The sequence below is a fragment of the Blastococcus sp. TML/M2B genome, assembly GCF_016612865.1.
Classification (GTDB): Bacteria; Actinomycetota; Actinomycetes; order Mycobacteriales; family Geodermatophilaceae; genus Blastococcus.
In genome coordinates this window covers 112,897-228,239 of sequence record NZ_JAENZZ010000001.1, presented here as the reverse complement: position 1 = coordinate 228,239, position 115,343 = coordinate 112,897, and the positions used below count along the sequence as shown (strand labels likewise).

The window sequence follows — 115,343 nt, the reverse complement described above, 5'->3', positions numbered from 1 at the left end:
GGGGTGCGGTCCCGGGGGGAACGGCCGGAGCCGGGGGGATCCGCGCGTCCTCGGAGAGGCTCACGCGGGCGTCGTCCCCCGTTCCTCTCCGGCCGAAACCGCGCGCCGGGCGGGTCGGGACTCAGCCGCGCCCGGGTCGCGGCTTCGTCATGGACACCAGCGCGCCGCCGGCGACCGCGAGCGCAGCGGCCGCGGCGAGAAGCGGGACCAGCGGCGGCCCCGCCTCCGCCGGCTCGGTCACCGCGGTGGCGGTCACGTCGAGCGGGACGCCGGCGACGGCGGAGGACGTGGTGCCGACGGCGTCCAGCGAGACCGGGCCCGCCGCCGTCCACGCCGGGATGAGCACCTGGGTGACGACCGCGCCGTCGTCGTCGGCGGTGGCCGAGCCGAGCACCTCGTCGCTGCCGTGCAGCGTGAAGGTCACGAGCTCGCCCGGCTGGTAGCCGTCCACGCGCACCCGGAGCGTGCTGCCGCGCTCGACCGGCGCGGCACCCTCGCGGGCCTCAGCCGGAGGCGCCGGCGGGCGGGGCGCCGTCGTCGGCGCCGGGGTGGACGGGGCCGAGGGGGCAGGCGCGCTCGACGAGGGGGCCGACGGCGACGGGGTCGGTTCCGGGGACGACGAGGGAGGCGGCCTGGGGCCGGTCGTCGTCGGCGGCGCGGGAGCCGGCTCGGCCGGCGTGGTGGGCTCGGCCGGCGTCGGCGGCTCGTCGCCGGGCTCCGGGTCGGGGCTCTCGGTCGCCTGCTCGCAGGCCTCGGCGGTGGGGCGGGTGAAGGTGGCGCCGGCGAGCTCGTCGACGACGTCCGGCCCGGAGCCGTCCTGCGCCGTGTACTCGAGCCGGCCGTCGATGGTCTCGCCCGGGGCGACGTCGCCGGTCCGCAGCACGACGGTCTCGCCGGGCTGCACCACGCCCTCGTCCTCGCCGGCGGGCGCGCGGGTGGTCGCCAGACGGACGGCGTAGGGGGCGGTCCCGCCGACCACCTCGACGACGAGACCGCCGGGCCGGCAGCTGGGTGCGCCGGTCACGCGTGCGTCCGGGACGGCGGGGTCGTCGATCGCTGCGGCGGGGGGCGCGGCCAGGACGCCGATCGCGGTGAGGCCCAGCACGAGCCCGGCGAGCACGGTGGCGAGCGCAGAGGGCGCCGGTCGTGCGGCACCGTGCCGGATGGTCTCGATCGCCCTGCCCCCGCTTCGTGCGTCGTCCCCCCGATGATGAACGAGGTCACGGATCGTCGCCAGGGAGTCACCGGATTCGATGGGCGCGGGCGGCGTGTCCTCCGGTGTGTCCTGCCCGCGCTCCGGCGAGTTGCGTCACGGACGGCAACCCCGCGGTAGATCTCTGCGCCCCGGGGGCCGTGACCAGCAGGGACACGCCCGGGGCCGGGCGATCTCCCCGGCGGGGTTGACGCCGCGCTGTGGCCTGGCTCACAGTTGGTGCGGGCGGGGGAGCCGGCAATGAGTGGCCACCCATCGCTGGGTGGACCGACCAACGCGGCCAGACCGTCAGGACCGGCCCCCCGCCCCTCAGCTCTCCCCGCGGCCGGCGCACGCCCCGCGGGGAGTTCTCCTGCGCGGGATCCCGGCGTCGGCGCGCCCGCGAAGGCGCCCTCGATGTGACGGCTGTGACCCATGGGGCGGGAAGAGTCGACATGTCGACTTTTTCGTGACTCATCAGTACCGCGTGGCTACCGTCTGCCGCGAACCACAGAGGGCAGGAGGGGTCCGGCGCGGACCTCACCGCCGCATCGCCGCGGACGACGCGGCGTCCCCGAACCGTCCGGACCACATCCACGGCATCCGGTTCCGCCTGCAGCAGCGCGGCGACGGCTCGGAGGACGGCGTCTCCGCATGGAGAGGACCCACGGCTCGTGACGACAGCAGCCCCCGCCCGCCCCACCCGCCCGTCCACGACCCCCGCGACGGGCGACCCGGCCTGGCGCGCGGACGCGCGCCGGACCCGCGCCCGCCGGCACCGGACCCGGCTGAACTGCCTGCTGGTGGCGGCCCTCGCGCTGATCGGCGCGGCGGCGTTCCAGATCTCGTCGTCGCCGAGCGCGGAGGACACCGGAACGGCCGTGACGGACGCCGCACGGCACCGCACCTGGAACGGCACCCGCGGCGCGCATCCGCACGCGCCCCGTGCCGGCAGCGTGGCCGCCACCCAGACCACCGCCGCGACCCCGCCTCCCACCGAGGCGAGCGCACCGCCGGCCGTCCCGTCGAGCAGCGCCCCGGCCCCCCGGCCCGGCGGCTGCGCCGGCACCGGCGCCCGCCGGCGTGAGCGTCGCCTCCTACGGCGCGCGGGCGGACGGGCGCACCGACGCCGCGCCGGCCATCCGCGCCGCGCTCGCCGCCAACCAGCACGTCCACATCCCGGCCGGGGAGTACCTGCTGGAGACCTTCGAGAGCCCGCGGCAGACCCGGTTGCACGCCGACTTCATGTTCTCGCTGCGCAGCGGGCAGACCGTCACGGCCGACCCCGGCGCCGTCCTCACCTTCGCCGACGGCATCATCCCGGGCTCCCCGACCCTCTGGGGCGGCAACCTGTTCATGATCGACGGCGCGTCGGACGTCACCATCTCCGGCGGCACCTGGGACTTCAACGGCGCGAACAACCTCGTGCCCGCGGGCCGCACGATCACCGGCTACGGCGTCTACACCTACGGCGCCGACCGCGTCACCGTGCGCGACGTGACGATGCAGAACACGCCCGGCCAGAACTACATCGTCATGCAGGGCCGCGGCGACGGCTTCCGCGTGGAGGGCTCGACCTTCGTCAACGGGGGCACGTCACTGGCGGCCAACCGGGAGCAGGTCGACTACTCGGCGATGTACTTCACCGGCTCGAACGTGGTGGTCGACCGGGTCCGCATCACCCACGACCGGCTGCCCTGGTTCTACAGCGGGGGCATCGAGCTGCACGGGACCCGCAACGCGGTGACCAACAGCGTCATCGAGCGCAGCTTCCCCGCCGTCTACATCGGCCCCGACGTCGCCTCCGAGCTCGAGGTCATGGAGGACACGGTCGTCACCGGGAACCAGTTCCTCGAGGTGGGGCGCGCGGTGACCTTCCACGCGCTCGGCACCGGGGCGATCGCCGGCGTCGAGTTCGCCCGCAACACGGTGACGATGACGTCCTTCCCCGGCCTGGGCGCGGGGCGCGGCGTCGACCAGGACGCCCCGCCGGACGGCAACTGGACCTACCACCACATCATCACCGGGCTGGACATCCGCGACAACGACTTCCACGACGCCGACGGGCAGAGCGACTTCGGCATCCGGCTGTCGCAGATCCACAGCGGCACCATCCAGCAGAACCGGTTCCACCAGATGTCTGGCACCGTGTTCCAGCTGGGCGGATCGCCGTGGGACACCCGGAACGTGACCTTCTCGGACAACAGCGCGACCTGGCTGGGCAGCACCGGCGCCCCGGCCATCGCGCTCGGCCTCGACGGCTACCGGGCCGACGGCATCGTGGTGACCCGCAACCGGATCACCCGGACCCAGGCCGAGGGATCGGCGTGCGGCGTCTACTCCGACGGCGTGATCACGTCGTCCAGCGTGACGGGCAACGGCTTCGCAGGCATCGGTCTGCCGATGTGCGGCCCGACGATGGGGAGCCTCGCCTTCGCCCCGTGACGGGCGGGCCCGCGGGGCTCGACCCCGCGGGCTGGACCCCTCGGGCCCTGCACACGAAACGGCGCGCCACCCCCGTCGGGGTGGCGCGCCGTTCGGTGTCTCAACCAGACGTGCACCCGAAGGGATTCGAACCCCTAACCTTCTGATCCGTAGTCAGATGCTCTATCCGTTGAGCTACGGGTGCCGGTGTTCAGTTGTCGTGCGCGGAGGCTCCGGGATTTGAACCCGGGATGGGGATTAACCCAAACCGCATTAGCAGTGCGGCGCCATAGACCGGACTAGGCGAAGCCTCCCGGGGTCCGAGTTCCCTCGTAACCGCCGACGGGAAGACTACCAGCGCCCCGGAGGGGAGTCGTAGCCCGGGGTGGTCGGCCACCCCTCCCGCCCGCGCGACGAGTGCGACGAACTCGTGGCGATCAGCGGCCGATGGCCACGAGTTCGTCGAACTCGGCGCACGGGAGGTGCCGGATCAGGCGGCGACGGGGGTGCGGACGGCGTCGGCCGCGTTGACGGCGGGCCGGCGGCCGGGCACCAGCGTGATGGCGACGGCGGTCGCCGCGCCCAGGGTGGCGAGCGCCAGGCTGCCGCTGACCCCGAACCGGCCCTCGATCAGCGCCCCGCCGACCGCGGCACCGACCGCGGAGGCGCCGACGGTGATGGTCGAGAGCCAGGTGAACGCCTCGGTGGTGGCGTGCGCCGGGGCCATCGAGCCGACCAGGGTGTTCTGCACGGTGAGCGTGGGGGCGATCGCCGTCCCGCCCAGGAAGAGCAGCACCCCCAGCGCCCAGGGGCTGGAGATCCACGCCAGCGGCGCCAGCCCGATCGTGACGCCGAGCAGCAGCAGCCGGTACTGGCGGGGCAGCGACATGCTGAGCACGCGGGCGCCGAACCACAGACCGCCGATCGTCGAGCCGAGCGCCCACAGCGCCAGCAGCAGGCCGGACATGCCGGGGGCACCGATCCCGTCGGCGAACGCCGGGACGGCCACCTCGAGCGCGCCGAAGCCGAGCATCAGGGCCGCGCCGCTGATCAGCAGGCGGGGCATGCCCGGCGTCCGCACGGTCGAGAACATGCCCGACGCCGTCCCCGGTGAGGGCACGTAGGCGCGGGTGGCCGCGGAGGTCGCGATGCCCAGGGAGCCGGCGACGGCGAGCACGCCCGCGACGCCGACGGCCAGCGCCGGCGAGGTGAGGACGGCGAGCGCGGCGACCAGCGAGGGGCCGACGACGAAGACGAGCTCGGTCGCGGTGGCGTCCAGCGCGTAGGCCGTCGGGCGGACGCGCGGGTCGACCCGGGACCACAGCGCGCGCACCGTGCCCGACACCAGCGGGGTGGCCGCGCCGGCACCGGCGGAGGCCGCGACGACGGCCGCGTCGGGAGCGCCACCGAGGACGACGGCGATGAGCAGCGCGAGGAGCAGCGGGTAGGCGGCGGCCTGGGCGAGCAGCACGGGCCGGGGACCGCGGCGGTCGGCGAGCCGGCCGAGGATCGGGGCCATGACGGCGGAGGCGACGCCGAGGGTCGCGGCCGCGAGCCCGGCCACGGCGTAGGAGCCGGTCTGCTGCTGCACCATGAGCAGCAACGCCAGCGGGACCATGGCCGAGGGCAGCCGGCCGGCGAAACCGGCGATCAGCAGCACGGGGGCCGACGGCAGCCGCCAGACAGGGAGGTACGCGCGCACGGGGAAGCTCGTTTTCACTTGCAGGGGAGAGGAATCCGTAGGGGGTCAATGCTCGTTGACCGCCTACGAGCAGCGACGGTAGCACGGATCGGTAGGGAGCCACATGGATTACGACACCTACGGGTCGACGGCGGTCGAGCTGGCGATCGAGCTGGCCAACACCGACCGCAGCGACCCGGAGTGGGCGCCTGCCTTCCTGGGCTCCCACGACGAGTGGTTCACCCCGGGCACGGCGCTCGAGCTCTCGCCCGGCGAGACGCAGAAGGCCGCCTCGGCCGCCGCTCTCGTGCGCGCCGTCGCGCTGGCCGAGACGCAGGACGACGTCCTCGGACGGCTCAACGAGCTGCTGGCGATGGCGCGACCACGGCCGTACGCCACCGACCACGACGGCGAGCTGCACCTGCACTACGCGCGCCCCGACGCCCCGGCGCTCGAGCAGCTGACGACCACGGTGGCGATGGGCCTGTCGCAGGTGGTCGTGCAGCACGGGTGGCGGCGCCTGGGCGTCTGCGCGGCCGAGAACTGCGACGACGTCTACGTCGACACCTCGCGCAACGCCAGCCGGCGCTACTGCTCCAACACCTGCGCGAGCCGCTCCACGGTCGCCGCCTACCGGGCCCGCCAGAAGACCGACTGACCCGCGGTCGCGGCCGGTCCGATTCCGGAACCTTTCCGGCCGTGCCGCCGTCCGAACTGCGCAGGAAACCGCTGGTCAGCGCCCCGCTGTCACCCGAACGGGTGAACGTCGGTGGAGTCGGTACAGCCAGTGCCGGACGACGCCGAATTCCCGGGGCATGAGCAGGTTCACGACCACGACGGCGATGCCCTACGCGCACCTCGCCGGAGCGACCTCGGTGCTGCGCGCCGAGCTGAACCGCCAGATCGCCGCCGACGGCGAGTACGCCGGCGCCGACTGGTCGACCCTCCGCGTCATCGGGCCGGTCGAGGTCTTCGGCCCGCGCGGCGCGCTGGAGTACGAGTACCGCGGGTCGGTGGAGCCCCGCCGCCTCGCGCCGCTCCCCAACCGGCTGGCGCGCAGCCGCTGAGCTCCCTCCGGAGCTCGTCCTCCCTCCCCGCCGGGCGTCCTCCCTCACCGCACACCACGAGGGAGGACACGCCACGATCAGGTTCCCTGATCCCAGCGGGGTCACGGGGGCCGCACCGCGCAGAGCGGATGACGCGCCCGGGGCACGGCTGAACTAGCGTCCGGGCGTGCCTACCGCGCGCGACCTGGACGCCCGCCTGCACGCGCTGGTCGGCGGGCTGCCCCACTCCCCCGCCGACCGCTGGCTGCGGCGGCTCACGCACGCGGCCGACCACGGCCGGCTCTGGCTGGCCATCGGCGGGCTGCTCGCGCTCCGCCGCGGCTCGCTGCGCCGGGGTGCCCTGCGCGGACTCGGCTCGCTGGCGATCTCCAGCACGGTGGTCAACGCCGTCCTCAAGACGCTGTTCCGGCGCCGCCGGCCCGACCTGATCGTCCTGCGCGCCGAGCGGCTGCTGCGCCGCTCGCCGACCTCGTCGTCCTTCCCGAGCGGGCACTCCGCGTCGGCGGCGGCCTTCGTCACCGGCATGGCGATGGAGTCGCTGCCGGTGGGCGCCGCGCTCGCGCCGCTGGGGCTGGCCGTCGGCTACTCCCGCGTGCACGTGGGGGTGCACTACCCGGGGGACGTCGTCGCCGGGTTCGCCGTCGGCGCGGGAGTCGCCGCGGCGACGCAGCACTGGTGGCGGGTGCGGCCGACCGAGCCGGCCCGGGTGCGACCGGCGTCGCACGCACCGGCCCTCCCCGGGGGCGAGGGGCTCGCCGTCGCGGTCAACCCGCGCTCGGGCCCGGACGACTACGACCCCGCCGCGGACATCGCCCGCCTGCTCCCCCGCGCGCAGGTGTTCGAGACGACCGAGGAGGCCGGCGTCGACGAGCTGCTGCGGACGGCGGCCCGCGAGGGCGCCCGCGCCCTCGGCGTCGCGGGCGGCGACGGCAGCGTCGCCGCGGCCGCCGCGGTGGCGCTGGAGCACGGCCTCCCGCTGGCGGTCATCCCCGCCGGCACCCTCAACCACTTCGCCCGCGACGTCGGCCTGCTGGCCCCGCAGGACGCCATCGACGCGGTGCTGGCCGGGGAGGGGGTGAGCGTCGACGTCGCCGAGGTGAACGGGACGCCGTTCCTCAACACCTCGAGCATCGGCGCCTACCCGGAGATGGTGCGCCGCCGCGATCGGCTGTCCGGGACGCTCGGCAAGTGGCTGGCGCTCAGCGTGGCCGCCGCCCAGGTGCTGCGCACGGGGACGCCCGTCGAGCTCGACGTCGACGGACGGCGGCTGCGGGTGTGGATCCTCTTCGTCGGCAACGGCGCCTACACCCCGCGCGGGCTGGCACCGGCCTGGCGCCCGCGGCTCGAGGACGGCGTCCTCGACGTCCAGTACCTGCGCGCGGACCTGCGCTTCGGCCGCACCCGCGCGGTGCTGTCCACGCTGCTGGGCGTCAGCGAGCGCAGCCGCAGCTACGGCGGGTTCCAGGCGCGCGAGCTGACGGTGGTCTCGCGCTCCGGCCCGCAGCGGGTGGCCTACGACGGCGAGATGGGCGCCCCGGCCACCGAGTTCCGCTTCCGCAAGCGCGCGACCCTGACCGTCTACTGCTGCCGCGGCTCCTGACCCCCACCCCCGGCGAGATCGGCGATCTCGCACGCCACGAGGGCCCCTTCCGTGCGAGATCGGCGATCTCGACGGGGACGGACGGGGTGCGCCCCGCGTCGAAGGGCGCGCCGCGCCGGTGATCACTACGGTCGGGTGCGGGGATTGCCCGGGCCGCGCACCGGGCAGTGCACGACCCGACGACCCACCGAGGTACAGAGGGAAAGAGGTCACCATGCTGGTCCGCCGGATCGCCCGGCCCCTGCTCGCCGCCCCGTTCGTGTACGGCGGCATCAGCACCCTGCGCAAGCCGCAGGACCGCGTGCCGGGCGCCCGCCCCGTGGTCGAGAAGCTCGCGGACGCCGCCGACAAGCAGCTCCCGGTCGAGGTGCCCAAGGACGTCGAGCAGTGGGTGAAGGTCGACGCCGCCGTCAAGGTGGCCGCCGGCTCGCTGTTCGCGCTCAACAAGATGCCGCGGCTGACCGCGCTGGTGCTGTCGGCCTCGATCGTGCCGACGACGCTGGCCGGGCACCGCTTCTGGGAGCACGACGACCCGACCGAGCGCTTCGGGCAGATCTCGAACTTCCTGAAGAACGCCGGCATCCTCGGCGGGCTGCTGCTGGCCGCCGTCGACACCGAGGGCAGGCCGTCGGTCGGCTACCGCGCCCGCAGGAGCGCCCGGGCCGCCGCCGCTGCCACCGAGCACGGGTTCGAGAAGGCCTCCAAGCGCGCCGCCAAGGCGCAGAAGAAGGCCGAGAAGAAGCTGAAGAAGGCGCGGCGCTGACCAGCCCGCTCCCGCCCGCGGCCGCGCTCCGGAGGATCGCCTTCCTCCTGGAGCGCGCCCGCGAGCCCAGCTACCGGGTGCAGGCGTTCCGCACCGCGGCCGCCGTCGTCGACGGCCTCGGCGAGGAGCAGCTGGACCTGAAGATCCGCACCGGCACGCTCAAGGACCTCAAGGGCGTGGGCCCCAAGACCGCCGCCGTCGTCGTGCAGGCGCACAAGGGGCAGGTGCCCGAGTACCTGGCGAAGCTCGAGCAGGACCTGGCCGAGCTCGTCCCGCTGGCCGACGACGTCGCAGAGTTCCGCGCCGCTCTCAAGGGCGACCTGCACCTGCACTCGGACTGGTCCGACGGCGGCAGCCCGATCCGCGAGATGGCCGAGGCCGCGATCGCGCTGGGCCACGAGTACATGGCGCTGACCGACCACTCCCCCCGGCTGACCGTCGCCAACGGCCTCACCCCGGCGCGGCTGGAGAAGCAGCTCGACGAGGTCGCCGCGCTCAACGACGAGCTCGCGCCCTTCCGCATCCTCACCGGCATCGAGTGCGACATCAACGCCGATGGCAGCCTGGACCAGACCGACGAGTTGCTCGGCCGGCTGGACGTCGTCGTCGCCAGCGTGCACTCCGACCTCCGCGCGGCGAGCGCCCAGATGACCGGGCGGATGCTCACCGCCGTCGCCAACCCCCACACCGACGTCCTCGGGCACTGCACCGGGCGGCTGGTCATCGGCCGCCGGCAGCGCAACGGCGAGCAGAAGCCGCGCCCGGAGAGCACGTTCGACGCCGAGGCCGTCTTCGCCGCCTGCGTCGAGTTCGGCACCGCCGTCGAGATCAACTCCCGTCCGGAGCGGCTGGACCCGCCCCGGCGGCTGCTCACCCTGGCCGCCGAGCTCGGCTGCGAGTTCGCGATCGACACCGACGCGCACGCGCCGGGCCAGCTGGACTGGCAGTCCAACGGCGTCGAGCGCGCGATCGAGTGCGGCGTCGCGCCCGACCGGGTGATCAACACCAAGGACGCCGACGCGTTGCTGGCCTGGACGGCGTGACGGCTCCGGCTTCACCCACGGCCACGTCCTGATCACGCACGGGTGAGGAGATCGGCGTGCCACGCCGAACCGGAACCCTCCGTGCGCACTCCGATTGCCCTGCCGCGCCCCCGTCCGCTGTGCTGCGCCGGATCCGACCCCGGCTCGCTCGCAAGGAGGACAGGTGGCTCTCTCGACGGTGACGTGGAAGCTCTCCCGCGCTGGACAACGACTGGCGGCCGCGCGGCGGAACGGGCTGCGCGGCATCCCCGTCGAGGCCGCCCGGCTCACCAAGGAGTTCGCCCGTGCGCCCCTCGCGCTCGCGGCCGAGTACGTCTTCGACGTGCGCCGCGGGGTGCGGACCCGCGGCTTCGTGCGCAACGAGAGCGCGCTCTCCCGGCTGTCCGTGGGCGGCGACGGCAACTACTACCAGCCGATCGGGCTGTCCCCGCTGCGCCGTCTGGTGGCCACCATCCCCGTGGACCCGGCCGCCGCGACGTTCGTGGACCTGGGAGCGGGACGTGGGCGGGCGGTCCTCCTCGCCGCCGAGCTCGGCTTCGGGCGCGTGCTCGGCATCGAGCTCGACCCGGACCTGGCGGCCGAGGGTGCCGAGAACGTCCGCCGCTGGCGGGCCGGGCGGCGCGGCCGGCACTCCGCCGGCCAGGTCGTCGACGTCGTGCCGGGGGACGCGGCCGGCTTCACACCCCCGGAGGGGCCCCTCGTCATCGCCCTGTTCAACTCGTTCGGCGCGACCACGCTCAAGCTGCTGCTGGCCCGCCTCTGCGAGGAGCAGCGCGAGGACGCCGCCCCGCTCTTCTTCGCCTACATCAACCCCGTGCACGAGGGCACCTTCGAGGAGTTCCCCCGCCTGGTCCCGCACTCGCGCGCACCGGGGTGGACGGTGTTCCGGCTCGCCCCGGAGTCCCCGAGGCCATGAGCAGGGCCGACGGGACGACGCGGTGCGCGGCGTGGCTGGCGGCACGGGGCGCTCACCAACAGTGATGCCCACGCCACCAGCGGAACGACTCCGCGCCGAACGGTTGACGCACCCCCGGCCCGGCCCGTAAGCCAGCACGGTGAGCACCGTGGTCGCGGGGCACAGCGTGAGGGAACCCGACGGGTTCCCCCACGCCGGTGGCGGCCGCGCGGTTCCCCGGCACCGCCTCCTGCTCCTCGGACTCCTCGCCGTGGGGATCTGGGCGCTGCTGGCGCTGGCCGGCCGGCCGGCCCTGGCCGACTCCGCGGATCCCCCCGGCGTCGAGCCCGCAGGTGCGACGGTCGGCGCGGCCCAGTCCGCGGATCCCGGCCACGCCGGAACCGACGAGGACCACTCGCTCCCGCCCCGGCACACGCCCCACACCGCTCCGCCGGCGCCCGCACTGCTCGCGCCGGTCCCCGAGTCCGCAACGCAGCCGCCGGACGAGGCGCTCCCGGCGACGAGCGAGCCGGCCGAGGAGCCGTCGGACCCGGAACCGGCACCGATCCCCACGAGCTCGCCGGGTCCGACGAGCCCGTGGCCGAGCCCGCGGCCGAGCCCGTGGCCGAGCCCGCGCCTGAACCGGCGCCGGTCGCGGCGTCCGAGCCTCCGCCCGCGCAGCCGTCGTCGACCCCCGCGAGCGGTTCGGTGCCGGTGACCAGCGTCCCGGCCACCAGCCCGTCCACGGCGCCGGCGCCGGGGCCGGCCCCGGCCCCGACGACGACCACGACCGCCGCCACAGCCACGACCACCGCGACCGGCACCGGCACCGCCACCACCGGCACCGGAGCGGTGACGGGCAGGTGCCCGGCGGGCGGGCCGACGTCCGCCGCAACCGCGTCGACCACCGGTTCGAGCACCGTCCCCGCCCCGACCACGGCGACCACGACCACGACCACCACCACGGCCACGGCGCCGGTCCTCGGAGCAGCCACCGCCCCCGACCCGGCGGAGCCCGTCGCTGCGCCGCCGGGGTGCGCGCCGCCGACCGAGAGCTCCTCCTCGCAGCCGACCCCCGCCGCCTTGCCGGCCGGAACGGGTTCGGCAGCGCTCCCGGCGGTCACCCCGGCCCCGGTTCCGGCTCCGCTGGTCGGGCTCACGAACGCGCAGGCGCCCGCTCTCCCCACCACCGCGGACGCCTCCGGGCACGTGTCCGGCCCGCCGTGCCTCGGCGCTCAGGCAGACGTCTCCTCGAGCTACCGCGGCCCGGCCGGCGAACGTCGCCAGGCCGTGCCGAGCAGCGGCACGTCCTCACCGGCCGGGGGCGCCGACGCGCGACCGGCCACCGGCGCGGCGCATCCGGCCGTCGCCGCACCCGCCCTCCCGCTCCCCGCTCCACCGGCACCGTCGCCCGCCGCACCTCCTCCGGCGCTGCCCCCTGCCCCCGCCTCGACGTCGTCGGGCGCCGGGTGCGGCCCCGCGGGACCGACGCGCGCGGACCCCGGTGCCGAGCCGGCCGCGCTGATCGCGACCACGACCGAGGTGACGGTCCTGCAGCTCCGGACGGGCCTGCCCGTGGACCTCGGCTCCGTCCTCCCCGCGGACGAGGACCGGGACGTCCGGCCCGACTAACCTGAGGTCCACGGCGCCCCGACGCATGCCCGGCGCCGTTCGACGGGACGGCCCCGAGGTCGCCCGTACCGGGTCCGGCTCTGCCACGCCCTGGCACCCGAAGCCCTGGCACCCGGTACCCCGTCGCCCATGCACCGCCACGCCGCGACGGCAGTGATCCCGCGCCGTCCGCCCTCCACCCAGCACGCTTCGCTCAGCCCGGCGCGATCCGCACAGGAGGCCGCAGCCATGTCACTAGCGCCTGCCAGCCGATACGACCACCCGACGACCCCGCACCACCGCATCAAGGCAGCGGTGGACCGGACGGGCGCCGCCGTCCTGCTCGTCCTCGCCCTGCCGTGGCTGGGGCTCATCGCGCTGGCCATCTGGGCCGAGGACGCCGGCCCCGTGCTGCGCCGCGAGCGCCGGCTGGGCAGGTGGGGGCGGGAGTTCTCGCTGCTCCGGTTCCGGACCACGACCTCCGGCGGGCGGCAGGACGGACAGGTCACGCGCGTCGGCGCGGTCCTCCGGCGCTACGCGGTCGAGGGGCTGCCGCAGCTGATCAACGTGCTCCGGGGGGATCTGTCCTTCATCGGTCCGCGGCCACCGGCACCCGGGGTGCGCTCGGGAGAGTGGCCCAGCTGCGGCCCGAGCATGCGACCCGGTCTCACCGCTCCCTGGGATCACCGCGGGGCGCCCCGGTCGACCGAGGAGGCGTCGCGCGAGCTGGAGCGCTACCTCGGCAGCTGGTCCCTGCGGTCGGACCTGACCATCCTGTGGCGCTGGCTGCGGAACGGCTCCGCGCGGCCGGGAACCGCCTAGCCCGCGCCCGCCGGCTGCGTCGCCCCGGTCAGGCGGGCTGGTCGGGGCCGGGCCGCCGTGGCCCCTCGTCCCGGGGATCCGTGCCCCGGTCCGCGTCGGCGTCCGCGTCGGCGCACCACTGGTCGACACCGCGCCGGAGCTCGTCCTCCCAGCGCCAGAGCTCACCCCAGCGGTCGAGCTCCTCGTCGTCCACGAGCGGGCTCCCCGGTTCGGGTGCGAAGGGGCCGACCTCCCCGAGCCCGCCGGGTGACCGCGTGGCCAGATCCGCCCGGGAGAGCGCCACCAGCCTGGCCCGGGCGCCCCGTTCCTCGGCCAGGTCGCCCGCGCGCAGCGCACGGCCGATGACCAGGCACAGGGCGGCCGTCAGCGCGAGCCACACGAGCCCGACCATCAGCATCTGGACCATGGGTCCTTCTTCGTCCGCGACGTACCCGTAGCCCTACCCGCGGGCCAGCCGGCGACGGCTCCGGACATCGTCTACCCCACGTCGGCGGGCGACAACCCGGACCGGCACGGGCGGCTGCGTCGACTTCGGGCAGCGACGTGGCGCGGACCGAGAGTCAGCGTTCGGCGGGGACGTCGGGAGCGACCGGGTCCTGGGGCGTGCGCGCCTCCGCGCCCGCTCCGGGCGTCCCCTCTCCGGGTGTCTCGTCCCCGGGCGTCTCCTCCCCGCGCGGTTCCTCCGCGCGGTCGGCGCGGCGCAGCACACGGCCGATCACGAGGCCGGCGCCCACGAGGAGGATGGGCCAGGCCAGCGCGACGACGTGCACCGTGCTCATCCGTGCGTCCCCGTTCCCGCCGTGCCTGGCCCCGGCCTGATGCAGCACGGGGTGGCACCCCGACGCTACAGAGCGTGAGCGGACCCCTGCACGTCGGGCGTCACGGCTGGACGGACAGCTCTCCTCCGCGGGGACCGCAGGTGACCCGCTCGGCGTCGTCGAAGTCGTTGCCGCGCAGGGAGATGCCGCTGACCGTGGCGCCGTCGCTCCAGTTGGCGTGCACGGCGCAGGCCCGCGACTGGGGCCAGTGCAGGTCGAGGCGGTTGCCGGAGACCACGATGTCGCGGGCGTCGAACGCATCCTTCGGCGGTGAGGTCGAGCTGCCGTCGAGCGAGAGGGCGATCGCCGGCGCGCCCTCGGCGCTGCGCCCACCCGATGTCGTTGTCCGCGATGAGCACGTTCTTCGTGTCCCACGGCGAGCTGTTCAGCGCGATCACGGTGCCGGCTATGTCGTCGAACCGGTTGCCCTCGATGGTGGCGGAGTGCACCTGGGACAGCCGCACGATCGCGTCGGACCGGCTCCCGTCGGCCTGGAAGCGGTTCTCACCGATCGTCAGGCCGGTGATGATGTGGTGGTAGGTCCACCTGCCGTCCGGGGGCATGTCCTGGTCGATCCCGCGGGTCGGCTCCCCCTCGAACCCGGCGAAGTCGGCCAGCCGGAAGAGGTTGCCGGTGATGCTCACGTCGTCGATCGCGCCGGTCCCGCCGGCGTTGAACACCACCCCGCGCCCGACGTCGAGGAACTGGTTGGCCTCGACGGTGATGCCGTCCTGCAACGCGAGGTCGCTGTACACGTCGGGGCCGATGTAGACGGCCGGCCAGCTGTCGCTGATGCGGCTGTTCGTCAGCGACTGCCGGGGCCCGTGCAGCTCGACGCCCCCGCTGTAGGTGAAGGGCTGCTGGTCGTGCTCGACCGTGATGCCGTCGACCACGACGTCGGTACCGGTGAAGTAGAGCGCGGAGAAGTCGATCTGGTCCTCGTTGCCCGGGATCGAGGTGCCGCCGTTGCGGAAGGTCGAGTCCCGGACCTCGAAGCCCGAGCCGCCGCCCTGGGCCACGACGTAGTTCTGGCCGGGGGTGTCGACCATGGTCACGTCCTGCACGGTGACCTGGTCGGCGCCGAAGGTGTACAGCCCGTAGGCGGTGATCGTCCGCCCCGCCGGGACCAGGTTGCCGGGGCCGTTGAGGTCGAGGGTGAAGCCCGAGAGGGTCACGTCCCGGGTGCCCTCCGCGAGGAACACGTTCCCGCCCCACTCCGCGGACGAGTCGGCGATCACGCCGTCGGCCATGCGGAGGACCGCACCCGGGTCGGCGGTGACCGTCTGGCCGTCGCGCAGCCGGAACACGAAATCGGCATCGATCACCGTCGTCCGCGGGGTCGCGTAGCTCCCGAGCAGGTAGGTGCCGGCGCTCAGGTGCACCGCGTCGGCGCTCTCCAGGGCCTGCCGGATCGCCGGGGCGTCGTCGGTGACGCCGTCCCCGGTCGCGCCGAAGTCCCGGACGTCGACGGCGCCCGGCGGAACGCCCCCGCCCTCGGCCGCCGGCGGGGCCTCCTGCCCCGGGCCGGCCGGTGCCCCGTCGCCGCCCGTGGCGACGACGGCCCAGATGATCCCGAGCCCGGCGACCAGAGCGAGGCCGAGCGCCCAGAGCGTGCGCCACCGCCGGCGCGGCACCGAGCCCGGTGGGGCCGGGGGCTCCGGCCGGTCCTCGGCCACCGGCGCCTCGGCCGGCGGGCTGTCGCTCTCGGCGTTCAGGGCTCGACCTCCCCCGCGGCGCCGGCGCGGTCGGTCGGGCGAGGGGGCTCCGGGGCGGCCGGGAGGTGGAGCGCTCGCAGGAAGTCGTCCTGCCAGGCCGCGAAGCTGTAGTGCTCCGCCACCGCTCTGCGGGCCGCGTCGCCGCGGGCGCGGCGGGCCGCCTCCGGTTCGGAGAGCAGCGCGAGCACCGCATCCACCCAGGAGCCGGTGTCGGTGGCGGGTAGGCCGTGCAGCTGCTCGAGGACCCGGGCGTTCACCCCCACCGGCGAGGCCACCGACGGCAGGCCCGCCGCCCCGTACTGCAGGAGCTTGTAGGCGCATTTGCCCCGCGACCAGGCGGTGTCGGGCAGCGGCATGAGACCGCAGTCCGCGGCGGCGATGAGCCGGTCGGTGCGCGGGCCGTCCCACGTCACCCGGTCGGTCATGGCCTCCAGCTCGCCGAGCGGCCGGCTGCCCGCGCTGATGACGGTCAGCCGGGCGCCGGTCGCGCGGTGGACCTGCAGCAGCGCCGGCGCCACCTCGTCCAGGTAGGGCTCCGTGGACGGCGATCCGAGCCACAGCAGCCGGGGCACCTCCCCGACGGCGTAGTCCTCCTTGACCGGGTAGTCGTCGGGGTCCACGCAGCTGGGGATCACCGTCACGTTCGGGTTCAGCCGGGAAGCGGCCTCGGCCAGGAGGTCGTTGCCCGCGACGACGAGATCCGCCCCGCGGACCGCCGTCGACCAGCCGGCCGCCTCGCCGAACACGCGGTGGACGCCGCCGCGCCGGTCGTCGTGGAGGGCGTCGTCGAAGTCGTACACCCCCCAGCCCGCCCGCTGCATGAGCCCGGCCTCGATGCGCCCCCGGGTGAACGGCCCCATCGAGCGGGAGATGAGCACCCGGTCCGGGGGCGCCGCGGAGCGCAGCGAACGGAGGTGCCGCTCGGCCCGGAGCACGGCGAGCGGGTCGCGCAGCAGCGTCCCGGGCCGGACGTTCGCAGCGCCGAGGTAGTCGTGCACCTCGGCGTCGAGGTCCAGGAACCGCAGCCAGTCGAGCACCCGCACCCGCGTGCTCGCCCCGGCAGGGCCGTAGGAGGTCCCCACCACGAGCCGGCGGCCGGTCATGGAGTCACTGTAGGTGCGGAACGGCGCAGCAGGACGCGGTCCGGCCGCCGTTCACCCGACCGGCGAGGAGGAACGGCAGGTGCGCCCCGCTCACCCGCAGTCCACGTCCGCGGTGAAGTCGATGGTCACCACCCGGTTCAGCGCGGCCGCGGCCGGGTCGAGCCTCCCTGCCGCGTCCCGGTCGGGGACGTAGTCCTCGGAGGAGCTCCCGAAGCCCAGCACCCGCAGGTTGTCGACGTCCACACCGAGCTCGATCAGCACGTTGGCCACCTGCTGCGCCCGCTCATGGCTCAGCGTGACGACGCGCTCGGGATCGCCGACGGCGGGGTGGAAGCCGAACACCTCGCCGATGATCTGCCGCTCCTGCATCTGCCGGGCGAACGGGCCCAGGACCTCGATCACCCGCGCGCGGTCCAGGAACTCGATCTCGCCCGGGCGGAAGCCCACGTCCCCGCCGCGGAGGACCAGCTGCTGCGGCGAGCAGGACACCCCGGGACCGACGTCGACGGACCGGACGGCCGGCAGCGGGCCCTCGAGCGGTGCGGGGTCCCGGACGTCGTCGAGCTCGACCGCGACCGCGCCGGAGCGGAGGGCGATCGTGGTCCAGAGCTGCTCGACCTGGGTCCGGCGGGCCTCGTCCGGGGGCGCCTGGGGCAGGACCGCCTGGCCCAGGCCCTGGAACACCACGGAGAACCCGTCGAGGGCGGGCAGCAGTCCGGCGTCCGCGAGCGAGTCGGCGACCTCCTTGGGCTCCGCGTCGAGCAGGCCGGGCCGGGTGAGGTCCATCGGCCCGGCGGTGGACAGCCCCGGGTCGAGGACCACGAGGGTGCGGAGGCCGGGACCGGGCGGCACGCTGCGGGCCGCGACGCCCAGCGCGGTGAGCAGGTCGGACTCGGGAGCCTGGGCCCGGACGCCGGAGACCGCGTCGTCGACCCGCTGCCGGTTCTCCGCGCGCTGCTCCGCGCTGCCACCGGCCAGCCGCACCGGCTCGCCCACCGGGGTGGGCGCACCGTCGGCGACCACCACCGACAGCATCGACTGCTGGGCGACCGCCAGATCACGGGCGGCAGCGGCCGCGCCGGTCAGGACCGGGGCGGGCGCACCCGCGTGCCCGCCGACCACCACCGCGAGGACCCCGCTCGGCTCGGCCGCGACGGAGCTCCCCCCGCACCCGGCCAGGCCGGCCGTCACCACCGCGGCGACCAGCACGGCTCCCCACCGGCCGGGGGTCCGGACCCTCATCTGCGCTCCCTCCGCGGCTATGGCTGCGCTCCCGGCGGACCTCGTCGACCGGGTCGGCGCCGGAACATACCCGTGCGCATCGCCCATCGGGAGGTATCGGGCTCTCCAGCGTGCCGGAACCGGACCGTGCGGACCCATTTCCGACCCAGCGCCTGGGCGGATGGTGACTCAGCGCGACGGAAGGGGCTGACGGGGCCGGTGGGCAGAGGTAACTTGTGGCCCTCCACGGCCTGGGCCGGGTGCCGCGGGGCTACCTGGTCGACGGCCGGGCAGGAGATCGCCACGTCGAGCGGGGGCATCGTGACCGGACAGGACGCGCTGGGTGCAGCGCGCTCCCGCTGGTGGCTGCCCGCGCTCGGGATCGTCCTGGGCCTGGTCGCCGCGGGCGTCGTCACCTGGCAGACGACGCCGCTCTACCGGTCCTCCACGCAGGTGTTCGTGGGGCAGACCGGCTCGGCCGCGGCCGCCGACGCCTACGCGGCCGGGCTCTTCGCGCAGCAGCGCGCGCTGTCCTACGCGACCCTCGCCGAGAGCGAGGACGTGCTCCGCGCCGCCGCCGACGGCCTGGGCCTGGACCTGCCCATGGCCGAGCTCACCGAGCGGGTGTCCGCCCGCTCGGTGCCCGAGACGGGCATCATCGAGGTGACCGTCACCGACCCCTCCGCGGCCCGGGCTCAGCAGCTCGCCGACGCCGTCGGTGAGGAGTTCACCGCCGAGGCGACGGCGGTGGAGTCCTCCCGCGGGCGGGTGGGCGCGCCGGTGTCCTTCCACGACGATCCGCTCGGCGCCGCGTCCCACCGAGCCGATCTCGCCGGACGCGACCCGCAACCTCTCCTTCGGCGCCCTGGCCGGACTCCTGGCCGGCCTCCTGCTCGTCGCGCTGCCCCCGCGATCGACCCGCACCGTCACGCACAGCGACGACGTGCGCGACTGGTCGGGCACCGAGCTGCTCGCGACGCTGAGCGGCGTCCCCGACACGGCGGCCTTCAGCAGGCTGCGCACCCGTCTCCTCGGCGGTGGCGACGGTCCACCGCCCCGGGTCGTCGTCGTCGCCGCCACCGGGCCCGACGGCCCGCGGCCGGACGTCGCGGCCGGGTTGGCCGAGGCGATCGCCCGCGCCGGCCTGCGGGTCGCCCTCCTCGACGCCCGTCCCCTCCCGGTCGGCACCGCCGTCCCGGAGGGCCCCGGGGACCCGGGCCTCACCGACCTGCTGGCCGGGAAGGCCACGCTGGAGGAGGTGCTGCGCGTCGGCGAGGAGGACCGCCCGGTACGTCATCCCCGCCGGCACCGTCGACACCCTGGACGCCAGTGCGGTGCACGCGTCGCCGGCCCTGGCCGGGACGCTGCGCACCCTCACGAGATCCCACGACGTGGTCGTCGTCGACAGCCCGGCGCTGAACCCGGTGCCCGATGCGGCCGTGCTCGGCGCCGCCGCGGACGGCTGCCTCCTCGTCGCCCCCTACCGGCGCACCGGACAGCGGGAACTCGCCGACGCGGCCGCCACGCTCTCCGAGCACGGCGCGCGGCTGCTCGGCGTCGTGCTCGACGGGGTCCCGGCGCGGAGGGCGCGGGCGCTGGGGCTCCGGTACGACTACCCGGTCGACGAGGACAGGCGATCGATGCTCCCCCCGGTCGGCCGGCGCATCGTCGCCGGTGGCGGTTCCCCGACCGACGAGCCGGCGCCGGCCCCCGGGCCGGTGGGAGCCCCGTCGGCGGCAGAGCCAGGGGTCTCGTGAGCAACGAGCCAGGACCGGCCACGGTGGCCGAGGTGGAGGCAGCGCAGCCCGACGCGCCGGAGGTGGCCCCGCCGTCGTCCCGCGTGGGCCGGCTGCTCCAGGGACCGCTCGCGCTGCTCCGCTCCGGCGGGTTCTTCGACCTCCTCGTCGCCCAGATGGCGCCGCTCGCGGTCAGCTTCGGGCTCACCCTCGTCTCCGCGGCCCTCCTCGGGCCGGAGCTGCGCGGTGTCCTCACCTTCCTGATGACCGGCGCCCTGCTCTTCGGCGCGCTGGCCTACGGCAGCCTGCACGTGCCCGTGGTCGAGGCGCTGCGCGCCAAGGACCGCACCGGCCTGCGGCACGGGCTGCGGCTCATGTGGGTGCTGGCCGGGAGCATGACCGCGGTCGGGCTGGTGCTGGTGCTCGTCGGCGGCGCAGCTCGGGACGACGTCCCCTCCACGGTCGGGACGACGGGCTGGGCCCTGGTCGGCGGCGCGATCGTGGTGACGCAGCTGTTCACCGGCCGGGTGCTGCAGGGCCTGGCCCGCAACCGCGAGTACCAGGTCACCATCGTGGTGCAGAGCCTGCTGTACCTGCTGGGCGCCGGGGCGATGCTGCTGGCGACCCGCTCCCCGCTGCCGGTCTTCGCCGCCTGGTACGCGTCGGTGGTCCTCAGCGTGGGCCTCACGTCGGTGCTCCTCCACCGCCACCTGCAGGCCACCGGCCCCTGGCGCTGGAGCGGCAGCCCGTGGCGCGGGTTCCTCCGGTCGGCCACGGCGAACAACATCGGCAGCATCGGCCAGATGGTCATGCTCCGTGCCGACGTCCTCGTCGTGGGCGTGCTGCTCGGCGCGACCGACGCCGGCATCTACGGGCTCGCGCTCTCCCTGACCGAGCTCGCGCTGATCGTCCCCGAGGTGTTCGCCCTCTCCGTGTTCGCCAGTCGCGCCCGGCTGGACGGCCCCCGCTGGCGCGACGAGCTCGACCGCTCCGTCCGGCTCAACGCCGGGCTCGGACTGCTCGCCGCCGTCGCGATCGCCGGCGCGGCCGTCGTCCTCGCGCTCGGGCCGCTGGCCGACTACGACGGGCTGGTCCCGCTGGTGCTCATCGTGCTGCCCGGCGTCTTCGTCGCGGGCTACTCGCGCATCGCGTTGAGCGCGCTCCAGGCGCTCGGCGCCAGCTCGCGGGTGTGGATGTTCGGTGCGCTCGCCGTCGCGCTGTCGATCGGCTACGTGCCCGCGGCCGCGCTCGGCGGCACCCCGGGCGCCGCGGTCATGTCGACGATCGCCTACACCGTGACGGCGGTCTTCCTCCGCAGCAGCCTGCGGTCGGCCCTCCGGGGAGACGTGCGGTGACGCGGACGGCGATGGTGCTCGTGGCCTACCGGTCGGCGGCCTACCTCGAGCAGGGGCTGCCGCCGGTGGTCGCCGACCCGTGCGTCGGCGACGTCGTGGTGGTCGACAACAGCAGCGACCCCGCCACGGCCGAGGTCGTGGCCCGCTTCGGCGACCGGGTGCGCTACATCGACCCGGGCGCCAACCTGGGCTTCGCGACGGCGTGCAACCTGGGCTACCGGGCGACCACCGACCCGGTCGTCACCTTCCTCAACCCCGACGTGCTCCTCGACCGGGGCGTCGGCGAGCTCGTCGCCCGCTGCGCCGCGGAGCGGACGGCCGTCGTCGGCGGCGGTCTCACCTTCGTCCCCGGGGAAGCGGAGCTGGCCAACGCCCGCCGCGCCGTCACGCCGCTCCGCGAGCTGAAGCGCGCCGTCCTCGGCGCCGAGTCCTCGGTCGTCCCCCTGCGGGCCGGCACCTCCGTCATCCCCGTCGAGCAGGTGGACGGCGCGTTCCTCATGGCTCCCCGGCCCTTCCTCGACGCCCTCGGCGGCTTCGACGAGCGGTTCGAGCTGTACTTCGAGGACGTCGACCTGTGCGACCGGGCCCGTGCCGCAGGCCAGGTCCTGCTCGACACCCGGCCCTACGGCACGCACGCCCACGGGGCCAGCTCGCGCACGGTGGCCGGACCGTCCTTCTGCGTCTTCCGCGTCTCGCGCGCCCGGTACTTCGCCAAGCGCTGGGGGGTGGCCGGCGCCCTCGGCGCGGTCCTCATCGGGCTCGCCGAGGTGCTGGTCCGGACCCTGACGCGGCAGCCGGAGGGCTGGCCCGTGCGGTGGCGCGCGCTCCGGCTCACCGTTCGCGAACTGGCCCGCCCCGGCTCCGTCCGGGTGCTCTCGGAACGGTCGTAGGAGGGTCATGTCCAGCGCGGTGCTCCTGATCGGGTGCGTGCTCCTGCTCGTGCCCTGCTACGCGCGGTTCGGCATGGTGCACCCGCTCACCGTGACGCTGGCGCTGTGGACGGGCACCGCCGTGCTCGTCGTGATCCGGCCGATGAACCTCGTGGACCCGGACCTGCGGGTCTCGGTGGCCATCGTGCTGGGGCTGGCCGTCCTCACGATCACCCCGCTGGTCCTCGACCACCGACGGCGCGGACGCGGACCGGCCCCCGAGGACCGGCCGGTGGTCCCGATGACCCTGCACACCGGGGCGCTCGCCGTCGCCACGGTGGTCGTCCTGGCCGCCGTCACCTGGGCCAGCCTGCAGTACCGCAGCGCCATCTCGGCGGCCCTGGGCCAGCCGTTCAGCGAGGCGGACCCCAAGCTGGTCCGCTGGGCCGAGCTCTACGGGAACGTGAGCGCCGGCGGGACGGTGGGCATGGCGCTGGCGCTGGCGCCGCTGCTCGGGGCGTTCGCCGTCATCGGCGGGCTGTGCTCCAGCCGGTTGTGGTACCTCCTGCTGCCCGTCGCGGTGATCGTGACCATGCAGTCCCCCTCGCGCACCGCCACGCTGACCGTGGTCGTGACGGCCGCCTTCTTCCAGGTCCTGCTCGCGCGGAGCCCGGGCCTGCCCGTCCGCCGGCGGGCGCGCACGCCGGGCCGGTGGCGGGCGCTCGCCATCGCCGTCGGGGCGGTCGTCCTGGCGGTGGTCTACTTCGGCTTCGTCGGCCAGCAGCGGGACGGCACGGAGATGCCCGACACCCTGCGCGTCGCCGGCTGGGTCCCCCAGGCCCTGGTCGAGCCGCTGCTCTACCTGCTCGGCGGGATCAGCGCCTTCAGCGTCGGGCTCACCGAACCGCTGGGGGACCACGGCCCCTACGGCGAGTTCGGCCGCTCCATGTACGCCGTCGTCCGGATCGGCCAGCTCATGGGCTTCGACCTGCCCTCGCCCGAGCCGTTCGCCGGCTACGTCGACATGCCGGTGTCGTTCAACACCTACACGTCCTTCGGGGACGCCTACTTCGACTTCGGCCTGGCCGGGGTCCTCGGGCTCTCGCTGCTCACCGGCCTGCTCGTGCACCTGCTGAGCGTGTGGCCGCGCCGCGGCCACCCGGGCTCGGCCTGGGGCATGAGCGTGATGGCCGCGGTCCTGACCGCGACACCGATCCACATGCGGCTGCTCGACCTCGACATCCTCATCCCCGCCGCCGTCGGCCTCGTGGCGATCGCGGCGATCCTCCGGCCGACTCGCGGGCCCACCCGCCGGGCCGGGGTCCTCACCGCGCCGCCGTGGGCGGCACGGGGGCGGGTGGGCGCATGACCGACGGAGCGGAGGCAGTCGTGGACGGACCGGTCCGGATCGGCCTGGTGACGAGCGTCGGGCGCACCCTGGACGCCTTCTTCCCGGCGATCGCCGCACGGCTGGAGGAGCGGGGCTTCGTCGTGACGTCGGCGAGCGGCACCCACTCCGACATCGCGTCCTGGACGCATCTGGAGGGCTTCTCGCAGCGCCCCTCGCTCGGCGTGGTGACCGCGGTCCGGTCGCTGCGCGCGTGGTCCCGGGCGCAGCAGCACGACGTCGTCATCACCAACACGGCGACGGCGTCGGCGATCGTGCGGCTCGCCGGCCTGCGCGCACCGGTCGTGTACTTCTGCCACGGGCTGCACTGGGGGGACGAGCACGCCCCGGGCGCCCGGCCGTGGCAGCTGATCGAGCGGGCGCTGCTCCGGCGCACCGCGGGCGTCATCACGATCAACCGCGACGACCACGCCTGGTTCGAGGCGGCACCACGCGCCGCACGTCCACCGGCTGCGGTCCGGTGTCGGCGTGCCGCTGGAGGAGTACCCCGCCGCACCCGTGCCGGCGGACGGCCACGACCTGCTGTGGGTCGGGGACTTCACGCCGCGGAAGCGCCCGCACCTGGCCGTGGACGTGGTCGAGCGGCTGGTCGAGCTCGGCTGCCCCGTGCGGCTGCGCATGCTGGGCGACGGGCCGCTGCACGAGGAGGTCCGCTCACGGATCGACGCCGCCGGTCTCGGCTCCGTCATCACCGCCGAAGGGCGCGCCGCGGTGGCACCGGCCCTGGCCTCGGCGACCGCCCTGCTGCACACCGCCGAGTGGGAGGGGCTGCCGCGCGTCGCCCTGGAGGCGGCGGCGGTGGGCCGCTGGTCCTACGGGTTCGACGTGAAGGGCCTGCGCGACGCCCCGCTGGTGCGACTGGCCCCGGACGGCGACGTGGCGGCGCTGGCCGGACTGGTCGCCGCGGACGTCTCCTCCGGCGCCGTCCGATCGGTGCCCGACGTCCGGGAGTCGCTGGGCGTCGACGCGGCCGCCGACGGCATCGCCACCGCGGTCCTGGACGTCCTCGGCCGGCCCGCCCTGGACAGCGACGGTCGCACGTCCCCCGGGCAGCAGTCCGCCTGACCGGTCAGGCGGAGCGGCGCCAGGGCGGGAAGTAGCCGGCCGTCTCGTCCGTGCCGGCGAGCTCCCGGTACCGGTCGCGGTCGTGCACGAGCTTCGCGACGGAGAAGGGCAAGGGTTCGCTCGCGGGGTCGAACCGGTGCTTGAAGGTGAACAGGGACGAGGTCATCGACCCGCCGAGCCCGCCGCCGAGGTGGAAGACCTCCACGCCCTGCTCGCGTCCCCACTCCGCAGCCGCGAGGAAGCAGCGGTTGGACGCGCCGATGGAGCGGGCGGCGTCGGCCGACGCCCCCAGGTGGTAGTGCAGCCGCGGACCTTCGACGAAGCAGAGCAGGGCGGCGATGAGCTCTCCGTCGACCCGGCCCTCCACCAGCACCGGGTGCAGGGTCTGCTGCTCGGCGACCAGCGCCTTCCAGTACGCGGCTGGGAAGTAGAAGAACGGATCCGCGTGCTGGCGCTCCATGGTGGTGACGTAGAGGTCGCGGAAGGCGCTGAGCGAGAAGGGCCGCGGGGTCACGGTCACCTCGAGGCCCGCCCGGTCGGCCTTGCGCGCGGCCCGGCGGTGGTGGGCGTGCATGCCGGCGAACAGGTCGCGCCCCGGGGTCAGGTCCCAGGCGACCGTGCACCCGGCGGTCACGACCTCGGCCGTCGGCGGGACCAGCGCGGTGTTCCCCAGCGGCGGGTGCAGCCGGAGGAAGGTGCACACCACCCCGTTGACGCGCGCCCACTCGTCGAGGGCGGGACCGAAGGCGGCGACCGCCGCCCCGTCGCGGGCCAGGGGGCCGCCGTAGCCGTAGGCGCTCACCGCGTCCCAGCCGCTGCCGTCCGGCAGGGGGCGGAGCAGGAGCGGGAGGACGAGAACGGCGTCGCGGTGCCGGAACCGCAGCAGGACCGGCACCGTGCCGGGCACCTCCAGGAGGGCGGAGGCCCGGTAGTAGGCGGCGCGGGTGTAGGTGTCGAGGCCGCCGGCCTCGGTCACCGCGGCGTCCCAGTCGGCCGCCCGGACCACGCGCACGCCCGGCGTGGACACGACGGGGGCCGCCACGGACGGACGGCCGGCGCTCAGCTCCACTCCGGGCACTTCAGCGTCCGCAGGACGGAGCAGCGAGCGCGCCGGCGGGGCCGAGGAGGGTCACGCGCCGGAGGCTAGCGCCGTCCGGGCGGGGGCAGAAGGGGTCACGCCACGTAGCAGGGCATTTCCTCCGACCGGGTCGCGCGGGTGACGGCCGCGGAAGCCGGGGCCGTCGCTGCTCACGGTCGGTGACCAGATCGTGCGGTCACCTACCGCCGCCCTCCGACCACGCTCCGCGACGACAAGCCAGATGTGCACCGTCCGTTACCGGATCTCACCGCGCGCAGTTTCAGCTGTCTGACCTGCTGTTTCTCCGTTCCGACGGCCGATCCGGCCGCTCCGCTCCGTAACTGCCGTGCACCGAACCGACCACTTGGGGCGACAGCGGCACTAGCGTCCGCCCCATCATCGACACGAGGCCGCCGTGACGCACCGGAGCGGGCGCCTCCACCTCGAACGGGGAACTGCGTGGGCACCATCGACATGACGGGTCTGATCCGCCGCTACGGCCGGCTGGTGCTCGCCGGCGTCCTCGCCGGGCTCGTCGTCGCGGGGCTGCTGAGCTGGACCGCGGAGAAGACCTACACCTCGTCCACCCAGCTGTGGGCGAAGGCGGCCGGGCCCACCGCCAGCTCCGACGCCTACGAGGGCAACCTGTTCACGCAGGAGCGGATCAACTCCTACCCGCAGGTGCTCACCAGCCCCGACCTGACCAGCAAGGTCGTCGACGAGCTGGGCCTCGACGAGACCCCGGAGGAGCTGGCCGGCCGGATCTCGGTCGCCGTGCTCCCCGAGAGCATCGTCCTGGACGTCCGGGTGACCGACAGCACCCCGCAGGGCGCCCAGGCCATCGCGAGGTCGCTCGGCGAGCAGTTCAAGCAGCGGGTGGCCGAGCTGGAGACCCCGGCAGGTGCCACCGCCTCCACGGTGGAGGTGACGACGATCAAGGCCCCCACCTTCGAGCCCGATCCGGCCGGCCCGGACCTGGTCGGCAACCTCTGGCGCGGCGCCGCCCTCGGCCTGCTGCTCGGTCTGGCCCTCGCCGTGGTCCGCAGCCGCACCGACCGCACCGTCCGCACGGACGACGACGTCGAGGCGGCCGCCGGGGCGCACGTCGTGGGCCGGCTGTTCTCGGACCGCTCCCTCGGCAAGCAGGCGGTCCTGGACCAGCTGGACGGGCAGCGCCCGCTCTCCGAGGCGTTCCGCGCCCTGCGGCTCAACCTCCGCCACCTCGCCGTCGAGTCGCCGCCGAAGGTCGTCGTCGTCTCCGGGCCGCTGCTGGGCGAGGGCGCCAGCACGGTCGCGGTCAACCTGTCCCTCTCCCTGGCCACCGCCGGCCACCGGGTGATCCTGGTCGACGGCGACCTGCGGCGCCCCCGGGTCAGCCGCTACCTCGGCCTCCCCGACGGGCCCGGGCTGACCGACGTCCTCAGTGGCGCCGCGCAGCTGCAGGACGTCGTCCAGACCGGCGTGGAGGGTCGGCTGACGGTCCTCGGCGCCGGGCCGATGCCGCCGGACCCGGAGGCCGCGCTCGGCTCACCGCGGATGAAGACCGTGCTGGACGTGCTGCGCAACCACTGGGACTTCGTGATCATCGACGCTCCGCCGCTGCTGCCGGTCGTCGACGGCGCGGTGCTGAGCGCGCTCGCCGACAGCTGCCTGCTCGTCGCGCGCCACGGGCGGACGAAGCGCGAGCACCTCGCCGAGGCGGCCGCGTCCGTGGCACGGGTGCACGTCCCGTCGCTGGGCGTCGTGCTCAACCGCATCCCGCGGAACGGGGGCGACGCGACCCCCGGCTCCCGCCCCTACAAGGCCGACGCGCGGCGACGGGCGAACGCGACCACCGCAGCGCACACCGAACCCGAGGCCGGCTCGGCTGCGGGCAACCCCGACCACACCGCGGAGTGACGACATGACTGCCACGGACCGCAACGTGCGGTGGAAGCTCATCCGCTACGCCATGCTCGGCGGCGACCTGGTGTCGCTGCAGGCCGGCCTCGTGCTGGCCATGACCGCCCGGTACGAGGGCTCGGTGGACCGCATGAACACCCCGGGCCTCGTGGCGGGCATGGCGCTGGCCGTGTTCCTCTTCCCCCTGGCCTCGGCCGGCCTGCGGCTGCACCAGGGGCGGTACGCGGTGGGCACCGCCGAGGAGGTCAAGAGCCTGGGCGCCGCCGTCGGCCTCACCGCGCTGGCGATCCTCGGGGTCGTCGCCCTGAGCGGCACGCCGCGGCTGATGCCCCTCAGCGTGCCGGTGATCGGCGCGGTCCTCTCCTTCGTCATGATGATCGGCTTCCGGCTGGCCATCCGCAGCCAGCGCGAGGGCGCCATCCGGCCCCGCACCGGCCAGCGCACGCTGGTGTTCGGGGCCGGGATCGCCGGCGAGCAGCTGATCCGGTCGATGCTCGCCGACCCCGCCAGCCCCTACCTGCCCGTCGGCCTGCTGGACGACGACCCGCGCAAGCGGCACCTGCGCATCCGGGGCGTCCGGATGATGGGCGGCCGCGAGCGGATCTCCGCCGCCGCGGCCGCCACCGAGGCCGAGACCGTCGTCGTGGCCATCCCCTCGGCCGACTCGGCGCTGGTCCGCGACCTCTCCCAGCGGGCGAACGACGCCGGGCTCTCGGTGAAGGTGCTCCCCCGGGTCACCGACCTGCTCAGCCGCCGGGTGGGCATCCGCGACGTCCGCGACATCAACGTCGCCGACCTGCTCGGCAGGCGGCAGATCGACACGAACCTCACCGAGATCGCCCACTACCTGCGCGGCAAGCGGGTGCTCGTCACGGGCGCGGGCGGCTCCATCGGCGCCGAGCTGTGCCGCCAGATCGACCAGTTCGGGCCGGGCGAGCTGATGATGCTCGACCGGGACGAGTCGGCGCTGCACGCGCTGCAGCTGACGATGTTCGGCGAGGCCAAGCTGCACGAGCCGCAGGCGATCCTCGCCGACATCCGCGACGCCGAGGCCCTCGAGCGGCTGTTCGCCGCCCGGCGGCCCGAGGTCGTCTTCCACGCCGCCGCCCTCAAGCACGTGAACATGCTCGAGCAGTACCCGGACGAGGGCTGGAAGACCAACGTCCTGGGCACCCGGAACGTCCTGGCCGCCGCGACGTCGGTCGGGGTCACGCACTTCATCAACGTCTCCACCGACAAGGCCGCCGACCCGCAGAACGTGCTGGGCCGCACCAAGCGGATGGCGGAGCGGCTCACCGCGACCTACGCCCAGCACAACAGCGGCCGGTTCCTGTCGGTGCGGTTCGGCAACGTGCTCGGCAGCCGCGGCTCGGTGCTGGAGACCTTCGCCGCGCAGATCGCGCGGGGCGGGCCGGTCACCATCACCCACCCCGACGTGACCCGCTACTTCATGACCATCCCCGAGGCGGTCCAGCTGGTCATCCAGGCCGGCGCGATCGGCCGCAACGGCGAGGCCCTCGTCCTGGACATGGGGCAGCCCGTGCGGATCGGCGACGTCGCCGCCCACCTCATCGGCCTGGAGGGCCGGCACATCCCGATCCACGTCACCGGCCTGCGGCCGGGCGAGAAGCTGCACGAGGACCTCTTCGGCACCGGGGAGCAGGACAGCCGCCCGATGCACCCGATGATCAGCCACGTGCCTGTCCCGCCGCTGGAGCACCCCGCGGTGGACCGGCTCGACCGCACCTACCGGTTCGCGGACATCACCCTCGAGGACCCGCAGGACCCGGGCGTCCCCACCGCACCCCAGCCGCGGGTCGCGCGCGCCGCGGCGGAGGACCAGCTGGGCCGCACGGGACGGGTGGCCCTGTGAGCGCAGCTCCCGCCCGGACGCGGATCCTGCTGTCGTCGCCGGACGTCGGCGACCGCGAGCAGGAACTGGTCGCCGAGGCCATCGCCTCGGGGTGGATCGCCCCGCTCGGCCCGATGGTCGACGCCTTCGAGCAGCGGATCGCCGAACGCTGCGGACGGGCGCACGCGGTCGCGCTCTCCTCCGGCACGGCCGCGCTGCACCTGGGGCTGCTCGAGCTCGGCGCACGCCCCGGGACGGCGGTCGTCGTCCCCACGTTGACCTTCGCCGCGACGGCGAACGCGGTGGCCTACTGCGGTGCCGAGCCGGTGTTCGTCGACTGCGATCCCGAGAACGGGCTGATGAGCCCCGCCCTGCTCGACGACGCCCTGCGCGCGCTGCGCGCCGAGGGCACGCCGGTCGCCGCCGTCGTGCCGGTCGACCTGCTGGGCCGCTGCGCGGACTACACCGCGCTCGCGGAGGTCTGCGCCCGGTACGACGTGCCGATCGTCTCCGACGCCGCGGAGGCGCTGGGCGCGTTCCACGGCTCCGCGCCGGCCGGCTCGTTCGGCGCGGTCGCGGCGCTGTCGTTCAACGGCAACAAGATCATGACAACCAGCGGTGGCGGCATGCTGCTCACCGACGACGGCGAGATGGCCGCCCGCGTGCGCTACCTGAGCACCCAGGCACGGCAGCCCGCGGTGCACTACGAGCACACCGAGATCGGCTACAACTACCGGCTGAGCAACGTCCTGGCCGCGCTCGGCCTGGCGCAGCTGGAACGCCTGGACGGGATGATCGGCCGCCGCCGGGCGCTGCGCGAGCGCTACGCGGCGATCTTCACCGACGTGCCCGGCGCGCGGATCTTCCAGCGCGAGGGGGACGCGGCGGACAACTGCTGGCTCACCGCCGTCCTCGTCGACCCGGCGGTCGCGGGGTGGTCGGCGGAGGACCTGCGCGCCGCGCTGGACGCCGCGGACATCGAGTCCCGGCCGCTGTGGAAGCCCATGCACCGGCAGCCGGTCTTCGCCGGGGCGCGCAGCTTCCTCGACGGGTCGGCGGACCGGCTGTTCGCCACCGGGCTGACCCTGCCCAGCGGGTCGGCCCTGACCGGCGACCAGGTGAACGCCGTCACCGGCGCGCTGGGCGCGTTCCTGGGGCTCCGGTGAGCCGCCGGTCGGCCCGGCGGTCGCTGTACCCGCCGGTCAAGCGTGCCGTCGACGTCGTCGTGGCCGGGGCCGCCCTGGTCGTCGCCGCACCCGTGATCGGGGCGGTGGCCGTGGCGGTGCGCCGCGACCTGGGCAGCCCGGTGCTGTTCCGGCAGCTGCGCCCCGGACGCGACGGTGCACCGTTCGAGCTGGTGAAGTTCCGGACGATGCGCATCCTGACCGAGGCCGACGGGGTGGACACCGACGGCGAGCGGCTGACCCCCTTCGGCCGCTGGTTGCGCAGCACCAGCCTCGACGAGCTGCCGACGCTGTGGAACGTCCTGCGCGGCGACATGAGTCTCGTGGGCCCCCGGCCGCTCCTGATGGAGTACCTGGACCGGTACACCCCCGAGCAGGCGCGACGGCACGAGGTGCGGCCCGGTGTCACGGGCCTGGCCCAGGTGCGCGGCCGGAACGCGCTGAGCTGGGAGGAGAAGTTCGCCGCCGACGTCGAGTACGTCGACGGCCTCGGGCCGGCGATGGACCTCCGCATCCTGCTGGCCACCCTCGGCACGGTGCTCCGCCGGCACGGCATCTCCGCCCCGGACGCGGCGACGATGCACCTGTTCACGGGCTCCGACCGGAACGACGCCGCCGCCTGACCACCGGCCCTCCCGACCTCCGCCGCTGGGCGCGCCGGGGTCGGGAGGTCGCGTGGCCGCGCCTAGGACGCGGAGACCGCCTGCGCCGCGGCCAACCGCTCGGGTGGCGGGAAGCCCTCCACCGCGGCCGGGCGCTGCGGCGCCAGCAGCGTGCCGGCGAGCTCCCGGCCCAGCACGGAGCCGAAGCTGCTGATCCGCCCGCAGTGCTCCATGTGCCACACCGGGCCGCCGTTGACCACGTTGCCGGCCAGCAGCGGGCCCATGACGAACATCCCGGGGGCGGCCGCCAGGGTCTCGTCGACGACGATGCCGCTGCCGTGGCGGGTGGGCCGGCACACCCCGCTCTCGATCAGGCCGGCGACGAGCGACGGCGTCGCGTCGGCCACGTGCTTGACCGGGCCGCCGCAGTTGATGACGGCGTCGGCGGGGTCGTCGAGGACGGTCTCCACGCCGTCCCGCCGCACCCCCACCAGCACCCCGTCGCGTCCGGCCCCGCGCACGCCGGTGAAGCTGCCGGCGACGACCTGCAGCCTGCCCGCCGTGGCGAGCTCCTCGACCACCTCGTGGTACTCCCAGCCCGCCCGGCGCTGGTGCCGGCCGAGCTCGACGCCCCAGTGCCCCGCGAACTCCAGCGCCTCCTCGTGCGACAGGCGCGGGAGCACGCGGACCACGCCGTCGGAGATGGGGCGGAGCGTGTCGCAGACCGAGAGGCCGGCCGCCCTCCCGCGGGCGAGGTCCTCCAGAGCCGCCTCGAACACGGCGGCCGCGCGCACCGGCTCCGCGTCACTCAGCGCGTGCAGGCGCTCCGGCCGGAAGTCGACCGGGCCCTGCGCCTCCCGGATCCGCTCCGGCAGCTCGCCGCGCGGGGAGAGCACGGTGATGCGGGCCGCGCGCTCGGCCACGACGGGCGAGTCGCGCAGCTGGTAGAGCATGTCCATGGTGCCGGCGTTGCCGCCGATGAGGACGACGTGCGGCGGGCGGTCCTCGATGCCGGGCCGGGTGATCGCCTGCTCGACCCGGGCCATCGCGACGTCCATCCCGTGCCCGAAGGGGTCGTCCTCGAGGGCGGCGGCGGTCGCGCCGTCGTCGCCGGGCAGGCGGGGCATGACCGGGGAGCAGCCGAGCGCCAGCACGACGTTCCGCGCGCGGATCTCCCCCCCGCCGCAGGTGAGCCGGTACCCGGGACCGTCGGGACGCGCGGCGAGGACGTCGTCCCGGATCACCTCGGTGGCGGCCACCCCGGCCGCCTCCGCGGCGGCGATGGCGGCGTACGCGCGCTCCATGAGGTAGGTGCCGAAGACGTAGCGCGGCAGGTAGAGGTCGTCGAAGTCGTCCCGCGCGACGGCGTCGCGGTGGCGGGCCCACCACCGCGACGACACCTCGCCGTCCACGGCGAGGAACTCGTCGAAGGCCCGGTGCTTGTTCTCCGCCAGCCACCCGGTGAACCGCCGCAGCTCCCCCGGGGGGAGGAAGTCGCGCAGCGGGGTGATCAGCAGGGAGGTGCGCGCGGCCCGGCTGCCGTAGGCGACGCCGGAGAAGGCGTCGGGCGCCCGCTCCACGACGGCGATCCGCACCGGGGCCTCCGGCGGGCTCTCGCCGAGCGCCGCGAGCAGCGCGATGAGCACGTAGGCCGTGGAGGCGCCCGCGCCCACGAAGGCCAGGTCCACCGCGTCGAGATCCTCGGCGTCGTCGGCGACCGGCCGGTCCAGCGTGTCCTGCGTCATCGGGCCCCCAGCCCACTCGCCAGGCGGCCGCCGGACCGGACGAAGTCCGGGTCGGGGGGCCGCTCACCACTCCGGTCGGGCACGATCCGGGCCGGGTTGCCCACGGCCGTCACGTGGTCCGGCAGGTCCTCGATGACCACGGTGCCGGCGCCGATCTTGCACCAGCGGCCGATCCGGACCTTCGGGATCACCACGGCGCCGACCCCGATGTGCGTGCCCTCCCCGACGGTCACGTGCCCGCTCAGCGCCGCCTGCGGGCTGATGTGGGCGTAGTCCTCGACGACGCAGTCGTGGTCGACGCTCGCACCCGTGTTGATCAGCACGTGCCGGCCGAGGGTCGCGTTCGGCTGCACGATCGCCCCGTGCAGGACGACCGTGCCCTCACCGATCCGGGCGGTCGGCGCGATCAGCGCCGACGGGTGCACCGCCGTGCCGTACGTGGCCTGCAGCACCTGCGCCAGCTCGGCGCGCTCACCGTTGATGCCGACGGCAAGGACCAGCGGCACGTCCAGCTCCGGAAAGGCGTCCGGGCCGACGATGCGGATGCCCGGGTGCACGTTCCGGCTCGCCGGGTGCTGGTTGGCCGGGACGTCGTTGAACTGCCGCCGCACGTCGAGGCCCCGCGCACGGAGGACGTCGATCACGACCTGCGCGTGCCCACCGCAGCCGTAGACGTCGAACACCGCCTGTTCGCGGAACGTCACGCGGCCTCCTCCGGCGCTGCCGCCGAGCTCCCCCGCTCCAGGCCGGATCGGGGCGTCGGCGGGCGAAGTCTAGGTCGCATGTGCGGACCGGGGACCCGTTCCGCGCGCGCCAATCCCGCGTTACGGATCCCGCCGGTCCGTTCCGGTCGCCGCGGACGGCCGGATCCCGCGCCGGGCCGGCCGCCAGGCGGCGAGCCGGAAGGCGACGAAGCCGATCGCCCCGCCCAGCGCCCAGCCGGCGAGCACGTCGCTGAGCCAGTGCGCACCGAGGTAGACCATGCTGAGGCCGATCAGCACGGTGCCGGCCGTGAGGACGGCGGCGAGCAGCCGCCCGACGAGGTCGGCGCGGCGCAGCCCCCACAGGATCAGCGGCACGGCCGCACCCGCGGTGAGGGCCCCGATCGACGACGGCATGGCCGTTCCGTCCGTCGGCACGAGCGCCAGACCGGCGGGAGGCCGGGCCCGGCCGATGACCTCCTTGGCCCACTCCGCGACACCGGTGGCGACCACCGACGACACCAGGGCGGCGACGACGGCCCCCCAGGCGCGGAACACCAGCGCGAAGCCCAGGGCCAGCACGAACGCGAGGACATAGGTCCCCTTGGGCTGTCCGATGTCCATGAGCCGTCGCGCGACGTCGTCGAGCCAGTCGACGCGATGGGCGTCGATCGTCTCCAGCACCGCCGTGTCCCACCCCATGCTCCCGAGTATCGACCACCGGGACGCTGCGACGGCCAACAAGGTGGACGCTGGGTGACGCTTCGCACCCGCCGGCGACGCGGGAACCCTCTCGACCGGCCATTTTGGAACGTGTTACGCCCCGCACGATCACCGTGGGTGAGACAGGGCCGAGCGTGTCGCGCCTCGCCGCTGTCCGGTCGCACAGGGGGTTGCCAGGACGTAGCGGGGGGCGGAGGTTCCGGGCAGCCCGGGTGCCGGATGTCCGCGTCGCCGACGTGACCTCCGGCCGGAGCCCGGCCTTCGGGAGGAGCGGGACGTGCACCTCGCAGACGGGGGTCACCGTGGCCGCCGGCCACCGGTGTCCCCCGAGGCGCGTACTCAGCCCGCGAGCCCTCCCCCGCGCCGGCGCTGCTCGGCCGGCCGGCTGGCGGCCGTCCCCGGCCTGGTGCTCTCCGCGTGGGTGCTGACCGGGCTGTGGTCCGGCACGGCGAACGCCGACACCCCGACCGTGCCGCCGGAGAGCTCCGCGGCCGCCTCGTCGCTGCTGCCCGACGTGCCGCTGCTCGATCGGGGGCCCTCGGCGCCGATGACACAGGTGCCGGACGCCGGACCGCCGCCCGACGCCGGGCCCGTTCCCGACCCGGGCGTGCCCCCGAACCTGGGCGTGCCCCTGGACCTGAGCGTGCCTCCCGACCTGGTCGCGGCTCCGGACCTGGGCGTGCCCCCGGGTACCGCGGGCTCACCCGGAGCGGCGCCGGCAGAGCCCGCGAAGCCCCCCGACGCCGGCCCGCCACCGGGCGGCGGATCCGCCCCGGACCCCGGACCGCCGCCGGACGCCGGTCAGCAGCCGCCTCCCCCCGGACCACCGGCCGTCGACCAGCCGCCTGCCGCGAGCGTGCCGGGTCCGCCCCCGGTCATGAGCCCGGACTCCTCCGGGCCACCGCCGCACGCCGGCCCGCCGGACGCACCACCGCCGCTCTCCCCGCTCCCGGACGTGCCGCTCCCGGACGTGCCGCTCCCGGACGTGCCGCTCACGGACGTGCCGCTCCTCGCCCTGCCGCTCCCCGCAGTGCCGCTCTCGGACGTGCCGCTCCCGCCCCTCCTCGCCGTCCCCCCGGTGCCGCCGATCCCGCCGGTGCAGCCGCAGGCCCCCGCCGCGCCGGGGCTCCCCCCGCTCGCGGACGCGCCCCGCACGCCCGATGAGCCGGCTGCGCCCGAGGAGCCGGTCGGGCCGGTCGCGCCGGCCGCTCCGGCCGCTCCCGTCGCGCCGGTCGAGCCGGTCGCGCCCCAGCTCGTGGTGCTGCCCGACCGCGATGAACTCCCCGCCCCCGAGCGCCCCGACCTCCCCGCCGAGCCGGTCCTCACGCAGCTCCGCACCGTCCCGCTCCCGCCGGAGGAGCCGCCGATCCCGGAGGTCGACCCCTCCCCCGCGCCGAGGCGCCCGCTCGCGGTCGAGCCGTCCGCGCTCGCGGAGCCGGCGGACCCGGCTCGTCCCCCGCCCCCGGTTCCGGCCCCCCCCGAGCCGGCCCCCGCCACGCCCGCGCAGGCAGCGCCCGCACCCGCAGAGCTCGCACCCACGCCGCCACCCTGCGCCACCGACGACGCCCCGCCCGTTCCCGCCGACGTCCCCCCGGACGTCCTCACGGCGCTCCCCCCGACAACTGCCACCGACGATCCGCCGCCCTCGGGAACGGGCACGGCCTCCGCGGCCGCGCCGGCGCCCGCGCCCGCGGCCGCGACGCTCGCGACCCCGGCGGACCCGGCGGACCCGGCGGACCCGGTGATCCTGGTGAACCCGGAGCTCGCGACGACGCCGGCGGACCCGACGGCGGGAACCGGTCGCGCGTCGCCGGCGACTCCCGCCGCGGCTGCGGCGGTCGCACCGGAGCAGGCGGCCGCACCTGCCGGCCGGTGGCCGCTCCCGACGGCGCCCGCGCAGACGCCCGGCCCGCCGGCCGGTGCGAACGGACCGACGAGCGCCCCCTCCGGCGGAGGGCCCGGCGCGGGCGGCCCCACGCTCCCCTGCGCCGTCCTCGGCGCGCTCCAGAAGGTGCTGCTGGTGCCGGTGCCGACGGGGCCCCGCGCGGAGGACGACGCCCTCGTCCCTCAGCCGCGCCGAGGAGCCGCAGCCCAGTCCCGACTGAGCCGGGTCGCCCGTCTCCGGAGAAGCGCTCCGTTCCGCCCCGGCCCCGCCGTCGCCTCCGCACAGGCGCGCACACCGCCGGGCGCGACCCCCTCCCCGTCCGATCCGCCGAAGCCCTGCACCCCTCCGCAGGCACACGCACCCCGAGGACACCCCTGATGAGTTCAGCAGCGCACCCGTTGTCCGTGCCTTCCCCTCGCCGAGGTCGACGGCGCGATCGCATCGCCGTCGTCGGCTACGGCTACTGGGGCTCCAAGCACGTCCGCGTGCTCAGCAGCACGCCCGGCGTCGACGTCGTCATCGTGGACGGCGGACCCGCCCGGCTGGCCGAAGCGGCCGCCCACTACCCCACCGCCAAGCGCGCGGCCTCCCTCGACGAGGTGCTGGACACCGTCGACGCCGTCGTCATCGCCACGCCGCCCGCCACGCACGCGGCGCTCGCGCTGCGCGCGCTGGAGGCCGGCAAGCACGTCCTGGTGGAGAAGCCGATGGCCACCTCCGTCGAGGACGCGGAGCTGCTCGTGAAGACCGCGGCCCGGCAGGGCGCCCGCCTCATGGTCGGGCACACCTTCGAGTACAACGCCGCGGTCTGGAAGCTGCGCGACCTGGTCCGGTCCGGCGAGCTGGGCAAGATCCTGTACGTCGACACCGCCCGGCTGAGCCTCGGGCGGTACCAGAGCGACGTCAACGTCATCTGGGACCTCGCCCCGCACGACATCTCGATCGTCTCCTTCATCCTCGACGAGGTGCCGTCCTGCACCACGGTGTGGGCGCACAGCCACATCAGCCGGCAGCACGCCGACGTCGCCTACCTGCGCTTCGACTTCCCGGTCTCGCAGACCCGCGCCTACGTGCACGTCAGCTGGCTGACCCCGAAGAAGGTCCGGCAGATGACCGTGGTGGGCCAGCACAAGATGGCCGTCTACGACGACCTGTCGGACAACGAGCGGATCCGGATCTACGACATCGGGGTGGACGTCGAGGAGATCGACGCCGCCACCCAGGCGCACGCCCTGCCGGTCACCTACCGCACGGGCGACATCGTCTCCCCGTACGTGCCGTTCCAGGAGCCGCTCCTGGTGCAGGACCAGCACTTCCTCGAGTGCGTCCGCGCCGGCGCCGTCCCGGCGACGCCCGGCGAGCGGGGTCTGGAGATCGTCCGCGTGCTCGCGGCGACCGACGAGCTGTCGGGGGTCGCCGGTCTGGACGTCGTCGCCGGCGCGGCCGCGTCCACCGGCCGGACGACCCCGGAGGGGAGCGGTCATGTCGGTCGCCGGTGAGAAGCCCCGGGCGGCACGGGCACTGCACCTGGCCGCGGTCCCCGCGCCCGTCCCGTTCCTCGACCTGCCGGCGGGCGCGGCCCTGGTGCGGGAGGAGCTCGACCGGCACTGGGAGCGGGTGCTCGCCCACGGCCGGTTCGTCGGCGGTCCCGAGGTGACCGTCTTCGAGCAGGAGTTCGCCTACTACTGCGCGCGCACCGGCTGCGTAGGCGTGGCCAACGGCACCGACGCCCTGGAGCTGATCCTGCAGGCCCTGGGCATCGGGCGCGGCGACGAGGTGGTCGTGCCCGCGAACACCTTTGTCGCGACGGCGGAGGCGGTGTGCGCGGTGGGCGCGCGGCCCCGCTTCGTCGACGTGGACCCCGGGACCCTCGAGGTGGATCCCGACGCGGTGGCCGCCGCCGTGGGGCCGCGGACGGCGGCGGTGATGGCGGTGCACCTGTTCGGCCAGATGGCCGACGTCGACCGGCTGGTCCGGATCGCGGAGCGGCACGGGCTGGCGCTGATCGAGGACGCCGCCCAGGCGCACGGGGCCCGGTTCGGCGGCCGGCCGGCCGGCAGCGTCGGGACGGCGGCGGCGTTCAGCTTCTACCCGGGCAAGAACCTCGGCGCCCTGGGTGACGGCGGCGCGGTCGTGTCCAACGACGCGGCGCTGCTGGGGCGGATCCGGCAGCTGGCCAACCACGGCCGGTCCGACGGCGGCCGGCACCTGCACGAGCTGCGCGGGCGCAACAGCCGGCTGGACAGCCTGCAGGGGGCCGCGCTGAGCGTCCGGCTGGCCCGGCTGGACGCGGACAACGAGCGGCGGCGGGCGGCCTGGCGGCGGTACCGCGACCGGCTGCCGGAGGGGTTGCTCCTGGAGCAGCACCCGCGGGCCGAGTCGGTGCACCACCTCGCCGTCGTGCAGGTGGCCGACCGCCCCGCGGTCACGGCCGCGCTGGACGACGCCGGGATCGGGTGGGGGCTGCACTACCCGGTGCCGTGCCACCTGCAGCCGGCTTTCGCCGAGTTCGCGGACGGGCCGCTCCCGGTCGCGGAGCGGGCCGCCGGGCGGATCCTGTCCCTCCCGATGTTCCCGACCATGAGCGTCGCGCAGGTGGACCGGGTGTGCGACGTCCTCTCCGGCGTGGGCGACCTCGCCGCCGTCCCGGGCGGGGTCCGGTGACCAAGCACGGTGCGGACGACCCGATCCCCGCGGGCGGCGGGAGCAACGGCGACGGCCGGCGGACGGCGCTGGTCGGCCGGCTGCCCGCGTTCGGTGGGGGCTCCCCGCTGCTCGCCGCGTCGTCCGCGCTCGGGGGCGGCTCGGCGCAGCGGCGGCCGGCTCCCCCCGAGCCGGCGGCCCGCCGGAAGCTCTCGGCCGGCCAGTGGACCCGGCTGGGGATGCTCGCCCTGGCAGTGGTCGTCCTCGGCGCGGTCACCGGCTTCCTCGTCGCCGCGCGGATGCCCGAGCAGTACGCCGCCCGGGCCGAGGTCCTCTACGCGCTGACCCGGGAGCAGCCGACCGGCTTCCTCCGCGAGGACCGCAACATCAGCACCCAGCTGGTGGCCCTGGAGAGCCGCGCCGTCCTCACCCCGGTGGCCGACGAGTGGGACGTCTCCGTGGAGGACCTCGCGGCCGCCCTCAGCGCGAGCGTGGTGGACGAGAGCGAGGTCATCTCCGTCGAGCTGACCGACCCCGACCCGGACCGGGCGGAGGGCATGCTCGGCTCGGTCCTCGCGAGCTACCTCGACGTCGCCCCCAACGACACCCGCGCCGACGTGCGGGACTACCTGAACCTGCAGCTCACCGACGTGCTCCAGCGGATCGCCGCCGTTCCCCCGGGGGTCGCGGACCGGCAGGGCGTCCTCGCGCCCCTGACCGACCGGGAGCAGTGGCTGCGCACGCGGCTGGACGAGCTGGCGCTGGCCGACCTCGCCGGCCCCGCGGCGTCGGTCCTCACCGGGCCGTACGTGGACAGCGATCCGGTGAGCCCCCGGCCGGCCGTCGCCGCGGCGGCCGGCGCGGTGACCGGCCTCCTCGTGGCCGCCCTCCTGGTCGCCGGGCTGGCGCGCAGGATGACCCGCCCGGACACCGAGCGGGCATGACCACCGCGGAGGAGGCCCGCAGCACGGGCGGCGCACCGGGGGCGTCGCCGCGCTCGGTGGCGCGCAACTCGGCCACCGTCGCCGCCTGGACCCTGATCAGCCGCGCCACCGGGCTGCTCCGGGTCGTGGTGATCGGCGCCGTGCTGGGCCCCACATTCCTCGCCAACACGTTCCTGACCACCAACGGCGTCCCCAACCTGGCCTACTCGGTCGTGGCCGGGCCGGTCCTGGCCCTGGTCGTCGTCCCGGCCGTCGTGCGGGCGCTCGACCGGGGCCCCGAGGCGTGCGCCGCCCACGTCCGCCGGCTCAGCGGGTTGCTCGTCACCGTCGCGGGCGCCATCGCGCTGGCGCTCGTGCCGGTCTCGCTGGTGCTCGGGTACGTGCTGACCCTGGGCGTGCCCGCCCCCGACCGGGGACGGGCGCAGGTGATCGCCACCGTCCTGCTGCTGCTGGTCACGCCGCAGGTGGTGCTGTACACCGTGGCCGCGCTGGGGGCCGCCGCGCAGCAGGCGCGGCAGCGCTTCGCCCTCGCCGCCGCGGCCCCGGCGATCGAGAACGTCGGGCTGATGGCCACGATGGTCGCCGTCGCCCTGCTCCACCAGCGCGGGGCGGAGGTCGGGGACGTCCCCTCCGGGGTCGTGCTGCTGATGGGCACCGGTGCCACGCTCGCCGTGGCCGCCCACGCCGGCCTCCAGGTGATCGGCGCCCACCGGGTCGGCCTCTCCCTGCGGCCGGCCCGGGGCTGGCGCGAGGACCCCGAGATCCGGGCCGTCCTCGTGCGGCTGCGCGGCTCCGTGCTCGTCGCGGCGCTGCCGGCCGGGGCCTTCTTCCTCCTGGTGGTCTGCGCGGCGAGCATGCCGGGCGGCGCGCTGGTGTTCCAGATGGCCTTCGCCGTCTACGCGGTGCCGCTGGCCCTGGGCGCCCGGGCGGTCACGACCGCGGTGATGCCCGGGATGTCCGCCGCCGCCACGGCCGGTGACCGGTCCGGGTACGCCGCGTCCTGGCGGCAGGCGATCCGGTACGGCGTGGTCGCCGGCCTGCCGGCGCTGCTCGTCCTGGTCGCGTTCGCCCGCCCGGTCGCGGGCACGCTGGCCGCCGGCGACCTGTGGGACAACGCGCTCATCGGCGCGCTGGCGGCCTGCATCGCCGTCCTCGCCGTCGCCCAGCTGGCCGCCGGGATGCACGAGATCGGGCGGCAGGCCCTGTACGCCTCCCTCGACGTCCGGGGTCCGCAGCTCGCCGGGTGCGTGGCGTTCGCGCTCACCGCGGTGTGCGCCGGTGCCGCGCTCACCCTCCCCGCCGGGCCGCCCCGGCTGCTCGGTCTGGCCCTGACCGTGCTGATCGCCGACACCGGGGCCGCCGCCACGGTGATCGCGCGCGTGCGGCGCCTCGTGCGTCCGGCGGCGGCGGTCGACGCCCGCGGCCTCGCGGCGGTCGTGCTCGCCGCGGTGCCCATGCTGCCCGTGCTCGCCGGCGGCCGGCTGCTCAGCCAGGACGACGGCGAGGCGCTCCGCGACGTGGCCGTCCTCGGCGCCTCGGGGCTGCTCGCCACGGCGGTCTTCGCCGTGTGCCTGGCCGAGCTGAACCGACGGCGGGCGGCGTCGTGACCGCCGTCGGCACGCCGCCTCCCGGCGCGACCGCGCACCGGCCGCCGTCGGGTCGGTCGCCGGGTCGCTCACCCGGTCGCTCCCCGGTCGCCCTGGTCGCGCCGGCCGCCGGCGCGGTCGTGGCCGTCACCGCGGCCGGCGCGGTCGTCGGCCCGCTCGAGGCCGTCGCGGCCGGTGCGGCGCTGGCCCTGCTCGTCGGCGTGGCCGTGCGGCCGGTGGCCGCCGTCCACGTGTACGTCGCCACCCTGCCGTTCGTCGCCGGCATCGAGCGCGGCAGCCTGATCCCGCTTCTGCGGCCGAACGAGGCGCTCTTCGCGCTCCTGGTCGCCGGCGCCGTGCTGGGCGCCTACCTGCGCTTCGTCCGGGGCGACGAGGTGCGGTTCCGGTTCGGCCCCCTGGACCTCCCCCTCCTGGTCTTCGTGCTCTTCTCGACGCTCTGGCCGGTGGCCTGGCTGCTGCTGCGGGGCACCGTCCCGACGGGGAGCGACCTCGCCGCCCTGCTCCCCGTCGTCAAGCTGGTCGGCCTGCTCGTCCTCGTGCGGGTCACGATCCGGACCGGCGACCAGCTGCTCCGGCTGGCGCGGCTGGTGATCCGGACGGCGGCCGTCATCGGGGTGATCGCGGTCCTCCAGACGCTGCAGTTCCGGCCCGTCCTCGCCGTCCTGGAGACGAACTGGATGGACCCGAACCTCGACCCGGTGGAGCTGACCGAACGCGGGACGACGACGCTCGCCTCCTCGATCGCCACCGGCGACTACGTGGTCATCGCGCTGGCGCTGCTGGTCGGGCTGGCCGCGCGGGGGCTGGTGGGCCGGCGCGAGACGGTCCTCGCCGCGCTGCCCCTGCTGGCCGGTGCGCTGGCCGCCGGGCAGTTCTCCACCTGGGCGTCGGCGGTCGTCGTCGGCGCGGGGCTGCTCGTCCTGCACCCACCGCTGCGGCGGATCGCCGTGCGGCTGCTGCCGGTCGCCGTCGTGGGCGTCCTGCTCGGGCTGCCCGCCTTCGTCACGCGGGTCGCGGAGTTCGGTGACGGCTACGGCGTGCCCCGCAGCTGGCTGGGCCGCTGGGACAACCTGGTCACCTTCTACCTGCCCGGGCTCGGGGACCTGCGCTGGGTGCTGGGGGTCTCGCCCGACTCGGTCCTGCAGGCCCCGGAGACCTGGCGGGACGAGATCTACCTCGAGTACGGCTACCTCCAGTTCCTGTGGGTGGGCGGGGTGCCGCTGCTGATCGCCTTCCTCTGGCTGTCGGTGCGGGTGCTGCGGTCCGCCCGGGAGTGCGCCGCCCGGCCCGACGTCGCCGGCGCCTACGGCTCCACGCTCTGGGTCGTCTGGTGGATGGTCCTGGTGCTGTCGGTGATCGACATCCACCTCGTACTCCGGGGAGCCGGCGAACTGATCTTCATCTGCCTCGCCGTCGTCAGCGGGAGGGCACATGACCGTGGATGACCGCGCGGACCCGGTCGTCGACCGGGTCGTCCGGCGAGCCGTGGACGTCGTCGTGTCGGCGCTGGCCCTCCTGGTGCTGTCACCGGTGATGACCGCGCTGGGCCTCTGGGTGCGGCTGGACAGCCCCGGCCCGGCGCTGCTGCGGCAGCAGCGGGTGGGGCTGGGCCGCCGGCCCTTCACCCTCTACAAGTTCCGCTCGATGCGGGTCGGTGGCGACGACGCCGCACACCGCGAGCTCATCGCGGCCGAGCTCCGCGGCGAGGACACCGCGCGGGAGGGCAGCACCAAGCTCGCCGAGGACACGCGGGTGACGCGGTCGGGCCGCTTCCTGCGGCGCACCAGCCTCGACGAGCTGCCCCAGCTGATCAACGTGCTCCGCGGCGAGATGTCCCTGGTCGGACCGCGGCCCTGCCTGGTCTGGGAGGCCGAGCTGTTCCCCGAGGAGTTCGCCGGGCGCTTCCGGGTGCGGCCCGGGCTGACCGGGCTCTGGCAGGTGACCGGCCGCAGCACGGTGGGGACGCTGGAGATGCTCCGCGCGGACGCCGAGTACCTCCGCGACCGCTCGGTGGCGCTCGACCTGGCCATCCTGCTGCGCACCGTCCCGTCGCTGCTCCGCGGGGACGGCGCCCGATGAGCACGCTGTTCCTCGCCACCACGGGCGGCCACCTCGAGCAGCTGGTGTCGCTGGCCGCCCGCGTGCCCGAGGAGGGGCCGGCCGTGTGGGTCACGCACGAGAACGAGCAGAGCCGCGCCCTGCTGGCCGGCCGCGACACCGTCTTCGTCCCCTACGTCCGCGTGGGCGAGGTCGGCGACGTCGCCCGCTGCGTCCCCACGGCCCGTCGGCTGCTCCGGACCCGGTCGTTCACCCGGGCGGTCTCCACGGGCTCCGGCATCGCACTGGGGTACCTGCCCTTCCTGGCCGCCCGGGGCGTGGCCTGCCACTACATCGAGAGCGCGGCGCGGGTGAGCGCCCCGTCGCGGACGGGCCGGGTGCTGCACCACGTGCCGGGCATCCGGCGCTACACGCAGCACGCCGGGTGGGCCGGCCGCCGCTGGGCCTACCGGGGCAGCGTCCTCGACAGCTACGAGCCGGACAGCCGCACCCGGCCGCCGGGCGACGTCCTGCGCGTCGTCGTCACGGTCGGGACGGCGGCGGAGTTCCCGTTCGGCCGGCTCGTCGACCGGCTGGCCCCCCTCCTGGCGCCGGACGGGGAGCTCGCACGGGCGACCGGCCGGCCGGTGGACGTCCTCTGGCAGACCGGCTGCACCCCCATCGACCACCTCCCCGTCGCCGCGCGGCCCTTCCTGCCGGGGGACGAGCTGGCCGAGCAGGTCGCCCGCGCCGACCTCGTGGTCAGCCACGCCGGTGTCGGTTCGGCGCTCACCGCGCTGGCCGCCGGCCGCCGCCCGCTGCTGGTGGCCCGGTCGGCCGCGCTCGGCGAGGCCGGGGACGACCACCAGACGCAGCTCGCCACCTCGCTGGCCCGCCGCGGGCTCGCGGTCCACCGCTCCCCCGAGGACCTCACGGTCGAGGACCTGCTGGAGGCCCTGACCTCGGGGGTCCGGCGGTCGGACACCCCGCTCCCGTTCGAGCTGCTGCCGTGACCGGCGTCCGGCAGGTGGACCCCCGCACCGACCCGCTGTGGGCCGAGCTCGCACGCAGCGGCGGCAGCCTGTTCACCTCCCCGCCCTGGATCGGGGCGGTCAGCTCCTCCTACGGCTTCGAGCCGACGGCCCGCGTGGCCGTCGACGGGTCCGGGCGTGCGGTGGGCGGCGCGGTCTGGGTGGACGTGCAGGACCTGCGCGGCGGGCGCCGGCTGGCGCTGCCGTTCTCGGACCGGGCCGACCCGATCGTCGCCGACGCGGCCGCGTGGGCGGAGGTGGCCGCCGACGCGTTCGCCGGAGACCTGCCGTTCACGCTGCGCTGCCTCGACGGCTCGCCGGCGGTCACCGATCCGCGGTTCACGGCGACCGGCGAGGCCGCCTGGCACCGGACCTGCCTGGACCGGCCCCTCGAGGACCTGCGGCGGGCCGTCCGCTCGCAGACCCGGCGGAACATCGCCACCGCGGAGCGCGCCGGCGTCGAGGTGGTGCTCAGCCCCGAGCGGGAGGCCGTGGCCGAGTACCACCGCCTGCACGTAGGGCTGCGCAAGCGGAAGTACCGGCTGCTCGCCCAGCCGCTGGAGTTCTTCGACCGGATCTGGCAGGCGTTCGCCCCCGCGGACGGCATCCGCACCGGGCTGGCCCTGGTGGACGGCCGGCCCGTGGCCGGTGCGGTGTACCTGGTCTGGCAGGACACCGTCTACTACAAGTTCGGGGCGTCGGAGGCGGACAGCCTGCACCTGCGGCCCAACGACGCCCTGCACTGGGCGCTGCTGCGGTGGGCGCACGACCGGGGTCTGCGGGCCCTGGACTGGGGGTTGTCCGAGCTCGACCAGCCCGGTCTGTGCGCCTACAAGCGCAACTGGGGCAGCGAGGAGCGCCGGATCCGCACGCTCAACGCGGGCGGGCCGCCTGTCGGCCGGTCGGCCGAGGTCGAGCACACCCTGCGCCTGGTCACCGACCTCCTCACCGACCCGGCCGTCCCCGACCCGCTGGCCGCCCGTGCCGGGGCGTCCCTCTACCGGTTCTTCTGCTGATCGCCGTGACCGAGCCGAGGACTGCGCCGATGACCAGGACCCCGCCGGGCTCAGCCCGGCTCGTCGGTGCTGAACCCGTCCTCGGACTCCTCGTCGAGCTGGTAGGGCACCAGGCCGGCAGGCACCTCGTTGTCGGAGAACTCCGCGCCGGTCGACCCGTCGAGGAAGATCGCGCCGCGGTCGAGCGCCGGGCCGGTCAGGGTGTTGCCCCGCACGACGACGCCCGGGATCCACTGGACGAGCACCGCCTGGGAGCCCTCGACGTCGCACACGTTGCCGGTGAACTCGATGTCCCGCGACCGCCCCACCTCCCCGGCGGTGCCGGCCTCCTCCGCCGTGGCGATGAGGCACTGGTGGTCGACGTTGCGGCAGACGTTGCCGGCGATCAGCGCCCCCACGGTGGGCGGGCGGCTGTTGTCGTAGGTCTGGAAGCAGTCGGTGTGCGGCGGATCGGCGTACCCGTCGTCCTTGATGTCCTGCACGGTGTTGCCCAGGATCCGGATCCCGGTGCCGAAGAAGCGGATGCCGTCGGCGTCCCCGGACTCCCGCCGCACCGACCCGCTCACCGTGTTGCCCTCCACGGTGATCCGCTCGCCCTCGACGAGGATGCCCGACCCGTCGGTGCCCTCCACGGTGTTCCCCTCGACCGTCACGTCGGCGCAGGGGCGCTCGCAGCTGATCCCGTCCAGCTCGGCTCCGCGCACCTCGTTGCCGCGGACCACCAGGGAACGGCCGCTCAGCACGATGCCGTCGCCGTCGACGACGACGAAGCCCTCGACGACGACGTGCTCCTCGTCCTCCACCGTCAGGGACCGCACCGTCGCGCCGTCGCCGAGCAGCCGGATCGGCGCGTCCTCGGTGCCCGAGCGCTCGAGCCGCAGGTCGGCGTCGAGCAGGTCCGCCGTGACGCAGACCGTCGAGCCGCCCTGCGCCTCGTCGAGCGCCAGCTGGGCTCCGGCCGCCGTGCCGGCCGAGACCGTGCACCCGTCCGGGCCGGTCGGGGCGGCCGCCTCGGGCTCGGCCCCGGAGGTGCAGGCGGTCAGCAGCAGCGCCGCGACGCCGGCCAGGACCAGGGGCGGGGCTCCTCGGCGCGGCAGCACGACCACCCCTCTCCCCCGTGGGACGCGGGTTCCACATCGTACGGGCGGGAAGCCCTCCCGCCCTCCACTCCGGCCACCCCGAGGAGCAGTTGATGAGCAGTGCCGGTGGACGACGCCTGGTGGTGATGGGGCAGGGCTACGTCGGGCTGCCCCTGACCATGCGCGCGCTCGAGGTCGGGTTCGAGGTGGTCGGCTTCGACGTGGACGAGGCCCGCGTCGACCGGCTGCGCACGGGCCGCACCTACATCGACGACGTCTCCGACGAGGAGATCGCCGCCGCGCTCGCCACGGGCCGGTTCCGGCCCACCCGGTCCGTGACCGACCTCGCCGGCTTCGACGTCGCCGTCATCACGGTCCCGACGCCGCTGCGCGACGGCGCACCGGACCTGCGGTTCGTGGAGTCGGCGGCCACCATGCTGGCGCCGCACGTCACCACCGGGTGCTGCGTCGTCCTGGAGTCGACCACGTACCCGGGGACGACGGAGAGCGTCCTCATCCCGCTGCTCGAGGCCGGCAGCCCGCTGCGGGCGGGGCAGGACTACCGCGTCGGCTACAGCCCGGAGCGGATCGACCCGTCCAACCCGGTCTGGAACTTCCGGAACACCCCCAAGATCGTCTCGGGCGTCGACGAGCTCTCCACCAAGGCGGTGGCGCAGTTCTACGGCGGGCTGGTCGACCGCGTCGTCCCCGTGGCGGGCATCCGGGAGGCCGAGCTCACCAAGCTGCTGGAAAACACGTTCCGGCACGTCAACATCGCGCTGGTCAACGAGCTGGCCATGGTCTGCCACGGCCTGGGGATCGACGTCTGGTCGGTCATCGATGCGGCCGCCACCAAGCCGTTCGGGTTCATGCCCTTCCGCCCCGGCCCCGGGGTGGGCGGCCACTGCCTGCCGATCGACCCCTCGTACCTGTCGTGGCAGGTCCGCCGCTCGCTGAACCAGAACTTCCGGTTCATCGAGACGGCCAACGACATCAACGACCACATGCCGGACTACGTCGTCGCCCGGGCCGGTGAGCACCTCAACCTGCGGGCCCGGTCGGTGAAGGACAGCTCGGTGCTCCTCGTGGGGCTCGCCTACAAGCGCAACAGCGGTGACGCGCGGCAGTCACCGGCCCTGGAGGTGGCCCGCCGCCTGCTGGGGCTGGGCGCCCGGGTGCGCGGGGTCGACCCGCTGGTCGACCGGGCGCACCTGCCGGCGGGCCTGGAGCTGGTGGCGTGCACCCCGGAGGAGGTCGCGGCCGCGGACCTGGTCATCGTGCTCACCGACCACGACGACCTGCCGTGGGAGCTGCTGGAACGGCACGCCGACCACGTCCTCGACACCCGCAACCGGGTGCGCAGCGAGGCGGTGGACCGGCTGTGAGCGCGCCCGCGACGAGGGGCAGGGGGACGACGGTCACGACCGCCACCCCCGCGGACACCGGCTCGCTCGAGGGCTGGGACGACTTCGTCCGCGCGCATCCGGCCGGCGACGTCGCGCAGCTCTCCGGCTGGGCGCGGGTGCGCGCGGAGGCCGGCATGACCTCGCTGCTCGTATTGGCGCACCGGGACGGGCGGCTGGCCGGCGGTGCGCAGGTGCTGGTGCGGCGGGTGCCCGTCCTCGGCGCCATCGGGTACGTGGCGTACGGCCCGCTGGTCGACGTCGGCGAGGAGTGCGCGGGCCCGGTCGCGACCGCGCTGGCCGACGAGCTGGCGGCGCTCGCGCGCTCCCGGTTCCGGATGCTCTTCGTGCAGCCGCCCTCGGGCGGGGCGGGGGCCGCGCGGGCACTGGCCGACCGCGGCTTCCGCCCGTCGGACGCGGGCATCGCCCCCCGCACGTCGGTCCGCGTGGACCTCGCCCGCGACGAGGACGAGCTGCGCAGGAACCTCAGCCGCCGGCTGCGCCCGTGGGTCAACCGCTGGCCGCGGGCCGGGGTGGAGGTGCGCATCGCCGGCGAGACCGACCTGCCGCAGGTGGCCGCGCTGCTCGCGCACACCGGCGAGCACCACGGCTACACCTCCTTCGGGGTCGAGTACCTGCGCGGCATGTACCGGGAGCTGTTCCCGAGCGGCGACCTGGTGGTGTTCCTCGGGGAGGTCGCCGGCCGGCCCGCGGCGACGGCGGTCTACAGCGCCACCGGAGGCGTGCTCAAGACCCGGCTGCTCGGCTTCGACCGGGACGGCGAGGCGGCCCGGCTGAACGTCCCGGCGGCGGTCGACTGGACGGCGATGACCTGGGCGCGGTCCCAGGGCTTCCGCTGGTTCGACCACGGCGGCCTGTCCGAGTCCGCCGCCGAGGTGCTGCTGTCCGGCGGCGAGCTGGACGTCGACCGGCTCTCCGGTCCGGACCGGCACAAGCTGCGGTTCGGCGGGACCCCGATCCGCTATCCGGACCCGGTCGAGCTGATCGCCTCGCCGCTGGTCCGCGCCGCCTACGACCTCTCCCTCCGCTCCGGGGTCGGGCGGGTGCTGGTCGATCGGGCCAAGCGCCTGGCCCGGACCGGCCCCCGCCGCGGCACCTCCCCCGATCGACCCGTCGCCAGGAAGGGCGCAGCCATGACCGCATCCCTGCTCCGGACCGTGGGCCGCCCCTACGCGTGGGCCAAGCGGTCGGCCAACCGGGCGCTGTTCGACCGCCGTTACGGGCTGGACACCGACGGGGTCATCCAGCCGGGCGAGCTGGGCTTCGACAACCCCGAGTACACCCGGTACGCCCCCGCCGGCCTGGTCACGCTGCGGCGCCTGCTGCCGCCGGGCGACGTCGGCCCCGACGACGTCTTCGTCGACATCGGCTCGGGCAAGGGGCGCGTGGTCCTCCAGGCGGCGCTGCGCCACCCGTTCCGCACCGTGTACGGGGTGGAGCTGTCCGAGCGCCTGCACGAGGTGGCCGTGCGCAACCTCGCGAGCGTGCGCGACCGGCTGCGCTGCCAGGACGTCCGGCTCGTGCACGGCAACGCCCTGGAGTTCGACGTCCCGGACGACACCTCGGTGGTCTTCCTCTACAACCCCTTCGACGGCGCCACGTTCGCGCAGGTGGTCGAGCGGATCCTGGCGTCGGTCGACCGGGCGCCCCGCCGTCTCCGCATCCTCTACGGCAACCCGCGCGAGGAGGCGGCCCTGCTCGCCACCGGGCGGGTCCACCCGGTCCGGACGCTCCGGGGCTGGCGTCCGGGGCGGGAGTGGTCCCGGTCCAACACCTTCCGCGTGTACGAGGTGGTCTGAGGTGAGCGCCGGCCTGCTGACCACCGAGCAGCGCGCCACCCCGTGCGCCGAGGTGCTCGGCGAGTGGGACCGGCTCGTGGCCGGGACCCCGGGCACCGCGACGTCACCCAGCTGTCGGCCTGGGCGCGGGTCCGCGCCGCGGAGGGGTTCGCGCACACCTACGTCCTCGCCCGCCGCGGCGGCCGGCTGGTCGGTGGCGCGCAGGTGCTGCTCCGCCGCGTCCCCGTGCTGCGGCTGATCGGGTACGTGCCGTACGGGCCGGTCGTCGCGCCGTCCGCCTCGGACCGGTCCGCCGTCGTCGACGACCTGGCGCGCGCGCTGGCCGACCTCGACGGCGTGCGGATGCTCTTCGTCCAGCCACCGGAGGGCGCCGACGACGTGCACGCGGCGCTGCTGCGCCGGGGCTTCCGCCCGTCGACGGCGGGCATCGCCCCGCCCGGCTCGGTGCGGCTGGACCTCGACCGGTGCGAGGAAGAGCTCCGGCGCGGGCTCCCGCCGAGGCTGCGCTCGCTCATCCGCCGCGCCGCCGAGCGCGGGGTGCGGATCCGCCGCGGCGACGAGGACGACGTCCCGGTGCTCGCGGCCCTGATGCGGGTGAGCGGTGACGCGTGCGGCTACCGGCCGCCCGACGAGGACCACCTGCGGCGCCTCTACGGCGAGCTGGCCCGGACGGGCAACGCCGCGCTGTTCATCGGCGAGGTCCGCGGTGTCCCGGTCACGGCCGACCTGGTGACGATGTGCGGCTCGATGGTCCGCGGCCGGTTGGGCGGCTTCGACCGCAGCGGCGACGGCGCACGGCTCGGCGTGCCCGGCGTGGCCCGCTGGGAGATCGGCCGGTGGGCGCACCGCGAGGGCTACCGGTGGCTGGACTTCGGCGGGCTGGCGGAGCAGACCCTGCACGACGCCGTCGACGAGGGCATCCGGTCGAGCCCGGCGTGGTCGGGGGTCGACCAGGCCAAGATGCGCTTCGGCGGCGAGGCCTTCCGCTACCCGGGCGCGGTGGAGCTGATCCGCCCCGCAGCGCTCCGGCAGCTCTACGACGCCGTGTCCGCCCGCGACTGCGGTCAGGCCCTGCTGCACCGCGCCAAGGTCCGGATGCGCGCGGGCACGCGCCGGCCGGCGGTCCGGCTCCCCCGCCGGCCGGGAGGGGTGCCGGCGTGAACGTGCTGGTCGTCGGCGGAGGCCCGGGCGGGCTGTTCCTCGCGGTCGCCCTGCGGCGGCTGGACCCGGCCTGTCGCGTCACCGTGCGGGAGCGGCGGCCGGCCGGCACGACGCACGGCTGGGGCATCGCCGTCGCGACCGCGGCCTCCGACCGGGACGACCTGCTCCGGGGTGTGGGCGCGGTCGACCCGGAGACCGCCGAGGCGCTGCGGCGGACGTCGGTGGGCTGGGAGAGCCAGGTGGTGGTGGCACCGGGCGGGCGGCGGGTGCACCTGGGCGGGTCGGGCTGGTGCACGAGCCGCCAGCGGCTGATCGACGTCCTGGCCGGGCGGGCCCGGGCCCTGGGCGCCGAGGTGCGCTTCGACGCGGAGGTCCCGGACGCGGAGGTCACCGACGCCCTGGCCGGCGAGCACGACCTGGTGGTGCTCGCCGACGGCGCCGGGAGCCGGTTCCGCCGGGCCCGCGCGGACCGGTTCGGGACGACGGAGTCCCCCGGCGGCACCCGGCACGTGTGGCTGGGCACCTCGATGCCGCTGCGCGACTTCACCTACGCCTTCGAGCGCACCACCGCGGGCTGGATCTGGTGCTACGGCTACCGGCACGCGGCCGACGCCGGCACCGTGATCGTCGAGTGCTCGGCGCAGACGTGGGCCGGGCTGGGCTTCGACACGGCCGACGCCGCGGCGACGACGGAGACGCTGTCCCGGATCTTCGCCGCGCACCTGGAGGGGCACCCGCTCCGGTGCCGGCCCGGGGAACCCGGCCGCGGCCCGTGGGAGTCGTTCACGACGATCCGCAACGAGCGCTGGTCCGACGGCAACCTGGTGCTGCTGGGCGACGCCGCGCACACCGCGCACTTCTCCATCGGCTCGGGCACCACCATGGCCCTCGCGGACGCCGCGGCGCTGGGCCGGGCGCTCGCGGGACGCGGCCCCGACGGCCTGCCGGCCGCCGTGCGGGCCTACGAGGACGAGCGCCGCCCGGCGGTGCTGGCCCTGCAGGAGGCCGCCGCGCGCAGCGCCGGCTGGTTCGAGGCGGTCGACCGGCACGCGCAGCTGCCCCCGCTGGAGTTCGGCCTCTCGCTGCGGCTGCGCCGCAGCGGGGACGCCGTCGACGCACCGCCGGCGCTGCTGCGCGGCCTGCACCGGGCCACCCAGTGGCGGCTCGGCCGCGGGCTGCGGCGGGCGGTGGCGCGCCGCAGGAGGGGAACCCGGCGGCGGGCGCCGGCCGGCTGACCCTCCCGTCCCACCTGCACCATCTCGTACCGGAAGCCTTCCGCGCAGGTCAGCCGCCCATTAGCGTCCCGCGGCATGTCCCGCTCCTCCCGCGCCCGCCGTCGCACGGCCGCGTCCCTGCTCTCCGCCGCGGTCGCGGCGGTCGTGACCTTCGGCGGCACCGCCGTCGCCACGGCCGACGTGTTCCAGACGCCGACCGGCCCCCAGCACGTCAACGGGGCGATCCTCGCCACCTACCGGGCGCAGGGCGGCACCCTCGGGCCGCTCAGCTACCCGATCACCGGCGAGCGCGGCACCCCCGACGGGCTCGGCCGGTACAACCTGTTTCAGCGCGGCGGCATCTACTGGACGCCGTGGACCGGCGCGCACGCGATCTCGGGCCAGATCTGGAGCTGGTACGCGCTGCTCGGCTGGGAGGCCGGCCCGCTGGGCTACCCGATCACCAGCGAGCTGAGCACCCCCGACGGCCGCGCCCGGTTCACCGCCTTCCAGCACGGCGTCATCTACCAGCTGCCGCAGCGCATGCCGCGGCACGTGCGCGGCGCCATCTACCAGCGGTACGCCTCGCTGGGCTGGGAGACCAGCCCGCTGGGCTACCCGCTCACCGACGAGCTGGGCACCCCCGACGGCCGGGGCCGGTTCAACGACTTCCAGGGCGGGCTCATCTACTGGACGCCGTGGACCGGCGCGCACGCCGTGTGGGGGCTCCATCCGCCAGGCCTACGGCGGCCAGGGCTTCGAGACCGGCCGGCTCGGCTACCCGGTGACCAGCGAGCTGCCGACGGGGGACGGCATCGGGCGCTTCAACCACTTCGAGCGCGGCTCGATCTACTGGACGTCGGAGACCGGCGCGCACCCGGTCGCCGGCGAGATCCGCGACACCTGGGCGGCGCTGGGCTGGGAGAACTCCGAGCTGGGCTACCCGACCACCGACGAGTACGCCGTGCCCGACGGCGGCCGGGTGCAGGAGTTCGAGTTCGGCTGGATCGAGCTCTACCCGGGCGACGGCGCTGCCGTCTACCTCGACTCGTGAGCGCGCACCTGCTCGCCCCGGAGCGAGCCGTCGACAGCCGGGCGGTCCCGGTGCACGCTGGACGCATGCTCTCCCCGAGGCCGTCGCAGCGCGCCGGCCGCAGCCTGCCCGCGCGGCCCCGGCCGCCGTGGCACGTGCACTGGTTCCGCCACGTCGGCGAGGACCCGCTCGGCCCCGCCGGCGTCTACGCCTGCCGCTGCGGCGAGGTCCGCCCCGGCCTCTGATCGGGGTGCCGCGCAGGGCACCGCGCACCGCTCCGGCGTGACACCATCACGCCTCCGACGAGGGCATGCCCGGCTGCCCGCTCCGGCGGCCGGGGGCGGAACGGAGAAGCCGTGTGCGGTGTGGTGGCCTGCCTCCCCGTCTACCCGGACGGCACCGGGGGCGGGGTGCCGGAGGGCTTCCCCGACCTGGCGGCCGACTGGCCGGATCCCCCGACCTCCGCCTCCGCGGGCGCCGCGCTGGCGGAGACGAGCGCCCGGGTGTCGACGGCGACCCGCACCTGGTCCGAGCCCCTCGCCTTCGCCCGGCTGGTCGCCTCGCCCGACGCGCACGCCGCGCTCGAGGAGTCCGCGGCCGCCGCGCGGGCGCTGGTCACGAAGGCCGACGACGCGCTGGACGGGCTGCTCCTCGCGGCCGGCGGGGAGGGGGCCGAGGAGCTGCAGGCCCGGGTCCGTGACGCGCGGGACGCCTGCTGGCGGCTCCGGCACGACCTGCTCGGCTCGGCGGTCAGGGTCCGCGAGCTGGTGCAGGACGCCGCGGAGCCCGCCGTCTGCCACAGCTACCGGGCGATCGACGTCGTCCTCGACAGCCTCGGCCGGCTCGAGGTGCGCGGGCGCGACTCGGCCGGCCTGCACGTCTTCGTCGCCGTTCCGGAGACCGCCGGCCTCGACGTCCCGCCCGGCCGGGACGACCCGCTCTTCCGCGACCGCACCGTCGCCGTCGTCGAGGGCGGGCTGTCCTTCGTCTACAAGACCGCCGTGCTCATCGGGCGGCTGGGCGACAACGTCGCGCGGCTCCGGGCCGCCATCGCCTGCGACGAGCACCTCCGCGCCGCCCTGCACCTGCCGTCGGCCCGGATCACGGTCGTCGCGCACACCCGCTGGGCCAGCGTGGGCCGGATCAGCCAGGCGAACGCCCACCCGGTCAACAACGCGCTCACCCGCGCGCCGGGGCACCCGTACGTCATCGCCGCCTTCAACGGCGACGTCGACAACCACGACGCGATCCTCGCGGTGCCCGACGGCGACCACCCGGCCGCCGACATCACCACCGACGCCCGCGTCATCCCCTTCGTCGTCGGGACGGCGCTGGCCGGCGCGGCCGCGACCTCCGGGCAGGCGCTGGCCGGCTGCCTGCGCTCGTTCGAGGGCTCGATGGCGATCGTCGTCCAGGACCAGCACTCCCCCGACGGGTTCACCGCCGGGGTCAAGGGCAGCGGGCAGGGCCTCTACCTCGGGCTCTCCCCCTCCCTGCCGATGGTGGCCAGCGAGGTCTACGGCCTGGTCGGGGTGAGCGCCGACTACGTGCGCGTCGACGGGCGGCTGGTCGGCGCCGACGCCACGGCGCCGGTGGTCGCGCACGTCGAGCGGCGGGCCGGCGGGTACGACGTCACCCTGTGGGACCCGGCCGATCCCGCCGCGAGCCGGCCGCTGCCGGACGGCGTGCGGCAGCGGGCCGAGATCACCACCGAGGACGTCGACCTGGGCGACGAGGAGCACTACCTCGCCAAGGAGATCGCCGAGGCCGCGGAGTCGATGCGCAAGACGCTGCGCGGCCGCGTCGTCGACGGCGAGCACGGACTCCGGGCGGCTCTGTCGGAGGCGGAGTTCCCGGCGGCGATCCGCGCCGCCCTCGCCGACGGCGCCGTCACCCGCGTGGTCCTGCTCGGCCAGGGGACGGCGGCCGTCGCCTGCGCGGGCATCGCCCGGGTGGCCGCGGACCTGCTCGGGCACCGGATCGCCGTCTCGTCAAGCACCGCGACGGAGATCTCGGCGGCCCCGCTGCCCGCCTCGCTGGCGGACACCCTGGTCATCGCGGTCAGCCAGTCCGGCTCGACCACCGACACCAACCGGACCGTCGACATGCTGCGCGCGCGCGGCGCGGCCACCCTCGCCGTCGTCAACCGGCGGGACAGCGACCTGGCCAAGCGCGCCGACGGCATCGTGCACACCTCGGACGGCCGCGACGTGGAGATGGCGGTCGCCTCGACGAAGGCGTTCTACGCGCAGGTCGCCGCCGGGATCCTCATCGCCTGGGAGGTCGCGCACGCCCTGGGTGACGTCCCGGGCTCGGCCGAGGACGGGATGCTGCGCGGGCTGCGGGCGATCTGCGGCCAGCTGCGCACGCTGTACCAGCGGCGCGATCGGATCGAGGCGGTCGCGCAGCGCACCTTCGCCCGGCGCGCCTGGTCGGTCATCGGCTCCGGGCTCAACCAGGTCGCGGCCGCGGAGGGGCGGATCAAGCTCTCCGAGCTCTGCTACAAGACCGTCTCGGTCGACGCGATCGAGGACAAGAAGCACATCGACCTCTCCGCCGAGGCGCTCGTGCTCGTCTGCGCGGCCGGCACCTCCCCGCTGCAGCGCGCGGACCTCGGCAAGGAGATCGCGATCCTGCAGGCGCACGGCAACCTGCCGGTGCTGATCACCGACGAGTCGGCGGCCGGCGACTGGCCGGTGGACGACGTCATCGCCGTCCCCGACGCGCACCGCTCGCTCGGCTGGATCCTGGCCACCGCGGCCGCGCACCTGTTCTCCTACTACTGCGCCCGCGCCATCGACGACCTCGCGACCGACGCCCGCCGGGCCCTGGCCGAGCTGGAGACCGCCCACGACGCCGGGGTGGAGCTGACCGACGACTGGCCGGGGACCAAGCCGCTGCAGGCGTTCCTGGAGCTGGCGGGCGGCACCGCGGCGGGCAGCGTCTACGTGCCGAGCGGAACGGCGCTGCAGCTCACCGAGGTGTTCGTGCAGCTGGTCGCGCCGAGCGCCTGGCGGCTCGCGCTCACCGACGCCGACGTCTCCCTCGAGCAGCGGCTGCGCGAGCTGCTGACCCGCGCGGTCGACGAGTTGACCCGGTCGATCGACAGCGTCAAGCACCAGGCGAAGACGGTCACCGTCGGCACCTCCCGCGGGGACGCCGACCTGTTCGACAACCCGCTCGTGGCGCACCTCGTGCAGCTCGGGGTCGACCCGCAGGCGCTCAACTACGCCTCGCTGGACGCGCTGCGCGCCTGGGCGCCGGTGCTCGCGCCGCCGCTGGGTGCGACCCGGTACCGGTTCCGCGAGCACGCGGGCGAGCCGTCGCTGCACGTGGTCGCCCAGACCGGCACCAGCGCGGGGCTGCGCAGCCGCTACTCGGAGCGGCGGACGCCTGCGGGGTCGAAGGGGCTGGTGCTCAGCACCCGGGTGCCGCGGATCATCCGGGGCGCCTCCGACGGCCGGCTCGTGCTGCTGGTCCCCGAGGTCGCCGGCTCCGAGCCGACCGGCCTCACGCTGCTGCACGTGGCGACCGTGCCGACCGCGCCGTCCGAGGTCCTGGCGCGAGCGCTGCGGATCGGCGGGCGGGAGCAGGAGCTGGCGGCCGCGCTCGGCGAGCGCGGGCTCACCCTCGACGTCGGCCGGCTCGGTCCGGGTTCGGTCGAGTTGCTGCTCACCGCCTCCGTCGAGCACCTGGTCGAGCGCCTGGCCGGAGCCGCGTCGGCCTGAGCGCACGGGCCACCACCAGCTCAGGCGGACCAGTTCGTCACTTTCTGCCTGCGTGGGATCACGGAGAATCACGACGCCCGCCGTAGAAATCATCTATGACCGTCGCACTGATCGCAGCCCTCGTCTGGGTGGGAGCCGCTCTGCCGGTCGGAGTGCTGTTGGGCCGGGGCATGCGCCTGGCCGACCAGCGCGAGCAGGACCCTTTCCGCGTCGACGGCGTCGAGCGCTACCTGCGCGAGCAGGCCTCCGCGCCCACCGCCTGACCTACTGCGCGGCGAGCAACCGGGCGAGCGCGTCCCGCCAGTCCGGCGGGGCGAACCCCGCCGCCTTGATCTTGCTCAGGTCGAGCACGCTGTTCAACGGGCGCGGAGCGGCGTCCGGCTTGTCGGCGAAGTAGTCGGCCGTGCTGACCCGGGTGACGTCGTCGGCCGAGCGCCCACGTGCCTCGAACACCGCGGCGGCGACGTCCGCCCACGACACCGGCTCGCCGTCGTTGGTCAGGTTGTAGGTGCCGAACGGCGCCTGCGTCTCGACCAGGTGCTTGATGCCGGCGGCGAGGTCGTCGGCGTGCGTGATCCGGCCGATCTGGTCGTCGACGACCGAGGGCGAGACGCCGCGGTCGGCCAGGCCGGCCATGGTGCGCACGAAGTTGCCGCCCTCGCCGGCGACCCACGTCGTCCGCACCAGGTAGTGCTTGGTCACGTGGCCGGCCTGCACGTCGCCGTCGGCCTTGCTCTGCCCGTAGACGCTCAGCGGGTTCGCGGGCCAGTCCTCGGGGTGCGGGCCCTCGTGCCGGCCGTCGAAGACGTACTCGGTGGAGATGTGCACGAGCGTCGCGCCGCAGGTGCGCACGGCTCGGGCCAGGTAGCCGACGGCGTCGGCGTTGGCCGCGCGGACGGCGGCCAGGTTGGCCGGGTCCTCGGCGGCGTCGACGGCGGTCCAGGCGGCCGCGTTGAGGACGAGGTCGATGTCGGCCCAGTTGTGCTCGCGGACGGTGGCGGGGTCGGAGATGTCGAACTCGGGCAGGTCGAGGGCGACGGCGCCGGGGAACTGGCGCTGCAGCGCCCGGCCGAGCTGGCCGCGGGCACCGAGGATGAGGACGCTCACTGGCCGCGCGCCGCGTACTGGGCCTCGACCTGCTCCTTGAGCGGGCGCCACCACGGCTCGTGATCGCGGTACCAGTCGATCGTGGCGGCCAGGCCGTCGCGGAACTCGGTGTAGCGCGGCGCCCAGCCCAGCTCGTCGCGCAGCTTCGAGGCGTCGATGGCGTACCGCAGGTCGTGGCCGGCCCGGTCGGTGACGAAGTCGAAGGCGTCGGACGGCTGCCCGGTGAGCTCGAGGATCAGCTCCAGCACCTCGCGGTTGTTCTTCTCGCCGTCGGCGCCGATGAGGTAGGTCTCCCCCGACCGGCCCTTGTCCAGGATCAGGTGCACCGCCGCGTTGTGGTCGTCGACGTGGATCCAGTCGCGGACGTTCTCGCCGGCGCCGTACAGCTTGGGGCGCAGCCCGGAGAGCACGTTGGTGATCTGGCGCGGGATGAACTTCTCGACGTGCTGGTACGGGCCGTAGTTGTTCGAGCAGTTCGAGATGGTGGCGTGGATGCCGAACGAGCGCACCCAGGCGCGGACCAGCAGGTCGGAGCCGGCCTTGGTCGAGGAGTAGGGGCTGCTCGGGTTGTACGGCGTCTCCGCGGTGAACTTCGCCGGGTCGTCGAGCTCGAGGTCGCCGTAGACCTCGTCGGTGGAGATGTGGTGCAGCCGGACGCCGTGCTTCCGCACGGCCTCCAGGATCGTGAAGGTGCCGATCAGGTTGGTCTGCAGGAACGGCGAGGGGTCGCGCAGCGAGTTGTCGTTGTGCGACTCGGCTGCGAAGTGGACGACGACGTCGTGCCGGGCGACGAGGGAGTCGACGAGCTCGGCGTCGGCGACCGAGCCGTGCACGAATTCGATGTCGTCGCGCACCGGGGCGAGCGAGGCCTCGTTGCCGGCGTAGGTGAGCGCGTCGAGCACGGTGACCGAGTGCTCGGGGTGCTCGCGCAGCGTCTGGTGCACGAAGTTGGCGCCGATGAAGCCGGCTCCGCCGGTGACCAGCATCCGCATCGTCCAAGACCTCCGAGTCGTGCGTAAGTCGTCGGCCTCCTGACCTGCGACCGGCTAAAGCAACGCTAGCCGCAGCCCCGTGGGCATGTCCCGCGTTTGCGCCCCCACACGGGCCGTTACCCGGACCTCCCCTGAACGGGTGACTCAGCCCGACGCGCGCTGCTGACGGGCCTCGGAGACCGGGGCGTCGAGCGTCTGGGCGTCGGCAGCGCGGCGCACCGCCCATTCGGCGGGCAGCACGAGGCGCGGCGCGACACCGATGAGCACGGCGACGAGGAAGGCGACGCCGGCCAGGGCCTCGCCGGACTCCTCGAGGTAGGTGGCGGCCGCGGCGACGTTCGCGCCGAAGCTGCTGGCCGCGACGCCGGAAACGGCGGAGAGGCCGACCGATGCCCCGGCGTACAGGGCGAGCACGCCGAGGACCCGGCGCCGGTCGCGGCGCTCGGTGCGGCTCAGGAACCAGAGCGCGCCGATGACCACGGTGGCGGCCGCGACGCTGACGACGAGCGCGCCGGCGCTGCCGAACGCATCGGTGAGCGCCTCCATGGCGTTCACGTGGACGGTGCTGCCGAACTTGACGGCCGCGATCAGGCCCGAGACGAGCCCGACGCCGAGCCACCAGGCCCGGCGGCCGGGCAGGCGCGAGGCGCCGGCCACGGCAGCGATCGCCGCGACGGCGAAGAGGACGGCGACGAAGGTGCGCGGCGCCGAGTAGGCCGCGTCCATGGAGAGAGCGCGGGCGACCGGCCCGCTGTCGCCCCGGAGGCGGACGACGAAGCCGACGGTCTCGAGCGTCACGGCCACCGCGGCCAGGGCGATCCCGACCGGCGGTAGCGGAACGGCGCGGCGGCGGGCACCGGCACCGGAGGGCTGCGACGCGGGCGCGACCTCCGGCCGGTCAGCGGGCACCAGCCAGGAGGAGGGCTTCAGCTCCCGCTCGTCGGCCATGCGCATGCCGCGGCCCAGGACGACGCCGCCGACGACGGCCAACGCCGTCCACACGGCCACTGCTGCCAGAACCCAGACCCACCACACGCTTGGTCTATCGGCACTCCGGGGGAGGAACCTGAACGCAGCGTCCGGCTCGGCCCGTCGATCAGGCCATCAGGCCCGTCTAACCTGCCCGGCGCCCCAGCGCCCGGTAGCTCCAACCCGCAGCGGTCCACGCATCGCGGTCGAGGGCGTTACGCCCGTCGAGCACCCGACGCTGAGCAACGACCCTTCCGAAATCAACCGGGTCGAGCTGCCGGTACTGCTTCCACTCCGTGAGCACGAGCACAGCGTCCGCGCGGTCGGCCGCCTCCTCCGGGGTGTCGGCGTAGTCCAGTTGCGGGAACAACCGCCGCCCGTTTTCTACGGCCGCTGGGTCGGTTACGCGGACAACGGCACCCTGGAGCTGCAGCTGAGCTGCGACGTTGAGCGCAGGGGAGTCGCGGATGTCGTCGCTGTCGGGCTTGAAGGCGGCCCCAAGGACGGCGATGCGCTTGCCGAGCAGCGAGCCGTCGCACACCTCGCGGGCGAGCTCCACCATCCGGATGCGCCGCCGCATGTTGATGTTGTCGACCTCGCGCAGGAAGGTCAGCGCCTGGTCGGCACCCAGCTCCCCCGCCCGGGCCATGAAGGCGCGGATGTCCTTGGGGAGGCAGCCGCCACCGAAGCCGAGGCCGGCGTTCAAGAACTTGCGGCCGATCCGGTCGTCGTAGCCGATCGCGTCGGCCAGCTGCTTCACGTCGGCCCCGGTCGCCTCGCACAGCTCGGCCATGGCGTTGATGAACGAGATCTTGGTGGCCAGGAAGGAGTTCGCCGCCGTCTTGACCATCTCGGCCGTCGCGTGATCGGTGACCACCTTCGGCGTTCCTCGCGCCACGATGCGGGCGTAAACCTCGTCGAGGATGCCGACCACCCGCTCATCGCCCTCGGAGACCCCGTAGACGAGCCGGTCCGGGTAGAGGGTGTCGCGCACGGCGAACCCTTCCCGGAGGAACTCCGGGTTCCAGGCGACCGAAGACCCGGGGACCTTCTCCCCGAACATGGTCGCCAGCCCCGCTGCGGTGCCCACCGGCACGGTGGATTTGCCGACGACGACATCGCCGGGCTCGAGCACTCGCAGCAGCGACTCGGCCGCGGCCTGGACGAAGCGCAGGTCCGCGGCGTACTCGCCGTGCTTCTGCGGGGTCCCGACGCAGATGAAGTGGACCTCGGAACCTGCTGCGTCGGCCATCGAGGTGCTGAAGCGGAGCCGCCCGGTGGCAAGCGACGAGCGGAGCAACTCATCGAACCCTGGCTCGTAGAAGGTCGCCTTCGCCTGTGAGAGCGACCGGACCTTCCGCTCGTCCACGTCGATCCCGACGACCTCGTGGCCTCAGCTCGACCAGCGAGGCCGCATGGACCGCGCCGAGGTAGCCGCAGCCGATGACGGAGACGCGCATGCCCACCCTCCGGCGCAGATCGGTCCCGAATGACCAACCTCAGGAGTGGATCACGCGCCTGCAGCGTGCGCCTTTCGAAGGAGCCCATCCCCCCTCGGACCGAGCCGCCCCCGACCGTGCGCGAGGGCCCCCCTCCGCAGAGTGAGGTCGCCTTCACCAGGTCTTTTGCGGCCGTACGCTCGATTTCGGTTGTCCGCAGACGGGGGTCGCAATGAGCGCCGACGAGCACGATGCATCCGGCACGGGTGGCGTCGCCGTCCCTGCTGTCGGTCCCGACGTCGCCGCCACACCATCGCCCGGAGAGGCCGCAGAGCCACTCACGGACGGCACTGCCAAGGTCCTTCGCGGCAGTCGACGTCGGCGCGTGGTCCGTCGTGCGCTGATCGGCCTCGGCGCCAGCGCCCTGGTCTTGGGCCTCCTCGTCGGAGGCGGCGCCTGGTACCTGACCGAGCGCTACGCCGGCAACATCGACCGCGTTGCCGACGTCTTCACGCGCATGGACCAGCAGTCGCGGCCTGCCCGGGCGACGCCGGCTCAGGCCGCGTCGCACAGCCCGGTGACCTTCTTGCTGGTCGGCTCCGACACCAGGGTTGCGGCCGAGGAGGGCGAGGACCCGTCAGGGCGCTCCGACGCGATCATGATCGCCCGGTTCAGCGGGGACCGCGAGCACGCCCAGCTCATCTCGATCCCGCGCGACTCGTGGGTCGACATCCCCGGCCGCGGCATGAACAAGATCAACGCCGCCTACGCGTTCGGTGGACCGTCGCTGCTGATCCAGACGGTCGAGCAGCTCACCCAGATCCGCATCGACCATTACCTGGCCATCGATTTCGACGGGCTCATCCAGGTGACCGACGACCTGGGCGGGGTGGAGGTCCTGGTAGCCGAGACGACGAGCAACGGCCCGTACACGTTCCCCGCCGGTGTCAACACGCTGAGCGGCGACGAAGCTCGCTGGTACCTCGGTCAACGCTACGGCCTGCCCGGTGGCGACTTCGACCGGGTGCGCCGCCAGCAGGAGTACCTGCGCTCGCTGTTCACGAAGCTGTTCAGCACGAACACCTTCACCGACCCGGGCCGGCTGGACGACGCCCTGCTGGCCGTCACCAGGGCCGTCGCCGTCGACGACACCCTCGGGAACCGGGACCTGTTCGGCCTGGCCTATTCGATGCGCAACGTCCGCCCAGCGGACGTCGAGTTCTTCACCGCACCGGTGCTGGGCACCGGCATGGAAGGACCGGCGAGCGTCGTCTACCTGGACGCGACCACTGGTGAGCGCATGTGGTCGTACCTCCGTAACGACTCCCTGGCTCCCAACGCCGGCGAGTTCGCCACCCAGGCACTGCCCGATGTCCCCCGCTGACCTGCGGGCCAGGGCACTTCCGCACCACTGATCACGGCCGTCACGATCTTGACCCGTGGCGCGGCGAGCCTGCCCTGAGTGGGACCGATCCCTCTCAGGCTGACCCCGTGATGTTCCTGGCGGAGACGACGTGGCTGGCTCTCAGCATTTGGGTGAGCGATCACGGCCTGCTGCTCGGCGCCGTGGCCCTGACCAGCCTGCAGCGGCTCCCCGCTCGCCGCCCTGGCTCAGTACGCGCCTGATCCGCGGAGCACGGCTCCGGCGGTCTTCCAGAGGATCATGAAGTCGAACGCCAGCGACCAGTTCTCGACGTACCGGACGTCGATGCGCACGGACTCGTCCCAGGAGAGGTCCGAGCGGCCGCTGACCTGCCACAGGCCGGTCAGGCCGGGCTTGACCAGGAAACGGCGGTGCATGTCGTAGCCGTACTTGTCGACCTCGCGCTGCAGCGGCGGACGCGGGCCCACGAGGCTCATGTCGCCCTTGACCACGTTGATCAACTGCGGCAGCTCGTCGATGGAGTAGCGCCGCAGCATACGGCCCACCCGGGTGACGCGGGGATCGACCTTCTTCTTGAACAGAATGCCGTTCCCGTCGCTACTGTCGGCCAGGTCGTCGACCATCCGGTCAGCGTCGACGACCATGCTGCGGAACTTCAGCATTGAGAACGTGCGTCCGTCGCGGCCCACCCGCTCCTGCCGGAAGAACACCGGACCGCGGCTGCCTAGGCCGACAGCGAGGGCCACGGCCACGAGCACCGGGGCGAGGAAGAGCAGCCCCAGCGTGGCGCTGGTGCGGTCGAACACCTCCTTGGTGAGGCGACGGATCCCGCGCAGCTCGGGGCGCTCCATGTGCAGCAGCGGCAGGCCGCAGACCGGGCGGATCCGCACCCGGGAGCCCACGAGCTCGGTGACCGCCGGGGCGAGCAGCAGCTCCGCATCGGTGTCCTCGAGCTCCCAGCCGAGCCGCCGCAGCTCGGACCCGTCGAGCTCGGGGCATGGGAGGACGGCGACGGTGTCGACCTCATACGCTTTGACGACCGCGGCGACCTGCGTCAGATCGCCGAGCACGGGGATGCCGTTGAACGCGTCCTTGCCCGCACCGGACTGACCGGCTGGCAGGCAGCACCCGATGACGCGGTAGCCGTGAAAGGCCTCGCGGTCGAGCTGCTCGTCCAAGGCGGCAACTCCCCCGCGGTGACCGACGAGGATGGTGGTCTGCATCCTCGTGCCGTGCTGCCTCGCCCGGTGCAGGGCTCGACGCTGGGCGTAGCGGGAGATCAACGTGAACACGGTGGCCAGCGGGAGCGCCAGAACGACGAACCCGCGGGCCACGTCGAGCTGGAAGGCCCAGGAGACGGTGCCGACAGCGGCCAGCATCAACACCGCAGCGGCGGTGACCCGGTGGAACTCCTCCGGTCCCACCCACAAGAACCGCTGCTCGTACGCCCGCGCGACAAGCATCGCCACCACCCACACCGCGGGCATGAGGAGGGCGAAGGCGAAGGGCACGTGCGAAGGCGTCACGTCCGCCGAGCCGAAACGCACAAGATAGCCCATGCCGGCCGCAACCGCGGCCACGAGTGCGTCGACGGCGACGAGACGGCGCACATACGCGCTGCGCCAGGCGCGCCGCGCGGATGTCCCCTCGCCACGCAAGCGCGGGGCAACGAAGCCCCACCCCCGACCGCGGACGGCCTCGACCTTGCGAACGGCTTTTTGCCGCGCGACAACCATGTGCGAGCGCACCCCCGTGCGAATGGCAGCCCGTTGCACTCTGACCGAGGCACGAGGCTGATCCTGCGAAGTGAGGCTCGGCGAACGTTGGTGTTCAGCCGGCACGGAGGAGGTTACGGACCGACCCCGTTCACCGCCTATACGAAGGTGGAGTCAGTCGCGTCACACACAATACCGTGCGCGCATGACGACGTTCAGTGACGTCTTTCCGGGCTCTTCCGCCGGCGCTCGACAACTCCAGCTAGTGGTGACCCCAGCTTCTCGGGCAAGGAGGCTGCGGCCGTCGATGACGCCACGGACATCTGGCTCGTCAGCCCGATGCCACCACATTCGCCAAAGCACTCGCAAACGACGTTTGCGAGAACCGCTCGACAGACGAACGGACCACATCGGCTGCCCACGACCTCGCTCGTGCCGCCCTGACCACATCGTTGATGGCGCCCGGGGAGGGATCGTGGAAGAGCAGTCCGTTCACTTCAGGAATCACCGTGTCCAGCGCCCCACCTGCGCCGTAGGCAACAACGGGGGTTCCCGAGGCCATGCTCTCGATGGGCACCATTCCGAAGTCATCCACACTCGGAAAGATCGTTGCGAAGGCATTCGCATACAGCGATCTCAACGCCTCCCCTTCAAGAGCTCCGACGAACGTTACATTCTCGGGACTGGTCGCCTCCAACCGAGCACGGTCGCGCCCCTCACCCGCGACGAGCAGTCGTTCGCCGCTGGATCGGACCGCCTCGATGAGCAATCCCAACCGCTTGTACGGTTCGACGATGCGACCGACGAACAGCAGGTAGTCGCGACTCGGCGACGCTGCGGGGGAGAAGTGCGCGAAGGTCCACTGGGGGCGGAATGACTATATCGGGTCTCCTCCCCCAGTACTCGGCGATCCTGTCGGATACTACCGAACTCGTGGCGACAATGACGTCGGACTCGGTTGACGCCCTCCTATCCAGGGCCCAGATGGAGGACAGCGCCCTGGAGCGGAGGCCGGCCGGCACGAGGCGGAGGGGCGAGTCGTCGATAGCGCTGTAAATCTGACGCAGCGGCGAGTGGCAGTAAATAATCTTCTTGCCCTCAGCTCGCCTCCAGTGCGCGAAAGCGTACGTGGAGGCAAGAAGATGGCCCTCGTATGGGGGGAGCGAGAGGATCCGAGCAGCCCCGACCGGGCTGAGCGCGCGGTGCAATCGACCAGATCGAGCGCCCCCCGGAAGAATGGTTCGGACCCGCTGAGGATCGAGCCCCATCCTGGTAATAGTTGGTTCATCGCCGCCCATAAAGAGCAACTCTGCGTCTGGCAGGACGACATCTGCCATGACGGCCGTGCAGCGCTCCGCCCCCCCGAACTGATAAGCAAAATCATGGGTGATGAGCCACTTGTCATCGCTGGTCATCTGTCCACTCCGAGAACCAGGTTGGCCACATCAGCATTATTCCAACGGGCCCTACCGGCGGCCCACACTTGGTGCCCCTGCTTCTGCGCAAAGGTGCGATCCTCGACTAGCGAAATTACGCTCGCGATGAACTCGTCATCATTGTCGACCGGGTGGATTGGCAAGTACTCCGGGATGTCGCCCCCGCCGGCGAAGGACGTCACGACCGGCACGCCTCTAGCCACCGCATCGAGAATCTTGACACGCACCCCGCCACCGGTGGCGACGGGAGCTACGACGCAACGAGCCTGCCGATAGAGCGCGTCGATGTCATCGACGTAGCCATGGATGACCACGCCCGAGGGAACATCGCGGTAGGGAGTCGATGGCAGCGCACCGACGACGTCCACCGGCACGCGAACGCCTCGAGCCTGCATCCGGCGCACAAGCCCGAAGAGATTCTCGACGGCCTGGCGGTTGGGAAACCATCGCTGATCCCCCACGAACAAGACGTGATCACCCAGGGCTTGGGGTTGCTTCATCGGAGGAAGGACAAGATCGAGAACAGAGACTTCGCTCACGCCGCCGTCCCGCAGGGCCGCTGCCTGCTCACGATCGAACGTGAGGCTGCGATCGGCCCGCCTGTTCACCCGGATCTCATCTTCCTGGAGCCGCATCCGCAGCAGTACCGTCGCCAGACCGCGTCGGGCTAGCGCCACCGACTCGGATACGTGGTTATTGACCGCCACGGTCCATGAGCCCCCCAAGGACAGCGGCTCTTCGGCCATGTAGGCATGCTCGGCGACGATGAGGTCCGGCTTGAGGTCTGCGAGGACCGCACGGAGTCTTCTTGACCGGAACCGAGCGTGGATAAGGCTCTGTCGGTACCGCACGGCTCGGCTCGCGACGGCCAGCACGCTTGCCGACGGCTTCGGCACGAGCGTCTGCGTGATGGAGCCGTCGGTGCCGGCGAGTCACTTCCGTGACGGCACTGTCGAGCGAGACGAGCGACACCCGAGCGCGGCGGCAGAGCTGTTCCACGAGGAGACGGGACAGCGCCGAATCGCCGGCACCCTCCGTGAATATGTTCTTCGCAGTGAGCACGACGACGTGCTGGGGCGCAACTGCGCGTGGGTCCATCATGAGGCTTGGAGCTTGCCGGTAAGCGCTACCGTCGCGCGATCCGGCGATGCTTCGACAGCCATGGGGCTCCTTCATTCAAACCGGGAGATCGACCGCGCTACGAGTGGACCATCGAGCCTTACAGATCCTTACCTACGCGCGCCGCGAAGTTCGACAGAGTCGCCCTTTTGGGGCACTCCGGCCCGGACCTCATGGTGGGCGAGAGTCGGTCTCTCATCTCGCTCGTCAGTGCGCAGGCCAGCGGCGGCCCACGTCACACCAGACCAACTCAGATATTTGCACCCAGCCTGACATGGTGAGCAAGGCCACACAGATGAACGTTCGGACCCACTCCCGGGAGCTCGAACCGCAAGGTCGGCGCAACCTCAAGGGCCGCGCTTGCCCCCGACAGGGGAGATTTGGTCCAACATGACAACACGAGCTTCCATCAACGGGACTCAACAGGGATGCTGCCTTGGGCCGGCTCACAGCGGGCTTGGCTCCATTATTGTGAACGCATGGAAGGAGGGCGGATGCCCGCCTGCATCACTCACGCGCTTCGTCGTTCGAGGGGCGGGCGGCACCGTTGACGCGAGCGCCAACCGCCGTTGCACAGAGGCGGCGTCTGCCACGGGATCACGAAGAATGAGCCGGAATGTGCTCATCGTGACGCCCTCGCTGCACGCAGGAGGAGCGGAGGTCCACGCTGTCTTGGCGGCACTCCATCTCGACCGCCGACGGTGGAACCCGCACGTCCTCTCATTCGGTGACGGGCCCCTTCGCGACCGGTTGATAGGCGCCGGGGTGTCGCACGAGGTACGCCCTCTCCCCGACAGTGGCAGAGGCATCCTCGAAGCAGCAAGGCTTGTGCGCAAGACGCTCACGCGAAATCAGTCGCATGCCATCAGCGGCCACGGAGTGTTTACGGAGTTCGCGGTTCGCCTGGCCCTCCGCGGGGACGCCGTTCCATATCTTGCGTGGAAGCACACGTACGGCCACATCGGCTATCGGGGATTGCGCGAGCGCATCTTCGAGCAACTGACCGGCCAGGCCGTCACCCGCTATGGGGCGGTCTGCCACAGCCAAGTGCGTTATCTGATGGACGACCTGCGGTTGCCAGCGCCCAAGATAAGCGTCGTGCCTAATGCCGTCCCGGCCCCCGCGACACCTCGTTCGCTGCCCCCTGCCGTAGCTCCGACCGTTCTCATGGTGGCGGCGATGCGCGCGGACAAGGGGCATGAACTGGTCCTTCGCGCCATGCGGCAGGTGCTAGCTCAGCATCCTGAAACGCGGCTCCGCCTGGTCGGCGATGGACCGTGCCGAGAGAACCTCCAGCGAACGGTCCGTGAGCTCGGACTGGCCGAGCGCGTCGAGTTCCTCGGCGTCAGGTCCGATATCGACTCCCTCATGCAAGACGCTCATCTGCTCGTGCTGGCTTCGTACAACATCGAGTGCTTTCCGTACGCGGCTCTTGAAGCGATGGCTGCTGGACGAGGCGTCGTGTCCACGAATGTCGGAGGGCTGCCAGAGCTCATCGACGATGGCGTGACTGGGCGCCTCATATCGCCGGGGGATCCTGTGTCTCTCGGCCGAGCGATCATCGAAGGCCTCGATGACGGACTGAGCGAGCGGCCTCGATGGGGGAGAGCTGGCTGGGAGCGGGTTCAGCGGGTCCACTCCATGAACCGCTGGACCCAGCAGTTCGCCGACCTCCTCGACGACATCACCGTCGCGAGCACCAGCCTCCCGGTGGAAATGCCGGCGAAAGGGATGTCCGAATGACCAAGCACCGCGCCGCCCGATCGGGTCGGTTTATCACGGTCCTGATAGTTGCCCTGGTAGCGGCGGGCGTCGTGTCCGGTCTCGTCGTTGGGCAGGCTCGCGGCCCGGAATGGCAGGCGTCGACCAGTGTCCAGGTCCAGATCGGCTCGAGTGAAACGTTGCTGATGACCGGTCAGGTCACACCGGTGACCGCGCAGGACACTGCCGAGGCGGCGCTTATGGCGGGCTCAGAGCCGGTGTTGACCCGCGCCGCGGCCGCCCTCGGTGACGGCCAGCCTTGGAGGTACTACGCCGAGCGCGTGAATGCCGCCCCCGAGTCGACCTCGCACGTCGTCATGATCCAGGCCGCCGCCAGAGGCGGTGCAGAAGCACGACGGATCGCCGAGGCCGTCGGCGTTGCGCTCTCGGACACCGCAAGCGAGCAGATCGCCTCAACGGCGGCCACGCTGCCGAGCCTCGATCCGGAGGGGGTGGACAGCGGACTGTCCATCCGCGCGCAACTACTGCAAGGAACGGTTCAACCCTTTCGGGTGATCGGAACGACGGAGGCGATCAAGACGTCGCCGACTGCTCAGCTCCCAATAGCGCTGGGCATCGCCGGCTTGGCACTGGGCGTATTGCTGGTGATTGGCTTGGCGACCATTCGACCGACCGTGAGCCGGGTCCGCGATGCTCAGCGACTGACCATGCTCCCTGCCGTTGGCTTTGCGCGCCGCACCGGTGGGGCCGACAGCGCCCGCCTCGCCCGTCAGCTGTTCGACAACGAGCTCGACGGTGACGTCGTTGTTTGCCCCGTGGAAAGCGACGCGGAGAAGTCCGCTCTAGATGTCGCGGATTGGTTCCGTGCGCAAAGCCGTGACGAAGATGAGGCCGCTCGTGTCGTCACGGTCAGCGATCCCGTCGCTGCGGTCGTCGGCCGACGCCCAGCAGACGGTGTCGCCGCGCTGGTGCTCGTGGCGCCGGTGGGGACGTATCGCACCACGCTTTCAGACGCTGTCGACTTGCTGGCGGGATGGCGGAGCGCAGACGCCGTCGTCATCCCGACATGATCACAGCGATCGGGCGACTCGACCGGTCCGGGGCGACGGCGCTCGACGTAGGGCTACTTCAGCGGTCGTGGTGCCTGCTGCTGGGGGTGGTGGTCGCGGGGACCGCGGGTTATGTCGCCACCTATCCGGACAGCGCAGCCATCGGCGTGGCTGGCGTGGCCATCGGCCTGCTGATGGTCGTCGGGACAGTTCGCCTGCTGCTTCGCGCTCCGTGGCTGGCTCCTTGGGCCGCTTTGATCATCTTTTCGACATCAAGTGAGCTCCGTCTTCGGGTGCACCCAGGAATAGGGCTCCTGAAAGACGTCCTCGTCCTCGTCCTCGTCCTGGTGGTCGTCTCGAGGTTGCTGAGCCGGGGCCCGCGTGCGCTGGCGGGGACGCGGACTCTCGGCGGCGTGCTCGCGGCGATTGCCGTCGTACCCGCTCTGTACCTGCTCGATCCGGCCGGCCAGCACGGCAGCTCGTGGATCTTCGGCTCCCGACTGCTGATGGAGGCCCTCGCCTTGCTGCTCGTCGGACTACTTACCGATCGGCCGCAGCGCACACTCCAACACCTGGTGAGGGCCATGACCGTGGTGCTCCCTCTCGAGGCAGCGTTTGCATGGGCTCAACGCGCGGCCGGTCTGGAAGCCCTACTACGCGGATGGGGATACCAGTACGGCGCCCAGGTCCGAGTGACCAGCGGCGGCTCACTGAGGACATCAGGCACCTTCGACGATCCGTTCCAACTCGCCGCCCTCGCTGTCCTCGGTTTGGCACTGGGCCTGTTCGTAGCCAAGCGGGGTCAGGCCGTCGTCCTTCTGGTGGCCGGGGCCGCTGCTCTGGGCGCGACCTCGGTGCGGACGTCGCTCGTCCAGGTGGCAATTCTTCTGCTTCTCTACGCGGTCAGGCGTGGATGGTGGCGCCAGGCCTTGGCGCTGACCGCCGTCGCTGTTCTCGCGGGGATCTTCCTGCTGGCGACCATCACCACATCGGTGCGCCCTGGGGCCCCGGAGACACCGCTGTTGTTCGGCTTGAATGGCCGCAACCTGGCATGGGGGCAGGCCGTGCAGGGCTGGGAATCGATGCTCATCGGCAACGGTGTCGGCGCCCTGGGCATCGGGTCCACCCGCGAACTGCCACTCGCGATTACGCCACCCGCATCTCATGACCCCGCCGTTGCCCCGACGGCCAGTTTCGCAGGCGACCCGGCCTTCCTGGACTCTGCCTACGCACAGGTGCAGTCGGACGTCGGCTTGGCTGGCACCATCGCGCTCGTCGGCGGCTTCGTCGGCCTGGCGGTGATCCTGCTTAGACGGTGCCGAAGCGGGCGTTCGGATGCGACCTCCTGGGCGGCCCTGGCCGTGCTCGCAGTATCGATGGTCGATTGGATTGGCCGTTCCTCGTTGGCGAGCTACGCGACAGGCTTCCTGACGCTCTATGTGCTCGGCCTTCTGCTCGCCGCCGATCAGGAACGGCAGATCCAGCGATGACCGGTGTGACGGACTCAGGATTCCGACTTGCCCGCCTGGGGTTGGCCGCTGCGATCATCTCCCGGCTGGCCGGCCGGCTCATCGGCATCCTTCTGATCATCGTGCTGGCGCGCGTGGCTTCCGCTGACACGGTGGCCGTCTACGGGTACCTCTTGGGAACCGCAACCCTCGTCACGATGCTCACCGATCTGGGTGTCTCAGCGATCGCTGGCCGGGAGGTCGCAGCAGGCAAATTGGCCGCCGGTGATGCATTGCGAGCCGCCTTCCTGCCTCAATTGGCGTCCGCCCTAATGGCGGCGTTTGCCACCGTGATCCTGACTGTGACGCTCGGACCCGACGCCGCCTCCCTTCCTGCCATCGCCGTAGCCGTCGCTTTCGTGATTGTGGGCAGCATGGTCAACCTCTGGTCGGAGGTGCTGAGGGCAACTGGACGGGTCGTCCTGGAAGGTGCTCTGCAGGTTGCATCGGCGGCGCTACTTGCCGTGGCCGGTGTCATCGTGGTGCATATGGGCGGCGGAGCGACCGAACTGTTGGTGGTCGTGGCCCTGAAGGAGACCGGGGTCCTCGCCGTAGCGACATTCGTCGTTCGGCCTGCTCGGCGCAACCGAATTCGCAGCCGACAACTGCTCCGGCAGAGCGGCTGGCTCGCCATCGCTGGGACCGCCGTGATCCTGCTATGGCGGCAAGGGACCATCGTCGTCGGTTCCCTAGGGGACGTCGGCGCATTGGCCGTATACATTGTCGCGACGCGGTTCTTCGACGCGGGCGTCACAGTGGCACACACGGCGGGTCTGGGGCTGGTCCCCGGCCTGTCAGCCCTCGTCCAGGATCCTGCGGCGTTCAAACGCGCAGCCCGCAAGTACGTGGGGCTGGCCGCGGCCGTCGGAAGCATCGTCGCGCTGACCGGCGCGACCTTAGCCGAACCGCTCACCACGATCCCCTTCGGCGAGACGTGGCAGTCTGCCGTTCCCTCCGTACGCGTCGTCGCCCTATCCGCGCTGCCGATCATGTTGTGCTACGTGTGCTTCACCGTTCTGCTTGCCGCTGGCCGGCTCCGGTGGATGTTCGCAGCAACCGTGGCCGGAGCCTCGGTCGGCATTCTGGTCAGCGTGGCCCTAACGGCGCACTCCCCGACCGCCTTGTCCGCTGTGGTGGGGACAACCGTGGGCGCCACCGTCCTTGCCGTCATAGAACTCATCGGCATCAGGGATTTTCTCGGGCGGGGCCGACGGGAGCGGCGAGGAGCCGACAAGTTCGCAGCGATCCCATCCGACTCATCGGCTTGGTGAAGACGCGGCCGCAGCTTGGTGGACTCGCCTTCACCGCCCACGCCGGGCCAGCGGCCCCAGCGCTGGAAGCGAGTTGACAGTTGACCGGCCCGAGTCCGCTGAGGACTCGCTGACGTCGACGGCGGTCGAGATGACGACCATGTTCAGCGGCAATTCATCGCAGACTTGTCCCGAAGTCACGCGGTCCACGACCCGGACACCCACATCCGGACTCCGGCCGATATCTATTCATGTCCGGGGAAAGGAGTCCGGCCGTTACTTTGCTCCAAGCCAGGCGTTCGCCTGTTGCAGCGCCGCAAACGAAGGCTTGGCCGAACCGTCCAGACGCAACAGGCCGAAGTGGTTCTCATAGGGAGTCCAATCGTCTCTGTCACGCATGCAGAACCAAAACGCTGCCGTCACGTAGGGGAACCGACGAACCGTCAACTCTACCGCCGATCGCAGATACGCCGCCTGCGTGGCCTCGTCGACCCCGGGCCGCTCTCCTGACGAAGCAGTGGTCCAGCCGAACTCGGTGAACCAGATGGGTTTCCCTTGGTCGCCATACCGCACCATGACGTCGTGGACGGCCTCGACGGACGTGAGGCGGTAGACCATGTTTGCCGAGGGAGCGTCCGGGGGTGCGGTGACCGGTTCCAAGTAGGGATGCACTGCTAGAACGTCGAAGAACCCCTTTGCGCCGGCCGCGTACATCTGCTCGATCCACGGCGCATTGTTGCCGCTCGTGCCTGCGCTGACGACAACAGCCGACGGATCGCCGGCCCGCACTCCGCGGTAGCCGGCTTGGAGTACCGGCACGTAGTCGCTCGCCGAGCCGTTTGGACATCCCCCACGGCAGTCCGGCTCATTCCAGATCTCCCACGCAGCGACTCTGCCCTGGTACCGGGAGGCCAGATAGGTCATCGCGCGGGTGAAGTCCGACGGATCGCTGGGAAAGCCTGTCAAGTCGTCACCTCCGCCCGCCCACTTTGGCGTGCAGCCCACCATGATCAGCAGCTTCAGACCTCGCTGCGCTGCACTGTCCACGACGAAGTCCAGCCGCTCCTGATACCAAGCAGAGACGCGGTCCGGACCCTCCTCCTGCAGGGTGCACCACCCCATGTCAACGCGAATCCAAGACGACCCGGAATCCCGCGCGTGGTCCATCAGTTGTTGGGTCATCGGCCAATCCCGCCACATCGCGAAAATGGTCACTCCCAGAACCAAGCTCTCCGAAGGAGCCACCGGCACCACGCCATCCACGCCGACTCGGCTAGATGGGACTGGAGGTACCGGAACGACCGCGCCAGCTGAGAGCGTGCCGCTCATGGACGACCCGGAGCCGGTTGATGCGGGCGGTGCGCCTGCCGAGGTGGGCTGCCCAGCCGGTCCCGCATACGACTCTTCGACGTGCGGAGAAGCCTCCGGCGAGATTGCCGCCGCGGTGGACCGTCCCCCGTCCATGGCCCTTGAGGCCGTCTCCGGCGCCACACCACACCCCGACATGCCCACCAAGGTAAGTGCTGTAACTGCGACAGCCCCGACCCTCAGCCGCCGGCTGACGGCTAGCCATAGTGGGTGGGTGGACGAGATCATCATGGCCCCTTGACACGTGGGGTCGCGAAGATGTGTGCGACGGACCACTCCGATGGACGACGACAACGCGGTGCCAGCGAGTGACCGATTCCTACCCCGCAGTGGGTGCAGATGCGACGATCCTCGCGGGCAGGCAAGAACTCACCTTTGCACGAATCGTCGCGGACCGAAAGCTCATCCTTGCACCCTGTCACACCAGCCCCACCTAGGACTGGTCAGACGAACCGCCCCGGCAACTAGTTCGGCAAACCCTCGGCCGCAGATCGGATTTGATCGAACAGTCGGTTCGCTGTCAGTCGGACGTCGAGGTAATCTTCGACGCGCCGGCGGGCACTCTCACCGAGGCGTCTCCGGCGTTCCGGGTCGTCCAGCAGGCTCGCGACCGCGTCACGGATAGACTCCAGGCTCCGATCGGGGAGAACCACGCCCGCCCGGCCGTTGTCGACCATCTCTGGCATCCCGCCGACAGCAGCAACGACCGGTGTCACGCCATAAGCCATCGCTTCCATGACGGCATTGGGCCACTGATCGAGCCGACTGGGAAGCACCAGCAGGTCACTGCCCGCTATGAGCCCGCCTATGCGCCCATCACCAGGCCGAATGTCGTCGACGACCCGCACGTTTCGACCGGGAGTTACTCGATCTTGCGTCACCAGGACGAGTTCACACCTATCGGCCAACCAGCGTTGGTGGGCCTCGAGCAGGTCGTAGCCACCCTTGCGCTCCATGGTTCGCCCGATGAACAGGATGCGGGGCAGGGGGCGCCCGCCGCGGCCGACCCGTGACAGTTTAGGGAGCGCTACTCCCATCGGCACGACCTCGATCTTCTCAGCGGCAATCCCGTAGTCCTCCCGCACCGAGCGAGCGCACCAGGCACTGTTGGCGATCACTCGATGCGCCTGGGCGTAGACCCGCCGCTCGAACGGCCTGACTGCCCTGGTCGACCAAGAGGAGAAGCGCGTTGGTTCGCGAGCCGGGTGCATGAGATTGCTCTGCGCATTGGTCGAGTCGATCGTCACCACGTACGGGATCTCGCGCAGCAACCGCCCGGCGAGGAGGCCGACATTGTGAGTGTAGAGGTGGACGACGTCAGGACGCTCCCCCGGCCATGCCTCCGCCAACCACCTCGGTAGCTGCCGCGCCACGCTGGCCGACTGTGCGAGTTGGTAGCGGACCGAGCGCAAATCAGCATCCAACCTGGCCAGTCCCGGGACCGCAACTGCCGCGACCTTCCGCAAGAAGGTGGGCGGAGGAACATCGATGATGCGTACGTCCAGATCGTCGCGCTCGGCTGCCACGGTCCTCAGGTGGTGGTGAACCGTGGCGTGGCCGCCGATGTTCTCGTTCACCAACATCGCCCTGAACGGTCGCTGCCTCATGCGTCCTTCGGTCCTGCAGCCGCGGACACCGAGGCAGAATGCTGCGCCGCTATCTCGCGCGCGCCCGGGGTCTTGTTTCGGGTCAACGGCTCACGCACCACCCGAAACGGTCCGCCCTCGCCCACCCACCATCACGCAGCGGGGACTCGAGATGCTCCGGGTGACGGGTGACCACTCCGTCATGGACGTCCGCTAATGCCTGGTGGAGCTCGGCCCACGACGGAAAATCTTGGGGGTCCAGGACTGTCTCCACAGTCACTTCCCAACCGAATCGCCCGCGCGGCCTAACTGAGATCGGGACGACCAGACTGTTCGTGGCCGACGCAAGCTTCGACGTTCCGTTCGCCAATTCAACCGACTTGCCCAAGAAGTCTGTCGGCGTCGGACCGGGGACATCCATGGCGACCATGACGATCCCTGCGCTGCCGAGCACCTCCCGCAGCGCTCGACCTGACCCTTTGGCCGGAAGAATCCGATAGTCCGAGGCTCGAAGAATCCTCCGGATCCGCTCCGCTCGGTAACCGTCATAGCCAGGAGGATTGTTCTGGAACAGGTACTCCGCCACCGGCAGATGGGCGGTGGGCAGCAGGCGTCCCAGGACTGCCCGACCAACCAGCGGGCCGAGATGGACGAAGCTGACGATCACTCCTCGACCGCTCGCCACAGCCTCCGTCAAATGGCCAGCGCCCCTGATGGGAAGACGGCGTAGCAACCACGGGCGCCAGGCCAATTCCTCGCCTTGCGCCTGCGCCACCGCGTGCCGGCGAGCTAGACGTTGTATGTCAGCCTCGGAACACGTTCCGCCCACCACCGCTTCCATGGCCGCTCGAGACGCATCGAGGCGCTCAGGCCGTCGAGAAGAAGCGAACATCTCGATCGCGGCAATGAGGCTCAGCATGACCGGCGCAGGCACGAACCTTCGCCATACGGTCGAGGCCCTGATGCGCGCTCCCCATCCGCCCCATGGCACCGGCCGCGGCGTCCACCCGAGATCCATTGCCATAGCGAACACCGAGCCCTTCTGAACCTGTAAAATTCCTCAACAACGCGCCCGGAGGGTATCGCCGACCGCAAGAACGCGGGCCAGCAGGATGTCGATCCTTCCACCGAAGGGGGGGTATCGCCTGCGCTCTGACTCCCGTGCGTGAGGATGAGGACAGGCGCATGCCGCTCTCTTCGGGTCGTACCACACGGCGATGGTGGTCGATAGTCGAAATGGTGATCAATTGCGGCCGTTGTGAAGTAGATGTCGAGTCAGCCGATGGTGGGGCCCTTCGCTGAAAGGGACGCGCAAGTCCGACGACGAGGAACGCCGGACCCCGGGCACCCTGCGGCCACCGACACACAGGCCGGCGGCTCTCGTCTTGCCACGCCATGGGCGGCGCTTCCCCGGCGCCCGGCTGGGGTGCGGGTCCCGGAGCGCCTCGGTCAACGCCAGCCTGATGGCTGGGTACTCGTAGCACGGCCAACCCGAGGCCGGCCGCCGTGCTGGCCCGGGCCGCACGCATGAACTGGCCCGGCCGGCCCTAGTGGGACGGCTCGGCCAGGATGCTGGCGCTGTCCTCAACGGTGCGCAGCGCGGCCAGCTCGATGCCCGTTCTGATGATCGCCCTCATGCGCACGGGCTCGGACTCACCCGCCGGCGTGAAGGCCAGGCAGATGCCGCCGCCGGCCGCCATCGCCGAACCGTCGAACACGAACGGCAGCTTGGTGTGGAGTTCGTGCCACGACGGCACCGCGATGTTGGCCAGCAGCACGCCGGTGTACGTGGCCAGCGGCCCGCCGAACACTGCGGCCACCGCCCCACCGAACCGCTCGAGCCGCGGGAACCGCGGGAACCAGGTCAGCAGCTCGACCGCTGCCGACGCCGGCGCGCCGAGCCGTAGTGTGGTCACCTCCGGCCATCGGCGCCGGACGAGTGCTGAAGGGATGCCGTGCGGTTGCGCACTCGCCATACCGCAAGTCTCATCACCGCCGTGACACTTCTCGTCACCCTGGGAGTCGTCATCGCCGTCCGCTCGTCCGGCCCGTCCGACGAGACCACCGCCCGGGATCCGCTCCCGACCGCCGTCGTCGCCGAGTACTGGCGTACCGATGGCTCCCCCCGGCTGACCTCGGCGAGCGACCGGGTGAACGTCTTCTTCCTCGCCTTCGCCACCAGCGCCCAGCCCGGCACGGGCCGGCTCGCCTTCGAACCGGACCAGGGCAGCGGGATCGCCTCGGAGCAGTTGCGCGAGGACATCGCCGCGGTCCAAGCCCGGGGTGCGGTCGTCCTGCTCTCCATCGGCGGTGCGGTCGACGGCGGGATCGAGCTGCGCACCGCGGCGCAGTTCGACGAACTGGTCGCGAGCGTCGAGCGCATCTGCGACGACTACGGCTGCGACGGCATCGACTGGGACCTTGAGCGAGGCGGCGCCGGCACCGACCTGGACGCCCTGGTGACCGCCAGCGCCCGGCTGAAGGCCGGCAGAGGATCCGACTTCGCCGTCACCGCCTCCGCCGAGCCGGGCCTGCGCCTCTACGAGGACTTCGCGCTGGCCGAGGGCGAGGCCACGGTGGACGGCCGCACGTGGCGCGGCCCTGTCTGCGACCTCTACGGCCCGCAGTTCTACGACTTCGCCCAGCCCCCTGCCGAGCGCCGCGCCGACATCGAGGCCACGGCTCGGCGGATGGTCGACCGCGGGCTGCCGCCGTCCCGGTTCGCCATCGGCACGTCCTACGCCGGCTCGGCCATCGGCGCTCCGGGCCAGATGCCGGTCACCGAGTATCTCGCCGCCTACCGCGCCCTGGCCGACGCCGGGCAGCGGGTCCGTGGCGCCTACGTCTGGGACATGACGATCGAGGCGGCCCAGGGCTATCCGTTCGCCGAGGCCTTCGGCGCCGAGCTCGGGACCTGACCGGCGCTCACTCGCCGAACTGCAGGACCCGCCCGCTCGCGTCCGGCCGGACCTCGGTGGTCGCGCACAACCGCCGCTGGTTCATCTCGTCGACGATGGGCTGCAGCGCCTCGATCGAGTTGAGCGTCGCCTGTCCCAGGCCGTCGTGCATGGTGATGATCACGCCGTCCCGGAGCTGACCGATGACGTTGGCCGAGACCTCCCCGGCGGAGATCCCCTCGGTGTCGTGGGAGTCGACCAGGCCGTCGCTCGCCTCGTGGCCGTAGGACATCACCAGTCGCATCCCGAGCGACAGGGCGACGTCGTCGACCTGCCGGTTCACCGCGCCGTAGGGCGGCCGGTAGTACTGCGGCGCCGGTGCGCCGTGGCGCTCCAGCAGGTCGCTGGCCCCCTGCAGCTCCGCACGGATCTGCTCGGCGCCCCAGGGCGCGACCGTGGCACCGGACGGCAGCACACCGCTGGTCAGGTTCGCGTGCGACTGGGTGTGGTTGCCCAGCACGTGCCCATCGGCGGCGGCGCGCCGCACGACGTCTCCCCGGCCCTCCAAGTTGTGCCCGCTCCAGAAGAAGACGGCGCGGATCCGGAGGTCCCGCAGCCGGTCGAGCAGCTCCCCGGTGTGCTGCCGCGGCCCGTCGTCGAAGGTGAAGACGACGGAGCCGCCCGAGCAGTCGTTCGCGACGGGCCGCACGGCCTGCTGGACGCCGGCCTGCACCTGGTCGGCCGACGACGCAGCCTCCGAGACGTCGTCGACCACCCGGGAACCGGCGAAGGCGAGCGCCAGCACGACCGCCAGTGGCACCAGTGCTGCCCGCCACCGGCTCATCGGGACACCTGGCGGTAGACCAGCCACACGTCGGCGTCGGCAACGCCCGACGCCGGGATCGACGCCACCAGCTCGTAGTCGGTGTAGTTGTCGTGCAGTGCCGTGAGGACGACGTCCTCCATCGCGTCCTCGGCCGGCGAACCCGTCTCGGCGGAGTGCAGGACGATCGTCTCGTAGCGCAGGTCCTCCACCGCCACGCGGACGGCGTCCTCGCCCTGGGCGTAGAGGCCGTAGGTGTCCTCCCACTGCACGGCCGGCAGGTCGTTCGTGGAGTACTCCAGCGCCTCGGCGGCAGGACCGCTGGCCAGGTACAGACCCGGCCCCGGGTCCTCGAGGATCGCGGCGGCGACCGGCCGGACGTCGGGCCAGTTGCCGTGGATGACGCCGGACCGGGAGACGCCGAACAGCACCAGGACCGGCAGGATCAGCAGCACCGGCCCCAACCGCCACGGCCCCCGCGACATCCGCGTCAGCGCGATCCCGGCCAGGGGCGCCAGGAACAGGGCCGAGTACGCCAGGTTCCGGTCGAACGTGCCCGCCTCCCCGGTCCACAACTGCGCCGCCGGGAACGAAGCGCTCCCCACGAGCAGGGACGCAGCCACCAGCGCGTCGCGTCCGCCTGCGCCGGCGAGCCGGACGGCTCCGAGCACGGCGAGCGCCGACAGCACCCCGATGTCCAGCACCAACCAGCCGAGCGACCCCGTCCACGACTGCGGGCTCAACGGCTCGTCGCCGAGGAAGTCGGTCCAGGCGCGGGCGCCCGGCCCTGCGCCGACCACGTACGCGAAGGCCGTGAGCAGCACGGTGGTTCCGGCGGCATACCCGGCCCGCCGCAGAGCGCCGACGCCGGACAGCGCCGCCCCGGCGACGAGCACGACCGGCACCAGGACGGCCGTGGAGTACTCGAGGAGGGATGCCAGGGTGAGCAGGCCGCCCGCGACCAGGGCGGTGGCGGCGCTGCCCCGCGCCGCCAGACACCAGAGCGCGGCGGCGAGGCAGGCCAGGGCCACGGCGTCGGCCGTGCCGAGCGCCGCGACGAACACGACCGGAGCGCTCAGCGCGAAGGCGGTGGCGGCGAAGACGCCGGCCCGGTGCGAGTACCGCGGGGCGACGGCGCCCGACACCAGGAGGATCGCGGCCACCGCGCAGGCCAGCCCGAACGCGCGGACGAGGAACAGGCCGCCGACGCTGTCGAGCGTGGCCGCCAGGAAGGGGTACAGGTAGCGCGCGCCGGAGAGCGCCTCGCCGTTTCCGGTCACGGCGGTCTGCGTCACCCACGAGGAGATCAGGTCGCGGCCGCTGTTGATGGCGAGCGCCTCGTCGGCGGATGCGCCGTTGCGCAGCCGCAGCGCCAGCGCCGTGAAGACGACGACCACGGCGACCAGCGGAACCCGTTCGATCCACCGGCGGGTGTGCGGGGAGATCAGCCGGTCGGGCAGGCTCAGCAGCAGCGCGTCGTGCCAGTGCGGTGCGCGGTACTCCCCTGCCGGCGTGACCGTGGGAACGGTCATGGGTTCCCGCCGCGGGGCGGCAGGGTGTCGTCGCGCTCGTGGCCCGGGAGGATCCGGCGCACCGCGAGCGCGAGCATCACGACGGTCACGGTCGCCAGCACGGCGGTGACGCCCATGAACCCGTCGTGGGTCACCTCCTCGAGGAGGCCCGTGAAGCCGGCGGCGTCCATCAGGTGACCCACTCGGTCTCGGCGCCGTGCAGCGCCTTCGACAGCGCCTGCCAGTTCACGACCGACTGAGCCAGGTCGTAGACCATCATCGGCAGGAGCACCGCCGCGTAGCGACGGCCCCGCCGGCCCGATGTCCAGGACGCCAGGAGCTGGTCGAGGACGAACACCGGCAGGATCGCCAGCCAGATCAGCTGCAGCGACAACTCCTCGAAGGCCACCGCGTAGGACCAGGCCGCGAGCATGAGCAGCGGCACCAGGCTCCGGAAGTACGTCCACGCCTGGACCAGCCAGGCCTTGCGGGTGTGGGCGACGAAGCCGTACGTCATCAGGGTCTCGAGCGTGCCCCGCTGCCACCGGAGCCGCTGCGTCCGCCAGTCCGACCAGGTCGGCATGATGTCGGTGACGACCCGGCAGTCCCGCGCGCACCGCGGGTCGTAGCCCAGGCGCTGCAGGGCGACGGTCAGCTCGTAGTCCTCGGTGAGCGACGTCTCGGCGTAGACCTGGCCGGGCACGCCCGGGATAAGCTCCGAGCCGCGCGCGTCGGCCACGGCACGCAGCGCCGCGACGGTGAACATGGCGGCAGCCCCGGAGAGCACGTGGATCCGGCCCGCACGGCGGTGCACCGTCCGCAGGCCCTGGCTGTACTCGATCTTCTGGAGCAGGCCGACGCGGGACGGGTGGTCGTCGGCGACGTAGGAGCCGCTGATCCCGCCGCGCTTGCCGTACGCCTCGAAGTAGCGGAGCCCGCGCTCGATGAAGTCGGGGCTCAGCCGGCTGTCGGCGTCCATCGACAGGACGACGTCGTCGGGCTCCATCGCCGCCAGGACCAGCGCCAGGCCCTGGTTCAGCGCACCGGCCTTCTTGGCGGTGTTGCCACGGGTCTCGAGGACGTCGACGCCGAGGGCGCGGGCGATCTCGACGGTGCCGTCGGTGCAGTTGTCGGCCGCGACGAGGATCCGCTGGGGCGGTCGCGTCTGCCGGCGGAGGCTCGCGATCGTCTGCGCGATGCCGACTTCCTCGTTGTGCGCCGGGATCACGGCCGTGACCCGGGGCTCTCGTCGTCCGCCCGCCGCATGGGGGTCCGACGCGGAGCCGGGAGCGGCCCCGGTGGGAGCGAGCACCGCAGTGTTCCCGGCGAAGCGGTACTGCCGCGCGGTCTCCGGTTCTGCCACACCGACCGCCGTGCCACGGGCCGCGCCGTCCACGACGCGCGTCTCGGCGTCCCCGTTCCCCGTTCCCACCTGTACAGCCCCCCGTGCACCGTGACGCCCGGGGCGCAGGCGCGCCGGGCTCACGGAATGGTCATTCGTCCACCGGCCGCGCATCACCTCGCAGTGATGAGCGGACACAGCGAACGTAGGACCTGTCGGACGGAAGGAGAAGGAAATCCCGGAGGTCCACGCAGGGCTGCCAACCGGTTACTCACAGCAATGAGAGCACTACCAGCCCGCGCCTCTGACCTGCCTGTTTCCGTCCGAGCGGGCGGCGGGGGACATGATTCATCCGCACTGACGTGACGCTGAGTACGCGCATGCGAGTGCGGGTGTCGCAGCCCGAGCGGCATTCCAGCAATGGTCAGGCAACCATTCGTGAAGCCATTCATCGAATCCGTCCCGCACGGTTCGTTTATTCGAGCGGCAGGTGTCCCGCGCGACGAAGACGCTGGTCAGCGCCTCGGCCGAGGGCTGGCACCCGACCGCTGGACGGAGCCGCCCACAGACCGGTGCGCGTCTCGGGATTCCGCCGGGTTCCGCTCGTCGGCGGCGCCGACCGTCAGTAGCGCAATATGGTTGTGTGCCGCCATGTGGACGGCCGGGCATTGTGTCCGTCGTCGTTCCTCGCGCCGACCGACGTGGCGCCCGCACGCCGGGCGCGTGGCCGGGCGAGCGGCCGCTGTCGTGCCCTGGAGCAGCACCGCGGCGCCCGTCGGTGATGGACATCACCGGTCGCAGCGGCCCGATGAGCCGTCGATCAGCGGGCGACGGAGCGGGCCTCGGCCTCCCGGGCCGCCATCCGCTCCCGCTGCGGGACGACGACATACTTCGGATCCTTGGTGCTGGCGATCCCGGCCTCGAAGACGCCGAACCGGGTGAGCAGCGAACCCGCCGCCAACAGCGCACCTGAAGCAACCGCCCCCCACCGTCGGCGCCCGCCGAGCACGGCCAGCCCGAGGCCACCGGCGGTGCACGCCCGGGCCGCGCGCATGAACTGGCCCGGCCGGCCCTCGTGGTACGGCTCGGCCAGGAAGCTGTCGCTGCCCTCGATACCGCGCAGCGCGGCCAGCTCGATGCCGGCGCCGAGGATCGCCATCTTCCGCGCCGGCTCCGACTCGCCCAGCGGTGTCAGGGCCATGCAGATGCCGCCGCCGGCCGCCATCGCCGAGCCGCCGAACACGAACGGCAGCTTGGTGTGGAACTCGTGCCACGACGGCACCGCGGTGTTGGCCAGCAGCACGCCGGTGTACGTGGCCAGCGGCCCGCCGAACACCCCGGCCACCGCCCCACCGAAGCGCTTGAGCCGCGGGAACCAGCCCAGCAGCTCCACCGCCGCCGTCGCCCCGGCCGCCGCGCTGAACGGCGCCAGGATGTAGGTGCCGACCGACAGCGGCGAGGTCACCTTGAGCACCCGCAGCATGTGGAGGAACCGCTCCGGCCGCCCCAGGTCGTGGATGAGGAAGACCACCGACAGGATCGAGCCGCCACCGGCGGTGAGCCGCGCGGTGCGGGTCAGCGCCTGCCGGCCGGTGACGTCGGCGAGCGCGCCGAGGATTGCCGACGAGCCGGCCGCCCCGCCCAGGAACAGGTACAGCGGCACGTCGGGGCTCTTCCACACCGGCGTCTTGACGATCTGCCGGCCGTAGTACGAGGTGAACTCGACGTCGTCGACCATCGGGACCTCGCCGCGCCCGCGCCCCCCGCCGCGCCTGCGCCGCTTCCTGCCGGTCCGCTGCGTCGCCGGGCCCCGGTCCGCCTGCCGCCACCCGGCCCCCGGGCTGGTGATGCCGCCGGTCACCGGGCGCCCCGCCGCGAGCCCAGGATCGCCGTCGCGGCGACCCCCACCATCATCAGCGCGGCCTTGCCCGCCGCCCGCCACATCGCCGGCAGGTCGCGGGTGGTCACGATCGGGTCCGGCGGCAGGCCGTAGACCTCCGGCTCGTCGAGCAGCAGGAAGAACGCGCCGTCACCACCGACGCCGTCGTCCTCGTCCCGCCCGTACAGCCGCGCCGTCTCCACGCCCTGCGCCTTCAGCGTGGCCAGCCGCGCGTCGGCGCGCTCCTGGAGCTCGTCGAGGTCGCCGAACTGGATCGACTGGGTGGGGCACGCCGTGGCGCACGCGGGCATCAGCCCGTCGGTCAGCCGGTCGTAGCACATCGTGCACTTGAAGACCCGGCCGTCGTCCTTGCGCTGGTCGATGACGCCGTAGGGGCAGGCGGCGACGCAGTAGCCGCAGCCGTTGCAGATGTCGCCCTGGACGACGACGGTGCCGAACTCGGTGCGGAACAGCGCTCCGGTCGGGCAGACGTCGAGGCAGCCGGCGTGCGTGCAGTGCTTGCAGACGTCGGAGCTCATCAGCCACCGCACCTGCTTGTCCGCACCGGTCTGCCCGGTCTGCGGGTCGAACTCGGTGAGCGCCTCGGCGTTGAGCACGCTGGCCTGCGCCGTCGCCGTCGAGTTCAGGTCGCCGCTGCCCGCCACCGAGGTGCCGTGGTCGTGCCGGTCGTCGCCCGGCCGCCCGAACGTCGGCATCGGCAGGTCGACCGCGCGGCTCTGCTCGATGAACGCCACGTGCCGCCAGGAGTTGGCGCCCAGCTGCCCGGTGTTGTCGTAGGACATCCCGGACAGGCCCAGCGCGTCCTTCACGCCGTGCGAGTCGTCCATCGGGAGGGTGTTCCACTCCTTGCAGGCCACCTCGCACGCCTTGCACCCGATGCACACCGAGGTGTCGGTGAAGAAGCCGACCCGCTTGGGGTGCTCCTCGGCGTACCCCGACTGCTCGGTCACGTCGGGCACCGGGCCGTAGAGCCGGTTGCCGCGGTCGCGGCCGGTGAAGGCCGCGCTCACGGAGCTGATCGAGGTCATGCCGCGCCCTTCGTCTCGTGGGTCATCAGAGCCGGGACCCCTCGCCCGCGTCGGCGTCCACCGGGTCGCGGCCGTTGACCCCGACCCGGCCGGACTCGACCCCGGCCCGGCGGCGGTAGGACTCGACGAACTCGAGCAGCTCCGGCCCGCGCGGGCGCCGTCCGGGGACGATGTCGGCGGTGCTGACCTTGTCCTCCTGGATGTGGGTGTTCGAGTCCAGCGCGATGCCCAGCAGGTCGTTCGCGGAGTCGCCGGTGGAGATGCCCGCGTAGGACCAGTGGTACGGCATGCCGATCTGGTGCACCACCTGGCCGCCGCGCAGCCGGATCGGCCGCATCCGCTCGGTGACCAGCACCTTCGCCTCGATCGCCGTCCGGGAGCTGACCAGCGTCGCGTACTCGCCGTTGCTCAGCCCGCGCAGCCGCGCCAGCTCCGGGCTGACCTCGACGAAGAACTCCGGCTGGAGCTCGGACAGGTAGGGCAGCGTGCGGCTCATCCCGCCGGCCGTGTGGTGCTCGGTGAGCCGGTAGGTGGTCACCTGGAACGGGAAGACCTCGCTGCGCGAGGGGTTCTCCCGGTTCCACGGCCCCGGGATCCGCTCGACCGTCGGGTTCGCCTGGATCGAGTACAGCGCGTTCTCGACGACGGACTCCACCGGCTCGTAGTGCGTCGGCAGCGGGCCGTCGACCAGCCCGGCGGGCGCGTACAGCCACCCCTTGCCGTCGCCCTGCATGACGAACGGGTCCGTCCCGGCCAGCGCGTCCTGCGCCCTGGCCCCCTCCGGGGGCACGTAGTCCGGGCGCTTGGTCTTCTCGAAGTCCGGGACGTCCTTGCCGGTCCACTCGCCGGCCTCCTCGTCCCACCAGACGTAGGCCTTGCGCTCGCTCCACGGCCTGCCCTCGGGGTCGGCCGAGGCGCGGTTGTAGAGCATCCGGCGGTTCAGCGGCCACGCCCAGCCCCACTCGGAGCCGGCCACGCCCATCTCCTTGGCCGGCTTCCGGCGGGCGGCCTGGTTGACCTCGTCGGCGTAGACGCCGCAGTAGATCCAGCAGCCGCCGCTGGTCGAGCCGTCGTCCTTCATCTCCAGGTAGGACGACAGCGCCCGGCCGTCGGGGCCGACGCCGTTGATCTCGCGCAGCACCGCGGCGGCGTCCGGGTCCTGGGTCTCGCCGTGCACCGGGTAGTCCCAGGTGAGGTCGAGCAGCGGCCGGTCGCGCGGGTCGGTCGAGTCCTTCAGCCGCTCCCGCAGGATCCGGCCCAGGTGGTAGTAGAACCACAGGTCGCTGCGGGCGTCGTTCGGCGGCTCGACCGCCTTGTGCCGCCACTGCAGCACCCGCTGGGTCTGGGTGAAGGTGCCTTCCTTCTCCACGTGCGTGGCCGCCGGCATGAAGAAGACCTCGGTGCCGATCGTCTCCGGCGCCAGCTCGCCGGTCTCGTGCTCGGGGCCCTGCTGCCAGAAGGTGGCCGACTCGATCATCTGCAGGTCCCGGACGACGAGCCAGTCCAGGTTGGCCAGGCCGAACCGGTTCATCCGGCCGTTGGGGTGCCCGACGCTGGGGTTCTCCCCGACCAGGAAGTAGCCCGAGACCTTCCCCTCGATCATGTCGGCGATCGTCCGGTAGGAGCTGTGGTCGCCGTTGATCTTCGGGATGTAGTCGAACGCGAAGTCGTTCTCCGCCGTCGCCGCGTCGCCCCACCAGGCCTTGAGCAGGCTGGTCATGTACGCGCGCTTGTTGCCCCAGAACCCGGCCTTGCCGGCGGCGTCGGCGACGTACTCCTCCAGCGAGCTGTGCTGGGCGGCGTGCGGCATCGGCAGGTAGCCGGGCAGCAGGTTGAACAACGTGGGGACGTCGGTGGAGCCCTGGATGCTGGCGTGCCCGCGCAGCGCCATGATCCCGCCACCGGGGCGGCCGATGTTGCCCAGGAGCAGCTGCAGGATCGAGCAGGTGCGGATGTACTGCGCGCCCACGCTGTGCTGCGTCCAGCCCACGGAGTACACCCAAGCCGTCGTCCGGTCGCGGTTGCTGTTCGCCGTCACCCACTGCGCGACCTGCTCGAACACCTCGGGCTCGATGCCGCACACCTCGGACACCATCTCCGGGGTGTAGCGGGCGAAGTGCCGCTTGAGCACCTGGAACACCGTGCGCGGGTGCTGCAGCGTCTCGTCGCGGTGCGGCTTGCTCGGGATCGTGGGGCCGCCGCTGCCGTGGGTCTGCCCGCGGTCGCTCGCCTGGACCTCCGGGGAGTCCTCCTCGTCCTCCTGCGAGGCCGCCTCGCCCGGGTGCTCGGTGGCGGAGTCCTGCTCACCCGGGTCGTAGGACCACGAGGTCTCGTCGTACTGGCTCTTCTCCGGGTCGAACCCGGAGAACAGGCCGTCGAAGTCCTCGGTGTCGACGAAGTCCTCGCTCACCAGCGCCGCGGCGTTGGTGTAGGCGACCACGTAGTCCTTGAAGTACAGCTCGTTGTCCAGGACGTACTTGATCAGCCCGCCGAGGAACGCGATGTCGGTGCCCATGCGCAGCGGCACGTGCAGGTCGGCGATCGCGCTGGTCCGGGTGAACCGCGGGTCGATGTGCACGATCTTGGCGCCGCGCGCCTTCGCCTCGCTGACCCACTGGAAGCCCACCGGGTGGCACTCGGCCATGTTCGAACCCTCGATGACGATGCAGTCGGAGTTCGCGAGGTCTTCCAGGTAGTTGGTCGCGCCACCACGGCCGAACGAGGCACCCAGACCGGGCACCGTGGAGGAGTGCTATATCCGGGCCTGGTTCTCGATCTGGATCGCGCCCATGGCGCTGTAGAGCTTCTTCATGAGGTAGTTCTCCTCGTTGTCGAGGGTCGCCCCTCCGAGGCTCGCTATCCCCATGGTGCGGTTGACGCGCTTGCCGCCGTCCTCGACCTGCCAGCCCTTCTCGCGGGCGGCCAGCACGCGGTCGGCGATCATCTCCATCGCCGTGTCGAGGTCGAGGTCCTCCCACTCCGTCCCGTAGGGACGGCGGTACCTCACGGTGGTCACGCGGGTCGGGCTCGTCACCAGCTGCTTGGTGGCGCTGCCCTTGGGGCAGAGCCGGCCGCGGTTGATCGGCGAATCCGGGTCGCCCTCGATCTGGACGATCTGCTCGTCCTTGACGTACACGTTCTGCGCGCAGCCGACGGCGCAGAACGGGCAGACGGTCTTCACCACCCGGTCCGCGGTGGCGGTCCGCGACACCGTCGCGTCGGTCGCCTTGCTGCGCGCGGCCGCGCCGCGCCCGAACGGGTCCGCGCCGGTGAGCTGCCGGTACACCGGCCAGCTGTCGAGCCACGTCTTCACCGTCGCCATGCTGCCACCGGGCCGGCGATCCGGCGCGACGACGGCGTGCGGTGGCTCAGTCGCGCGGGCGCTCGAGCGCCAGGACCGCGACGGCGATCATCCCGATCAGCCAGCCGCCGGCGACCAGCACGTCACCGCGGTGGATGCCGTGGTCGTCCCAGAGCGTGACCAGCACCTCGCCCTCGACCCGGTACTGCCCGTTGAGCAGGAGCAACGCGAAAGCGGTGAGCACCGCGGCGGCGATGAAGGCGACCAACCAGCGGAGCACGAGGTCATCTTGCCGGTCGGCTCCAGCGGTCGGGGACCTCCGACGACGTGCCGCCGGCCCAGTCGGCGGATTCGTTGTCGTGGAAGCGGAAAACCCGCTCCTCCTCCTTGCGGACGACCGTCGCCGACGCACCGAGGAAGACGGCCGCAACGATCGCGAGCAGCACCCACCCGAGCGCGATCCCGACCCACGCCCACCACGGCATCGCGCACCTCCTCGTGCCGATGCGCGGACGATCTCCCTGTTCCACGCCCCCGGCAAGAGGCTTTCGCCCGCTCAGACGAGGACGTCGCCGTCCAGGTCCAGGCCCAGCGCGGCGGCGGCACCGGCGGCGAACAGCCAGAAGCCGATGCTGAGGTAGCGGCGCACGCCCTCGGCCTGCGGTAGCTGGTGCTCCATGGCGTCCCCCTTCGTCCGTCGCAGGGGACGAAGCTACGACTCCCGCGGGATCGGCGCCTCGCGGTTGGGACGGGTGTGACGGGCGGTGCACACCGCACCCGAGCCGTCACAGTTCCCATCGGGGCACCCCGTGGTCGCCCCGATGGGAACTGCCAGTACCGGAAGTCTCGGACCCCTCCGGAACCCCGGCTCGCCGGCCGGCGGTCGAGCAGTGCTCAACGCGCCGCGCCGTCGCGCTGCGTGGCCTCGAAGACGACCTCGACGGAACTGCGCTGTCCTGCGCCTCCCACCGTGACGGCCCACCCGCACGCCGGGCTGGAGGATTCCGCAAGGGATCCGCAAGACCCCGGCGGCCGGATCAGGCCGGGGCGGGCCCGGTCAGGTCGGCCTGCACCAGCAGGGTGTCCAGCCAGCGGCCGTGCTTGAACCCCACGGCGCGCAGCCGCCCGGCCTCGACGAAGCCGAACCGGCCGTGCAGCTCCAGCGACGCGGGGTCGCCGCTGTCGGTGATCACCGCGATCACCTGCCGCACGCCCGCCACCCGGCCGCGTGCCAGCAGCTCCCCCAGCAGCACACGCCCGGTGCCCCGCCCCGTGCGGCCCGGCGCCAGGTAGATCGTGTCCTCGACCGTCTGCCGGTAGGCCGGCTTGATCCGCCACGGCGCCAGGTAGGCGAACCCGAGCAGCTCGCCGTCGTCCTCGGCGACCAGGAACGGCCATCCGGCGCTGTCGAGGTCGGCGAGCTTCGCCGCCCACCAGGCGGTGCCCGGCGCCTCGAGGTCGAAGGTGGCGACGCCGTGCTCGACGTGGTGCGCGTACACGGCGGCGACCGCCGCGAGGTCCTCCGCCGTCGCCGGCCGGATGCGGGGTGCTGTCGTCGCGTCCACGGCTGGGCACGGTAGGTCGGTGACGGCGCTCACCACACCGGACGCCGTCCGGGGAAGCGCTCTCCCCCGGCCGGGTGAGGACGGCGGCCGCGCGCTACGGGGCCCGGGCCGGTGGACCGACAACACCCGGGTGACCACCGTCGTCGTCCTCGCCTGCGGCCTGGCCGTCGTGCTGACGGCGCAGGTCCGGCTGGTGCGCTGCCGGCGGCGGCTGGCCGCCGCGCTGGTGCGCAGCCAGGACGCCCTGCACGCGCTGGTGCGCAGCAGCGCCGACCCGGTGGTCATCGTCGACGACGCGCTGCGTGTCACGTTCGCCTCCGAGGCCGCCGGCGCGCTGCTGGGCCTCGGCGACGCCGACCTCACCGGCCTGCGCCTGGCCGAGACCGTGCACCCCGACGACCGCCCCGCGCTGTTCGCCGCCCTCGGCGGCGACGGCGAGTCCGCCGTCCGCACCGCCCGCGTCCGCCAGGCCGACGACGGCTGGAAGCTGGTCCAGGCCACCGTCCGCGACCTGCGCGGCGTCGACGGCATCGGCGCGCTGGTCCTGCACTGCCGCGACGTGAGCCCGAGCGCCCCTGCCCCCGGCGACGGCTCCGAGCTGCTCGAGCTCTCCCTCACCGACCCGGTCACCGGCCTGCCCAACCGCGCCGCGCTCGTCCGCCGCCTCGGCGCCGTGCAGCGCGGGCCGGCCGACGCCGGTTCGGCGATGGCCGTCGTCGGCATCAGCGGCTGGGGCCCCGACGCCCTCTCCCCCGGCGAGGAGGCGACCGTCCTGCGGGCGCTGACCGCCCGCCTGGCCCGCGTCCTGCGCGGCGAGGACTGGCTGGCCCGCACCACCGACGGCGAGTTCGTCGTCGTCGTCCAGGGCAGCGTCGCCGACGCCGAGGTCGTGGCCGCCCGGCTGATCGCCACCGTCGGCCCGCTGGTGACCACCGACGCCACCCTCCCGCTCACCGCGGCCGCCGGCGTCAGCCGGCTGGAGGCCGACGTCGACCCCGGCGAGGCCCTGCGCCGCGCCGACCTGGCCCTGCGCAGCGCCCGCCGCGCCGGCGCCGGCTGCGTGCACCGCTACGACGACGCCCTCCGCAGCGAGCAGGACCGGCGCAGCGCCCTGCGCGCCGACCTCGAGGGCGCGCTGCTGCGCGGCGAGCTGCGGCTGGTCTTCCAGCCCGTCGTCGACGCCGTCCTGCACCGCACCGTCACCGTCGAGGCGCTCCTGCGCTGGCAGCACCCCGAGTTCGGCGACGTCTCGCCCCTGGAGTTCGTGCCGCTGGCCGAGGAGTCGCCGCTGATCGTCGACGTCGGCCGCTGGGTGCTGCTCGAGGCCTGCCGCACCGTCGCCGCCCTGGACGACACCGAGCTCTCCGTCGCGGTCAACGTCTCCGCCCGCCAGGTGCGCAGCGGCGAGCTCGTGCCCGACGTCGTCGCCGCCCTCGAGGCCAGCGGCCTGCACCCCTCCCGGCTGCTCGTCGAGATCACCGAGTCGGTGCTGCTCGACGACGCGCACGTCATCGAGGACCTCGGCGCCCTGCGGACGCTCGGCGTCCGCATCGCCGTCGACGACTTCGGCACCGGCTGGTCCTCGCTGGCCTACCTGGTCGGGATGCCGGTCGACGTGCTCAAGATGGACCAGTACTTCCTGGCCGACGTCGAGCACGACCCCGCCCGCCGCGCCATGTGCCGCGCCGTCCTCCAGCTGGGCACCAGCCTGGGCCTGCCGGTCATCGTCGAGGGCGTCACCACCCCCGCCACCCTCGCGCTGCTGCGCGACATGGGGCACCGCTACCTGCAGGGTTTCCTGCTCTCCCGCCCGCTCGAGCGCGACGCGCTGGTCGACGGCGTGCTCCACGCCGCCGATCCCACCCGCGCCGACGACGCCCCGGCGGTCCGGCCGTGACCGGGCTGCGGGACCTCCCGCACCAGCTGCGCGCGACGCTGGGCCTGGGCCTGGTCGGGCTGCTGCTCGCCGTGCCGTTCAGCGCCCCCGACGGCACCGGCATGCAGTGGGACGAGCTGGTGCTCGGCTCGGTCGCGCTCAGCAGCGCCACGATGCTGTGGTCCCGCCTCCGGCGCATGGACCGCCTCGCCGCCCGCCCCTGGTGGCCGCTGCTGGTCGGCACGCTGTGCTTCGCCGTCGCCCAGTTCCTCGCCGGCTCCTTCCCCGGCCCCGCGTTCGACGCGTTCGGCGTCGACGACGTCGTGCTGCTCGCCGGCGCCACCTCCCCGCTGGTCACCTGCGCCTTCCTCGCGCGCCGGGTCATCCGCACCCGGTGGACGGCGCTGGTCGTCGACGGGCTGCTCACCAGCACCGCGCTGCTGGTCATGACCGAGGTGCTGCGGACGCCGTTCGTCAACCCGGCCGACGCCCCCGAGGACCTGCGCACGCTGGTGCTCGCCTACGGCGGCTACGTCGCCGTCATGCTCGGCGGCGCCGGCGCGCTGTGCACCGTCGCCACCCGCGACCTGCGCCGGGCCGCCACCACGATGATCGCCGCGGTCACCGCCCAGGCCACCGCCGCCGGGTGCGAGGCCATGGCCATCGTCGCGCCCTCCCCGCTGTGGACGGCCGCCTCCGACACCGCCGTCGCCCTCGCGCTCGTGTCCTGCGCCCTGGCCATCCAGCAGGCCCCTCTGGGCAGCGCCGACCGCAGCGCCCGCGCCTCGGCCCCCGTCGTGTCGGCCGCCGGCATGTCGCTGGTCGTCGCCGCCATGGCCGGGCTGCCGCTCGCGCTCGGCCTCGCCGTCGCCAACCGCCAGGCGCTGTCCTCGGCCGCCGAGCTCGGCTGCTGCGTGATCTTCGCGCTCATGGCCCTGCGCCTGGTGCTGCGGATCCGCGAGGACGGCCGCGTCAGCGAGGACCTCGTGCGCAGCGAGGAGGACTTCCGCGGGCTGGTCGAGGCCAGCTCCGACGGCATCGCGATCATGGACGACGGGTACCGGCTGCTGTTCACCTCGCCCGCCGCCCGCACGCTGCTCGGCATCGAGGACGACGACGTCTCGCTGCTCGACGTCGTCCGCCCGGAGGACCGCGCCGCCGTCCGCAGCGCCGCCGAGGGCGTGCCCGCCGGCGGCGCGCTGCTGCACTTCGCCGTCCCCGGCCCCGGCGGGGAGCTCCGCGAGCTCGAGGCCACCACCTCCGAGCGCCCCGGCAGCGGCCGCCGCGTGCTCCAGCTGCGCGACGTCACCACCCGCCGGCGTCGCGAGCGCGAGCTCGAGCGGATGGCCTACACCGACCACCTCACCCGGCTGGCCAACCGCGCCATGCTGTTCCAGGAGATGGCCGCCGACGCCGCCGGTGAGCGCTGCCTGCTGGTGCTCGACATGGACGGCTTCAAGGCGGTCAACGACGTCGCCGGGCACGAGGCCGGCGACCAGCTGCTCGTCGAGGTCGCCCGCCGGCTGCGCACCGTCGTCCGCGACGGCGACCTCGTCGCCCGGCTCGGCGGCGACGAGTTCGCCGTCCTGGCCACCGGCAGCCTGGCCGAGGCCGAGGAGGTCGCCGCCCGCATCGTCGTCGTCATGGCCATGCCGCACCGCGTGGACGCGCACACCTTCGCCGTCGGCGCCAGCGTCGGCGTCGCCGCGCTCGGCCCGGCCGGCGGGCAGGCCGCCTTCCGCGAGGCCGACGCCGCGCTGCGCGCCGCCAAGGCCGCCGGCAAGGGCTGCGTGCGGGTGGGCGCCGGCACCCGCCCGGGCAGCGGCGCCGCCACCTTCGCGGAGTACTACGCCGCCCGCGCCGAGGGCACGATGGGCCTGCGCCTGGACTCGGTCCTGCGGCCCGACGGCGGCATCGACCTGGTGCACGCCGCGCCGCAGTGGGTCCACCCGGAGCTCGGCGTCCTCGGCGGCGCGGAGATCTGGGCCGCCGCCGAGCAGCAGGGCCGGTCGGCCGACCTCCAGTCCTGGCTGCTCACCTCCGCCTGCGCCGCGATCGCCGAGCTGCCCGACCCGCGGATCGGGCTGGTCATCAGCCTGAACGCCGGGCACGTCACCGTCGACGGGCTGGCCGCCGAGGTCGCCGCCGCGCTCGCCGCCTCCGGCCTGACCCCCGGACGGCTCGTCGTCTCCTTCACCGAGGAGACCCTGCTGACCTCGTCGGCGGAGCTGGTCGCCGAGCTCGGCGCCATCCGCGGCACCGGCGTCCGGCTCTGCCTGGACGAGTACGGCATGGGCCACAGCCTCTACGCGCTGCTCGCCCGCACCCCGCTGGACCTCGTCCGGGTCGACCTCGGCGCGCTCGCCGGCGGCGAGGACACCGCCCGCGCGCTCCAGGTGCTCGCCGCCATCGTGCGGACGACCGAGCAGTTCGGCGTCGACGTCGTCGCCGGCGGGATCACCAGCCCCGCGCTGCGCGAGGCCGCCCTCGACGCCGGTGTCCAGCTGCTGCACGGGCGCGCGCTGCCGCACGACCTGAGCCCCGGCGACGTCGCCCGCCTGCTCACCGCCGTCCCCACCGCCTGACCCCTTCAGGGCAGTAAGGGCCATTTCTGCCCTGGGGGGGCGGGTTCACCCTGGTTCTGCCTGGGGGAACTCCCCCGTTCGGGGCCGGGTCGCTGGGTTCCGTCCCCGCCCCGGCGAATACTGGCGCGCGTGGGATCGCCCCGGCTGCACTTCCTCGGCCACTCGACGGTGCGCGTCGAGCTGGCCGGGCGCACCGTGCTGACCGATCCCCTGCTCACCGCCTCGGTCGGCCCGCTGCGCCGCGTGGTGCCGGTGCCCGACCCGGCGCTGCGCGAGGGCGTCGACGTCGTCCTGCTCAGCCACCTGCACGCCGACCACCTGCACCTGCGCTCGCTGCGACTGCTCGACCCCGGCGCCCGGTACGTCGTGCCGCGCGGCGCCGGCCGCTGGCTGCGCCGGCACGGCTTCGCCCGCGTCGACGAGCTCGGCGCCGGCGAGACGCTGGCGGACGGCGACCTGCGGATCACCGGCGTGCACGCGGCGCACAGCGGCCACCGCTGGGGCCCGCGCTACACCGGCGGCCCCGACGCCGGCGCCGTCGGCCACCTGCTCGAGGGCGACGGCTCCACCGTCTACCTCAGCGGCGACACCGCCCTGCACGGCGGGATGGAGCTGCTGGGCGAGCGCGGGGTCGACGTCGCCGTGCTGCCGGTGTGGGGCTGGGGCGCCGACCTCGGGCCGGGGCACCTCGACCCGGCCGACGCCGCGGAGGCCGTCGCCCGGCTGCGCCCGCGGATCGCCGTCCCGGTGCACTGGGGCACGCTCGCGCCGATGGGCGCCACCCGGCTGCCGACCCCGCTGCGCGCCCGCATGCGCCGGCTGCTGGTCGAGCCGCCGCTCACCTTCGCCCGCGAGGTCGCCGCGCGCGGCCTGGCCACCGACGTCGTCGTCGCCCGGCCCGGCGACCCGGTGCCCCTGCTGCCGGGGGTGGCGCCGTGAGCACGCTCGCCGCCGCCACGCAGGCCTCGACGGTCGGCTACCCGCTGCTGTTCTTCGGCGTGCTGCTGGGCTCGATCGTGCCGGTGGTGCCCACGGGCGCCGTGGTCGGCTCGGCCGCGGCCTTCGCCATGAGCAGCAACGACCTCGGCCTGCCCACCGTGCTGGCGCTGGCCACCCTCGCCGCGCTGCTCGGCGACCTGATCACCTTCGCGGTCTGCCGGTCCGGCGGGCCGGCCGCGGTGCGCTGGGTGGTGCGGGGCCAGCACACCGAGCGGCTGGCGGAGGTGCGCGACCAGTTCCGCCGGCACGGCTGGCAGATCCTCGTCGTCGGCCGGCTGCTGCCCGCCGGGCGGATCCCGGTGCTCGTGGCCGCCGGCGCGCTCAGCTACCCGTGGAAGCGGCTGCTGCCCGCCCAGTTCTGCGCCGCCCTGCTGTGGGCGCTGGCCTACGCGCTGCTCGGCGTGCTCAGCGGCGGCGTCTTCGACTCCCCGCTGGTCGCCGTCCTCATCGCGACGCTGCTCGTGCTGCTGGTCGGCCTCCTGCTCAACGCCGTCGGGGCACGCCGCCGGCGGCGGGCGGCTCCCCAGCCGCAGACCGACCCCGAGCTCGATCCGGAGCCCGAGCCGGCGCCGAGCGACGCCCGGTGACCGCGCCTCCTCCCGGCGGCCGGCTGCTGCGGGCCGGCCGCGGCATCGCCCGCGTCCTGCTCACCTGGGCGCTGGCCACCGGCGCCCTCGCCGCTCTGGACACCTGGCTCGACGGGTTCGCGATGCGCTCGTGGTGGCAGCCGCCGGTCGCCGCCCTGCTGCTCGGCGTGCTCACCGCCGGCGTCTGGCCGCTGGTGCTGCGGATCGCCCTGCCCGTCGCCTTCCTCACCCTCGGCCTCGGCGGCTTCCTGCTGCTGGGCGCCGGCGTGCTGGCCCTCTTCAACGCCATCCCCGGCGTCGAGGTGACCAGCTTCGGGACCTCGGTCGTCGTGGTGGTGGCCATGGCCGGGGTCTCGGGGGCGATCAACAGCCTGCTCGCCGTCGACGAGGACGAGGTCTTCTTCCGCCGCGCCCGCCGCCGGGCCGCCGGCTCCCCCGCCGCCGGGCCGCTCCCCCCGGGCGTGCTGTTCCTCCAGATCGACGGGCTCGGCCACGACACCGCCCGCCGCGCCGTCCGCGACGGCTCGATGCCCACGCTGGCCGCCTGGCTGCGCGCCGGCAGCCACGTGCTCACCTCGTGGCACACCGACTGGAGCTCGCAGACCGGCGCCAGCGTCTGCGGGATCCTGCACGGCTCCAACCACGACGTGCCCGCCTTCCGCTGGTACGAGAAGGAGCGCGACCGGCTGGTCCAGGTCTCCAACCCGCGGGACGCCGCCGAGATCGAGCGCCGGCACTCCGACGGGCGCGGCCTGCTCGCCGGCGACGGCGCCGGCCGCGGCAACCTGTTCACCGGCGACGCCCGCCACGTCAGCCTCACGCTCAGCTCGCTGGCGCACGTCGTCCCGGCCGGGGCGCGGCGGCGGCGCCGCGGGCGCGACCGCGTCGGCGCGGGCTACTACGCCTACTTCGCCAATCCGGTGAACGCCGTCCGCACGCTGGGGGTGGCGCTGGCCGACGTCGTCCGCGAGCTGACCGCGGCCTCCCGGCAGCGGCGCGCCGACGTCCGCCCGCGGGTGCCGCGCGGCGGGCTGTACCCGCTGGCCCGCGCGGGGACGACGGTGCTGGCGCGCGACGTCGTCGTCGCAGGCCTGCTGGAGGACATGATGGCCGGGCGCCCGGTGGTCTACGCCGACTTCGTGGGCTACGACGAGGTCGCCCACCACTCCGGCGTCGAGCGGGCCGACACCCTCGAGGTGCTGCGCAGCATCGACCAGCAGATCGGCCGCCTGCACCGCGCCGCCGCGCTCGCCCCCCGCCCGTACGCGCTGGTGCTGCTCTCCGACCACGGGCAGACCCAGGGCTGGTCGTTCGCCGACCGGTTCGGCTACTCCGTCGAGGAGCTCGTCGGCTCGCTGTGCGGCGCCCCCGTGGTCCCCCGGAAGCGGCACCTCTCCGGCCCCCGGGACAGCCGGCGGACGGCGGAGGGCTGGTTGCTGGGCGCGGCGATGGGCGAGGGTGGGCCGATCGCCCGCCGGCTGCAGCAGCGCGTGCAGGACGCCGCCCCCGGCAGCCCGCCGTCCGGACCGGGGACGGCGGAGGTGCCGCAGGTCGCCCCCGGGGTCGTGTGCGCGGTCTCCGGGCACTGCGCGTCGGTGTCGTTCCCCGGCATCCCCGGCCGCGCGACGCTGCAGGAGATCGAGCAGCGCTGGCCCGACCTCCTGCCCGGCCTGGTCGACCACGACGGCGTCGGGTTCGTGCTCGTGCAGTCGGCGGAGTCCGGCCCCGTCGTCCTCGGGCGGGAAGGCGTGCACCGGCTGCGCACCGGCGAGGTGGAGGGCACCGACCCGCTGCTCCCCTACGGCCCGCACGCGGCGGCGCTGGTCGCCCGCACGTCGTCCTTCCCGCACTGCCCCGACCTGCTCATCAACAGCCGCTACGACCCCGACACCGACGAGGCGTGCCGGCCTTCGAGCCGCACGTCGGCTCGCACGGCGGGCTGGGCGGGCCGCAGCAGCGCGCCTTCCTCGCCCACCCCGCCGACTGGGCCGCGCCCGGCGAGGTGGTCGGCGCCGAGCAGCTGCACCGGGTGCTGCGCGGCTGGCTCACCGACCTGGGCCACCCCGAGCCCGACGGCGAGGGGGCGGCCGTCGGCGAGCAGAGCCGGCGCGCGCTGGACGCGGACGGGGCGGCGCTGCGGAGGTGACCGCGGGGCGGCGGGCGGGTGAACAGCCTCACAGGGCAGTGGTGCGAAGCGGGATCGTGGTCGACAGTGAGGCCGTGCGACCCGACGCCCGAGCCTGGTTCCGGAGCCGCACCACGTCCGCCCGCACCCTCGCCGCCATCGACGCCGAGGCCCTGCTGACCGCGAAACGGCGCACCGGCACCCGCGTCAGCGTGGTCCTGCCCGCCCGCGACGAGCAGGCGACGATCGGCCCGCTCGTGGCCGACATCGCCTCGCGGTGGGTGCACCGCACGCCGCTGGTCGACGAGCTGCTCGTCGTCGACTCCGACTCCACCGACGCGACCGCGGCCGTCGCCCGCGCCGCCGGCGCCGACGTCGTCGCCACCGCGGACGTGCTGCCCGCGCACGGCAACCGCCCCGGCAAGGGCGAGGCGCTGTGGAAGTCGCTCGCCGCGACCACCGGCGACGTCGTCGTCTTCCTGGACTCGGACCTGCGCGGCGACGTCGCCCACTTCGTGCCCGGGCTGCTCGGCCCGCTGCTGACCGATCCCACGGTCCAGTTCGTGAAGGGCTGCTACACCCGGCCGCTGGAGATCGACGGCGTGAGCGCGCCGTCGGGCGGCGGGCGGGTGACCGAGCTGACCGCGCGGCCGCTGCTCAACGCGCTGTGGCCGGAGCTGGCCGGGTTCGTGCAGCCGCTGGGGGGCGAGTACGCGGGCCGCCGGTCGGCGCTGGAGCGGGTGCCGTTCGCCGGCGCGTACGGCGTCGAGGTGGGGCTGCTCGTCGACCTGCTGGAGCTCGTCGGGCTGGGGGCGCTTGCCCAGGTCGACCTCGGGGAGCGCCGGCACAGCTCGCAGAGCCAGGAGGCGCTCGGCGCGATGGCCGGGCAGGTGGTCGCGACGGTGCTGGCCCGCGCGGGGACGGCGCCGGCCGCCGGCGGGCTGCTCACCCAGTACCGGCACGACGGCGCGGCGTTCGTGCCCCGGAGCACCGCGGTGGCCCTCGACGAGCGGCCGCCGATGCTCACCGTGCCGGAGTACCGCGCCCGCGCGGCCGGCCTCGCCGGCTGACCCCCCGGGGCAGAAAGGGCCATTTCCGCCCCTCCGGCCTGCCCTCTCGCGTGACCGGGCGACGACGGGGAGGATCGACCCGTGCTCGTCGTTCATCCCGCCCTCCCCCGTTGACCGCCGTCGAGGTCGTCGCCCACCGCGGCGCCACCGCCGAGGCGCCGGAGCACACGCTCGCCGCCTACCGCCAGGCCGCGGCCGTCGGCGCAGACGCCGTCGAGTGCGACGTGCGCCTGACCCGTGACGGGGTGCTGGTGTGCGTGCACGACCGGCAGATCCGGCGGACGTCGAACGGCCGCGGCGTCGTCTCCGCGCTGCACCTCGAGGAGCTGGAGCAGTACCAGTTCGGGGCGCGCAAGCCGCGGGGCCGCAGCCGCTGGGCCGACGACGAGATCCTCTCGGTCACCGACGAGCCCGACCTCGAGAACGGGCTGGTGCTCACCCTCGACCGGCTGCTCGAGTACATCACCGCGACGCCGGGCAGCCTGCGCCTGGCGATCGAGACCAAGCACCCGACCCGGCACACCCGCAAGGTCGAGGAGGCGCTGGTCGAGAGCCTGCGCCGGTACGGGCTGCTGACCGGCGGCCGCCCGGTCGAGTGGGCCGGGCGCCCCGCCGTCCGGATGATGAGCTTCTCGCAGCTCGCGGTGCGGCGGATGGCGGAGCTGGCGCCGGGGATCCCCACCGTGCAGCTCATCGGGAAGCGGCTGCGACCGGTGCGCCGGGAGCTGCTGCAGGGCAACGCCACCGCCCTGGGCCCGGCGGTCGCGGTGATCCGCGCCGACCCCGGCTTCGTCGCCGACGCCCACGCCGCCGGCAAGCAGGTGCACGTCTGGACGGTGAACAAGACCGCCGACATGGACCTGATGCGCGAGCTCGGCGTCGACGCCGTCATCACCGACCACCCCGACGAGATGCTGCGCCGGCTGGGCCGCGGGACCTCCGCCGCCTCCTGACCCGCCAGCCGCCCCACATCGGCGATGTGGGGCGTTCCCGCGCCCCGTGCCGCCCACATCGGCGATGTGGGGCCTTCCCGCGCTCCATGGGCCCCGGATCGCCGATGTGGGCGGAACCGTCAGAGCAGGTCGAGGTCGTCCAGGGCGGCGACAAGGTCGGCGGGGGTGTCGTGGATGCCGACGGCCCCGGCGTCGCGCAGCTCGTCGTCCCCGAAGCCGCCGGAGCGCACGACGATCGCCGGCATCCCCGCGTTCTTCGCCGCCTCGACGTCGTAGACCGAGTCGCCGATGACGACGCTCGGCGCGTCCACCGGCTCGCCCAGCTTCTTCAGCGCGACCTGCAGCAGGTCCGGCGCGGGCTTGGTCGCCTCGACGTCCTCGCTGGTGGTCCAGGCGTCGGCGAGGTCGCGGGCGTCGAGCAGGTCCAGCGCGCGGTCGACGTGGTGCGGCTTGCCCGAGCTGGCCAGCACGACCCGGTGCCCGCGCTCCTTCAGGGCCACGACGAGCTCTCGCGCGCCGGGCAGCAGCGCCGTCTCGCCCATCATCGGGTCGACCTCCTCGACCCAGCGCTCGCGGGCGGCGTCCCCGATCCGCTGCTCCACCTCGTCCCCGCCGAGGGCGGACACCAGCTGGTCACCACCCATGCCGATCAGCCGGTGGATGCGCCAGACCGGGAACGTCTCGCCCAGCGACCGGAGCGCCCGGTACCAGGCGAGCGCGTGCTGGTAGTTGGTGTCGACCAGGGTGCCGTCCACGTCGAGGACGACGATGCGCGGGGAGCTCATGCCGCGAGGCTGCCCACGCCCCGCCGTCCTCAATCGGTGTGGACGAGCAGCCCGCGGACGATCTCGCCGGCCGCCTGGTCGCGGTACCCCTGGTTGAGCTCGTCGAGGGAGTAGCGGCGGGTGATGAGCCGGTCGAGCTCCAGCCGGCCCTCCTCGTGCATCTGCAGCAGCCGCGGGATGTCGGTGCGGGCGTTGCACGAGCCGTACAGCGAGCCCTGGATGCGCTGCTCGTAGACCGTCGCCATCGGCCCGTTGAGGGACAGCCGGCCGTCCTTCTGCTCGTCGGGGAGCGCGGTGAGCACCATCGTCCCGGCCTTGCCCAGGCAGGACATCGCACCGGCGTAGGCCTCGGCGGTCAGCTTGCCCACGGTCAGGACGACGACGTCGGCGCCCGTGCCGCGGGACAGGCTGCGGGCCAGCTCGGCCGCCTCCTCCGCGCCGGCCACCGTCACCGTGGCACCGAGCGACTCGGCGAACTCCCGCTTCATCGCCACCGGGTCGACGCCGATGACGTGCAGCGCGCCCGCGTGCACCGCGCCCTGCACCGCGTTGGCGCCGACCCCGCCCAGGCCGACGATCACGACCGTGTCCCCCGGCCGCACGCCGCCCGAGTAGACCGCCGAGCCCCAGCCGGTGGGCACGCTGCAGGCCAGCAGCGCCGCGGTGTCCAGCGCCACCGACGGGTCGATCCGGATGCAGGAGAACTCGCTGAGCACCGAGTGGCGGGCGAACGCCCCGACCATGCAGAACCCGCCGAACGACTGGCCGTCGAGCGAGAAGGGGAAGGTGCCCGAGGGCAGCTGCCCGGTGCCGATGGTGGCGCCCTTGTCGCAGAGGTTGGACTTCCCGCGGGCGCAGTACCGGCACAGCCCGCACGCCGGCAGGAAGCTGGTGATGACGTGGTCGCCCGGGGCGACGGAGGTGACGCCGGCACCGACGGCCTGCACCACCCCGGAGCCCTCGTGCCCGCCGACGATCGGCCGGACGCCGGGCCCGTGCCGCAGGTGCTCGTCGGAGTGGCACATGCCGGCGAAGGCCATCTCGACCAGCACCTCGCCCGGGCCGGGGTCGACCAGGTCGAGCTCGACGATGTCCCAGTCGGTCTCCGGTGCCCGCATCACCGCTGCTCTGGTCCTCATCCTGCGACTCCCCCGCTCGACGTCGGCGCCCGGCACTCGCGGGACCGTGGTTGCGGCACGATCGCACAGGAGCCGACCGGCGGGGTGCGCCGCGACACTCCGTGACGAGATGCGAGTCTCACCGGTAGCGGCGCCCGGGCGGCAGCGCCGAATACGTTGGGTGTCTAGTATCCATACAGTGAGTGATCTTGTGGATCGTCGTGCGCAGAAGAAGGCCCAGACCCGTCAGCTGGTCCGCACCACGGCGCACCGCCTCTTCGCCGCCCGCGGATTCGACTGCGTCACCATCGCGGACGTCGCGCGCGAGGCCGACGTCGCCGTCCAGACGGTGTTCAACCACTTCGCCACGAAGGAGGAGCTCTTCTTCGACGGCCGGGTGCCGTGGGTCGAGGCGATCGCGGGCTCGGTCATCGACCGCGAGCCCGGCACCACACCGCTCACCGCGCTGCGCAGCCACCTGCTCACGTTCATGACCGGCCAGCTCCGCCGCATGGGCTCCGCGGAGGAGCGCTCCTTCCGGGCCACCATCCAGGCGTCCGAGACCCTGCGCACGTACAACCGGCTGCTCGTCCTCGACGCCGAGCGGCGGCTGTCCGACGCGCTGCTGGAGGCGTGGGAGAGCAGCGACCCCGACGACCCGACCCGCCCGCTGCACCCCGCGATCGCCGCGCCGCTGACGGCCGCCATCTGGCTCTCCGTCGTCCGGGTGCTCGTCGTCGAGAACCGGCTGCGGATCATGGAGGGGCTCGGTGCCGCCGAGGCGGCCGCCGCCGTCGAGCAGATCGGCCAGCGGCTGTTCGCCCGGCTGCAGGACGGGTCCGACGCGATCAACGACCTGGTCGCGCCCGATTTCGCCGCGCACGTCCGCGTCAGCTGAGCTGAGTCGCGGTCAGACGGCGACCGGCAGGTCCTCCGACTGCTCCACCAGCGGGCACAGCACCTCGTCGACGACCCGGTCCACCTGCTCGGCCAGGACCGCGCCGTCGCCGGCCACGGTGAAGCGCTGCCACCAGAAGGCCTCGACCACCGAGTAGAGCAACGCCAGCCGGTCGTCCTCGATGGTCTCGCCGCGCGCCTGCGCGCGCTCGCCGATCGTCGCGACCGCTTCGGTGAGCGGCCGGACCAGGGCCTCGTCCAGGCCCGCGCGCAGCTGCTCGTCGTAGCGGGCGGCGCCGACGATGCTGGCGGCGGCCTTCTCCTCGCGGTCCAGCGGAACGGTCCACCGGTCGGCCAGCGCGCGCAGGTCGCCCCGGACGGAGCCGGTGTCCTCGGGCAGCTCGACCAGCCGGAAGCGCCCCACGGCGGCGCGTGCCAGGGCGGCCATCGTGGGCCAGCGGCGGTAGATCCCGGCCTTGCCGGCGCGGGCGCGGGCCGCGACGCGGTCGCTGTTGAGCCGGCTCCAGCCCTCCTCGGCCAGGATGTCGACGGCCACGGCCAGGAGCTGCTCGGAGAGCTCGGCGCTCAGGGGTCTGCCCGGGGTCCCGGTCACGACCGGTCTCCGCGCTCGCGGGTGATGTGCACCGCGACATACTGGCCTGACAGTGGAGTGACCACAATGACCCAGCGCCCAGTTCCTACCGGCGAGTTCGGATTCATCCGTGCAGGTGGGCGGCGCGGCGGTCACGCTCCGGCGGCGGACTCCACCTCCACGCGGATGGTCGCGCCGTCGTCGGAGAGCCGTCCCTCGGCCCGCGCACGGGTCACCATGGCGTCCCAGCTCGTGATCCAGTCGGCCGCCGTGGCCCGCGGTTCGGCGGCCGCCCGCAGCGCCGCGGCGTCCAGCAGTGCGGCACCGCCGTCCTGCATCCGGCCCAGACCCGAGCGCTCCAGCACCTCCGCGGCCTCGTCGTCCGTGACCTGACCCAGGGCCAGGACGACCCGGCTCAGGTCGTCGATGTCGACCACCCGCGCCTCGGGCCGCTCGTCCGCGCCCGTCACCACCTCGACGATCACGTGCGCCTCCGCCTCTCTCCGGGACTTTCGGTACCGAAAGTCGCTTCTCTCCGGGACTTTCTGTACCGAAAGTCCCCCTACTGACGGGACTTTCTGTACCGAAAGTCCGTCAGACGTGCCAGGGGAACTGCGAGAAGTCCGGGTCGCGCTTCTCCAGGAAGGCGTCCCGGCCCTCGACGGCCTCCTCGGCCATGTAGGCCAACCGGGTTGTCTCGCCGGCGAAGAGCTGCTGGCCGACCAGGCCGTCGTCGATGAGGTTGAACGAGTACTTGAGCATCCGCTGGGCGGTCGGGGACTTCGCCACGATCTTCTTCCCCCACTCCAGGGCGGTGGCCTCCAGCTCCGCGTGGGGGACGACGCGGTTCACCATGCCCATCGCGTGCGCGTCGGCGGCGGTGTACTCCTCGCCGAGGAAGAAGATCTCGCGGGCGAACTTCTGCCCCACCTGACGGGCCAGGTAGGCCGAGCCGAACCCGCCGTCGAAGCTGCCGACGTCGGCGTCGGTCTGCTTGAAGCGCGCGTGCTCGGCGCTGGCCAGGGTCAGGTCGGAGACGACGTGCAGGCTGTGCCCGCCGCCGGCCGCCCAGCCGGGGACGACGCAGATCACGACCTTCGGCATGAACCGGATCAGCCGCTGCGCCTCGAGGATGTGCAGCCGGCCGCTGGACCCCTGCGCGTGCTCGTAGCCGTACCTGCCGCGCACCCGCTGGTCCCCGCCGGAGCAGAACGCCCAGCCGCCGTCCTTGGGGCTGGGCCCGTTGCCGGTGAGGATCACGCAGCCGACGTCGGTGGACAGCCGGGCGTGCTCCAGCGCGGTGATCAGCTCGTCGACCGACTGCGGCCGGAACGCGTTGCGCACCTCGGGCCGGTCGAAGGCGATCCGGACGACGCCGGCGTCCACCGCGCGGTGGTAGGTGATGTCGGCGAAGTCGAACCCCTCGACCGGCCGCCACGCGGAGCTGTCGAAGATCTCGGAGACGTCGTCGCGGGCGCTCATGGGGTGCACCCTACGAAGGGACGGCGGCCGCCCGCCCGTCGCGTCACCGGCCGAGCAAGCCGCCGACCGGGGCGAGCACGCCGCCGACGAGCCGGGAGAGGCTGACCAGCACGCCGTCGACGAGCCGGCAGGGGCAGGGCACGCCGTCGGCGTCGGTGCCCGGGTCGGGCTGGGGTTCGGGCTGGGGCTGGGGCTGCGGGGCGGGCTGCGGCTGGACCGGTTGCTGCGGTTGCGGCTGGGCGGGTTGCGGCTGAACGGGCTGCTGCGGGGCCGGTTGCTGCACGGGCGGCTGGGCCGGCTGCTGCCCCGGCTGCGCGGCCGGGGTGGGCGCCGGCTTCGAGGGCAGGACCTCGATCGGCCGGGTGCCGGGCTGCGTCCAGCCCGTTCCGCTGCCGCCGCCCGTCGTCGCACCGGGTGCGGTGCCCGTGCCGACCGGCGCACCGGCCACCCGTTCTGCCGCCGTCTCCAGCCCGGCCGGCCCGGGATCGGTCGTCCCCGGGTCGGTCGTCCCGGGGCCCGGCGTCCCTTCGTCCGGCACCGCGGGCGGCGTCCCCGTGCCCGCATCCGCTCCGTCGCCGTCCCCGGTGGCGCCGTTCCCCGGTCCGCCGTCCCCGCCGGTCCGCGGGTCGGTCGCCTCGGACTCCTGTGCGGCCGGCTCGCCCGCCGTGGACGAGCGCACGATCGCCAGCGGCGCGGCGACCAGCAGCGCGGCGCAGACCAGCGCGAGCAGCAGCAGCGCGCGGGCACGGCGGCGGTCGGCCGACGGCGTCGTCGCTCCGGGACCGGTCCGCGGCGGCGCGGGCTCGGGGGCGGCGTGACGGGCGGCGGAGGACACCGGCGGCTCCTCGGGTACGGGATCGACTCCGCCCCTGCCCAGCCGCGTTAGGTATTACTCCTGTTCCGCAATCAGCCGCGCGTGTCGGGCGCGCCCACGACCAGCGGGACCAGCCGGTCCAGGGACGCCGCGAGACCCGGGTGCAGCGCCACGGCGTCCAGCCCGCCCAGGGGCCACCAGGCGACGCCGTCGCTCTCGCCGTCCAGCCGCAGCTCCGCCGGATCGATCGGCCGGGCGGGGCGGGCGAGCACCGTCGTGTAGGCCCAGCCGCCGTGGTCGTCGACCGAGCGCGCCCCGAGGACGACGTCGGCGGGGGTCAGGCCCAGCTCCTCCCGGCACTCGCGCAGCGCCCCGACGTGCGGGTCCTCGCCGGCGTGCAGCGCGCCGCCCGGCGTCCCCCAGGTGCCGCCGTGGTGCGACCACAGGGCGCGGTGCTGGAGCAGCACCTCCGGGCCGTCGACACCGTCGCGGTGCAGGAACAGCCCGGCCGCGCCCGCCCGGCCCCAGTGCTGGTGCCCCAGGGCGCAGGAGGTCCAGCCGTCGGTGGAGGCGAACACCCGCCCAGTGAACCTCACCGGCCGGCTCCGGCCGTCACGCGGCGGGCGCCGTCCCGGTGTCGCTGTCGAAGAAGCCGGTGAGCCGGGCGATGCGGCCCGCCGGGTCCAGCTGGACGACGTCGAAGCCGGTCATGACGACGGCGCCGTCGGCGTCGGTGAGGGACCACCGGAAGAAGGCGCTGTCGTGGTGCCGCACCGGCTCGCTGGTCACGGCGATGCGCCCGCCCGGCATGGCCGCCTGGAACTGCCCGATGTGGTCGGCGAGCGCCGCGCGCCCGGCCACGTGCGCCAGCGGGTCGGAGTAGACGGCGTCGGTCGCCCAGGCCTGCTCGAGGAGGGCCAGCCGCGCGGTCGCGTCCGGCTCCACCCAGGCGGCCCCGTAGGCGGCGACGGCGTCCGGTGCGACCTCTGCGGTCATGGCTGCTCCTCGGGTGGACGGGCCCGCCGGGACCGGACGCGGGCGGTGGTCGCGGTGCAGGCTGCCAGAACCGGGCGTGGTCGGGAACCGGTCGGGGCGAGGACGTAGGTTCCAGGGGACAACGTCAGCGCTCCCGACGGAGGACCACCCATGAGCACCACCACGACCATGGCCGAGCTGCCCGGGCTCGTCGGCACCGAGCTGGGCACCAGCGAGTGGTACGAGGTGACCCAGGAGCACGTGAACCTGTTCGCCGACGCCACCGGCGACCACCAGTGGATCCACGTCGACCCCGAGCGCGCCACCAAGGAGAGCCCCTTCGGCGGCCCGATCGCCCACGGCTACCTGACGCTGTCGCTGCTGGTCCCGCTGTTCGGCTCGGTCCTGCGGGTCACCGACACGGTGATGGGCGTCAACTACGGCCTGAACAAGGTCCGCTTCCCCTCCCCCGTGCCCGTGGGCTCGAAGGTCCGGCTGACCGCGACGCTGACGAACATCGAGGACATCGCCGGCGGCAAGCAGCTCACCTTCTCCTGCGTCATCGAGCGCGAGGGCGGCGACAAGCCGGTCTGCATCGCGGAGCCGGTGTACCGCTACTACGGCGGCTGACCCCTTGCGCGTCGCCGTCTTCACCGGGTCGCACGCCGGTCCCGCAACGCACGCCGAGGCGGCGGCGACCTTCGCCGCCGACCTCGCGCGGGCCGGCGTCGGCATCGTCTACGGCGGCGGGGACGTCGGGCTGATGGGTGTCGTCGCCGACGCGGCGCTGGCCGCCGGCGGCGAGGTCATCGGCGTGATCCCGCAGCACCTGGTGGACGACGAGGTCGCGCACACCGGCCTCCCCCGCCTCGAGGTCGTGCAGACGATGCACGAGCGCAAGGCGGTCATGGCCGAGCTGTCCGACGCCTTCGTCGCGCTGCCGGGCGCCGCGGGCACCCTCGAGGAGCTCTTCGAGGCCTGGACGTGGGGCATGCTCGGCCTGCACGCCAAGCCGACCGCGCTGGTCGACGTCGACGGCTTCTGGCAGCCGCTGGTCGGCCAGTTGCAGCGGATGGTCGACGACGGCTACCTCGACGCCGCCCGCCTCGACGCCCTCGGCGTCGTGCAGGACGCCGCGGAGCTGCTCCGCTTCGTCGAGGGCTATCAGCACCCGGCCCGCAAGTGGAGCGCCGAGCACCCGCCACCCCGCCCCTGACCCACCCTCCCCAGGGGACTTTCGGTACAGAAAGTCCGGGGATGGACGGGACTTTCGGTACAGAAAGTCCCTGCGGTTGGCGTAACCCGGCGGCAACAGGGCCGTGCTGCACTGGGGCATGCCGACGACGCCGCTGCCGCGGGAGACCCGGGTGGTGCACGGGCACCGGCGGGCGTTCGTGCGCGCCGGCGAGGGCCCGCCGCTGCTGCTCCTGCACGGCATCGGCAACAGCGCGCAGACCTGGGCCGGCGTCGTCGAGCGGCTCGCCGCCTCGCACACCGTCATCGCGCCGGACCTGCTGGGCCACGGCTCCTCGGACAAGCCGCGCGGCGACTACTCCGTCGCCGGCTACGCCAACGGGATGCGCGACCTGCTCTCGGTGCTCGACATCGAGCAGGCCACCGTCGTCGGGCACTCGCTCGGCGGCGGGATCGCGCTGCAGTTCGCCTACCAGTTCCCCGAGCGCTGCGAGCGGCTCGTGCTCGTCGGCAGCGGCGGGCTGGGCCCGGAGCTCTCGCTGACCCTGCGCGCGGCGGCGATGCCCGGCAGCGAGGCGGTGCTGACCGCGCTCACCCACCTGCCGCTCCCCCTGCGCGCCGGGGTGCGCGCGCTGGACGCCGTCGGCCGGGCCGTCGGGTGGGAGCGCGGCCGGGACCTCGCCGAGGCGGGCGAGGCGATGCTGGCGCTGTCCGACGCCGAGGCGCGCCGGGCGTTCCTGCGGACCCTGCGCAGCGTCGTCGACACCCGCGGCCAGTGCGTCACCGCCATCGACCGGCTGTACCTGGCCGAGGCGATCCCGATGCTGGTCATCTGGGGCAGCCGCGACCCGATCGTGCCGGTGGCGCACGCCGAGGCGATCCGGGAGCGGGTGCCCTCGGCCCGGGTCGAGGTGTTCCCGGACGCCGGGCACTGGCCGCACCTCGCCCGGCCGGACCGCTTCGTCGAGGTGCTTCTGGACTTCATCGCCGCCACCCGGCCGGTCCAGCACGACCGCGACGGCTGGCGGGCGCTGCTCGCCGCCGAACGCGCCCTCGCCAGGACCTAGCCCGGGGACTTTCGGTACAGAAAGTCCGGGGTTGAGAGGGACTTTCGGTACAGAAAGTCCCAGGGCGGGGCGGACTTTCGGTACAGAAAGTCCGGGGGATGGGCGGGCGGTGGGGACGCCGGGTGCCTAGCGTCGCTGCCGTGGAGCACTGGGACGTCGTCGTCGTGGGGGCCGGACCGGCGGGAGCGGCGACGGCGCTGGCGGCCCGGCGAGCGGCGCCGTCGTCCCGGGTGCTGCTGCTCGACCGCGCCGACTTCCCGCGGGACAAGGTGTGCGGCGACGGCATCGCACCCGAGGCGCTCGACGTGCTGGCCGGCCTCGGCGTGGACCCCGCCGCGCTCACCGACGGCTACCCGGCCGTGCCGCGGCTGCGGCTGCGCTCCCCCGGCGGCGCGGCCGTCGAGCGGGCGCTGCACCGGCCCGCGCACGTCGTGCCGCGCGCGGTGCTGGACGCGCGGATCCTCGACGCGGCCCTCATCGGCGGCGCCGAGTTGCGGCGGCACCAGGTGCGCCGGCTGACCGCGCACCCCGACCGGGTGGAGATCGACGGCGTGCTCAGCGCGGACGTCGTCGTGGGGGCCGACGGCGCGGAGTCCGTCGTCCGCCGGGCGCTGGGCCTGGCCCCCAACGAGCCGGACCGGATGGCCGTGGCGCTGCGCGGCTACGCCCCCGAGCTCCCCGGGCAGCGCGGCGTGCAGGTCATCGCGACCACCGAGCAGCGCTGGCCGGCCTACGCGTGGTCCTTCCCGCTCGGCGACGGCCGGGCCAACGTCGGCTACGGCGAACTGGTGTCCGGCGGCGCGAGCCGCGCCGCGCTGGTCGAAGGGCTGCACCGGCTGCTGCCCGGCGTCGAGCCCGACGGGCTGCGGGCGCACCGGCTGCCGCTGTCCACCCAGCGGCCGCGGCAACCCGACGGCCGCGTGCTGCTGGCCGGCGACGCCGCCTCGCTGATCAACCCGCTCACCGGCGAGGGCATCTTCTACGCGGTCCTCTCCGGCTCGCTCGCCGGCGCGGCGGCGGTGCACGGGGCCGACGCCGGGCGAGCCCACCGGCGGGCGCTGCAGCGGCGGCTCGGCCGGCACCTGCGGCACTCGTCGGCGGCGTCCCGGCTGAGCCGCTGGCCCCGGATCATGGACGCCGCGTTCCGCGCCGCCGCGGCCGAGCAGCGGGTGTTCGACGACGTCGTCGACCTCGGGCTGGCCGACGGCCGGCTCACCCTGCCGACCCTCGCCGCCGCCGTCCGGCACCTCCGCTGACCTCCACGAGATCTGCACACTCGGGCCTTTCGGTACCGGGAGAGCCCCGAGTGTGCAGATCTCGCGGACGGGGGCGTCAGGAGGGCGGGGCGGCCGGGACCGGGGAGACCTCGGGGACGGCGGTCGGCGCGGGGACGGCCGTCGGCGAGGGCGTGGTGGCGACCGCGTAGTCCTGCGCGGTGAGCGGCCCGGCGGTCAGCGCGCCCGCCGGCAGCGGCGCCTCGATCGGCTCGCCCGCCAGCTCCAGCAGCACCGCCTCCACCCCCGGCACGCTGGTCGCGGTCAGCACGATCTGCGCGACCGCGCGGCGCCCGGCGACCACGGAGAGCGCCTGGTCCTGCACCTGCAGGTCGATGGTGGCCGTGCCGTCGTCGAAGCCGGTCACGCTCAGCCGGACCTCCGGCGGGAGCAGCGAGTACAGCTGCTCGTCCCGCTCGGCGCGGCTGGGCCCGGCGGCCAGCTGCTCCAGCAGGAACGCCAACCGCTCGCGGCGGGTCGAGCCGCTGACCTCGCGCACCCGCGGGACGACGGCGTCCTCCGCCGACACCCAGTAGACGCGGGAGGGGTCGGTGGTGGCCTCCGCGCTCGGGGTGGGCGTGGCCGTCGGGCTCGGCGAGGCCAGCCCGTAGGGGATGTCGGTGGGCTCGATCCGGTTCGGCGTGCCCCCCGTGGGCACGCCGCACCCGGCCAGGAGCACCCCGAGGACGACGGCGAGCAGCCCTGCGCGGCGGCCGGTCACGAGCCGGCCACCGGCAGGGAGAGGGTGAAGCGCGCGCCGCCGTCGGGCCCATCGGTGACCCAGGCGGCGCCGCCGTGCCGCGTCGCGGTCTCGGCCACGATCGCCAGGCCGAGCCCCGCGCCGGGCAGCGAGCGCCGGGCGGCGCCGGCCCCGCGGGCGAACCGCTCGAAGATCCGCTCGCGGTCCTCCACGGGCACGCCCGGTCCGGCGTCGTCGACGGTGAGGACGACGGCGTCGTCGCGGCGCCACACCTCCAGCCGGCAGGCACCGCCGGCGTGCCGGTCGGCGTTCTCCAGCAGGTTGCGCACGGCCCGCTCCAGGCTGGTCTTGTCGCCGAGCACCGTGGTCGCGTCGTCCGGAGCGGCCTCGAGCAGGTCCGCCGGGCGGCCGGTCACGGCCAGCACCTCCCGGGTGAGCGCGCCGAGGGACACCGGCCGGCTCGTCGCCGTCGTGGCGTCCCCGTCGATGCGGGCCAGCTGCAGCAGGTCGTCGAGCATCCGGCGGAACCGGCCGAGCTCGCCCTCCACCAGCGCGAGCGCCTGACCGGCACGCGGCGAGAGCTCCTCCCGGCAGGTGCCGAGCACCTCCACGCTGGTGACCAGGCTGGTCAGCGGGCTGCGCAGCTCGTGGCTGACGTCGCCGACGAAGCGGGCGTCGCGGTCGATCCGGGCGGCCAGCGCGTCGACCATGCTGTTGAAGCCGGCCACGATCGCGACCAGGTCGGGGTCGTCGGTCGGGGGCAGCCGGGTGGTCAGCTCGCCGCCGGCGATCCGGGTGGCCGCACCGGCGACCTGCTCCAGCGGCTGCACCGCCCGCCGGCTGGCCCACACGCCGAAGGCCGCCCCGACTGCGGTCGCCGCGGTGGCCGCCGCGGCGAGCACCGCGGAGAGCGTCGTCAGCGCCTGCCGCAGCTCGGTGAGCCGGCCGATCTCGTAGTACTCCACGCCGGCCGCGCGCAGCGGCACCCCCACCATGAGCGCCGGGCCGTCGGGGGCGTCGATCCGCACCGAGCCGGCCGCGCCGTCGGCGACGATCCGCTGCAGCTCGGCCGGGACGTCGCGGGCGCCGAGGTCCAGGCTCGAGGAGTACCAGGACTCCCCGCTGCGGACGACGACGTCGGCACCGCCGGAGGGCACCAGCTCGGTGATCAGCTCACCGACGTCGGCACCCGCGGTGGCCAGCCGGCCGTTGAGCACGTTGGCGTCGGCGAACGCCTGCCGGGTCAGCGAGCTCTCCCGCTGGTCCAGCAGGTAGCTGCGCGCGAGCAGGAAGGTGGTGCCCACGAGCACGACCGACACGAGCAGGGTCACCGCGGCGAACCCGAGGACGATGCGCGCCCGGAGCCCGAGCCCCCCGAGCGCCCGCCTCACGGTGTCCCTGCGGTGGCTCCGGCGGGCCGCTCCGCTCCTCGCTCGTTCCTCGCTGCGATGCTCACGTCCCTGTCGCTCACCGGGGATCCAGCCGGTATCCCAGCCCTCTCACGGTTACGACCAGCCGAGGAGAGCCGGGGTCGGTCTCCACCTTGGTGCGCAACCGCCGCACGTGGACGTCGACGATCCGCTCGTCGCCGAAGAAGCCGTGCTCCCACACCCGCTCCAGCAGCGCCTGCCGGCTGAACACCCGCCCCGGCGAGCCGGCCAGCTCGCACAGCAGCCGGAACTCCGTCAGCGTCAGCGGCAGCTGCTCCTCGCCCCGGTGCACGGTGCCGCGGCCCTCGTTGAGCACCAGCGGCGCGACCGGGTCGGAGTCGAGCACGACCGCCTCGGGCGGCCGCTCGGCGGCGCCGCTGCCGGCCCGGCGGCGCAGCGCCCGTAGCCGGGCGGTGATCTCCTTGGTACCTCGAACGGTTTCGTCACGTAGTCGTCGGCGCCGGCCTCCAGCGCGGCGACGATGTCATGGGTGTCGGCGCGGGCGCTCACCACGATGATCGGCAGGTCGTGGCCCCGCCGGACCTCGCGGATCACCGCGTAGCCGTCCATCGAGCCGAGCATCAGGTCCACGACCATGAGGTCAGGGGCGGCCACGGCGACGGCGCGCACGGCCTCCTCGCCGGACACCGCCTCGGCGACGTCGTAGCCCTCGTCCTCCAGCGCCCACCGCAGCGCGGTACGGATGGAGTCGTCGTCCTCGACGACCAGGAGACGCAGTGCCACGGCCGCCATGCTGCCACCGCGCCCGCACCGTCCGGTCCGGGAGCGGAGGACCGTCATGCGATCGCAACGGACCGTCGCAGCCGATCGCAACGTCCCGCGGCCACGCTGGTGCGCAGTGCCCGCGCCGTCGTCGAAGGAGCCGCATGACCACCACCGCCGCCATCCGCGCCGCGGCGTCCAGCCAGGGTCGACGCCACCGGGGACGAGGTCACGATCCACCTCGACGACACGCTGTTCACCGACGGGCTGGCCGACGTCCGCTGGCTGCTGCACGACGCGCTGCTGGCCGGCGCCCGGCGGCTCGTGGTCGACCTGAGCGGCGTCCAGCACCTGTCCAGCACGGCGGTGGCCAGCTTCCTGTGGGCGCACCGCATCTGCCGGGCCCGTGGCGGCACCGTCGTCCTGCGCGGTGCCAACCGGCGCACGCTGGACCTGCTCCGGCGCACCGGGCTGTGGCGCGTGCTCCGGCTGGAGACCGGGCGCGGGCAGGAGGTGGCGTGATGCTCTCGGAGACCGTCGACCTGCGGATCGGGGTCATCCGCGCCTCCGGTCACCTCAGCGCGCAGGGCGCGGACCTGCTGCGCGGCACCGCCGACTCGCTGCGCGAGGGCGGGCACCGCCGCGTCGTCGTCGACCTCGCGGGGGTGCGGGGCGCCGACGACGACGGCCTGGACGTGCTGCGCAGCCTGCGGGCCAGCTTCGCCGCCGACGGCGGGGAGCTCGTGCTCCAGCACATCGGCCGGCTGGACGCCGACGCGGTCTGATCCGCGCAGCGGGCAGAATCGGCTCCCGTCACCGACGAGGACAGGGAGCCGCACGCCATGGGGTTGTTCGACCGCCGGGCCGCACCGCCGGACGACGGGACGGCGCCCGCCATCGGTGCCGCCGAGCTCGCCGACGCCACCGCGCTCATGGACCGCTGGGACGCAGCCCTCGGCAGCAGCGACGCCATCTGGGCGACCCTGGCGCAGATCGCCGACCGCGGCGCGACGCCCCCGTGGCCGTGGTGGGCCGCGGCGTCCCGGGCCGCGGCGGAGGCCGGCGACCCCGTGCTGGTGGGCCGGATCTTCCTGTTCACCCACCTCGTCGCGACCCAGCTGGCGCCCCGCATGACGCCGGAGAAGGAGCGGGAGGTGGGGCTGGGCCGCCCGGACCCGCTCTCCTACCGCGCCGTCGCCGAGCTGGCGATGCGGACGCTGCCCCAGCTCCCGCAGGAGCAGCTGCTCCACGACACCGCCACCGGCAAGGTGGACGCGGCGGCGGCGTGGACCATGGCCGCGGCGGTCGCCGCCAGCTAGCGCAGCGCCGTCACCAGGGCGCAGGCGGTCGCGCCGGCCGGCTCCACCACGAACCCGAGCTGCTCGAGCACCTCGAGGATCGCGGCGTTCATCAGCCGCTGCACGGCCTCGTCGGCGGTGGCGCCGCGCGACTGCTGCAGGCTCATCCGGTCGTGCGGGCGCCAGCTGACCAGCAGGCCGCCGGCGTCCTGGTCGGGCACCAGGCAGACGCCGCCGCCGGACTGCGTGGCCCCCGCGTCGTGCAGGGGCAGGCCCGCCTCGACCAGCGCCGCGGCCACCTCGACGACGAGCGTGGTGAGCGGGTCGGTGTCGGTGAGCAGGTCGTCCCACTCGGCGGGCAGCCGGTCCAGGTGCCGGCCCAGCTCGCCCAGCCAGGCGCGCTCCTCCGGCGAGGGCTTGGGCTTGACGGTGCCGTCGGTGCGGCGGGTGCCGAAGACGGCGACGGCGGAGAGCCCGCCGGCGAACGCGGCCCAGTCGGCGTCGACCCGGTCGCCGAACGGCCCGGCCACCACCTGCGCCGCCTCGCCGATCAGCCACCAGGCGGGCCCGCCCTCGGCGACGGCGGCCGGCGCGGTGCGGACGGCGACGCTGCCCGACGACGCCCCGGCGGGCACCGCGGCCGCGGCCTCGCCGGACCGGGCGGGGGCACGACGGCCCGCGGGGTGGTTCGCCGAGCGCGGCGTGGCGGCCCGCGCGGGCTGCTGCGCGCCGTTGCGCTCGAACTCGTACCGAGCCGTGGAGCTGGCCCCGAGGGCCACCACCAGTCCGGTGAACACCAGGAAGCCCAGCACCACAACTGCCGGCCACACCAGCGTCGCGCCCATGGTCACGCGGGTACTCCTCAGCGCCAATGCCGCGGCGGGGAAGTGCCGCGGACAGGGCAGACGCTAGGGCTCTCCGGTCTCCCCATCGGCGGTCCTCGGCACGCATGTGACCGCCCCGTCACCGGATCGTTGCGGGAGACCCCGGGAGGGGGTGGTGACCCCTCCTC

Annotated in this window: 98 protein-coding genes, 2 tRNA genes and 4 pseudogenes; 55 read left to right on the top strand and 49 right to left on the bottom strand. The window is 73.8% G+C overall.

The annotated features are described in order from the left end of the window. Positions 1–121: 121 nt before the first annotated feature. Entirely contained in the window at positions 122–1,120 is a 999-nt protein-coding gene (locus tag JKP75_RS01020) for a hypothetical protein (RefSeq protein ID WP_200489530.1), read from the bottom strand. A gap of 1,155 nt (positions 1,121–2,275) precedes the next feature. Here JKP75_RS01020 and JKP75_RS23575 point away from each other — a divergent pair. After that, positions 2,276–3,637, top strand: coding sequence for a right-handed parallel beta-helix repeat-containing protein (locus tag JKP75_RS23575; RefSeq protein WP_200492687.1), 1,362 nt, complete (start codon positions 2,276–2,278; stop codon positions 3,635–3,637). Between the two features lie 111 nt (positions 3,638–3,748). Here JKP75_RS23575 and JKP75_RS01010 read toward each other — a convergent pair. The 3 genes from JKP75_RS01010 to JKP75_RS01000 form a co-directional block, all read right to left on the bottom strand. After that, positions 3,749–3,821, bottom strand: a tRNA-Arg gene (locus JKP75_RS01010). A 20-nt stretch (positions 3,822–3,841) separates the two neighbouring features. After that, positions 3,842–3,930 (bottom strand) — tRNA-Ser (locus JKP75_RS01005). A 176-nt stretch (positions 3,931–4,106) separates the two neighbouring features. After that, a complete protein-coding gene (locus JKP75_RS01000; protein ID WP_200489532.1) occupies positions 4,107–5,318 on the bottom strand; it encodes an MFS transporter in 1,212 nt (403 codons plus the stop codon). Positions 5,319–5,421: 103 nt separating this feature from the next. On the opposite strand from JKP75_RS01000, the gene JKP75_RS00995 reads away from it, so the two are divergent. The 7 genes from JKP75_RS00995 (at position 5,422) to JKP75_RS00965 (ending at position 13,098) form a co-directional block, all read left to right on the top strand. Continuing rightward, positions 5,422–5,955: a CGNR zinc finger domain-containing protein gene (locus JKP75_RS00995; RefSeq protein WP_200489533.1), complete on the top strand. Its 534-nt coding sequence runs from the start codon at positions 5,422–5,424 to the stop codon at positions 5,953–5,955. 157 nt (positions 5,956–6,112) lie between these two features. Continuing rightward, positions 6,113–6,364 carry a hypothetical protein gene (locus JKP75_RS00990; protein ID WP_200489534.1) on the top strand — a complete coding sequence of 84 codons (252 nt, stop codon included), beginning with the start codon at positions 6,113–6,115 and terminating at the stop codon, positions 6,362–6,364. A gap of 166 nt (positions 6,365–6,530) precedes the next feature. Further along, positions 6,531–7,964, top strand: coding sequence for a phosphatase PAP2 family protein (locus JKP75_RS00985; protein ID WP_200492686.1), 1,434 nt, complete (start codon positions 6,531–6,533; stop codon positions 7,962–7,964). A 214-nt stretch (positions 7,965–8,178) separates the two neighbouring features. Next, positions 8,179–8,727, top strand: a complete 549-nt coding sequence (locus JKP75_RS00980) for a DoxX family membrane protein (RefSeq protein WP_200489536.1) — start codon at positions 8,179–8,181, stop codon at positions 8,725–8,727. Beyond that, on the top strand, positions 8,724–9,770 hold the full coding sequence (locus JKP75_RS00975) for a PHP domain-containing protein (protein WP_200492939.1): 1,047 nt from the start codon (positions 8,724–8,726) through the stop codon (positions 9,768–9,770). The genes JKP75_RS00980 and JKP75_RS00975 overlap by 4 nt, the downstream gene beginning before the upstream one ends. A 163-nt stretch (positions 9,771–9,933) precedes the next feature. Continuing rightward, positions 9,934–10,686 (top strand): class I SAM-dependent methyltransferase, encoded by a 753-nt coding sequence (locus JKP75_RS00970; protein WP_200489537.1) that lies wholly within the window; start codon positions 9,934–9,936, stop codon positions 10,684–10,686. A 1,839-nt stretch (positions 10,687–12,525) separates the two neighbouring features. After that, entirely contained in the window at positions 12,526–13,098 is a 573-nt protein-coding gene (locus JKP75_RS00965; RefSeq protein WP_200489538.1) for a sugar transferase, read from the top strand. A 28-nt stretch (positions 13,099–13,126) separates the two neighbouring features. Here JKP75_RS00965 and JKP75_RS00960 read toward each other — a convergent pair whose 3' ends face one another. The 5 genes from JKP75_RS00960 to JKP75_RS00940 all read right to left on the bottom strand — a co-directional run bounded on the left by JKP75_RS00960 (position 13,127) and on the right by JKP75_RS00940 (position 17,976). Next, positions 13,127–13,504 carry a hypothetical protein gene (locus JKP75_RS00960; protein ID WP_200489539.1) on the bottom strand — a complete coding sequence of 126 codons (378 nt, stop codon included), beginning with the start codon at positions 13,502–13,504 and terminating at the stop codon, positions 13,127–13,129. A 154-nt stretch (positions 13,505–13,658) separates the two neighbouring features. Further along, entirely contained in the window at positions 13,659–13,877 is a 219-nt protein-coding gene (locus JKP75_RS00955; RefSeq protein WP_200489540.1) for a hypothetical protein, read from the bottom strand. Between the two features lie 65 nt (positions 13,878–13,942). Further along, positions 13,943–15,592: a glycosyl hydrolase family 28-related protein gene (locus JKP75_RS00950; RefSeq protein ID WP_200492685.1), complete on the bottom strand. Its 1,650-nt coding sequence runs from the start codon at positions 15,590–15,592 to the stop codon at positions 13,943–13,945. 35 nt (positions 15,593–15,627) lie between these two features. Next, positions 15,628–16,734 (bottom strand): glycosyltransferase, encoded by a 1,107-nt coding sequence (locus tag JKP75_RS00945; RefSeq protein WP_200492684.1) that lies wholly within the window; start codon positions 16,732–16,734, stop codon positions 15,628–15,630. Positions 16,735–16,824: 90 nt separating this feature from the next. Continuing rightward, entirely contained in the window at positions 16,825–17,976 is a 1,152-nt protein-coding gene (locus JKP75_RS00940; protein WP_200489542.1) for an OmpA family protein, read from the bottom strand. Positions 17,977–19,289: 1,313 nt separating this feature from the next. Between JKP75_RS00940 and JKP75_RS00935 the strand changes: the two genes are divergently transcribed. From JKP75_RS00935 to JKP75_RS00910, 5 genes are all read left to right on the top strand, one after another. Further along, positions 19,290–19,712 (top strand): hypothetical protein, encoded by a 423-nt coding sequence (locus JKP75_RS00935; protein WP_200492683.1) that lies wholly within the window; start codon positions 19,290–19,292, stop codon positions 19,710–19,712. Between the two features lie 32 nt (positions 19,713–19,744). Then, on the top strand, positions 19,745–21,046 hold the full coding sequence (locus JKP75_RS00930) for a hypothetical protein (RefSeq protein WP_200489544.1): 1,302 nt from the start codon (positions 19,745–19,747) through the stop codon (positions 21,044–21,046). Continuing rightward, positions 21,043–21,936 (top strand): glycosyltransferase, encoded by an 894-nt coding sequence (locus JKP75_RS00925; protein ID WP_200489545.1) that lies wholly within the window; start codon positions 21,043–21,045, stop codon positions 21,934–21,936. Before JKP75_RS00930 ends, JKP75_RS00925 begins: the two co-directional genes overlap by 4 nt. Positions 21,937–21,943: 7 nt before the next feature. Further along, on the top strand, positions 21,944–23,284 hold the full coding sequence (locus JKP75_RS00920; protein WP_200492682.1) for an O-antigen polymerase: 1,341 nt from the start codon (positions 21,944–21,946) through the stop codon (positions 23,282–23,284). Between the two features lie 507 nt (positions 23,285–23,791). Further along, positions 23,792–24,388 carry a glycosyltransferase gene (locus JKP75_RS00910; RefSeq protein ID WP_200492681.1) on the top strand — a complete coding sequence of 199 codons (597 nt, stop codon included), beginning with the start codon at positions 23,792–23,794 and terminating at the stop codon, positions 24,386–24,388. 4 nt (positions 24,389–24,392) lie between these two features. Here JKP75_RS00910 and JKP75_RS23570 read toward each other — a convergent pair whose 3' ends face one another. Continuing rightward, the gene (locus JKP75_RS23570; RefSeq protein WP_200489549.1) at positions 24,393–25,430 is read right to left on the bottom strand and encodes a GNAT family N-acetyltransferase; all 1,038 of its coding nucleotides are present in this window, start codon (positions 25,428–25,430) and stop codon (positions 24,393–24,395) included. Positions 25,431–25,940: 510 nt separating this feature from the next. Between JKP75_RS23570 and JKP75_RS00900 the strand changes: the two genes are divergently transcribed. The 4 genes from JKP75_RS00900 to JKP75_RS00885 are packed head-to-tail and all read left to right on the top strand — an operon-like array spanning position 25,941 to position 31,027. Next, positions 25,941–27,365, top strand: a complete 1,425-nt coding sequence (locus tag JKP75_RS00900) for a polysaccharide biosynthesis tyrosine autokinase (RefSeq protein ID WP_200489550.1) — start codon at positions 25,941–25,943, stop codon at positions 27,363–27,365. Between the two features lie 4 nt (positions 27,366–27,369). Beyond that, on the top strand, positions 27,370–29,241 hold the full coding sequence (locus JKP75_RS00895) for a nucleoside-diphosphate sugar epimerase/dehydratase (RefSeq protein ID WP_200489551.1): 1,872 nt from the start codon (positions 27,370–27,372) through the stop codon (positions 29,239–29,241). Then, a complete protein-coding gene (locus JKP75_RS00890; RefSeq protein WP_200489552.1) occupies positions 29,238–30,386 on the top strand; it encodes an aminotransferase class I/II-fold pyridoxal phosphate-dependent enzyme in 1,149 nt (382 codons plus the stop codon). The genes JKP75_RS00895 and JKP75_RS00890 overlap by 4 nt, the downstream gene beginning before the upstream one ends. Next, positions 30,383–31,027, top strand: coding sequence for a sugar transferase (locus JKP75_RS00885; protein ID WP_309229397.1), 645 nt, complete (start codon positions 30,383–30,385; stop codon positions 31,025–31,027). Before JKP75_RS00890 ends, JKP75_RS00885 begins: the two co-directional genes overlap by 4 nt. 62 nt (positions 31,028–31,089) lie before the next feature. Here JKP75_RS00885 and JKP75_RS00880 read toward each other — a convergent pair whose 3' ends face one another. The 3 genes from JKP75_RS00880 to JKP75_RS00870 form a co-directional block, all read right to left on the bottom strand. Continuing rightward, positions 31,090–32,751, bottom strand: a complete 1,662-nt coding sequence (locus tag JKP75_RS00880; RefSeq protein ID WP_200489553.1) for an FAD/NAD(P)-binding protein — start codon at positions 32,749–32,751, stop codon at positions 31,090–31,092. Further along, positions 32,748–33,455 carry an acetyltransferase gene (locus tag JKP75_RS00875; RefSeq protein WP_200489554.1) on the bottom strand — a complete coding sequence of 236 codons (708 nt, stop codon included), beginning with the start codon at positions 33,453–33,455 and terminating at the stop codon, positions 32,748–32,750. Before JKP75_RS00875 ends, JKP75_RS00880 begins: the two co-directional genes overlap by 4 nt. A gap of 120 nt (positions 33,456–33,575) precedes the next feature. Next, positions 33,576–34,154, bottom strand: coding sequence for a phosphatase PAP2 family protein (locus JKP75_RS00870; protein ID WP_200492680.1), 579 nt, complete (start codon positions 34,152–34,154; stop codon positions 33,576–33,578). A 2,310-nt stretch (positions 34,155–36,464) separates the two neighbouring features. On the opposite strand from JKP75_RS00870, the gene JKP75_RS00865 reads away from it, so the two are divergent. From JKP75_RS00865 to JKP75_RS23565, 8 genes are read left to right on the top strand one after another with little or no spacing between them, the layout of a single operon-like run. Next, positions 36,465–37,559 (top strand): Gfo/Idh/MocA family protein, encoded by a 1,095-nt coding sequence (locus JKP75_RS00865; RefSeq protein ID WP_200489556.1) that lies wholly within the window; start codon positions 36,465–36,467, stop codon positions 37,557–37,559. After that, a complete protein-coding gene (locus JKP75_RS00860) occupies positions 37,543–38,724 on the top strand; it encodes a DegT/DnrJ/EryC1/StrS aminotransferase family protein (protein ID WP_200489557.1) in 1,182 nt (393 codons plus the stop codon). The genes JKP75_RS00865 and JKP75_RS00860 overlap by 17 nt, the downstream gene beginning before the upstream one ends. Then, positions 38,721–39,647, top strand: a complete 927-nt coding sequence (locus JKP75_RS00855; protein ID WP_200492679.1) for a hypothetical protein — start codon at positions 38,721–38,723, stop codon at positions 39,645–39,647. Before JKP75_RS00860 ends, JKP75_RS00855 begins: the two co-directional genes overlap by 4 nt. Beyond that, entirely contained in the window at positions 39,644–41,254 is a 1,611-nt protein-coding gene (locus JKP75_RS00850; RefSeq protein WP_200489559.1) for a lipid II flippase MurJ, read from the top strand. Before JKP75_RS00855 ends, JKP75_RS00850 begins: the two co-directional genes overlap by 4 nt. Beyond that, positions 41,251–42,699, top strand: coding sequence for a hypothetical protein (locus JKP75_RS00845; RefSeq protein WP_200489560.1), 1,449 nt, complete (start codon positions 41,251–41,253; stop codon positions 42,697–42,699). Before JKP75_RS00850 ends, JKP75_RS00845 begins: the two co-directional genes overlap by 4 nt. Then, positions 42,686–43,333, top strand: a complete 648-nt coding sequence (locus JKP75_RS00840; protein WP_200489561.1) for a sugar transferase — start codon at positions 42,686–42,688, stop codon at positions 43,331–43,333. The genes JKP75_RS00845 and JKP75_RS00840 overlap by 14 nt, the downstream gene beginning before the upstream one ends. Next, a complete protein-coding gene (locus tag JKP75_RS00835; protein ID WP_200489562.1) occupies positions 43,330–44,304 on the top strand; it encodes a glycosyltransferase in 975 nt (324 codons plus the stop codon). Before JKP75_RS00840 ends, JKP75_RS00835 begins: the two co-directional genes overlap by 4 nt. Beyond that, on the top strand, positions 44,301–45,338 hold the full coding sequence (locus JKP75_RS23565) for a GNAT family N-acetyltransferase (protein ID WP_200489563.1): 1,038 nt from the start codon (positions 44,301–44,303) through the stop codon (positions 45,336–45,338). The genes JKP75_RS00835 and JKP75_RS23565 overlap by 4 nt, the downstream gene beginning before the upstream one ends. Before the next feature lie 50 nt (positions 45,339–45,388). Here the strand turns inward: JKP75_RS23565 and JKP75_RS00825 are convergent, their stop codons facing one another. Beyond that, positions 45,389–46,444, bottom strand: a complete 1,056-nt coding sequence (locus JKP75_RS00825; protein ID WP_200492678.1) for a right-handed parallel beta-helix repeat-containing protein — start codon at positions 46,442–46,444, stop codon at positions 45,389–45,391. An 86-nt stretch (positions 46,445–46,530) separates the two neighbouring features. On the opposite strand from JKP75_RS00825, the gene JKP75_RS00820 reads away from it, so the two are divergent. The 8 genes and pseudogenes from JKP75_RS00820 to JKP75_RS00790 all read left to right on the top strand — a co-directional run bounded on the left by JKP75_RS00820 (position 46,531) and on the right by JKP75_RS00790 (position 57,039). Then, positions 46,531–47,802 (top strand): nucleotide sugar dehydrogenase, encoded by a 1,272-nt coding sequence (locus JKP75_RS00820; protein ID WP_200489565.1) that lies wholly within the window; start codon positions 46,531–46,533, stop codon positions 47,800–47,802. Beyond that, on the top strand, positions 47,799–49,640 hold the full coding sequence (locus JKP75_RS00815; protein ID WP_200489566.1) for a GNAT family N-acetyltransferase: 1,842 nt from the start codon (positions 47,799–47,801) through the stop codon (positions 49,638–49,640). The genes JKP75_RS00820 and JKP75_RS00815 overlap by 4 nt, the downstream gene beginning before the upstream one ends. Before the next feature lie 63 nt (positions 49,641–49,703). Next, on the top strand, positions 49,704–50,801 hold the full coding sequence (locus JKP75_RS00810) for a lipid II:glycine glycyltransferase FemX (RefSeq protein ID WP_200492677.1): 1,098 nt from the start codon (positions 49,704–49,706) through the stop codon (positions 50,799–50,801). Then, positions 50,798–52,036 (top strand): FAD-dependent monooxygenase, encoded by a 1,239-nt coding sequence (locus JKP75_RS00805; protein ID WP_200489568.1) that lies wholly within the window; start codon positions 50,798–50,800, stop codon positions 52,034–52,036. Before JKP75_RS00810 ends, JKP75_RS00805 begins: the two co-directional genes overlap by 4 nt. 75 nt (positions 52,037–52,111) lie before the next feature. Beyond that, a pseudogene (locus tag JKP75_RS19965) lies at positions 52,112–52,729 on the top strand (LGFP repeat-containing protein); the annotation flags it as partial. A gap of 70 nt (positions 52,730–52,799) precedes the next feature. Then, positions 52,800–53,069, top strand: coding sequence for a hypothetical protein (locus tag JKP75_RS19960; protein WP_309229671.1), 270 nt, complete (start codon positions 52,800–52,802; stop codon positions 53,067–53,069). Between the two features lie 335 nt (positions 53,070–53,404). Next, positions 53,405–56,776 carry an SIS domain-containing protein gene (locus JKP75_RS23560; protein ID WP_200489571.1) on the top strand — a complete coding sequence of 1,124 codons (3,372 nt, stop codon included), beginning with the start codon at positions 53,405–53,407 and terminating at the stop codon, positions 56,774–56,776. Between the two features lie 95 nt (positions 56,777–56,871). Further along, positions 56,872–57,039 carry a hypothetical protein gene (locus JKP75_RS00790; RefSeq protein ID WP_200489572.1) on the top strand — a complete coding sequence of 56 codons (168 nt, stop codon included), beginning with the start codon at positions 56,872–56,874 and terminating at the stop codon, positions 57,037–57,039. Between the two features lies 1 nt (position 57,040). Here JKP75_RS00790 and JKP75_RS00785 read toward each other — a convergent pair whose 3' ends face one another. The 4 genes from JKP75_RS00785 to JKP75_RS00770 all read right to left on the bottom strand — a co-directional run bounded on the left by JKP75_RS00785 (position 57,041) and on the right by JKP75_RS00770 (position 61,213). Beyond that, entirely contained in the window at positions 57,041–57,883 is an 843-nt protein-coding gene (locus JKP75_RS00785) for an NAD(P)-dependent oxidoreductase (protein ID WP_200489573.1), read from the bottom strand. Beyond that, positions 57,880–58,875 (bottom strand): dTDP-glucose 4,6-dehydratase, encoded by a 996-nt coding sequence (gene rfbB, locus JKP75_RS00780; RefSeq protein ID WP_200489574.1) that lies wholly within the window; start codon positions 58,873–58,875, stop codon positions 57,880–57,882. Before rfbB ends, JKP75_RS00785 begins: the two co-directional genes overlap by 4 nt. 144 nt (positions 58,876–59,019) lie before the next feature. After that, entirely contained in the window at positions 59,020–59,877 is an 858-nt protein-coding gene (locus tag JKP75_RS00775; RefSeq protein ID WP_309229396.1) for a hypothetical protein, read from the bottom strand. A 112-nt stretch (positions 59,878–59,989) separates the two neighbouring features. After that, entirely contained in the window at positions 59,990–61,213 is a 1,224-nt protein-coding gene (locus JKP75_RS00770; protein WP_309229395.1) for a UDP-glucose/GDP-mannose dehydrogenase family protein, read from the bottom strand. 455 nt (positions 61,214–61,668) lie between these two features. Between JKP75_RS00770 and JKP75_RS00765 the strand changes: the two genes are divergently transcribed. Both JKP75_RS00765 and JKP75_RS22305 read left to right on the top strand, forming a co-directional pair. Next, positions 61,669–62,667 (top strand): LCP family protein, encoded by a 999-nt coding sequence (locus tag JKP75_RS00765; protein ID WP_309229394.1) that lies wholly within the window; start codon positions 61,669–61,671, stop codon positions 62,665–62,667. A 107-nt stretch (positions 62,668–62,774) separates the two neighbouring features. Continuing rightward, positions 62,775–62,909, top strand: a complete 135-nt coding sequence (locus JKP75_RS22305; protein WP_255523229.1) for a hypothetical protein — start codon at positions 62,775–62,777, stop codon at positions 62,907–62,909. Here JKP75_RS22305 and JKP75_RS00760 read toward each other — a convergent pair. The 3 genes and pseudogenes from JKP75_RS00760 to JKP75_RS23555 form a co-directional block, all read right to left on the bottom strand. Next, positions 62,895–64,508: a sugar transferase gene (locus JKP75_RS00760; protein WP_309229393.1), complete on the bottom strand. Its 1,614-nt coding sequence runs from the start codon at positions 64,506–64,508 to the stop codon at positions 62,895–62,897. The genes JKP75_RS22305 and JKP75_RS00760 overlap by 15 nt on opposite strands. A gap of 205 nt (positions 64,509–64,713) precedes the next feature. Next, positions 64,714–65,214 (bottom strand): annotated as a pseudogene (locus JKP75_RS00755) (glycosyltransferase); the annotation flags it as partial. A gap of 579 nt (positions 65,215–65,793) precedes the next feature. After that, on the bottom strand, positions 65,794–66,714 hold the full coding sequence (locus JKP75_RS23555; protein WP_200492673.1) for a glycosyltransferase family 4 protein: 921 nt from the start codon (positions 66,712–66,714) through the stop codon (positions 65,794–65,796). A gap of 613 nt (positions 66,715–67,327) precedes the next feature. Between JKP75_RS23555 and JKP75_RS00740 the strand changes: the two genes are divergently transcribed. From JKP75_RS00740 to JKP75_RS00725, 4 genes are read left to right on the top strand one after another with little or no spacing between them, the layout of a single operon-like run. Next, complete coding sequence (locus tag JKP75_RS00740) at positions 67,328–68,680, top strand: glycosyltransferase family 4 protein (RefSeq protein ID WP_309229392.1); 1,353 nt, start codon at positions 67,328–67,330, stop codon at positions 68,678–68,680. Continuing rightward, positions 68,677–69,729, top strand: coding sequence for a hypothetical protein (locus JKP75_RS00735; protein ID WP_200492672.1), 1,053 nt, complete (start codon positions 68,677–68,679; stop codon positions 69,727–69,729). Before JKP75_RS00740 ends, JKP75_RS00735 begins: the two co-directional genes overlap by 4 nt. After that, positions 69,726–71,198, top strand: a complete 1,473-nt coding sequence (locus JKP75_RS00730; RefSeq protein WP_200489581.1) for a hypothetical protein — start codon at positions 69,726–69,728, stop codon at positions 71,196–71,198. The genes JKP75_RS00735 and JKP75_RS00730 overlap by 4 nt, the downstream gene beginning before the upstream one ends. Beyond that, complete coding sequence (locus JKP75_RS00725; protein WP_200489582.1) at positions 71,195–72,487, top strand: lipopolysaccharide biosynthesis protein; 1,293 nt, start codon at positions 71,195–71,197, stop codon at positions 72,485–72,487. Before JKP75_RS00730 ends, JKP75_RS00725 begins: the two co-directional genes overlap by 4 nt. A gap of 255 nt (positions 72,488–72,742) precedes the next feature. Here the strand turns inward: JKP75_RS00725 and JKP75_RS00720 are convergent, their stop codons facing one another. The 4 genes from JKP75_RS00720 to JKP75_RS00705 all read right to left on the bottom strand — a co-directional run bounded on the left by JKP75_RS00720 (position 72,743) and on the right by JKP75_RS00705 (position 77,336). Beyond that, positions 72,743–73,729: a cellulase family glycosylhydrolase gene (locus JKP75_RS00720; RefSeq protein ID WP_200489583.1), complete on the bottom strand. Its 987-nt coding sequence runs from the start codon at positions 73,727–73,729 to the stop codon at positions 72,743–72,745. A gap of 569 nt (positions 73,730–74,298) precedes the next feature. Then, positions 74,299–75,411 carry a glycosyltransferase family 4 protein gene (locus JKP75_RS00715; protein ID WP_200492671.1) on the bottom strand — a complete coding sequence of 371 codons (1,113 nt, stop codon included), beginning with the start codon at positions 75,409–75,411 and terminating at the stop codon, positions 74,299–74,301. 112 nt (positions 75,412–75,523) lie between these two features. Further along, on the bottom strand, positions 75,524–76,354 hold the full coding sequence (locus JKP75_RS00710; protein WP_200489586.1) for a hypothetical protein: 831 nt from the start codon (positions 76,352–76,354) through the stop codon (positions 75,524–75,526). A 613-nt stretch (positions 76,355–76,967) separates the two neighbouring features. Further along, entirely contained in the window at positions 76,968–77,336 is a 369-nt protein-coding gene (locus JKP75_RS00705) for a hypothetical protein (RefSeq protein ID WP_200492670.1), read from the bottom strand. 81 nt (positions 77,337–77,417) lie between these two features. Here JKP75_RS00705 and JKP75_RS00700 point away from each other — a divergent pair, with 81 nt between their 5' ends. Further along, positions 77,418–78,338, top strand: coding sequence for a glycosyl hydrolase family 18 protein (locus tag JKP75_RS00700; RefSeq protein WP_200489588.1), 921 nt, complete (start codon positions 77,418–77,420; stop codon positions 78,336–78,338). Positions 78,339–78,345: 7 nt separating this feature from the next. Here the strand turns inward: JKP75_RS00700 and JKP75_RS00695 are convergent, their stop codons facing one another. From JKP75_RS00695 to JKP75_RS23550, 11 genes and pseudogenes are all read right to left on the bottom strand, one after another. Beyond that, entirely contained in the window at positions 78,346–79,161 is an 816-nt protein-coding gene (locus tag JKP75_RS00695; protein ID WP_200489589.1) for a polysaccharide deacetylase family protein, read from the bottom strand. Beyond that, positions 79,158–80,672, bottom strand: a complete 1,515-nt coding sequence (locus JKP75_RS00690) for a hypothetical protein (protein ID WP_200489590.1) — start codon at positions 80,670–80,672, stop codon at positions 79,158–79,160. The genes JKP75_RS00695 and JKP75_RS00690 overlap by 4 nt, the downstream gene beginning before the upstream one ends. Beyond that, the gene (locus tag JKP75_RS00685; protein WP_200489591.1) at positions 80,669–80,842 is read right to left on the bottom strand and encodes a hypothetical protein; all 174 of its coding nucleotides are present in this window, start codon (positions 80,840–80,842) and stop codon (positions 80,669–80,671) included. Before JKP75_RS00685 ends, JKP75_RS00690 begins: the two co-directional genes overlap by 4 nt. Then, positions 80,842–82,167 carry a glycosyltransferase family 2 protein gene (locus JKP75_RS00680; protein WP_242471448.1) on the bottom strand — a complete coding sequence of 442 codons (1,326 nt, stop codon included), beginning with the start codon at positions 82,165–82,167 and terminating at the stop codon, positions 80,842–80,844. Before JKP75_RS00680 ends, JKP75_RS00685 begins: the two co-directional genes overlap by 1 nt. 646 nt (positions 82,168–82,813) lie before the next feature. Next, a complete protein-coding gene (gene nrfD / locus JKP75_RS00675) occupies positions 82,814–83,731 on the bottom strand; it encodes an NrfD/PsrC family molybdoenzyme membrane anchor subunit (protein ID WP_242471177.1) in 918 nt (305 codons plus the stop codon). Between the two features lie 119 nt (positions 83,732–83,850). Then, positions 83,851–84,921, bottom strand: coding sequence for a 4Fe-4S dicluster domain-containing protein (locus tag JKP75_RS00670; RefSeq protein WP_200489594.1), 1,071 nt, complete (start codon positions 84,919–84,921; stop codon positions 83,851–83,853). 25 nt (positions 84,922–84,946) lie between these two features. Further along, positions 84,947–88,243 (bottom strand): annotated as a pseudogene (gene fdh, locus JKP75_RS00665) (formate dehydrogenase). A gap of 46 nt (positions 88,244–88,289) precedes the next feature. After that, complete coding sequence (locus JKP75_RS00655; RefSeq protein ID WP_200489597.1) at positions 88,290–88,502, bottom strand: hypothetical protein; 213 nt, start codon at positions 88,500–88,502, stop codon at positions 88,290–88,292. Between the two features lie 4 nt (positions 88,503–88,506). Further along, positions 88,507–88,707: a hypothetical protein gene (locus JKP75_RS00650; protein ID WP_200489598.1), complete on the bottom strand. Its 201-nt coding sequence runs from the start codon at positions 88,705–88,707 to the stop codon at positions 88,507–88,509. Positions 88,708–88,778: 71 nt separating this feature from the next. Next, entirely contained in the window at positions 88,779–88,901 is a 123-nt protein-coding gene (locus tag JKP75_RS22300) for a hypothetical protein (protein WP_255522502.1), read from the bottom strand. Positions 88,902–89,259: 358 nt separating this feature from the next. Further along, the gene (locus JKP75_RS23550; protein WP_200489599.1) at positions 89,260–89,787 is read right to left on the bottom strand and encodes a GNAT family N-acetyltransferase; all 528 of its coding nucleotides are present in this window, start codon (positions 89,785–89,787) and stop codon (positions 89,260–89,262) included. A 19-nt stretch (positions 89,788–89,806) separates the two neighbouring features. Between JKP75_RS23550 and JKP75_RS00640 the strand changes: the two genes are divergently transcribed. From JKP75_RS00640 to JKP75_RS00610, 7 genes are all read left to right on the top strand, one after another. Further along, entirely contained in the window at positions 89,807–91,684 is a 1,878-nt protein-coding gene (locus JKP75_RS00640) for a bifunctional diguanylate cyclase/phosphodiesterase (protein ID WP_200489600.1), read from the top strand. After that, positions 91,681–94,248: a diguanylate cyclase domain-containing protein gene (locus JKP75_RS00635; RefSeq protein ID WP_200489601.1), complete on the top strand. Its 2,568-nt coding sequence runs from the start codon at positions 91,681–91,683 to the stop codon at positions 94,246–94,248. Before JKP75_RS00640 ends, JKP75_RS00635 begins: the two co-directional genes overlap by 4 nt. A gap of 129 nt (positions 94,249–94,377) precedes the next feature. Beyond that, entirely contained in the window at positions 94,378–95,187 is an 810-nt protein-coding gene (locus JKP75_RS00630) for an MBL fold metallo-hydrolase (protein ID WP_200489602.1), read from the top strand. Then, the gene (locus tag JKP75_RS00625; RefSeq protein ID WP_200489603.1) at positions 95,184–95,834 is read left to right on the top strand and encodes a VTT domain-containing protein; all 651 of its coding nucleotides are present in this window, start codon (positions 95,184–95,186) and stop codon (positions 95,832–95,834) included. The genes JKP75_RS00630 and JKP75_RS00625 overlap by 4 nt, the downstream gene beginning before the upstream one ends. Then, on the top strand, positions 95,831–98,002 hold the full coding sequence (locus tag JKP75_RS23265; RefSeq protein WP_309229391.1) for a phage holin family protein: 2,172 nt from the start codon (positions 95,831–95,833) through the stop codon (positions 98,000–98,002). Before JKP75_RS00625 ends, JKP75_RS23265 begins: the two co-directional genes overlap by 4 nt. Positions 98,003–98,054: 52 nt before the next feature. Further along, entirely contained in the window at positions 98,055–99,029 is a 975-nt protein-coding gene (locus tag JKP75_RS00615) for a glucosyl-3-phosphoglycerate synthase (protein ID WP_200489605.1), read from the top strand. Positions 99,030–99,139: 110 nt separating this feature from the next. After that, positions 99,140–99,982, top strand: coding sequence for a glycerophosphodiester phosphodiesterase family protein (locus tag JKP75_RS00610; protein ID WP_200489606.1), 843 nt, complete (start codon positions 99,140–99,142; stop codon positions 99,980–99,982). Positions 99,983–100,101: 119 nt separating this feature from the next. Here JKP75_RS00610 and JKP75_RS00605 read toward each other — a convergent pair whose 3' ends face one another. Both JKP75_RS00605 and JKP75_RS00600 read right to left on the bottom strand, forming a co-directional pair. Continuing rightward, positions 100,102–100,767: an HAD family hydrolase gene (locus tag JKP75_RS00605; RefSeq protein ID WP_200489607.1), complete on the bottom strand. Its 666-nt coding sequence runs from the start codon at positions 100,765–100,767 to the stop codon at positions 100,102–100,104. Between the two features lie 29 nt (positions 100,768–100,796). Further along, on the bottom strand, positions 100,797–101,906 hold the full coding sequence (locus JKP75_RS00600) for an NDMA-dependent alcohol dehydrogenase (protein ID WP_200489608.1): 1,110 nt from the start codon (positions 101,904–101,906) through the stop codon (positions 100,797–100,799). A gap of 178 nt (positions 101,907–102,084) precedes the next feature. On the opposite strand from JKP75_RS00600, the gene JKP75_RS00595 reads away from it, so the two are divergent. After that, entirely contained in the window at positions 102,085–102,783 is a 699-nt protein-coding gene (locus tag JKP75_RS00595) for a TetR/AcrR family transcriptional regulator (RefSeq protein WP_200489609.1), read from the top strand. A 12-nt stretch (positions 102,784–102,795) separates the two neighbouring features. On the opposite strand, the gene JKP75_RS00590 is transcribed toward JKP75_RS00595, so the two are convergent. The 6 genes from JKP75_RS00590 to JKP75_RS00565 all read right to left on the bottom strand — a co-directional run bounded on the left by JKP75_RS00590 (position 102,796) and on the right by JKP75_RS00565 (position 106,666). Beyond that, entirely contained in the window at positions 102,796–103,395 is a 600-nt protein-coding gene (locus JKP75_RS00590; RefSeq protein ID WP_200489610.1) for a TetR-like C-terminal domain-containing protein, read from the bottom strand. Between the two features lie 131 nt (positions 103,396–103,526). After that, positions 103,527–103,859, bottom strand: a complete 333-nt coding sequence (locus JKP75_RS00585) for a hypothetical protein (RefSeq protein ID WP_200489611.1) — start codon at positions 103,857–103,859, stop codon at positions 103,527–103,529. A 109-nt stretch (positions 103,860–103,968) separates the two neighbouring features. After that, complete coding sequence (locus JKP75_RS00580) at positions 103,969–104,856, bottom strand: 1,4-dihydroxy-2-naphthoyl-CoA synthase (protein WP_200489612.1); 888 nt, start codon at positions 104,854–104,856, stop codon at positions 103,969–103,971. A 43-nt stretch (positions 104,857–104,899) separates the two neighbouring features. Continuing rightward, entirely contained in the window at positions 104,900–105,691 is a 792-nt protein-coding gene (locus tag JKP75_RS00575; protein WP_200489613.1) for a hypothetical protein, read from the bottom strand. 71 nt (positions 105,692–105,762) lie between these two features. Then, positions 105,763–106,266 (bottom strand): NUDIX hydrolase, encoded by a 504-nt coding sequence (locus tag JKP75_RS00570; RefSeq protein ID WP_309229390.1) that lies wholly within the window; start codon positions 106,264–106,266, stop codon positions 105,763–105,765. Positions 106,267–106,282: 16 nt separating this feature from the next. Then, complete coding sequence (locus JKP75_RS00565) at positions 106,283–106,666, bottom strand: nuclear transport factor 2 family protein (RefSeq protein WP_200489614.1); 384 nt, start codon at positions 106,664–106,666, stop codon at positions 106,283–106,285. 150 nt (positions 106,667–106,816) lie between these two features. On the opposite strand from JKP75_RS00565, the gene JKP75_RS00560 reads away from it, so the two are divergent. The 4 genes from JKP75_RS00560 (at position 106,817) to JKP75_RS00545 (ending at position 110,162) form a co-directional block, all read left to right on the top strand. Further along, entirely contained in the window at positions 106,817–107,275 is a 459-nt protein-coding gene (locus tag JKP75_RS00560) for a MaoC family dehydratase (RefSeq protein WP_200489615.1), read from the top strand. A gap of 4 nt (positions 107,276–107,279) precedes the next feature. Next, the gene (locus tag JKP75_RS00555) at positions 107,280–107,861 is read left to right on the top strand and encodes a TIGR00730 family Rossman fold protein (protein ID WP_200492669.1); all 582 of its coding nucleotides are present in this window, start codon (positions 107,280–107,282) and stop codon (positions 107,859–107,861) included. A 103-nt stretch (positions 107,862–107,964) separates the two neighbouring features. Then, entirely contained in the window at positions 107,965–108,906 is a 942-nt protein-coding gene (locus JKP75_RS00550; protein ID WP_309229389.1) for an alpha/beta fold hydrolase, read from the top strand. 140 nt (positions 108,907–109,046) lie between these two features. Beyond that, positions 109,047–110,162: an NAD(P)/FAD-dependent oxidoreductase gene (locus JKP75_RS00545; protein WP_200489617.1), complete on the top strand. Its 1,116-nt coding sequence runs from the start codon at positions 109,047–109,049 to the stop codon at positions 110,160–110,162. A gap of 76 nt (positions 110,163–110,238) precedes the next feature. On the opposite strand, the gene JKP75_RS00540 is transcribed toward JKP75_RS00545, so the two are convergent. The 4 genes from JKP75_RS00540 to JKP75_RS23540 form a co-directional block, all read right to left on the bottom strand. Further along, positions 110,239–110,901: a GerMN domain-containing protein gene (locus JKP75_RS00540; protein ID WP_200489618.1), complete on the bottom strand. Its 663-nt coding sequence runs from the start codon at positions 110,899–110,901 to the stop codon at positions 110,239–110,241. Beyond that, on the bottom strand, positions 110,898–112,271 hold the full coding sequence (locus tag JKP75_RS00535) for a HAMP domain-containing sensor histidine kinase (protein ID WP_200489619.1): 1,374 nt from the start codon (positions 112,269–112,271) through the stop codon (positions 110,898–110,900). Before JKP75_RS00535 ends, JKP75_RS00540 begins: the two co-directional genes overlap by 4 nt. Before the next feature lie 76 nt (positions 112,272–112,347). After that, the gene (locus JKP75_RS23545; RefSeq protein ID WP_309229388.1) at positions 112,348–112,602 is read right to left on the bottom strand and encodes a helix-turn-helix domain-containing protein; all 255 of its coding nucleotides are present in this window, start codon (positions 112,600–112,602) and stop codon (positions 112,348–112,350) included. Further along, a complete protein-coding gene (locus tag JKP75_RS23540; protein WP_309229387.1) occupies positions 112,572–113,054 on the bottom strand; it encodes a response regulator in 483 nt (160 codons plus the stop codon). The genes JKP75_RS23545 and JKP75_RS23540 overlap by 31 nt, the downstream gene beginning before the upstream one ends. A 207-nt stretch (positions 113,055–113,261) precedes the next feature. On the opposite strand from JKP75_RS23540, the pseudogene JKP75_RS00525 reads away from it, so the two are divergent. The 3 genes and pseudogenes from JKP75_RS00525 to JKP75_RS00515 all read left to right on the top strand — a co-directional run. Continuing rightward, positions 113,262–113,555: pseudogene (locus JKP75_RS00525) on the top strand (STAS domain-containing protein); the annotation flags it as partial. Then, entirely contained in the window at positions 113,555–113,818 is a 264-nt protein-coding gene (locus JKP75_RS00520; RefSeq protein WP_375335639.1) for an STAS domain-containing protein, read from the top strand. The pseudogene JKP75_RS00525 and the gene JKP75_RS00520, both read left to right, overlap by 1 nt. Positions 113,819–113,875: 57 nt before the next feature. After that, positions 113,876–114,352 carry a hypothetical protein gene (locus JKP75_RS00515; RefSeq protein WP_200489623.1) on the top strand — a complete coding sequence of 159 codons (477 nt, stop codon included), beginning with the start codon at positions 113,876–113,878 and terminating at the stop codon, positions 114,350–114,352. Here JKP75_RS00515 and JKP75_RS00510 read toward each other — a convergent pair. After that, a complete protein-coding gene (locus tag JKP75_RS00510) occupies positions 114,349–115,176 on the bottom strand; it encodes a hypothetical protein (protein WP_200492935.1) in 828 nt (275 codons plus the stop codon). The genes JKP75_RS00515 and JKP75_RS00510 overlap by 4 nt on opposite strands. Positions 115,177–115,343 lie beyond the last annotated feature (167 nt).

What these genes read in the sequence shown, in the direction of transcription:
- JKP75_RS00995 (WP_200489533.1), top strand. Translation starts at nt 5,422, where the DNA reads ATGGATTACGACACCTACGGGTCGACGGCGGTCGAGCTGGCGATCGAG.
- JKP75_RS00990 (WP_200489534.1), top strand. Translation starts at nt 6,113, where the DNA reads ATGAGCAGGTTCACGACCACGACGGCGATGCCCTACGCGCACCTCGCC.
- JKP75_RS00980 (WP_200489536.1), top strand. Translation starts at nt 8,179, where the DNA reads ATGCTGGTCCGCCGGATCGCCCGGCCCCTGCTCGCCGCCCCGTTCGTG.
- JKP75_RS00965 (WP_200489538.1), top strand. Translation starts at nt 12,526, where the DNA reads ATGTCACTAGCGCCTGCCAGCCGATACGACCACCCGACGACCCCGCAC.
- JKP75_RS00960 (WP_200489539.1), bottom strand. Translation starts at nt 13,504, where the DNA reads ATGGTCCAGATGCTGATGGTCGGGCTCGTGTGGCTCGCGCTGACGGCC.
- JKP75_RS00955 (WP_200489540.1), bottom strand. Translation starts at nt 13,877, where the DNA reads ATGAGCACGGTGCACGTCGTCGCGCTGGCCTGGCCCATCCTCCTCGTG.
- JKP75_RS00945 (WP_200492684.1), bottom strand. Translation starts at nt 16,734, where the DNA reads ATGACCGGCCGCCGGCTCGTGGTGGGGACCTCCTACGGCCCTGCCGGG.
- JKP75_RS00940 (WP_200489542.1), bottom strand. Translation starts at nt 17,976, where the DNA reads ATGAGGGTCCGGACCCCCGGCCGGTGGGGAGCCGTGCTGGTCGCCGCG.
- JKP75_RS00920 (WP_200492682.1), top strand. Translation starts at nt 21,944, where the DNA reads ATGTCCAGCGCGGTGCTCCTGATCGGGTGCGTGCTCCTGCTCGTGCCC.
- JKP75_RS00900 (WP_200489550.1), top strand. Translation starts at nt 25,941, where the DNA reads ATGACGGGTCTGATCCGCCGCTACGGCCGGCTGGTGCTCGCCGGCGTC.
- JKP75_RS00895 (WP_200489551.1), top strand. Translation starts at nt 27,370, where the DNA reads ATGACTGCCACGGACCGCAACGTGCGGTGGAAGCTCATCCGCTACGCC.
- JKP75_RS00880 (WP_200489553.1), bottom strand. Translation starts at nt 32,751, where the DNA reads ATGACGCAGGACACGCTGGACCGGCCGGTCGCCGACGACGCCGAGGAT.
- JKP75_RS00870 (WP_200492680.1), bottom strand. Translation starts at nt 34,154, where the DNA reads ATGGGGTGGGACACGGCGGTGCTGGAGACGATCGACGCCCATCGCGTC.
- JKP75_RS00860 (WP_200489557.1), top strand. Translation starts at nt 37,543, where the DNA reads ATGTCGGTCGCCGGTGAGAAGCCCCGGGCGGCACGGGCACTGCACCTG.
- JKP75_RS00850 (WP_200489559.1), top strand. Translation starts at nt 39,644, where the DNA reads ATGACCACCGCGGAGGAGGCCCGCAGCACGGGCGGCGCACCGGGGGCG.
- JKP75_RS00840 (WP_200489561.1), top strand. Translation starts at nt 42,686, where the DNA reads ATGACCGTGGATGACCGCGCGGACCCGGTCGTCGACCGGGTCGTCCGG.
- JKP75_RS00835 (WP_200489562.1), top strand. Translation starts at nt 43,330, where the DNA reads ATGAGCACGCTGTTCCTCGCCACCACGGGCGGCCACCTCGAGCAGCTG.
- JKP75_RS00820 (WP_200489565.1), top strand. Translation starts at nt 46,531, where the DNA reads ATGAGCAGTGCCGGTGGACGACGCCTGGTGGTGATGGGGCAGGGCTAC.
- JKP75_RS00790 (WP_200489572.1), top strand. Translation starts at nt 56,872, where the DNA reads ATGACCGTCGCACTGATCGCAGCCCTCGTCTGGGTGGGAGCCGCTCTG.
- rfbB (WP_200489574.1), bottom strand. Translation starts at nt 58,875, where the DNA reads ATGCGGATGCTGGTCACCGGCGGAGCCGGCTTCATCGGCGCCAACTTC.
- JKP75_RS00740 (WP_309229392.1), top strand. Translation starts at nt 67,328, where the DNA reads ATGACAACACGAGCTTCCATCAACGGGACTCAACAGGGATGCTGCCTT.
- JKP75_RS00735 (WP_200492672.1), top strand. Translation starts at nt 68,677, where the DNA reads ATGACCAAGCACCGCGCCGCCCGATCGGGTCGGTTTATCACGGTCCTG.
- JKP75_RS00730 (WP_200489581.1), top strand. Translation starts at nt 69,726, where the DNA reads ATGATCACAGCGATCGGGCGACTCGACCGGTCCGGGGCGACGGCGCTC.
- JKP75_RS00725 (WP_200489582.1), top strand. Translation starts at nt 71,195, where the DNA reads ATGACCGGTGTGACGGACTCAGGATTCCGACTTGCCCGCCTGGGGTTG.
- JKP75_RS00695 (WP_200489589.1), bottom strand. Translation starts at nt 79,161, where the DNA reads ATGAGCCGGTGGCGGGCAGCACTGGTGCCACTGGCGGTCGTGCTGGCG.
- JKP75_RS00690 (WP_200489590.1), bottom strand. Translation starts at nt 80,672, where the DNA reads ATGACCGTTCCCACGGTCACGCCGGCAGGGGAGTACCGCGCACCGCAC.
- JKP75_RS00685 (WP_200489591.1), bottom strand. Translation starts at nt 80,842, where the DNA reads ATGGACGCCGCCGGCTTCACGGGCCTCCTCGAGGAGGTGACCCACGAC.
- JKP75_RS00680 (WP_242471448.1), bottom strand. Translation starts at nt 82,167, where the DNA reads ATGCGCGGCCGGTGGACGAATGACCATTCCGTGAGCCCGGCGCGCCTG.
- nrfD (WP_242471177.1), bottom strand. Translation starts at nt 83,731, where the DNA reads ATGGTCGACGACGTCGAGTTCACCTCGTACTACGGCCGGCAGATCGTC.
- JKP75_RS00670 (WP_200489594.1), bottom strand. Translation starts at nt 84,921, where the DNA reads ATGACCTCGATCAGCTCCGTGAGCGCGGCCTTCACCGGCCGCGACCGC.
- JKP75_RS00650 (WP_200489598.1), bottom strand. Translation starts at nt 88,707, where the DNA reads ATGCCGTGGTGGGCGTGGGTCGGGATCGCGCTCGGGTGGGTGCTGCTC.
- JKP75_RS22300 (WP_255522502.1), bottom strand. Translation starts at nt 88,901, where the DNA reads ATGGAGCACCAGCTACCGCAGGCCGAGGGCGTGCGCCGCTACCTCAGC.
- JKP75_RS00605 (WP_200489607.1), bottom strand. Translation starts at nt 100,767, where the DNA reads ATGAGCTCCCCGCGCATCGTCGTCCTCGACGTGGACGGCACCCTGGTC.
- JKP75_RS00600 (WP_200489608.1), bottom strand. Translation starts at nt 101,906, where the DNA reads ATGAGGACCAGAGCAGCGGTGATGCGGGCACCGGAGACCGACTGGGAC.
- JKP75_RS00580 (WP_200489612.1), bottom strand. Translation starts at nt 104,856, where the DNA reads ATGAGCGCCCGCGACGACGTCTCCGAGATCTTCGACAGCTCCGCGTGG.
- JKP75_RS00565 (WP_200489614.1), bottom strand. Translation starts at nt 106,666, where the DNA reads ATGACCGCAGAGGTCGCACCGGACGCCGTCGCCGCCTACGGGGCCGCC.
- JKP75_RS00560 (WP_200489615.1), top strand. Translation starts at nt 106,817, where the DNA reads ATGAGCACCACCACGACCATGGCCGAGCTGCCCGGGCTCGTCGGCACC.
- JKP75_RS00520 (WP_375335639.1), top strand. Translation starts at nt 113,555, where the DNA reads ATGCTCTCGGAGACCGTCGACCTGCGGATCGGGGTCATCCGCGCCTCC.
- JKP75_RS00515 (WP_200489623.1), top strand. Translation starts at nt 113,876, where the DNA reads ATGGGGTTGTTCGACCGCCGGGCCGCACCGCCGGACGACGGGACGGCG.
- JKP75_RS00510 (WP_200492935.1), bottom strand. Translation starts at nt 115,176, where the DNA reads ATGGGCGCGACGCTGGTGTGGCCGGCAGTTGTGGTGCTGGGCTTCCTG.